Here is a 114928-nt window from a genome sequence, read left to right on the forward strand (position 1 = left end):
AGCAGGCTGTGGACCGCTTCTATGGCGGGGTGCAATCGCGCATGGCCGAGGCGCTGGGCCTGTCGAACAGCCAGCTTAGCCGGCTGCTGGCATTGGCGCAGTTGCCCGAAGAGGTGATCGGAGCCTTCGCCACGAAGGAGGATTTGAAGGTCCGTTATTCGGAATTGCTGACGCCCTTGCTGCGCCGGGCGGAGCAGCGGGCGGACCTGATCTCCGAAGCGCGGCGCATCGGCCAGGAACAGCAGGAGCGCGCTGCCGGGGCAGGATCTATGCTGCCGCCAGCGACGGTCTTGTCCCGCCTGCGGGAAGCCGCCGCCCGGCGACCGCGCGACACAAGCGATATCGAGATTCTGGCAGGGGGCGAGCGTATCGGCCGGGCAAGACCGGCGAAAGGCAGCATCATGCTGGACGTCACCATCGCCAGCGATGCCGATCTGGACGCCTTGTTCGCTGCGTTGAAAGAAACCATATTGATGGCGCGCGCGGCGGCGTGAGCGCAGGTTGCGGGCGGCTGGGCCGGTCATATCCGATCGCGGCGGCTTAACGGCTGCCATCAATGCGCAGCGTTAAGCGCCGGTTCAAGCGGATTGACGATAAGTAACTTGCACGGCGTGACAGCTTTGCGTAAAATATCAGGCATTGGTTATCACGGTCGGGCTGGCCGCCATATGGTTGAATATGGCGTGCTCGGCCTTTTCATGCTACGCAGGCACCGAGCGAGAGGATTATATCATGGCGACATCGTCGGACTATCGTCTGGGGGAATTTGCGTTTCCACGCGGATGGTTCATGGTGGGCGAGAGCGCTGAGGCGACCAATTCGCCCAAGGCGATGCGCTATCTGGGCCAGGACATGGTCATGTACCGGGGCGAAAGCGGCAAGGTCTATGTGACCGAAGCCTATTGCCCGCATATGGGCGCGCATCTGGCGAAGAACACGACCAGCTACATCGTGCGCGACGGCGAGCAGATTGAGGGCGATTCGATCCGCTGCCCCTTCCACGGCTGGCAATTCGGTCCCGATGGCGCGTGCAAGAATATTCCCTATTCCGATTTCGTGCCCAAGGCCGCGAAGCTCAAGACCTTCCCGGTGGTCGAGCGGGCGGGCACGGTATGGATCTGGCATGATCCCGAAGGCCTGGAACCCAATTTCGACCTGCCCGATTTCGGCGGCCATTATGATGCGCCCGGCTGGGTCAACTGGAAGATCGACTTCATGGGCGATCTGGACATCCACCCGATCGAAGTGGTCGACAACATGGCCGACTATGGCCATTTCGTTCCGATCCACGGGGCAAAGGACTTCGTCTATTTCGCCAATGAGTTCAAGGACCACATCGTCCATCAATATTATGCCGCCGGGCACCGTACGCTGGTGACGAACCCGGACGACGTGCTGACGCTGGACACCTGGTACACCGGTCCTTCGATCCTGCAGTCGGAAATGGAGGGGACGTTCAACAGCTTCATCCTCATCACGCACACCCCGATCGAGGATGGCAAGATCCGTGTGTGGCATGGGTTGATGGTGCAGGTGAATGACGGTTCGGCTCCGGTGACCGACGAGTTGCGCGAAGCCGCGCTGCAATATCAGGAAGGCAGCCGCCTGGCCTTTGCCCAGGATGTCGAGATCTGGCAGAACAAGAAGGCCTGCCTCAACCCGCTCGTCATCCCCAGCGACGGCCCCTATGGCAAGGTGCGGACCTGGTACAAGCAGTTCTACACCTCTCGCGACAAGACGCCCGACCTGCACAAGCGGACCAACGGGCTGCACGTCACGCTCGACAAGCGCGATTCCACACAGGCGGCATGAATGCCGGGCCGGTAGCGCCCGACTTCGGCCTGGCGCTACTGAAAAAACGTGGAGCGCCCGCAGGCGGCTTCGGATGGTTTTCAGGACAATGACGGCCGTCACGGCGGCTGGACGAGGAGAGATGAGATGGCGACTTTAGCGGTGGAACCCCAGGATTGCCTGCGTTCGATGGGGCATGTCGCCCTGTTCTATCCCAATATTGAGGACGGCCCGGCCGCGGCCAAGCTGCTGAAGCTGCTGGGTTTCGTCGAAACGCAGATGCTGCCCTTCCCGAACGGCGCTTTCTACCGGTTCGTGGTTCATGACAGCTATCAGAGCCGCGGCGATGGCATCGTCTATCTTTCGGCTCTGCCCGCCGCCCAGGCAGCGTTGAACAAGGCCGCGCGCGAGGCGCTGGGCTATGGCACGGACAAGGAGCATGAAGCGGTCGGCGCGCTGCGTGAAGCGGTGCTGGCGGACCCCGAATATACGTTCCACATCGGAACGCTCGTCGATTCCTTCGATGTCATCGAAAAGATGACGCTCGACCTGATCGACGCCAATGAAAATGACCCGGACCTGAAAGGGCGGTTGAAGGTTACCGTGAACCGCCCGCGTCTGGGCAATGCCGAAATCGACGCGCGGCTCGACGCCTCGCCCGCCTTCGGCGAGGTCAAGCGTTATGCCTATGGCCGTAACGGCCTGCAGCTGTTCGTGGAAACCGACCTGCTGTCGAGCGGCCAGATTGGCGACACGCTGATCCTGGAATTCGACTATGTATGGCCGGGCTATGACAGCCACATTCTGTCGGTGGTCGAACTTTGACCGACTGACGGTTGATCAAGCAATCTGCGGCGGCCAATGGCGCGCCGCAGATGTTGTTCGCCCAACCTGATCTTGCACGGAGGCGAAGACTGCGCGGCGCCCTCTGCTGCATCGCGTCCGCTTGTCCGCGTGAAACAATTTCCGTGTGAAAGCCGCTGTCGAGCTATCTTGAAAACGGCCTTGTCGCCGTCGATCCGATGGCGGGCTGCGTGTCGCCATTCCTGCTGCCGACGTCGTCATTTCCGCCAGCAGGCAAAGGGCGGTCGCCCCGGTCCGGGCGCGCCCATTCCCATGCCATGATGACCGGGCGGCCCGGCGCTTCGCACGGGCTGCGCATATGCTGTGGCTTTTATCGCAGCGCGCCTTGACCATTTTACCTTGTCGATGGTTTTTGATGTCGCCGGTTCCGCAGGGGCCAGCCGCACGAGGACAAGAGATATGATGGACCGAATTTTCACCGCTCTCGCCACGCGGATCGCTGCTGCTGCGGGACAGCCGTTCAGCTTTGCCGTGGCGCTGGGGATTATTGCCATCTGGGGCGTCAGTGGCCCGTTGTTTCAATATTCCGACACATGGCAGCTCGTCATCAACACGGGCACGACGATCATCACCTTCCTGATGGTATTCCTGATCCAGAACAGCCAGAATCGCGACGCGGCGGCGATGCAGGCGAAGCTGGACGAATTGATCCGCGCGCTCGATCCGGCTCGCGAACAATTTATCGGCATCGAACATCGCAGCGCCAATGAGGTGGAACGGATCCGCGCCGCACTTGAGCAGGAGGTGAGCCATGCCGAAGGCAAGGCGCGAACCGCCCATAAAAGCATCGAGCACGTTCTTCGGCGAACCTAGAGCATTTTCCAGGCGCGTGGCGTCACCTGCCGGGCCGGATCAGGTTTCAGGCGCGTTCAGCCCCGCGCCCGCTCCGTTGCTGTTTCAGATTCAGGCGCCCAGCCACCACAATATGCCGATCAGCGATATCGACGCCAGCGTTGTCGTCAGCATGACCGCCCAGGCGCTCAGTTCCATCGCCCATCGGCCCGCCTTGCCCGCCAGCACAAAGCTGGACGCGCCGGACGGCATCGCCGCCATCAGGATCGCGACCTTGGCCCATAATGGTGGGATGGGCGGCAGCATCCAGAGGATGGCGGCGGTGATCATCGGCTGGCCGATCAGTTTGAGTGCGACGACCCGGCCGATCGGTCCGGGCGTGGCGCTGCGCCGGGGCAGGGCGATGAATATGCCGATCGCCGTGAGCGCGCAGGGCGCGGTCGCCTGCGCCAGCGTCGCCAGAAGGATGTCGGCTGGCCCGGTCAGCGGCAGCCGGAATATCGACCACAGGCAGCCCGCGACCGCCAGCAGGATCAACGGATTACGCACGATCGAACGCGCCGCCAGCTTCAACCCCGCCGCCGGGCCATGCCCCTCACTGGCCGTCACCTCGCTCATGACCAAGCCGACGGTGAACACGATCGAGGAGTAGATGAGCATGGCTACCGACACCGGGGCGGCTGCTTCGGGGCCCCATGCCAGGAGGGCGATGGGCAGCCCGATGAAGCCGGTATTGCTGAAACAGGCGCACAGCGCGGCGATGTTGGTTTCGCTGCCATGCCGTCCAAAATGGCGTTCGACGGCAAAGGCGATGCCATAGGTCAGGAGTGCGCCCAGCGTCACGGCGGCGAACATGCCCGGCACCGCAAGATTGGCGGGGTCCATATGCGCGATGGAGCGGAATGTGAGGATCGGCAGCGTGATGGCAATGACGAAGCGGTTGAGCACTTCGAACGCCCGGTCGCCAAGAATATCGTACCGGCCGCAGACATAGCCGATCAGGATCAACCCGAAAACCGGCATCAGTGCGCCGAAAATGGTCATCGCCATCGAACTACCGCCACTCGCATGAAAAGGCCGATCCCGCTGCCGCCAGATGCGCGCCCTATGGCAAGGCGCGGCGAAACGGAACCGTCATTTGCGCAACCACAAATGCACAAATTACAATCATTGCCCGAACTGTGCGGCGCTGGTCGCGAAACTGCGTTTCACCGCCTGCTCCAGCGGCAGTTTGCGGAACGTGTCGGACAATATTTCCACGCCGTGCGGTCCGTCATAGCCCGCCTTCGCCAGCGCGGCGATGAAGCCGGGGACGTTAAATTCGCCCTCGCCGCAAAGCCGCCGGTGACACATTGTGTCTTCGGTAATGCTGTCCTGCATCGCCATCGTGGCGTCGCACAGTTCAGCGGCGACGATGAAGCGGGCGGGGACCTGCGCAACGTCGGCCAGCGCGCCGCCCGACCGCATGACATGCCAGATGTCGATCAGCAGGCCGCCATTGGGCGCGTCGGCCGCCTTCACCATATCCAGCGCCGCGCCAAGATTGGGCAGGGCAGAGAAAGGCAACATCTCCAGACCGACCATAAGCCCATGTTCGGCCGCCTGCGCGCACAGCGCCGCAAACTCCCCGGCAAGGTGGTCGCCGGTCGGATCGCCGGGCAGGAAGGGCGGCATCACCTTGATATGGCGAGCGCGCAGGACGTCGGCGGCGCGGAAAAACTCCGCCCGAGCGGCGTCAGATCGCGTCCGCCGCTCGCCGCTCGCAAACCAGTCGGACAGGAATTCCAGCTCGACAATCTGCTGCCCAGCGTCACTCAGCCGCCGCCGCAGCGCGGCATAGTCCAGTCCCCGATCCTGCCAGGCGAACAGGTCGCCCAGCCAGAATCCGGTCCCGGCATAGCCAGCGCGGGCGGCCGCCTCAATCCGCTCCTCCAGCGGAAAGCGACCGAGATTGTCGGGGCGGTCGGGCCGCACGTCGCCCGCCGTCGTCCAGCAGGTTGCGATCAGCTGCGGCGCGCCCACTGGCTCCTTGCTCCCTCAGTCCATCCGGGGCGGTTTGATCCCCGCATTCTGGCATGCATAGTCGAGCAGCGCGGAATAATCCTTCGTCGCATAATCGCCCGCGCGCGCGCCGCCGAACACGGCATGAGCGGCCGCGCCCATCGGCAGGCCGACGCGGTTTTCAGCGGCAGCGTTCATCGCCAGCGTCAGGTCCTTGAATGCCAGGTCGATGGTGAAGCCCGGTTCCACATCGCCCTTCAGCACCTTGTTCACCATCAACACATGGAACTGGCCGTTGCGCGCGGTGGTGTTGCCGGTCACGTCATGGATGGTCTGGATGTCGAGGCCCAGCTTCGTGCCCAGCGCGATCGATTCCGCGACGATCTGCGCAGTCGAAAGCAGCATGAAATTGTTGATCACCTTCATGCGGCTGCCCATGCCCGGCTTGCCGCAGCGGAAGATATCCGTGCCCATGGCGTTGAGCGCCGGTTCGACCCGCGCGAAATCCGCGTCCTCCGCGCCGACCATGAACAGCGATTCCCCGCGCTCGGCATGCAGCGCCAGACGACCGATCGGCGCATCGACGAAGCCGATGCCCTTTTCCGCGCAGGCGGCGGCGACCCGGTCGGTGCCCTTGGCGTCGATGGTGGACAGGTCCATCAGCAGCGCGCCCGCGTCGATATTGGCCAGCACGCCGTCTTCACCCAGCACCACCGCCTCGACATGCGGCGTCGCGGGCAGCACGGTGATGACGATGTCCTGACCCCGGCTCGCTTCGGCGATGCTGGCGGCCTTTGTCGCGCCCAGCGCTGCGACCTTGTCCATCTTCGCATCGTCAATGTCATAGACGGTGACGGCAAAGCCCTTGCGCTGCAGGTTCGATGACATGGGCAAGCCCATCGCGCCCAGGCCGATGAAGCCGATCTTCGTGGTCATAATGTAGTCCTCTCAAATCTTGGGCCGGGCGATCCCGGCATGATGAACCTCGATTTTTGTTCACGCGGAGGCGCGGAGACGCGGAGGGGCGATGAAGGCGCCGCAGGCTCTAAATCCCCGCTCACGAAAGGAAAGGCGCAGCCATATCGCAGCTTCGCTGCCTCAAATCCCTCTCCGCGTCTCCGCGTCTCCGCGTGAATAATCAATGCAGCTTTTCCGCGATAACTCCCGCTTCGACAAGCGCCGCGATCTGCCCTTCCGACAGGCCCAGCACATCGGTCAGCACATCGCGCGTGTCCTCCCCGAACGGGGCGGAGCGCGGCGATAGTCGGCGGGGGTCTTCGAAAATTTGCCCGGATAGCCCAGCACCTTGACCGGCGTGCCGTCGGAACGAACCATGTCCTTGATGACGCCCCGCGCGGCGATATGCTCGTCGGCCAAAATGTCGGGGATTTCGTTGACGCGCCCGCCGGGCAGCTTGGCCGCCTCCATCGCCGCGATCAGATCGTCCGACTTCCACTTCGCGATCGCCGGGCGCATTTCGTCCTGCAACGCCTTGCGGTTGGGCGAGCGGTGGCCATTGTCGATGAAGCGCGGATCGTCGGGCAGGTCGGGACGGCCGATCAGTTCGCAGAAGCTGCGGAACTGCCGGTCATTGCCCAGCGCCACCAATATGTCGCCGTCGGAACAGGAAAAATCCTGATAGGGCACGGTGTTGGGATGTTCATTGCCCAACCGCCGGGGGATCATCCCCCCGTTCATATAATTGGACGCCTGGTTGGCGAGCAGTGCAACCTGCGTGTCCAGCAGCGCCATGTCGATATGCTGCCCCTCGCCGGTGCGGTCGCGATGGGCCAGCGCGGCGAGGATGGAAATCGCCGAATAGAGGCCCGTGACCAGATCGCTGATCGGGATGCCGACCTTCATCGGCCCGCCGCCTTCTTCATTGTCTGGGCGGCCGGTGATCGACATCAGGCCGCTCATTCCCTGGATCAGGAAGTCATAGCCGCCGCGATCCTTGTAGGGGCCGTCCTGTCCAAAGCCGGTGATGGAACAATAGATGAGCTTGGAATTGATTTCCGACAGCGATGCATAGTCCAGGCCATATTTGGCCAACCCGCCGACGCGGAAATTTTCGACGACGATGTCGGCGTCGAGCGCGATCTGCCGGATCAGTTCCGCGCCGCGCGGGTCCGCCAGGTTGATCGCGACCGATTGTTTGTTGCGGTTCGCGCACAGATAATAGGCCGCGTCCTTCGACCCATCGTCAAGGAAGGGAGGGCCCCAGCGGCGGGTGTCGTCGCCCTGGCCGGGTTGTTCGACCTTGATGACCTCTGCGCCAAGATCGCCCAATATCTGGGTGGTCCAGGGACCAGCAAGCACGCGGGACAGGTCGAGAACCTTGATTCCAGCCAGCGGCCCGGTCGATGTCTGCTTCTCGCTCACTTGTTCTTGAACTCCGGCGCGCGCTTGCCGAGGAAAGCGGCGATCGCTTCATGATGGTCTTCGGTATAATGGGCGAGCGACTGATAGCCCGCCGCCATTTCCAGCAGCGTAGTCAGCTTCATGTCCGCCCCTTCGCGCATCAGCCGCTTGGCCATGCGGGTGGCATGCCCCGGATTGGCGGCGATCTTGCCCGCCAGTTCCAGCGCCCGGTCCATCAGCTTGTCGGCGGGCAGCACTTCGGCGACCAGCCCATATTCCAGCGCGGTCTTGGCGTCGATGGCGTCGCCCGTCAGCGTCATGATGCTGGCGCGCTGCGGCCCGATCAGGCGTGGCAGCAGCCATCCGCCGCCGCCGCCCGGAATGATGCCCAGCTTCACATAGCTTTCCGCGACCACGGCAGTATCGGCCATCAGGCGGATGTCGCACATGCAGCTGATGTCGAGGCCCAGGCCGATGGCGGGGCCGTTGATCGCCGCGATGATCGGCACTTCCAGTTCATGGATCGCCGGGCCGATCATCTGGACGCTGGTGCGATAGCTGTTGCGGATTTCATAGGGCGTGCCGCCGAACATGCCGGAGCGTTCCGCCATATATTTGACATTGCCGCCAGCGCTGAACGCCTTGCCATTGCCGGTCAGGACGATCGCGCGCACCGATGCGTCCCGCACCATCTGGCGGCAGAAATCGACGATTTCCTCGCTATGGGCGACTTCCGTGATGGTATTGCGTTCGTCGGGACGGTTGAAGCGGGCGACGACGACGGGGCCGTCACGCTCGACAAGAAGGAAGGGATCCAAGGCGCAGCTCTCCCAAAGCATGAAAAGACAGCGGGACGCTAGGCGTTGGCAGTCTATCAAGCTAATATTGATTTCTGATTATCTGATATATGAAAGCTATCATGGAACTGCGCCAGCTTCGCTATTTCGTCATGCTCGCCGAAACCGGCAACTTTCATCGCGCGGCGGAGCGGCTGAACATGTCGCAGCCGCCGTTGACGGTCGCCATCCGCAAGCTGGAGGAGGAGCTGGGCGCCGCGTTGTTCGTGCGCAGCGCGCGGGGCGTGACGCTGACGGCTGCGGGCCGCGCCTCGCTGGACATGGCGCGCGCCACGCTGGCGCAGGCGGATCGCTTCCGCGAAGCCGCGCATGAAGGGGCGGTGGGGGAAAGAGGGCGGTTGCGCGTCGGCTTCATCGGGTCCGCGACCTTTGAACTGCTGCCGCGCATCATTCCCGAATATCGCCACCGTTATCCCGGCGTGGAATTGGTGCTGGAAGAATCGACCAGCGTCGAAATCGCGCGAAAGCTGGTGGCGGGCGAACTGGATGTGGGGCTGGTGCGTCTGCCGCTGACGGAAATGGCGGCCGTCAACACGACCGCCATCGATGCCGATGAGCTTCATGCCGCCCTCCCCGCCAGCAGCCCGCTGGCGCAAGCTGGCATAGTGCCGTTGCAGGCGCTCGCGCAGGAACCCTTCATTCTTCAAAGCCGGATCAGCGTGCTGCATACGGTGACGCTTTCGGCCTGCCACGCGGCTGGATTCGTGCCGATCGTCGCGCAGGAAGCGGCGCAGCTGAGTGCGGTGCTTGCCCTTGTCCGGTCGGGGCTGGGCGTCGCGCTGGTCCCTGCCCGCGCAGCGCGCTCCGTGCCCCAGGATGTGCGGCTGGTCCGCCTGGCCGACCGGGTGCCGATTGAAACCGGCGTGGCGCTGCCCCGTACGGTCGCCGATCCGCTTGCGCGAAACTTCGCCCGCATCGCCATCAATAGCGATTAACTATCGGATTTTCCAAATTCGATATTGGACAGGGAGCAAGGCCGGGGACATTGCGTACCCCTGCCCATACTGGCGATTTAGCGAGGTTTGGCTTGTTCGAGACCCTGACCCTTTCCACCCTTCCTGCCGAGGACGAGGCTATTCGTCCGGCGCTGCGCGCTTTGATCCAGGAAGCGATCGCCGACCTCCCGGTGCATCGCCGCGCCCGGTCATGGCAGGGATTTGACGCCGCGTTCAGCCGCAAGCTGGGACAGGCCGGCTATCTCGGCCTGTCATTGCCCAAGGAATATGGCGGCATGGGCCGTGGCCCCTTCACCCGCTTCGTCGTGGTGGAGGAATTGCTGTCCGCCGGTGCGCCGGTCGCCGGGCACTGGATCGCCGACCGCCAGAGCGGGCCGTTGATCCTGCGTTATGGCACCGAGGAACAGCGCCGATTCTACCTGCCGCGCATTTCCAGGGGCGAGGCGCTTTTCTGCATCGGCATGAGCGAGCCGGGTTCGGGTTCAGACCTTGCCAGCGTGCGCAGCCGCGCGGAGCAGCAGGCCGATGGCGGCTGGCTGCTCAATGGCCAGAAGATCTGGACCACCAACGCGATGCATAGCGACTATATGATCGCCCTTGTCCGCACGTCGGGCACCAGTGACGACCGGCAGCAGGGCCTGTCGCAGCTGATCGTCGATCTGAAGGCGCCGGGCATCACCATCCGCCCGATCGTCGATCTGACGGGCGACGCGCATTTCGCCGAGGTGTTCTTTGAAGATGTCCGCCTGGCCCCCGACGCGCTGATCGGCGCGGAGGGGCAGGGGTGGAAACAGGTCGTTGCGGAGCTTGCCTTTGAACGCAGCGGGCCGGAACGCATCTATTCATCAGTCGTGCTGATGGACGCCTGGGTCCGCCATCTTGACGCGGTGGGCCGCAAGGACAGTGCGACGTTGCGCCTCGTCGGATCGCTGATGGCGCAGCAGGCGGTGTTGCGCGAAATGTCGCTCGCGGTCACGGCGCGGCTGGTCGCGGGTGAGAGCCCGGTGGTCGAAGCGTCGCTGATGAAGGATCTGGGCACCAGTTTCGAACAGGCCGTGCCTCAGCTGATCGGCGACGACCTGGCCGCCAACCCGGACGAGCCGGTGGACCCGGAACTCTATCGCACGCTGCTCTACGTCACCCATATCGCGCCCAGCTTCTCGCTGCGCGGCGGCACGCGCGAAATCCTGCGCGGCATCATCGCCCGCGGCCTTGGCCTGCGTTGAAGGGAGCCTAATCATGGACATGTCCGAACTGATCGATCCCTTCGCCCGCCTGATCGAGGATGTCTGCACCCCCGCAGCCATCCGCGCCATCGAACAGGGCGACGAAACCGCTTCGCTGTGGAACGCTTTTGTCGAATCCGGCTTTCTCGACGCGCTTGTCGCTGAAGATGCGGGCGGCGCGGGCCTTTCGCTGAGCGATGCAGCGCCGCTGATCGCGCTGCTGGGCCGTCATGCCGTTCCCCTGCCGGTGGCTGACACGATGATCGCGCGCGCGCTTCTCGCCGCTGCGGGCATCACCGCGCCGGAAGGGCCGATCGCCATCGCTACCGGCACTGGTGCGGTGCCGTTCGCTGGCGTCGCGTCGCACATATTGTCGGGCGCGCCCGAAGCCCCCGTGCTGACGGAGGCCGTCGCCGAGGCAACGGGCGTCCATCATGACACGGACGCCTATGTCGCTGGCGTTGACGGCAAGGCGCTGCGCCCTATCGCCGCCGTCGTGCGCGCGCTGCTGATCTCGGGCGCGGCGGGCCGGGTCATGGAAATGACCGTCGCCTACGCCAATGAGCGGGTTCAGTTCGGCAAGCCGATCGGCAAGCAGCAGGCGGTGCAGCAGCAATTGTCGTTGCTGGCGGAACAGGCGGTTGCGGCGCGCATCGCCGGGGCAATCGGCGCGCGCGCGGGTTTGCAGCCTGCTCTTGCGGACGCAGCGATCGCCAAGCATGGGGCCAGCCTGGCCGCCGGGCAGGTTGCCGCGATTGCCCATGCCGTGCATGGCGCCATCGGCATCAGCGAGGAATATGACCTGCAACTGCTGACCCGCCGTCTGCATGGCTGGCGTCTGGCGGATGGATCGGAAAGCTATTGGGCAGGCATCCTGGGCGAATTGCGCCTGGGCGACGCGGCCAAATCCAGCGCCCAATTCATTTGCGGCGCCTGACCCGGCTTTGCATCGAACGGGATGGCCGGTGAGGGGAGGGGCTTGTCCTCTTCCTCTTGCGAAGGATAAAACGCCCTCGACCCTGGTGCGGAGCGCCGCGACAGGGGATCATGACGTGGGGCCGACAGTAGAGGACGATCAAACATGACCCAATCGACGCCCTATCCGATCATTGACGGCGCGGAGCGCAAGCTGGCTTCGCTTGGCACGATGGACCTGATCAATCCGGCGACCGAGGAGGTGCTGGCGACCGTTCCGCGCTGTGGTGCGGAAGAGGCCAGCGAAGCCGCTCGCCTGTCGGTCGAGGGCTTTGCGCAATGGTCGGCCATGTCGCCGTTCGACCGCAGCAAGATCATGCGCCGGACCGCAGAATTGATGCGGGACGAGGCGGACGAGGCGGCTGCCGAGATGACCCGGCAATCGGGCAAGCCGCTGGTGCAGGCGCGGGGCGAATGGCTGGCGTCGGCCGATCTGCTCGACTGGTATGCGGAGGAAGGACGCCGTGCCTATGGGCGGTTGATCCCCACCCGCGCGAGCGACATGCGCTGGACTGTGCAGCGCCGTCCGGTCGGCCCGGTCGCCGCTTTCACGCCGTGGAATTTCCCCGCCTGGACCGTGATGCAGAAGGTCGCACCGGCGCTGGCCGCCGGTTGTTCGGTCGTGCTGAAATGCGCGGAGGAAACGCCGGGATCGGGCGTACGCATCGGTCGCGCGCTGCTGGCGGCGGGTCTTCCGCCGCGCGTGTTGAGCGTTATCTGGGGCGATCCGGCGGCGATTTCCGCTACCCTCTGCGCAGCGCCGGAAATTCACAAGGTAACGCTGACCGGCTCCACCCGCGTCGGCCGCCTGCTGGCGAGCGCTGCGGGCCAGCATTTGAAGAAAGTGACGATGGAGCTGGGCGGGCATAACCCGGTCATCATCGCGCGCGACGCGGACCTAAACAGCGTGGTGCCGCTCGCTGCGGAGTTCAAGTTCCGCAATGCAGGCCAGGTCTGCGTGTCGCCGACCCGCTTTCTGGTCGAACAGCCGCTATACAAAGATTTCGTCGCGGGCGTCACCGAAGCGGCCAGCAAGCTGCGCGTGGGCGATGGCATGAATGGCGACACCCAGATGGGGCCATTGACGACCGCAGGACAGCTTTCGAAGATCGAGGCGCTGGCCGCCGACGCGGTGCAGCGCGGTGCGAAGATCGAGACTGGCGGATCGCGCATCGGCAATCGGGGCTATTTCTTCCAGCCGACCGTTCTGTCGGGCATGACCCCCGAAATGGACGCGATGAACGAAGAGCCGTTCGGCCCGCTGATGCTGGTGATGCCCGTTGAGGATATCGACGCGGCGCTGGCCGAGGCCAATCGCCTGCCCTACGGCCTTGCCTCCTATGCCTTCACCAACAGCCTGAGCACCGAGCGGAAGATATCGGAAGGCATCAACGCGGGCATGTTGGGCCTCAACCATTATGTGATGGCCATGCCGGAAACGCCCTTTGGCGGCGTCGGCGACAGTGGCATGGGGTCCGAAGGCGGGATCGAAGGGATGGACGCCTATCTGCGGCCATTCCTGGTGTCGGCCAAGATCGCCTGACAGCTGCCAGAGGACGATGATGGACGAACCCTGCCGCCGCCTGGCGCGGCGGGGTAAGCCGTCCTGCGTCCGCCGAAATAGCGCGTGATCCTTTGTCCAGTTGACTCGGAAACTGGTTAGTTTACCAATGACCGATAACAAGCAGTTGGAGAGGATGAATGGGCGATCCCGTGACGATGCGGCTGGCGCGCGTGCATGGCGTTGGCGATATGCGCATCGACGAGGTTCCGGTTCCGGCTGTCGGCCCGCGAGACGTTCTGGTGCGCATCGGCGCGACTGGCATATGCGGCAGCGACCTGGGCTATATCGCGGCGGGCGGACTGGGCGGCGGCGCGCCGCTCGCGGAGCCATTGCCGATCGGTCATGAATTTGCCGGCGTCGTCGAGCAGGTCGGCGGGCAAGTGCGCGGCATCCGGCCGGGTCAGCGCTGCGCCGTCAATCCCGACGCGGGCCTGATCGGCGGGGGCGGGCCGAGCGGGGCCTTTGCGCCCTTCATCCTCGTTCCCGATGCGCGTCCCGGAGTGGACATCTGCCCGATTCCCGACAGCCTGCCGCTGGAAAGGGCGGCTTTGGCGGAGCCATTGTCGGTCGGCCTGCATGGCTTGAACATTGGCCGGGTTCAGCCCGAGGACAAGGTGGTGGTGCTTGGCGCGGGGCCGATCGGCCTTTGCACGGTCATCTGCCTGCGGCACCGGGGCGTGCGTGACATAGTGATCGCCGATCTGTCCGACGCGCGGCTGGATCGGGCGCGGCGGCTGGGCGCGGCGGTCACGGTCAATCCATCGCGGGAATCGCTGACCGACGCCATCGGCAGGGCGCATGGGACAGGGGAACGGTTCGGCATGCCGTTTATCGGCAGCGATGTCATCATCGACGCGGCGGGTGCGCAGCAGGCGTTGGGCGAATTGCTGGACGTCGCCAAATTCCGCGCGCGCGTGGTCATCGTCGCGCTCCACAAGAAGCCGATGCCCGTCAACCTGTGGAAGATGATGGCCAATGAGTTCAGCATTTCCGGATCGATCGCGACGGACCGGGAAGATGAATTCAACGAATGCCTGAAAATGCTGGCGGACGGGGAGGTGGATGTCGAACCGCTGATCAGCCACCGTGTCGATTTCAGCAGGTTGGGCGAAGCCTTCCGCATCGCGGCGGATACGGAAGCGTCCGCCAAGGTCATCGTAACTTTTTAAATGAGCTTCATGAGAGCGGTGAACGCCGTTCCATCATGCGTGAGAGGATGGGAAGATGAGTGGAACCCAGACCCAGGAGCCTGCGGAAATCCGCATCGACGACATGGCGGACCCGGTGGTCACTCCGGCGATCCAAGCCGCCCGGCACGGGCCAGAGGGCCAGCCTGACCGCATGACGGTGGACCAGGTGCTGGCCCAGGCGATGGCCGATGCCGGTGGGCTGAATGATTTTGGTGAGGATCAGGGCTTTCGCACGCGGATGGCGGTGACGCTGCAAGCATGGGACGAGGATGAGGGGCTGACCCGTGGGGGCCGCATCACATTGCTGAACCATATGGTCAGGGTGATGGTGAACCGCCTGCGGATCGAGGATCTGGTCAAGCGGCGTCCCGAAATACTGGACATTGAAATCGACCGGCCGCTGTTCATCGCCGGCCTGCCGCGTTCCGGCACGACTCACCTGGTCAACTGGCTGTCGCGCGACGAGCGGCTGCGTTCGCTGACCTTGTGGGAGTCCGAGGAGCCGGTGCAGTTGCGGGCGCTGGCGCCGGGGGAGGTCGATCCTCGCGCCGCGCGCAGCGCCGAACTGTGGGGGGCGTTCGAGGCGATGCTGCCGCATATGGCCGCCATGCACGGCATGGATGCCGCGTCGATCCATGAGGACAACGAACTGCTCTACATGGATCTGAATTGCTATAGCTGGGAATTCCAGTCGCGCATTCCGCGCTGGATCGACCATTATTTCGCCCATGACCGCACCCCCAGCTATGCCTATGAGAAGAAGGTGCTTCAGGTCCTGACCTGGCATCGCGGACCCAATCGCTGGCTGCTGAAATCGCCGCAGCACATGGAAAATCTGGCGGCGATCAAGACGGTGTTTCCCGACGCCACGATGGTCATCACCCATCGTGACCCCATCGCGGTGCTTCGATCCTTGACCACGATGCTTGGCTATAGCGACCGCATTCGCCGCGATCCGGTTGATCCGCCCGCGCTCGCCCGGCTGTGGCTCGACCGGATCGAAAAGCTGCTGCGCGCCTGCATCGACCAGCGCGAGGCATGGGGACCGGATCAATCGGCCGACATATTGTTCCACGAATATATGGCGGATCAGGAGCGCGTGATGCGGCAGGTCTATCGCCTTGCCGACCTGGATCTGACGCCTGAGGTGGAAGGACAATTGCTCGGTTATCTCGAGGAAAATCCGCGCAACAAGCACGGCAAGGTGATCTATGATCTGGAAGGCGTGTTCGGGGTGGATGAAGCGGCCGCGCGCGAACGATTCGCTTTCTATTATGAACGCTTCCCGGTTCGGCAGGAGGCGTGAGGGACGCAGATATGCAGGTTTCCGAAGCTGAGCGGAAGGGCGTGGATGCGCCAGTGGTTGCCGCGCCGACCGGCAGGGCGGACCAGACGCTTGCAAAGAAGCGCCGCCTCCTGCGGATCGCGCGGGAGGAGTTCATCCGGCAGGGCTATCGCGCCGTCACCATGGACGCGATCGCCCAGGCCGCCGGGGTGTCCAAACGCTCGCTCTATCTGTGGCATGAGGACAAGGCGGCGCTCTTTCGCGCCTGCCTGGCTGCCGGGGTCGATAATTTTCCCCTGATGCAGTTCAACGAAGCCGCCGACCCGGAAACTGACCTGCGCGCCTTTGGACTCGCGCTGCTCCGGGAATTCATACGGCCATCGACCGTGGGCATCGCCCGGCTGCTGTTGCGCGAGGCCAATGAATTTGCCGAGTTCGGACCCCTGATCCGGCATAGTCGCGACGAGCATCTCGTAAGGCCGCTGGCCCGCTATCTTGAGCGTGCGAAGATCGTGGATGGTCATTGCGACAGCCAGGCGAAGCTGCTGCTGGCGATGATCCTGACGCCGGTGCATGATTATCTGCTCGTCGGAGACGCCCTGCCGGATGAGCGGGAATGCACGATCCATGTAGAGACGGCTGTGCGCACATTTCTGTGCGGCCAGACCCGGCTATCGAGAGCTGCTTGACCCCCGCAGCCGGGGCTGATATGAGAAAGTAAGTGTTTACTCACATAGGCCGGCGACGCCGGAGAGGATTGGAAAATGTCTGAACATGCACAGGGTGCGGCGATCGCACGGGACTGGCACGACCGTAGCCTGCCGCTTGCCGATACGGACGAGTTGCGCAACGCGCTGGAGGAAGCGAATCTCCAGACGCTGTTGATGGTGTATGTGCACCTGACCCATGACGCGGCGATGCTGGACGTTTTCAGCAACTATATCAGGCCGCCTTTTTCCGTACCCGGCACCGAAGTCCCCGATGAATATCTGCAGGAGCTTCGCACCAAGCTGCACCATGTGCTGACGACACCCGGCGCAGCGCGGGAGGACGACCCGTCCGAAGCGCTGATGCAGCGTATGATGAGCGTGGGGGTGGGCGAGGAAGTCGCCGACGAGTTCCTGCCGCTGCTGATGGACCAGATCGGTTTCAAGCTGCCCAAGCCCCGCAAGGAAATCGAAGGCCGCCCCGCGCCGCAGTCTGGTTTCAAGGTGCTGGTGATCGGCGCTGGCATGACGGGCCTCGCCGCCTCGCTGAAGCTGGAGGAAGCGGGTTACGAGCATATCGTGATCGAGAAGAACCCCGAAGTTGGCGGCACCTGGTATGAGAACCGCTACCCGGGCGTGGGCGTGGATACGCCCAGCCACTTCTATTCCTATTCCTTCGAAATCACGCCCGAATGGACGCATTACCATCCCAAGGGCGTCGACATGCAGAAATATCTGCTCCACGTCGCCGACAAGTACGACCTGCGTCGCAACATCCGCTTCAATACCGAAGTGGTCAGCCTGCGCTATGACGATGCCGAAGCCGTGTGGAACGTCACCGTTCGCGGCAAGGACGGCGCCGAAGAGGTCATTCGCGCCAACGCCGTCATCAACGCGCATGGGCCGGTGAACCGCTGGAAGTGGCCTGATATTCCCGGCCGCGAAGAATTCCAGGGCAAGATGATGCACACCGCGACCTGGGATCCATCGACCCGGATCGAAGGCAAGCGCGTCGGCATCATCGGCACTGGCGCGAGCGCCGCGCAGCTGATCGGCGCAATCGCAGATCAGGTCGGCGACCTCACCGTCTTCATGCGCACGCGCTACTGGTCGATCTATAATCCCGAGATCAATCATGAAGTGTCGCCGGGCATGAAGTTCGCGCTGCGTTACATCCCGCATTTCCGCGAATGGTTCCGTTTCCGCGTCTATTGGTTCGCGGCGGACGGCCTTTACGGCAATGTCGTGAAAGACCCGGAATGGCCCGTTGACAGCCCGTCCGTGTCGGCCGCCAATGAAGGCGCGCGCCAGTGGGCGCTCGCCCATCTGGAGGCGAAGTTCCATGACCGCCCCGACCTCAAGGAAAAGCTGACGCCGGACTTCCCGATCTTTTCCAAGCGCATCATTCTGGACGCGGGCTGGTTCGACGCGCTCAAGCAGCCCAACGTCACGCTGGAAGATGGCGGCATCGAATGCTTCACGCCCAAGGGCATCCGCACCAAGGACGGCAAGGAGTATGAATTCGACATCATCATCTGCGCCACCGGCTTTGACGTCGCCAACATGATGGGCAAGCTGGAAATCCACGGCAGGGGCGGCCGCTCGCTGCGCGACGAATGGGGGCTGGACGATCCGCGTTCCTATCTGGGCGTGACGGTGCCGGGCTATCCCAATTACTTCATGACCGTGGGACCCAACAGCGCGCCCAACCATGCGGCAGGCCAGAACCTGATTTCCGAGGCGCAGGTGCATTACATCATCGAATGCCTCGATTGGATCAACGCCAACGGCGCGCGCGCCGTCGAGCCCAAGACGGAAGCGTTCGAGGCATGGAACCGCCAGGTCGAGGAACAGATGAAGCATATGATCTGGACCCACCCGCGGGCGAACAGCTATTATAACAACTCCAAGGGGCGCGTGTTTCTGTCTTGGCCCTGGCGTCTGGTGGATTTGTGGAACCAGACCCGTGGACCCAACAAGGAGCATTTCGAGCTGCACTGAGCAGGCCCGAACCTTCGATGAAATGACTGGAGCCGGCCCCTTTGCAGGGGTCGGCTCCAGTCATTTCCGTGTCATGGGTTTTCAGGAGCGCGCGCCTTTTGCCGCTCGTCAGCCCGATATCGTGTAGCCGCCATCGACCGCCAGCGTCTGTCCAGTGATCCAGGCCGCGCCGGGGCTGGACAGGAACAGGATGGCGTTGGCGATGTCCTCCGGCGCGCCCGGACGCCCCAATGGCGTGCGGGCAAGCGTCGGCGCCATCCATTCTTCCTGCGCGAAGGTGCCTTCGGTCATGCGGCTGCGGGTCAGGCCAGCCGCGACGCTGTTCACACGGATGCCGCGTTCGCCCCATTTGACCGCGAGGGTCCGGGTCAAGCCGACTAGGCCCGTCTTTGCCGCGCCATAGCCCGGCACGATGGGAATGCCGAAAAAACTGCTCATCGACGTAATGCTGACGATGCTGCCGCCGCCCACGATGCTGCTTTGCGCCAGCAGGTCCGCGCTGCGACGGGCCATGCGGAACGCGCCGACCAACAGCATGTTGACGGCGCGGGCGAAAATCTCCGGCTCATATTCGTCCAGCCCCAGGCTGGGCAAAGCCATGCCTGCATTGTTGACGAGTATGTCGAGCCGGGGGAGGCTGGATGCGACCGCGTCGATGCTTTCGCCGTCTTCGATGTCCATGCGCAGATAGCGATAGCCGCTGAGGTCCGCGTCATAGTCACTGGCGTCGCCGCGCGTGCCGGTGATGATTACTTCGGCCCCGGCATCGCGATAGGCCGCCGCCGCCGCCGCGCCGATGCCGCTGGTGCCGCCTGTGACCAGCACATGCGCGCCGGAAAAATCATAGCTGGGGTTCGTCATACGGCCTCCACTTCGACCCAACGGCCCTGCGCTGCGGACAGGCGAGCGGCGTCCAGCACGGCCTGACCCGCCGCAGCATCGCGGAAATCGCCCGCCGGATCAGGCAGTGGCGGCGCGCGCCCTTCGATCCTGGCCTTCATCTGGCCGAACAGCTTGGCATAGGGCGCGACGTCGAAACCCTGCGTGTGCCAGCGGTCCATCTCTGTTTGGATAAGCTCCTCAATCGCGAAGGGTTCGGGGGCGGGATTGACCAGTTCGGCAGGCATGACGATCTGGCGCGCGCCATCGGCGTCCTTGATCCAGACTTGCTCCGGGTCGCCGAAAGCCGCGCCCGACTGGATCCAGGCGGCTCCCTTCGTGCCCGCAACCTTTGTGGCCATGACGAACGGGCCGGGGAAGTTCATCGCCGCCTCGATCACGCCCAAGCATCCGCTGTTGGTGCGGAACTGGACATTATAATAATCGTCGGACGTCATCGACGGGCGCGTCGTGGTCAGTTTGCGCAGGATCGCGTTGACGGCGACGATCTCGCCCAGCGTCGATCGCACCTGATCGATCATATGCGTGCCGAACGCCCCCAGGAAGCCGCCGCCCTGCGCCGCATCGGTCCACCAGTCGGCGAGCGGTTCTTCCTCTCCACTGCCGGGCTGCTGATAGATGCGGCTGAACATCAGCGGATCGCCGATCAGGCCATCCTGCACCACCCGGCGCAGCAGCGCCTGCGCGCTGTCGAAACGGAACTCCGCGCCGAGTGCATGGACGATCCCGGCCTTTTCAGCCGCGGCCAGCATTTCCCGCGCCTGGGCGAGATCGCGCGCGAAGGGTTTTTCGCACATCACGTGACGGCCTGCGGCGATCGCCTGCATGACTGGCGTGTAATGGGCGTGCGGGGGCGTCGCGACGGTCACCAGGCGAATGGCCGGGTCATCGGCCAGCACCTGTTCCAGATTGTCCGACGCCAGCGGGATGCCGAGCGGCGCGGCGCGCTGCGCCGTTCGCTCCCGGTTTCGCCCGACGATGGCGCGGACCTCGAAACCCGCCTCCCGCAGGGCGCGGATATGGGTGAACAGGCCAAAGCCCGTGCCCACGACGACTGCGCCGATTGGCGTTTGCTCAACGGTCATCTGTCTCTCTAGCCTTTCGGATGATGGCGCGGGCGGCGGGCGCCCATGAGGCGATGGCTTCCGCCATCGGCATTGTGTTCAGTGTTTGGGAGAAAATCTCGATCGAGATGGGGGCCGTGCTGCCGATCTGGTCGAGCGTCCGGACGAAGCGCGTAAGGTTGAAGCTGCCCTGGCCCGGCACCAGCCGTCCGTTCATCGTTTCATGAAACAGGTCGGGTTCGGCCTGCGCGGGCGCGTCGTTGATCTGAACCGTGTGGATGCGCGATCCCGGTATCCGGCTCAACAGGTCGAAATCCGATCCGCTACGGAAGAAGTGCCAGCTGTCCAGGGTTAATCCCCCATTGGGCCGGCCGGCCGCCTGAACGATGGCCCATGCGCTCGCCAGATCGGGGATGCCGCCGAAGGGCAGAAATTCGATATGCACCTTTACCCCATGCGGGGCCGCGATGTCGCAGATATAGGCGAAGGCCTCGGCCGCTTCGTCCAGCGACATATCGACGCCCATCATCTCGACCGCAGTGACGGACGGCGCGCCGATACGCGCCGCCGTTTCGACCACCCGCTCCGGTGTCAGGGAACGCAGCAAGGAGGCCATCGGCACATCGTCCGATGCGGCCCGGTGGCCGGGCAGCCAGCAGGCGGTGCAATCGATCTCCATCAACGCGAGGCCATGATCGGCGATGCGCGCGGCTATTTCGGGCGCTGCCATCCCGGCCGATTCCAGCGCCCAGACATCGCCCGGCATCAGCGATATGGCGGAAAAGCCGGCATCGCGCGCCGGGACCAGACGTTCGAGCAACGGAACATGGGCAAAGGGCGGCGCGGAAAGGCCCAGCGGGACGTCATGCGTCATGGAGCGTCCGATCGGAAATTGAGTTCGAGGATGATGCCGTTGCGTTCCGTTACAAACAGCTGGCACAGGTTCGCCGACGGATAATCCTTGCGCGCCACGGTCAGGTTCGCGGCGTCCAGTCGCCTGAGCATGGCAGGCAGGTCGTCGCATTCCAGCGCGACATGATGCACAGCCCCGCTGCCTTGCGCGGGGGTGAAGGGGAATGCGTCATCGCTGGGATAGGCCGCATCGACGGGGCCGATATGGATGATGGCCCGGCCGTCTGGATCATGGATCCAGCAGCCATGATCGATGGACTTCGCACCCGGCGCCGCCTCTGCTCTCAGGCCGAGGATATCCTGAAAAAAGGATGCGGTGCCGGGGACGTCACCGGTGCGGATGTTCACATGATCGAGCGTTCGAACTGGCATGGCGTCAATCCACAAACTGGCCGGTGACGGTCGCGGCCTTCGGTACGAGCGCTGCCAAACCATCGGTTTCCAGCCGCGCCAGCGGGATGCGCCATAGATTGACTGCGGCGGTGCTTTCCGTGCGCACCAGGCGCAGGCCCCAGATGCCCTTTTCATGACCGTAGGAATTGATCCAGTTGCCGCCCACGCCCGGATCATGCTCTGCGATGATGATGCGCACCCGGCCATCGGGTTCGGCGGTGAAGCGGTAATTGTTCACCCAGCCATTGCCGTCTTCGAACGTGTCGAGATTTTCCTGCCAGATGTTGCAGATCTGGAAGTTCCAATATTCGCATTCGGGGGGATGAATTCCAGCACCAACGCTTCGTCGAGGCGCTTTTCCCACCCGCCAAAGGCGACATGGCGGTCAGGCACGCCCCCGTTCGACAGATATTGCGCCTGGCTATAGTCGAGCCGGTTGAGCCTGGCCGCGAAATTGCCCTGTGTGCCGTTCCACCAGTTGCGCACAAGTTCGGCATAGCCAAGCACATTCTGCGCCGCCCAGGCGAGGTTGTTCGCCATCAGGGCGGGCGTCACCGGTTCGGGCGCTGCGCCATCCAGCCGTTCGATGCGCAGGCCGGGCGCGACTTCCCGCTGCCGGTCGCTCCACACCAGGCGGACCATGATGCAATTGGTGTCGGCTTGCAGTTTCAGCCAGTTCCTGCCCTCACCGGGATCATTTTGCGACAGGATGATTTCGAACGTGCCGTCGGGTTCGATGTGAAGCTGCTGGCTGCCGAGGAAACCGCTGGTCTTGAGATTGGACGGGTCGAACTGTTTCAGGCCATCGACGCCCAACTGCGCCCAGTCGCGGGCGCCTGCGTCATCCGGCGCGGGGGCCGTCAGCACGGCGAATATGAAATAGGGAATGGTGCCGCGCGTGCCGATGATGCGATAATCGCGCGCCTCGTCAAACTGGCACATCAGATGGTCCTGATCGACCGTCTGAACATTGATGGACTGCCGCCATACCATGTCGCGCAGGCGGGGGCGCGTCGGTTCGGCATTTTCGATCAGCCGTTCGAAACCGGACCGCGCGACGCGGGTCAGGAACCGATACCATTCCGCCCGGTCGAGGTCTGACGGATCATCGCCGAACCTGTCTATCATCCGGCCAGCAACCTTCAGAACATCGCAGAAATCGTCCCAGGACTGGCCCGAAACCAGCCGCTGCGCGGCGCGCGCCTGCACATCGGACGGGGCTTTTGAGTCATTGAGCGCATCGGCCATTGGGACGCATCCTCTCTTTATCTTCTGCGGGGGAAGGTGCCATCGCCCCGGCCCGTGCGCCAGCCATTCTTATGTCGATCACGTGCCAATATCCTTCCTGTGTGACGCAAAATGGCCGTGCCTGGCAGGGAAGGCGATCACAGCTTCGCGAACAGCTTGACTGGAAAGTTATAGACCTATAACTTTTGGGAATCGGCTGCGGTGCTGTCCCTGGGCGCCACAGGTCGCACCCCTGCGACAGGAGAAAGGAAAGCCATGTTGAACGATGCGCAAAGGCGGCATTTGTCGAGTATTTTGCAGCCCGTCTCGCCGCCGCGCGAACTGAACGATGTTTTCACCGAGGATCAGCGCCGCCGTCTGCTGGACGTCGTGCATGGCGGCGCGTGGAAGCTGATCATCGCGCAGCATTTTCCTTCTGCCGAAGCATTGATCGCGACGTTCGCGGGCGGCTTTCCCGAAGGGTTCGAACCGACGCTGGACATGTTCCTGACGCCGACTTTCCGGGGCTTCTACGCCAATTATTCGACCTGCATGTTTCCTGAAATCCAGGACACTTTCTATAACCCGACCTTCCTGGAATATGCGAAATCCTATTGGAACGCGGAATATGCCAAGCCGCAGATGATGCTGTTCAACGTGAACGGACCCTGCGCGAACAAGGATCCGGGCCATCTGGATTCGCCCAGCTTCCGCGGCGTTCGTTACGAAAACTCGCCGACCTGGCTGTGTTCGATCATGGGCCGGTCAGGCCTGTTCCAGGACTATCTGATCAAGATGGCGCAGGTCATCACCTGGTTCAGCCACGATCCCAACAGCGGCTTCACCTACTGGCCCAAGGGGCCGCTGGAAAAGCCCGCCCGCCTGCAGCCGCCGGTCTATAACCGTGGCGTGCTGGTGCAGAATGAGATGTTGGTGCACCGGGGCGAGGCCAATGGCCCGGTCGAGCGGCAGAATCCAGCGGGCCTGGGTTTCGACTCCTTGTTCAGCGGCGAGCCGGGCAATCCTGACGGCTGGCTGGTCAAGACGGGCGACCAGGTCATCGAGCGCTATCACACCGATGAACTGCGTTTCCTGGTTCACTGGTCGGCCGAAGTGTTCGAAGATTATGCAGAGTTGAAGAAGAACATGGATGGGTCGGACAACCTGACCTATGATCGGGTGTTCGAGACGCTGATCAAGGATGTGCGTTCGCGCGGCATCGAGATCGAAACGCCGACCGATCCGCTCAATGACCCGATGTTCATCAAGGCGCTGAACGACGCTTATGATTATGGCGGTCCGGCGGAATATCCGGCCGAAGCGCCGCGCGAAATGGTCGCTGCCTGATAGTTGCGGCCTGGCCAAGGCAAATGAGGAGCGTCGCGTTGCGGCGCTCCTTTTTTGCGTGAGGCGCGGGGGATCAGTCGGCAAGCGTTTCCATGTCGTCATGCCCCCAATAGCCCTTCAGACTGCTGATCAGCCCTTCGTCGTTGAAGGTGCAGACGTCGAGTGACCGGATCAGCAGGCGCGGGCCGTCATCGGGTTGAAACGTCACCTCGAACATCAATGCGGCGGCGTTGGCATGCGATCCCCGGATTGGTGCGACGGGGCGCAACTGCGCGCCGAAGGCGACGGTCGTGGCAAACCAGTCCGCAATCTCGGCGCCTTTTTTCGGCGGCGATCCAACGGGATCCTCAATCTCTGCGTCGGGTGCGAAAAGAGCGAGGACGCCATCGGCATCACCCTGATTGATCCGGTCGACATAGGCCTGGAGCGCCGCGCGCATCTGGGCCTGGCTGGGACAGGACGCGCCGAGGTCGGTCATTTTGGCACTTCTCCTTAACGGACGATTTCGCGCATAATATCGCGCAATTTAGCTATATATTTGTGTTTTATACAGCGCTTTGCGTAGAAATATAGGTTAACGATGGCTCAAACGGTTTGCGCAGGCCGTATTTGGTGCTAATTCGGGTGAAAGTGAGAGGATCAGATCATGGGAAAAAGCGAACGGCCAGTTGCGGTCGTCACCGGCGCCAGCCGTGGCGCGGGCCGCGGGATTGCAGTTGCCCTGGGTGAGAAAGGCTATCGCGTCTATGTGACCGGGCGGTCCGTTCGCGACGGCGACGCCGAATTGCCGGGCACGATCGGCGCGACGGCGGCGCAGGTCGATGCAGCGGGCGGCGAAGGGCGCGCGGTTCAGGTCGATCATGCCGATGAAAGTGCTATCGCCGCGCTGTTCGACCGGGTGCGCGAGGAAAGCGGCCGGCTGGACATATTGGTGAACAACGCCGCCGCGCTGAACGATGATCTGGTCAAGCCCGGTCCCTTCTGGGAGAAATCCACCGGTTTGGCCGATATTTTGAACGTCGGCCTGCGGTCGCATTATCTGGCCAGCTGGCATGCCGCGCGCATGATGGTTCCGGCCGGCACAGGGCTGATCGCCTTCACTTCTTCCTTCGGGTCGGTCTGTTACATGCATGGCGCCGCTTATGGCGCGCAGAAGGCTGGCGTGGACAAGTTCGCTGCCGACATGGGCGTCGATTTTCGAGGCACGGGCGTCGCCGCCATCGCACTGTGGATGGGGCCGTTGCTGACGGAACGCAGCGCGCGGACGCTGTCGGACCATCCCGAGCAATATGAAAAGTTCATGGCGGACGCGGAAACGCCCGAGTTCAACGGACGGGTCATCGCGGCGATCCATGACGATCCAAAGCGCGACGAATTGAACGGCCAGACGTTGATCACGGCGGAAATAGCGCAGCGTTATGGCATCACCGAATCCGGCGGGCGCACCCCGCCATCCTATCGCGCAATGCTGGGGGAACCCCGCATTCCGCATCCTGCTATCGTGGCTTGAGGAGCGTAAGAATGGACCTGGGACGCCGATTTGCAGGCAAATCGATCATCGTGACCGGCGGCGCGTCGGGCATCGGCCGCGCCACCGCCCTTCGCTTCGCTGCCGAAGGAGGACGGGTGCTGGCGGTCGATCTGGATGAAAAGGGGCTGGCGACGTTGCAGCAGGAGCAGCCGGGCATCGCAATCCGGGCTGGCTCCGTCGCCGATGAAGCAACCGCCCGTGCGGTCGTGGCCCAGTGGGTTGAAGAGGCCGGGCAGCTGGACGTCCTTGTCAACATGGCGGGGATCATCCGGTCTAGCCATGCCGCGACGACCGATTATGACGCCTTCATGTCTGTCATCGCGGTCAATCTGGGCAGCACTTTCCTGATGTGCCGCGAGGCATTGCCGCATCTGGAAAAGACAGGGGGCAATATCGTCAACGCCGCCTCCACCTCCAGCCATTTCGGCCACCCGTTCCTGACCGGCTACGCCGCCAGCAAGGGAGCAATAGCCGCCTATACACAAAGCCTGGCCTGGGAATATGTGAAGCGGGGCGTGCGCGTGAATGCGGTCGCGCCCGGCGGCATCGAAACGCCGCTCGCCAACAGCGTGCAAACCGCCATGGTGGAAGGCGCGGACTGGGAGTTGTATAATCATCTCAGCCCGATCAAGGGATTTGCCGCCCCCGACAAGATCGCGGGCGTGATCGCCATGCTGGCGAGTGAGGATGGAGGGCATATGAATGGCGCAATCGTCCGGGTCGATGGGGGCGTCCACGCCTGAAACCTTGGGCCCTACATGGGGGCGGTTGGCATGAAGCGGGCCGCGCCCTCTTTCTGCCTCGATCACCTCTCGCTCGTCGATCTTGACGCGTTGACGGTGATCGAAGCGGCCGCGCAAGCGGGTTTCGCGGCGGTCAGCCTGTTCGTCACTCCGGTTCCGATCAGCCCCACGCCTGACCTGCTGGCCGACAAAAGCGCGCGGGCGGCGGTTGCCGATGCCCTTCGCTGCAGCGGCCTGCGGGTGGGGATAGTCGAACCCTTCATGCTCGACGAGGAGCCGGACTGGCATCTGCTGGAACGCAGCGCCGAACTGGCTGCGGAACTGGGCGGGACGGTCAATATATTGGGGCTGGACGAGGATCATGCCCGGTTGCGCGAGTCGCTGGCGCGCATGGTCGATATCTGCCGGAAGGCGGATGTTCCCGCCGTCATCGAAGCCTATCCGCTCTCCGCAATCCACTCACCCGCACAGGCGCTGGAATTTGCGCGGGCTTTGGGGCCGGAGGTCGGCCTGTGCATCGATACGCTGCACGTTATCCGTAGCGGCGGCCATTGGGATGACATCGCTGCCCTGCCCCCGGAACGGATACGCCATGTCCAACTGAATGACGGACCGCTGCAAGCGCCGCAGGACAGGGTGAATGAGGCCGTGTTCGACCGTCAGCTGCCCGGGCAGGGGGACTTCAACCTGAAGGCATTGCTCCCTATCCTGCCCGATCATGCGACCATAGCTGTGGAAGCGCCGTCCCGCGCCCAGAGCAAAGGCTCTCCGCACGAGCGGGCGGACATATTGATGCAATCGATGCGTGATTTGTACGCGGCGTCGTGACGGGCGGTTTTTAGCCTTCCCCGTCACGACGTTGCGGGAGGCTTATTCCGCAGCCATCGCCGCCTGATCGCGGAAATGCGGGATCACCTTTTCGCCGATGTTGCGGATCGTTTCCATGATCACCTCATGGGGGATGCCGCCCATCTGGAACATGAAAAGTATCTCGTCCGCGCCAGCGTCACGCAGGCGCTGGACCTGGCGGATGCAGTCATCGGCATTCCCATAGGCGTCATCGACGACTTCAAAGCTTTCGGTATGGTGGCCGCCGATCGTGATCTTTTCTTCCGACAGCCAGGCGACCGTCTCTTGCTTGTGGCGTTGCAGCGCGGCGAGGCTTTCGCTGGCGTCCAGATCCTCGACATCGGGGGCAGGGCCGCCCGAATACCAGTGGCCAAGCGATTCAACGAAGAAACGCTGTCCGCGCAGGCCGATCCGGCGGGCCTTTTCGCGGTCATCCAGCACTACGGCAGGGCAGAGCGCGGCAAGATGCTGGGTCGGGCGGTAGCCGACCTGATCTTCAGCCTTCCGGTTGGCGAAAGCCTCGCGATAGATGGCGTTCTTCTGCGCGATGTCGTCGGGTCCGGCAAAGCCCAGCACCAGCGCGCCGATGCCGCGCGAACCGGCCGTGACCAGCGTGTCGGCGCGGGTGCAGGCCATGTAGATCGGTGGATGCGGATCCTGCATCGGGCTGGGATGGATAGGACGGAAGGGGATTTTCACAAACTGGCCGTCATGTTCGATCTCGCCATGTTTGAGGATCTTGGGGATCAGATACATGCTCTCGTCGATCATCGGCGGCAGGTCTTCGAGATTATAGCCGAAGGTGCCCGCTTCCTGTTGCGTGCCGCCCTTGCCCATGCCGAAATGGACGCGACCGTTGGACAGGATGTCAAGCGTGGCGATGCGCTCTGCGACCTTCACCGGATGGTTCATCGCTGGCGGCAGGCACACGACGCCATGGCCGATGCCGATGCGCGAGGTGCGGCCGGCGAGATAGGCGAGGAAAGTCTCTGGCGCGGACATATGGGCATATTGGGTCAGCGCGGTGTGTTCGACCGCCCAGATCGTGTCGAAGCCCATTTCCTCGGCGTGGATGGACTGTTCAACGATATCGCGGAAAACCTGCTGTTCGTTTTCGCGCGAGGTATCGGCCATCTGCGCTTCGTAAATGATCGAGAATTTCATCGCCTGCTCCACATATTTTCTCTTTGATGGCGCGAGGCTATGCCGGGACGACGATCAGGGCATCATCCAAATGGATCAGATTTCATATTCGCCGCCGACCGTTCGGAGGAGTGTCACGAGCTGCACCTGGCGGTGCGTGTCGGTCTTGGCGAATATCGCGCGCAGGTGCGACCGGGCGGTGTTGTATGCGATGCCGATCGCGTCCGCGGCATCCGCAAGCGTAGCGCCCTGTGCAAGATGCAGGGCCAGCCCGGCTTCGGCGCGGGTCAGCTGGAATCGTTCGCGCAACGCTTCTTCGGATGGGCCTGCCGGATGGCTGGGATCGGCGATGAACAGGGCCAGCCAGGCGCCATCGCCATAGGCGGAGGAAGGTACGGCGCGGGCGCGGGCATGCAGTGCTGGCCCCGTGGCGGTCGCGACGTCGAACAGGATTTCCTCGCCGAGCGGTGGAGGGCTGGCGAGGATGCGGCTGATTGTCGTGGCGGCTGATCCGGTTCGCGGTTCCAGCCTGTCGTTGCGTTCAGTTATGACTTCGCCTTCCTCCAGCATCCGCATGGCGACCGCATTGCGTCGCAGGATGCGTCCTTCGCGATCGAGGATCAGCGTGGCGACGGCCAGACCGGCCATCGCGCTGCTGAATAGCTGGCTTTCGGCCTGGGTGGTGGTGAGACGCGCGTGCAGGTCCAGCGCGATACGCAGGTGCGGGATGAGGCGCGTGAGCAACGTCCTTTCAGCATCGCCGAAGGGCGGATCGGCATTGTCCCGCGTCAGGCGCAGGCGGACCGCGACGTCCGGGGGGCGGTGGAGATCGACGCCCAGTATCTCTTCGCTGTGGGCCACGCCCAGCCAGTCGCGAAAGCGCGCCGGGATGTGGCTGACAAAGTCGCGGAACGACACGACCTGTCCTTCGGGCAGGCCGACAAAGGGGTCGGCCTGCGAGATCTTTTGATATTCCTGCGTGCGTTCCGGGTCCGCGCCGGGCGTGACATGGGCGTCGATGCCCGCATGCCCCCGGCCGATCAACAGCGTGGCGAAGGTCGTGTTTGTCGCTGTCGCGAGCGCACGGAGAAAGCCTTCCCAGGGCGGCGCCCGTGTCAGCCCGCCATAAAGGGTTTCCAGCAGGTCGGCAAAGGCAGTGTCATCGGCCATCGATCAGATCATCCGCCTGTGCCGCGACGGTGGCCAGCACCGTCGCGGTTATGACCCCAGGTTCAGCGCCGCAGGGCCAGCGTGATGCTGTAGCGGCGTGGCGGGGAATAATAGGCCTCGGTAAAGCCGAAGCTGGTGGAGGCGTCATAGCCCGCCGTGATGATCCGGCGATCGGTGATGTTATCGACGCCCGCGCGGACCGACAGGCCGCTGTCGGCAAAGCGCAGTTCCGCGCTCGCGTTAAGGATGGCGTGATCGGGCTGCCGCAACAGGCGTGTGTTTTCCGCATCGACGAAAACCTGGCTCTTATAGGCTGCGTCAAGCCGGAACAGCGCCTCCACATTGTCGCTGAGCGGAGCCTGATAGACCGCGCTGGCATTGGCGGTGATATCGGGGGCCTGTTTCAGCTTGCGGTCGCTGACGTCCGTCGGCACGCCGTTGATGACCGAAACATAGTCCAGATATTTGGCGTCGAGCAAGCCAAGGGCGGTCGTCACCGTGAAGCGCGGCGACACCTTGAACGCGCCTTCCAGTTCGATGCCCTGGATGCGCGACCGGCCAGCATTTTCGTTCCGCACCACGATCAGTCCCGTGGTTGGGCTGACCGTGGATACCAATATCTGCTGATCGCGATATTCATTGCGGAACAGGGCCAGGTTGACCGTGGCGATCCCGCCAAAGCCTGCTTTCAGGCCCGCTTCATAGGCGGTCAGATATTCAGGATCATAGGATCCGATTTCCTCAACCGATGTCGGCCGCCCGTTGAACCCGCCGGAGCGGAAGCCCCGCGAATAGGAGGCATAGGTCATCAGGTTCGGACGGAACTTGTAGGACAGCGAGGCGCGGGGCGTGAAAGCGTCCCAGCTTTTTTCCAACGTGTAGCTGGGCGTGCCCGCCAGCAGCGGTTCGCCCGAATAGATGCGCATCGCCGACTGATAAAACTTCTTGTTTTCCCAGGTGTAGCGTGCGCCCAGTTCCAGCGAGAGGCCGTCGGCCAATTCATAGTTGCCGTTGGCGAAGATCGCCAGATTGTCGGTCCGCTGGCGGTTGCGGAAATCGATGTTGAAGTCGAGCGAGGACGCGGGAATAGCGATCCCCGGCCCGATCGGGAATGGGTCCAGCCCCGCCGCGACCAGTGCCGGGAAAAGGCCGTCCGCGACGATCAGCCGGGTATTGTCGCGCGTCTTTTCCCGATAGGCGAAAGCGCCCAGCAGCAACGTGCCCCGTCCGCCCAGATCGAGCGAAAGCTGCAGTTCCTGGCTGATTTGCCGTGCCCGTTCGTCGTGAATGTCGCCTGCATAATTGATGGCGGCCGACGCATCGCCGTCGCGGCCGAACAGCGCATCGACATAACGATAGGCGGTAATCGACTTCAGCGTCGCGCCGCCCAGATCCTTCGTCAGGGTCAGCGATGCGTTGAATGCGTCGGTTTCATCCTTGTTGAGCGCAGGCGTGCTGTCCGTGCGGTCGATGTCGCCGGGGACCATGCAGCAGGGCGCCAGGAATGTGGATTGCAGGATAGAGAAGAAGGTCGGCGTGAAGGCTATCATGCTGTGCGGGGCGCTGTTCTGGCGACGGCGAAGGCCATCGACCTGCAACACAGCGTCCAGCGCTTCACCGTCATAATGCAGCGCGACCTTGCCCGCGACGACATTGCGGTTGCCCAGATTGTCGCCCGACGGGATCTTCTGCCAGCCTTCGCCAAACTCGCCCAGCGCCGCGACGCCAAGCGACCATTGGTCAGACAGCGGCGTTTCGGCATAGACGCGGCCACGCACCGTGTTGAACGATCCGTAGCGCAGATCGGCGTCGATCCTCTGCTCGCCCGCCGGAATGGCCGATACTATGTTGATCGCGCCGCCCACGGTATTCTTGCCGAACAAGGTGCCCTGCGGGCCACGGAGCACTTCGATCCGATCAATGCCAAGCAGTTCGGTGGTCGCGCCAAAGGTGCGCGCGACATAGACGCCGTCGATATAAACGCCAACGGCCGGATCGGAGGTGATGATGAAGTCGTTTTCACCCACGCCGCGGATGAAGGGCGCGATGCCGCCGCTATTGCCGCCCTGGCCCGGCGTGAACTGGATGTTGGGCGCGATCTGGCTGACCTGTGTCACATTATCGAGGCCGCGGCTGTCGAGCGTGGACGCATCGACCGCGCTGACGGCGATCGGCACATCCTGCAGCCGTTCCTCCCGGCGGCGGGCGGTGACGACGATGTCGCTTCCATCGGAAGCGGCGGCGCCCTGTGCGGCCGTTTGCGACAAGGCTGCCCCCGGCGCCATGAGCGCAATCAGCGAGACGATCGGATATAATGTGCTACGCATGGCTTCCTCCCCAAAAAACCGTTCTTGTTTTGCGGGCGACTATAGCGCCGCCCGCTTGTTATTTCAGCAGCCTGTCCCAGAATTGCCGCAGCTGTTGCACGGGCGCATCACAGGGGCGCGCTGGATCAGGCCGTCCACTCGATCAAATGGCTGATGTCGGTACGTTCTTCAGGCTTGCGGCCGGCCGTCGCGAGGTGGTGCGAGGTGATCTGCGCATCGGCGGCCAGCGGGCGGATCATTTCGAACACGCGATCATATTCGGTACGAGCGATCTTCCACGCGCCGTTTTCGCGGCGATAGACATCCTTGTAGATGGCGCTGCCGATCGTGTGACTGCCGAGCGCCTTGTTGATGAAGATGTCCTCCAGATACCAGATGCCTTCCGCGCTGTCGTCGCCGGTCAGGGTGATTTCAGGCATATGCCCGTGATGCATGGCGACGCCATCGGAATGAAAGCTGTTGGCGAGAAATTCGAGCATGTTGTCCCGGCCCTGCAGCCGCACCCGATATGTACCGCCGCGATAATCGACGCTGAGATCCTCGGTGAACAAGTCGGCCAGCAACGCCATGTCTGCGGTGTCGATGCCACGGAAATAGCGGTGCTTGAGGGTGCGGATATCTTCCAGATCGCCAAGCTGCTGAAGGGTGTAAGCCAAGGAACCTCTCCTCATGATGACGCAATGCGCGCTCTTCTCGCACTCCTATACCCGATGTGCGTAACGATCTGCAACGCCAACTGCATAATAGATGGAGACGGGCGGCACGGATTGCGCAAGAAGCGTTTTTGTGGTGATGCGCCTGCTGCGCATTGTAGAATGAAAGGACGATGCTGTGGGCGACACAGGAGTTGGCAAGGTAGCAATCGTGACGGGCGGTACGCGCGGCATCGGCGCGGCGATCGTGCGGCGATTGCTGGCGGAAGGCTATGCGGTGGAGACCTGCGGCCGGACGGCGCCCGACGAACCGGTGGGGACAGACGGGCGTACGGCTGCGTTTGAAGCATGTGACATTCGCGATCCGGCGGCGGTGGCGGGCTGGATCGAAGCAGTGGTGGCGCGCCATGGGCGGATCGACCTGGTCGTCAACAATGCGGGCGGATCGCCGCAGGCGGACGCGGCGACGGCCAGCCCGCGCTTTTCCGAACGCATCCTGCAACTCAATCTGCTCGCGCCGCTGCATGTCGCCCAGGCGGCATATCCGCACCTGAAGGCGGTTGAAGGGTCCATCGTCAACATCGCCAGCGTTTCAGGCGCCCGGCCTTCGCCCGACACTGCGATATACGGTGCGGCGAAGGCGGGTTTGCTCAGCCTGACCACCAGCCTGGCGCAGGAATGGGGACCAGAGGTCAGGGTCAACGCGATCATCGTCGGCCTGATCGAGACCGAGACGGCGGAAATGACCTATGGCACGCAGGCGGCGCAGGAGCGGATCGCCGCATCGCTTCCGCTTCGGCGCATGGGCCGTGGCAGCGACATCGCCGAAGCGGTCGTGTTCCTGGGTTCTCCCGCCGCCGCCTATGTCAGCGGCGCGAAACTGGAAGTGCATGGCGGCGGCGAGCGGCCGCTGTTCCTGGAAATCGTCAAGGAAGAGGCTGCAAAGGCCGAATAAAGGGGGCTGGCAACGCCCCCCTTCCTTCATGCTGCTTCAGAGAGGGGATTCCTTCAACGCCGGGCCGCCGACCGGATTGTCCCGGTCGGATGGGGGCGCAGCGGGTTGGCTGGCGCGGGCGAGGTCATTTGGATAGTGGTTGGCCGCGCGCCAGAACAGCCATCCGCCCGCCACGGTCAACACCGACATGGACATCAGGCTGATACGCAGCGATTCCGTGCCGAAGCTGCCGGTCAGCAGATCGCTCACCACGCCGCCGAGCACCGGGCCAAGCGCGCTGCCGATGACATTGATGATGACCACCAACATCGCTGTCGCCTGCGCCCGCTGGTGCGGCTGGACGAGGCGAGCGGCGGCGCCAAAGGCAGGGCCAGCCCACATCGCCGACATCATGCCCGTCAGGATCGACAGCAGGGCAACGCCGGGTATGCGGAACCCGCCAAGATACAGGGCAGTGCCGCCGGGCAGCAGGTAGATGATCATGAACAGGGGAAAAGACAGCAGGAAGGCGATGGCCGGAACCCGCAACTGCCAGACTTCTCCATATACGCGCAGGCGATCGACGATGAAGCCGCTCAACATGCTGCCCGTGATGCCCCCGATGGCGGCGCCGATGCCGAGCCATGAACCCGCTTCGACCATCGTCATGCCATGCGACCGCATGAAGAAGGCAGGCTTCCACACCGCTGCGGCATAGCCGAAGATATTGAAGATGCCGACGCCCAGGCCCAGCAGGCGCAGCGACGGAATGGCCCAGAAACGGCGGATCGACGGGAACAGGCCTTCGGCCGGTTCCGCCTTGGTCGCCTGATGAACGGTTTTGGTCCGGCGGGGTCCGGTCAGCCACAAGAGCAGCGCCAAGGGAAAGCCGGGCATAGCGAGCGCGAAGAAGGCCCAGCGCCAGCCCCACATCGCCCCGATCGCGGCGCCGCCGGCCAGACCCAGCACAACGCCGAAATAGGTTGCCGATGACAGGACCCCCATCGCTCCAGACCGGCGCCGTTCGTCATACAGGCTGGCCAGCATGGACTGCGCCGGCGGCAGTCCGCCTGCTTCGCCTATGCCGACCACCAGTCGGGCAACCGCCAGTTGCGCCATGCCGCCCGCCGCGCCGCACGCAGCCGTCGCGGCGCTCCACAGCGTAGCCGACAAGGTCAGCACCCCGCGCCTTGACCAGCGGTCGGCCAGGCGCGCGAACGGGATGCTGAACAGCACGTAGCTGAAGATGAAGCCCGGCCCGCCGATGATCCCCAACAAGGAATCGGTGGCGCCGAATTCCGCCTTGATCGATGGGATCAGGACCGAAAAAACATGGCGATCAGCATAGCTGAGCGTGTTGATCGCCAACAGCAGCAGCAGAATATATAGTGCATATGCCGGGCGGGCAGGACGCCCCTCTCTTGGCGGCATTTCTCTCTCCCTTGAACTCTTCAACCTGGGGTGGAGTCTCATCCCGCGAGGATGGACGGACCGTTCAATCGGCTAGGGATGGCGGAGTATATGAAAATGCGCAAGCCTATCGCCAGATTGATCCGCAAATGCCGAGGATATTGTGGTTCACGCAATGGATTTAGCATGATGAACCCGACAGGTCGTCAACATAGCGGCGCCATCACCATTCCATTTCGGGCAGTACGATCAGGTCCTTCACGGCCTGAGGCGCATAGGTCCAGGCTTCCTCGAACCCGACCGAGACCGAACTGTAGCCGAGCAACTGTCGCAGAACCTTCGATGAGTCCTTCAACACTGCCGGGTTGGTAGTCATGGGGAAGTTGATCATCGGCTTCCACCAGGGAGGGCAATAGCCAACGATGACGCCCGCGCGCTCCAGATTCGATGATGTGTTTGGGCCGGTGCCGTGCAGCAGCAGGTCGGTGTAGATCAGGACCGAACCGGCCGGGGCTTCGGCGGGCACGGATTCATACTGCACGGTCCAGGACTGCGGTTCCGTATCACGATGACTGCCGGGAACGACGCGGGTGGCGCCATTTTCCTCCACGAAATCGTCTAGGCACCAGATGAAGCGGGTCTGCGCAGCCCCTGCGCTGAGCGGCACCGCGCCGCTGCGGTCGCGATGGATTGCCTGCTGTGCGCTGCCCGGACGGGTGACGTTCGCGCCATAGCTGTGGACCAGATAGGATTCGTTCAGTGTCTGGGGACCGAGCAGTTCCCTGGTGATCTGCAACGGGAGTTCATGTTCCAATATGTCGCGAAAAAAGGGATGGCGGTTCACCAGCTCCGTACCCGACATGCGGCGGTTGAGATCGTCGGTGTCGGTATAGAAGCGGCGCACCCGTTCCTCGTCGATGGCTTCGTCACGCGCAATCTCCGCAGCCAGAAAGTCGCGCATCTCGCGGGCCTTGTCCCGGGTGAAGACGTCGGCGGCGATCGCATAGCCGGCCCGGTCCAGGTCCGCGCGGATCTGGTCTCGATCCGTGGTGGGTCTTGGAAGGGGGCCGTCAAATTCCAACGGCTTTACGGGACGGGTGTCCTCGCCACCCATATTCTGGATAACCTGCTTCTTTGCGTTTCCGACTGCCATGTCCTGCTCCTGTCCTGATTAGCGTTCTACGTTCTCATGTGGGGCCAGCGTTGGTCTGATCTGCCGCCGCCGGCACCGTGGTCGTTTAATTTTCGCTCCGCAGTGTGCGCGCTGCCGAGGTCCAGTGCCATGCCCCCAGCACAAAAAAGAAGGTGATGCTCATCAGCGCGTCGCGCAGGCCCATGGCGGCGTCACCGCCGCGCAGATGCGCGAACCAGTCGCTGAGCATCCCCGCCACCAGCGGACCCATTGATACGCCGATCAGGTTGGCGGCGACGATATAGACGGCGCTTGCCCGTGCGCGCATCGCCACCGGGGCCAGACTTTGCGTCAGGGCGATGGATGGCGCCGTCCACAATGCCCCCAGGATGAAAGTGGGGATCAGCATCAGCAGTGCGCTCTGCCCGTCCGCCATCAGCAGCGTGCCGATGTAGAGTGGAGCGCACAGCAGGATGCCGCCGATCGGCAGCCAAAGCGCCATGTGAAGGCCCGACCGGCTAAGGCGGGTTCCCTGCCAGCCGCCCGCCCATGTCCCGATCGCTCCGCAAACCCCCGTAAGCAGGCCCAGGCTGACGCCCACCTGTGCCAGGTTCATGCCGTGGTTGCGGATCAGGAAGGATGGCATCCATGATGCGATACCGGATTGCGCAAAGGCGATAGCGGCGCTGCCGGCGACCACCTGAACAAAGGCGCGCCTCTGCGCGAGGATGCGAATCCCCTGGAGGAAGCTGATCGGCTGTTGGCCGTTGCTTGGCGAGACCGGAACATCTTCGGTCCCGCCGCGAAACGGTTCATGCGCGACCAGTGGGAATATGATTGCGATGATTATGCCCGGCAGGCCTGCCACCAATAAAGCGGTGCGCCAGTCGGTCGCCTGCGCCACGATGCCGCCGATCGACAGGCCCGCCATGATGCCCACGGGAACGCCAATTGCGAACAGGCCCGCCGCCGCCGGTCGTTCCCTTGGCGGGTAGAGGTCGGATATCAGCGAATGAGCGGCGGGCGCAAAACCGGCCTCCGCCAGGCCCACGCCCATTCGCGCGCCGAAAAACTGGGCAAAACTGCGCGTCAGGCCACACAGTGCGGTCATGGCGCTCCAGGTCGCGGTGAACGCCGCGATCAGCCGTACCCGGTTCACACCGCGATCGATGACATGGGCAATGGGAATGCCCATCGCCGTATAGAAAAGCCCGAATGCCCCACCCGTCAGCAGGCCCAATTCCCAGTCCGCCAGGCCAAAATCGGCCTTGATCGGTTCCTGCAGGATGATGACGATCTGCCGATCGAGATAATTGAGGCTGTAGATGAAGGCGAGCATCAGCAGCATCGCCGTGCGACGCCGCTTCAGCGAGCGTTCGGATTGGTCAGGGGCTTCGACCCCCATAGCCAAATGAGCATCAGGCGCCGTCAGCGGAACTTGATTTGTCATCGCTCTCCCTCAACCGGAAACGCCATGTTGCGCCCTGACCCGAACATTGCGGGCAGGATCGGCTGTTGGTCCTCAGGATCAATGCGTGCGAGCAACTTTCCGCGCATATGGAAGCGCGCCGGTCAGGCCCGTGGCAATCCCAGATGATGCTGCGCGATGATGCCACGATGCACTTCGCTGGTGCCGCCGTAGATGGTCTGGCCTATCGACTGGCGATAGGATTCCTCGATTGTGGCGAGCGAAGGGCTGGCATGATGGAGCGTCGCCGGGGCGGCGAGCGCGACAAGATCGCTCGCGTCCGCCATGTAGATTTCGGTTGTGAACATCTTGGCCATGGGACCGATGGCACGGGTCATACGTCCCGCTTCGATCGCCCATGTGACGCGGCGGCACATCAGGTCTGCAATTTCCAGATGGGTCCGCACGCGGGCCAGCCGCGCGCGGACCGTCGCCTTGTCGATCGGGCGCACGCCTGTCCCATCGGGGGCGCTGGCCCAGTCGATCGCGGCGCGCATCAGGCTGTGATGATAGACATGATAGCCTTCGCCGCCATGTTCGATCTCCATGGCGGCCGCCATGACCTTGAGACCGCCATCGACCTCTCCCAACCGGTAGCGGTCGGGCACGCGCACATCGTCGTAGAAGGTGATGTTGGTCCGTTCGTTCTGCAACGTATCGACCGGCTGGATGGTGATGCCGGGCACGTTCAGGGGGAAGAAGAAGATCGTGATGCCCTTGTGCTTGGGCGCGTCCGGATCGGTGCGCGCCAGCATCAATATATAGTCGGAGATATGCGCGCCGGTCGTGAACATCTTCTGCCCGGTGATGATCCAGTCATCGCCATCGCGGACCGCGCGCGTGCGGGCGGCATACATGTCCGATCCCGATCCCGGCTCGGTAAAGCCAAGGCAGGCGAGTGCCGATCCATCGGCAAGGCGCGGCAGCACTTCCGCCTTCAGATCGGGCGATCCGAACTGCATCGTCATGCGCGCGCCCATGTTGGTGCAGCCGATCGGGATGCGGGAAATGCCGAATTCCTCGAATATGCGGCCTAGCGCCGTGACTTCCATGGGCCTGCGGTCCTGCCCGCCCCATTCGCCCGGCCAGTCCGGATAAGCCAGACCGGCGGCGGCGAGCTTGCGATGAAGCTCCGGGATATGGCCATCGGTGGATGCCTTGGCCTTCGCGCGCAGTTCCGGCGTCACCACCGTTTCCAGGAAGCTGCGGACTTCGGCGGCGAACGCCTCTTCACCGGGGGTAAACCCCATTTCCACGCCGGGATCGCCCGCATCGGGCAAGGCGGCCTGCGCGCCCGCCCACAGCCGGTCGCCGGCCAGCACCAGATCATCCTCCGGGTCGCCGCTGGCGAGCGCCATCCGGTCGATCGCCAGCAAATAGAGATGGATGTCATATTCGTCCGACAGGCCATAGCCGCCAAAGGTGCGCAGCGCCCGCCGCACGGCGGTACGTGCCGTGGTTGCGGTCCACCAACTGCTCATGGCGGCCAACGCGCCCGCATCGGCGCGCCCCTGCGCTATGCCCCAGATGGCCCGCCACAACAGCAGTCGCCCGCCCTCCATCTCCGTAATCGAGTCGGCAAGCGGGAAGGCGACGCCCTGAAAAGCGCCGATCGGCTGGCCGAATTGCTGGCGATCTGTGGCATAGGCCGACGCCATCTCGATCGCGCGCGTGCCCGCGCCCACCAACCAGGCCGAACGCAGCAGGGCGCGTTCGGTCAGCGCGGCGTCGAAAAACGCCTTGGCCGCATTGCCGCTGGCGACAGCGCGGGGTTCGCCATCCGTGGTCAGGGCCAGCAACTTGTCAGCCCGCCACGCCAACTGGATGCATCCTTGCTGCGCATCAAAAGCGATGGGCGTGGTCAGCGCCTGTTCCAGCAGTGAAACCGCTACGTCATCTTCGAGCTTTCCCAGCAGGCTGCACGCGGCGATACCGTCGGCAATTGGCACGGGCGCTGCGCCCCGACCAGCGGCTTCGCAAATGAGCGCCGCCTCCATGAGGCCCATGCCAAGGCCTCCTCCATCCTCGGGCGAGCGCATTGTGACAAAGCCCATGTCCGCCGCCTCGCGCCACATCGACGCATCGGCGACGCTCTTCGATGTGCGGGCTGCCTGGATTACCTCGTCCCGGTCGAAAAAGCGGAGAGCTGCCTCCTGCATCATCAACTGCTGTTCGTTCAGTTCCAGGTTCATCGCAATTCCACCTTGTTCCCGCAGCCCTGCTTGGCCATCCTGCTGGCAGCGATGTCAATTTGGCGGCGCAGCGCTTCCGACCATGCGGAAGGGTGCGGGTAACAGATGTCCGCCGTGCCGTTCCCGCGCAACCAGCGCCCAGGAGATTTAGCAGATGGCAGACTATATCCGCTATGCGGTTGAGGAACGGGTCGCGACGATCACATTGGATCGCGCCGACCGGGCGAACGCGCAGAACGAACCCTTTTTGCAGCAATTGAATGCCGCGTGGGAAAAGGCGGCGGAGGATGAGTCCGTTCGCGTCATTTTGTTGCGGGCGGAGGGCAAGCATTTTTCCGCCGGCCACGATGTCAGTCCCGAGGCCATTCGCGACGGATCGTTCAATCGTATCAGGGAGACGATACCGGAACGCGGCCTGCTGGGCATCCATGAATGGGAAGCCAAACATTATCTCGGCTATTCCAGGCGCTGGCGCGACATTCCCAAGCCTTCCATTGCGGCGGTGCAGGGGGCGTGCATCGCGGGCGGGTTGCTGCTCGCCTGGCCTTGCGACCTCATCATCGCGGCGGACGATGCGCGCTTTTCCGACCCGGTCGTCTTGATGGGGATTGGCGGCGTCGAATATCATGGCCACACATGGGAACTGGGCGCGCGCAAGGCGAAGGAGATGCTGTTCACGGCACGGCCCATCGACGCGCATGAAGCGGAGCGGCGGGGCATGGTGAACCGCGTGGTGCCGCGCGCCGACCTGGACGCAGAGGCTCTGGCGCTCGCGCACGAGATTGCGCAGATGCATCCGCATGCGCTGGCGATGGCGAAGCGCGCGGTCAACCAGACGCTCGACATCATGGGCCAGAGCGCTGCGCTGCAAAGCTGTTTCGACATTCACCAGCTAGGCCACGCGTCCGCCTATGGCCAGACCGGCGAGTTTATCGTCGCGGGCATGGACAAGGTGAAATCCCACACATGAGCATCCTGACGCAGGTTGAACAGGGCGTCGCGACGCTGACGCTGAACCGGCCCGACCGGCTGAACGCCGTGACCGAAGCGATGCTGGACGAAGTCGTCCTGACCCTGCGGGGCTGGTCGGTCGATCCGGCGGTGCGCTGCGTCGTGCTGGCCGGGGCGGGCAGGGGCTTTTGCGCGGGCTATGATCTGTCGGGCGATGAGAAGGCCGCGCGTGCGGAGCCGATGCGGGTGGATGAAGCGGCGGCGCGGATGAGCATTCATGCCGAAATACCGTTGCTGCTCCACCGCATGCCGAAGCCGACCATCGCCTGCATTCGCGGGCCTGCGGCAGGTAGCGGGCTGGTGATGGCGGCGGCATGCGACCTGCGCATCGCGTCGCGCACGGTGAAGTTCAAGCTGGCCTTCGCCAGCGCCGGACGATGCGGCGATCCAGGCGGCAGCTACCTGCTCACGCGCCTGCTTGGAGCGGCGCGCGCGAGAGAGATGTTCCTGCTCGATGAACCCATGACCGGGGATCAGGCGCTGGGCAGCGGGCTGATCAATCGGCTGGTTGACGATGACAGGCTGGAAGCTGAATGCGCAGCGCTGGCGGCCAAATTGGCAAACGGCCCCACCGCCGCCTTCGCCGCGATGAAGCGCAACCTCAACGCCGCAGCCGTCAGCGCGCTGGAAGAAAGCATGGCGCAGGAGGCGGCGTCCAATGCCCAGATCAGCCTGCTGTCGCATGACGCCAGCGAAGCGGCAAAAGCCTTCATGGAACGGCGGACGCCGCGATTCCTGGGATATTAGGACGAGTTCGCAAGGTCGCGTCCCGCTCGGTTGCCAAAGATTTCCGCCATATCGGAACGTGGCGGCTGGCCGCTTATCCAGAGCTATAAATTCGATATTGCAAAAATCGAAAGGGCGAGTGCCCGGTTGCGATATTGGGATGATCCGAATGGCCACGGCTGCAAAAGCGATTGATATTGACCTGATCCGGCGGGCAGTCGCGTTGGCGGACCTGAATGCGCTGCGGATCGCGCTCTATCAGAATAGCGGCGACGAAGAGGTTGGGGCCCTGCCACCGGCCGCGCGGATGACTGATGAGCAACGGGTGCTACTGATCGACCGCGCCGTCGATTGGCTGGCCGACAACGCCGGCGGTCCTGCGCTGCCGGAGCCGTCCGAGGCAGAGCTGCGCCGCCTCATGACCATGGCGTCGGGTGCGGAGATGACCGATGTCGAGTTTGAAGCGCGCCGCGACCTTCCTGCCTTCCGCCCCTTTCCGTGCGCGGTGGAATGGCAGGGCGATAAGCCCGATGTTCCAGAGGATTTCCGCGTCGTCATCATCGGCAGCGGCCCGGCGGGGATCGTCGCGGGCGTGCAGTGCGAGTTGCTGGGCCTGCCCTATATCCTGCTGGATCGCCAGCCGGAGGCGGGCGGCACCTGGACCATCAACCGCTATCCCGATGTGCGCGTGGACACGCCGTCCATCACCTATGAATATAGTTTCGAAAAGCTCTATCCCTGGTCCGAACATTTCAATCGGGGCGAGGACGTGCGCGCCTATCTTCAACATGTGTCGCGCAAATATGGGGTGATGGCCAACAGTCGCTTCAACCATGATGTGCAACGCGCCGTCTTCGATGCAGCGCGCAACATCTGGACGCTGGACGTGGAAACGCCTGCGGGGCGTGAGCAGATCAGCGCCAATGTCGTCATCACCGCCTGCGGCACCTTCGCCAATGCGCAGCTGCCGGACATAGAAGGCGTTCATGATTTTACCGGACAGATCATTCATCCATCCGCGTGGCCCGAAGGTCTGGACCTCACCGGCAAGCGGGTCGCAATCATCGGCAACGGATCGACCGGGGTCCAGTTGCTGAGCGCGGTTGCTGAAAAAGCGGGGCAGGTTACGGTCGTCCAGCGCACCCCCCAATGGATCAGTCCGCGCGAAAAATATGGCGCGCCGATCGAGCCGGAACTGGCCTGGCTTTATGAGAATATGCCGGGCTACTGGAACTGGGCGCGCTACACGGCGACCATGCCGCTGTTCGACATCGACCGGTTGCAGCGGGTGGATCGGGAATGGCAGGCGCAGGGCGGGAAGGTCAGCAAGGCCAATGACGATATGCGCGCTTTCCTCATCAACTATATCCGGCAGGAAACCGGGGGCCGCGAGGAGCTGATCGAAAAGCTGATCCCGGACTATGCGCCGATGTCGCGCCGCCCGGTGGTGGATAATGGATGGTATCGCGCGCTGACCCGCGACAATGTCGAACTGCTGACCGGTTCGGTGCGCAGGTTCACGCGGACGGGTTTCGTCATGGCGGATGGGACTGAGCGGGACTTCGACGTCGTCATCGCCGCGACTGGTTTCGATGTGCTCAAATATCTTTGGCCAGCCCGTTACCAGGGCCTTGATGGCCAGGACTTGCACGACACATGGGACGCAGGCGACGGTCCTCGCGCCTATCTGTCGATGATGGTGCCGCGATTCCCCAACCTGTTCATGCTGTACGGCCCCAATTCCCAACCGCTGACCGGCGGCACCGGCCTGCCGCAATGGTGGTTGATATGGGCAAGCTATGCCGCGCAGTGCATCATGCGCATGTTGCAGGAGGGCAAGGGCCGCGTCGATGTGAAACCCGAAGCGTTCGAACGCTATAACCGCGAACTGGATGCGGAGGCGCTGAACTGGCTGCAGATGACGCCGGAGGGCGGCATCGAAAAGAATTATTATGTGAACCGCGAACATCGCAGGCTTCAGGTGAACGCGCCCTGGCTCAGCCCCGATTATCACCGCATGTGTACGGTGGTGAATTGGGACGATCTGGTGTTGAGCTGAGGGCGCGGCGATGGCTCGTCCCGCACTGGCCGCATCGCGCGCCATCGACATATTGAACTTCATGGCGGCATCGCCCCTGCGCGGCTATTCGCTGACCGAACTGGTGCGGCATCTGGACCTGAACCCAGCGTCCTGCCACGCCCTGCTCGGCGCGATGACGCGCGATGGCTATCTGGTCCGCGCACAGCGGGGCCGGACCTACCGGCTTGGCCCGGCGCTGATCGCGATCGGCCATGCCGCGCTTCAGTGTCATCCGGTGGTAGCGGCTGCGCGCGACCAGATCGCCCGGATGTCGGCGGAACTGGACCTGGACAGCCTGCTGACCGCGCGGCTGGACGATCGCCTGATCGCTTTGGCGTCGGAGGGACCGGGGCGTATGCCGGGGCTGCGGATTGGACAGCGCGTGCCGCTCATTCCGCCGCTCGGCACGCCGTTCCTCGCCTGGGCCGACAAGCAGGAAGTCGACAATTGGCTTGGCAGGGCGGCAGGCTCGATAGAGCCTGATCGCCTGCGCCAGTCGCTCGCGATGGTGCGGCAGCGGGGCTATGCGGTCACGCGGCGCAGCCCGCAGCAGGGGGCAGCCAGCCTCGCCGTGCTGGGCATGGCCGAAGAACCGCTCGCCGATGACCGGCAACAGCGCGCCGCCGAACTGATCGGGCAGATGGGCGAGGATTATCTGATGATCGAGGCGCAGGCGGATCGCGTGCATCAGGTCGATCTGATTTCCGCCCCGATATTCGGCCCGGATGGCGCGGTGCTGTGTACCCTGTCGCTGTTCGGTTTCGATCGGCCCATGTCCCTTTCGCGGATCGCGGCGCTGGGCGAGGCGGTCGGACGTCATTGTCGCGCGGCGATGGAAAACGCGGCAGGGCCGGGCAAACCGACAGAAATGAATGATGGTGTGGGAGAGGCTGAATGCGTGCGCTGATCTACGAAGGGCCGGGCAAGATCCGCTTTGTCGAGGATGTCGAAGTGCGCGAACCGGGCGCAGGCGAAGTGCTGGTGCGCATCGCCGCCAGCGGGATCTGCCATTCCGACATTTCCGTCATCAACGGCACGATCGATTGGCCTGCTCCCGCCGTGCTGGGTCATGAGGGCGCAGGCGTCATCGAAAAGCTGGGACCCGGCGTCGCCGACCTAGCGGTCGGCGATCATGTCGCGCTGCATACGCTTGCCAATTGCGGGCGGTGCGGCCCGTGCGAAAGCGGCAAGCCCACCCATTGCCGCCAGTCCTACGGCAACCGCGCCCAGCCCTTTAGCCGCAATGGCCAGCCCGTTTCCAGCTTCGCCGCGACATCGACCTTCGTCGAAAGGACGGTGGTGAAATCGAACCAGGCGGTGAAGATCGACGCCACCGTGCCGCTCGACATCGCCTGCGTGGTTGGCTGTGGCGTGCTGACGGGGGTTGGATCGGTCGTCAATCGCGCACGGGTGCGGGCTGGCGAGACGGCGGCCGTTTTCGGCATTGGCGGCGTGGGCCTCAATGTATTGCAGGGTCTGCGCCTTGCCGGGGCAAGCCGGATCATCGCCATCGACCTGCTGGCTTCGCGCGAGGAGAAGGCGCGGCAATTTGGCGCAACTGACTTCATCGATGCGTCGCAGGGCGACACGCCGCAGCGGATCAAGGATTTGCTGTTGGGCGGCGGTCCCGATCATGGCGGCGGGGTCGATTGGGCGTTCGAGTGCGTGGGCAACACTCGCGTTCTGGGCGATGCGATGGCCAGCCTTGGCTGGGGCGGCAACTGCGTGATTGTCGGCACGACGGCGGCGGGCACGATGGCCGAAATATCGCTGTCCCCATTATCGTTCGTGGACCGCGGCGTCATGGGCGTGCGTTATGGCGCGTCACGGCCGCATAAGGACATCCCATCCTATATAGCGCAATATCGTCAGGGTAAGTTGTTGCTCGATGAACTGGTGACGCAGCGTTACGATCTGGCGGATTTCGAGCAGGCCTTTCACGATCTGGAGGCAGGGAAGCTCGCGCGCGGGGTGTTCGTGCTGTGACCGGGTCCGGTAGCTGGACCCTGCCGCCATTGCGCCAGGGCCATCCCGCCGATCAGGCGTTGCTGGAGCGGCGCGCCCGTGCAGGCGGGACGGGCGACGCGGCGGGCGCCGTGCCTGAGGCGGTCATTGGCGGCGTGCGGTGCCTGCTGATCGAGCCTGCGAGCGGCGCTGCCCATGGCGACATCCTCTATTTGCATGGCGGGGGATACCGGCTTGGGTCGCCGTGGGCCTATATCGACTATGCGCGGCTGATCGCTGACGCGGCGGAGCGGCGGATCATCCTGCCCTTCTACCCGCTGGCTCCCGAAAATCCCTTTCCGGCGGCATTGCACGCCATTGTCGCCGTCTATCGGGCGTTGCAGGACGGGCGGTCGGTCGTGATCGCCGGGGATTCCGCGGGCGGCGGGCTTGCGGCGGCGCTGTGCATTCTCGCCGCGCGTGCGGGTGAGCGGCCGGCGGGCGCCATCTTGGTGTCGCCCATGCTCGACCTGACGGCGAAGAGCGCGAGCCTGGAACGTAACGCCGCGCGCGACCCGCTGTTTTCAAAGGCGGCGGTACAGGATTGCGCGCAGCTTTATCTGCAGGGCCATTCGCCGGATGATCCGCTGGTGTCGGCGGTGAATGGCGACCCGGCTGATTTCCCGCCGATGTTGCTGCTGACCGGCGGCGCTGAAGTGTTGCTCGACGAAGCACTCGCCTTTGCCAGCAGGCTGGCGCTTGGCGACAGGCGCGTCAGCCTGCACGTTGCGCCGGGCATGGGCCATGTGTGGCCGCTGATGTCGCCCGGATCGGCCGAGGCAAGGGAAGCGGTCGCGGCGATGGCGTCCTTTGTCAAAGGCCTTGGAACAGCCGGTTCGCGACCTTCCACGTAGCCGGAAACCCGGTTCGCTCGTTTGACCCGTTGGCGGCGAGTGAAAGACAAGTGGACCAGCACGACATCATCTGTTGACCGAAAGAAATTCCGATGACCACGACCGACCTGCCCTTTCCCGTCTATGATGCCGACAATCATTTCTATGAGCCGGAGGATGCGCTGTTCCGCCACCTGCCCAAGAAATGGCACAAGGATTTCCGCTTCGTGGAGGTGGACGGGCGCAAACGGCTGGCGATCAAGGGGCAGATTTCCGACTATATCCCCAATCCCACTTTCGAGCGCGTGGCCGCGCCGGGCACGCACGTCAATTATTACAAGGCCAAGAATCCAGAAGGCCTGACGATGCGGCAGATGACGGGCAAGCCGATTGCACCGCCCGAATCCTGGCGCACGGGTAAGGAGCGCCTGGCGGTGCTGGACGGCCATAATGTGCATGCGGCGCTGATGTTTCCCACGCTGTTTTCCGTGATCGAAAAGTGGATGAGCTACGATCATGAATTCCTGCATGACGCGCTGCACGCGCTGAACCAGTGGACCAGCGAGGAATGGGGCTTTGCCCGTGAAAACCGCCTGTTCGGCGTGCCGGTGGTGTCGCTGGCCGACATGGACCGCGCAATCGCCGAGACCGACTGGCTGATCAAGGAAGGCGCGCGGACGATCTGCATTCGCCCGTCCCCGGTCCCCGGCTATCGCGGCGGGCGGTCGATGGGGCTGAAGGATTTCGATGCATTTTGGGCGCGGATCGAGGAGGCGAAGATCTTCGTGTCGATCCATGCGTCCAATTCCGACTATGACCGTCTGATCGAGATGTGGACGGGCGGCGCGGAATGGCTGCCGTTCGAGTCCGATCCTTTCGTCAACTGCCTGCGGATCATCGAGCGGGCGATTTCCGATACGATGGCGGCGATCATCTGCGGCGGGGTGTTCGACCGTTTCCCCGGCGTTCGGGTTGTGAGCGTCGAAAATGGCGCGAAGTGGGTCATCCCGCTGATCGAGCAGCTGAAGCATGTTTATGGGCAGATGCCGCAGAAATTCATGAATGATCCCGTTGATCAATTTCATCGGAATATTTTCGTGACCCCCTTTGTCGAGGACGATTTCGGGGAGCTGAAAGAGCATATGCAAGTCAATCGCATTCTGTTCGGCAGCGACTATCCGCATCCCGAGGGAACGGAACATCCGCTGGATTTCCTGCATGAACTGACCAGCTATTCCATGGCCGAGAAGGAGATGGTCATGTCGTCCAATCTCAAAGGGCTGTTGGAAGGCGCGCGGAATTAAGGACCAGCCGTGAGCCACGACGTCATCGATCAGCTTTGCGCCAACCTGCGCGACCACGGCAGCGACCCCGGTATCGAATTCGAGGGCCGCTGGGTCAGTTGGGGCGAGGTGGCGCGGTACGGCGAGGCCGTGGTGGCGCTGCTCGACGCGGCGGGGTGCCCGCCGTCCGCCAAGGTCGGGATCATCATCCGCAACCGGCTGGCGCATGCGGCGGCGGTGGTGGGACTGCTTGCCCATCGGCGGTCTATCAGTTTCGTCTATCCATTCCTGCCCGCGAGCGCGATCGGCGACAATATCGAGGATCTGGGCGCTGCCGCTATCCTTGCGGACCAGCAGGACTGGCCCAATTTCTGGGAAGCGGCGGGAAAGGCTGGCTGCGCGGGCATCGCTTTGGGCGGGATAGATGACGCGCCTTCGTTGATGGACGGCCTGGCAAAATGCCGCCGCACCCAGTTTGACGATGCGTTGCCCGACGGCGGCATCGAAGTGCTGTCGAGCGGCACGACCGGCACGCCCAAGCGTATTCCGATGCCGCTGAAACTGCTGGAGCGCGCGGTGATGAGCGCGCCGGGGGCCGAAGCGGGGCAGGCGCCGCCGGTGCAGATCAACATCTGGCCATTGGGCGGCGTCGGCGGCGTGTGCCTGCTGACCGGCGCTGCGGTCAACAATACGCCACTCGTCCTGATGGAACGGTTCAGCGTCGATGGACTGGTGGACGCGCTGCGCCGCCACCGGCCCGACACGCTGGGCCTCAATCCCACCGCGATCGCCATGATCATGGATGCCGATGTGTCGCCGCAGGACATGGAGAGCGTGAAAAGCGTTTCGGGCGGTTCAGCCTATCTGGACCCCGACCTGCAGGACCGGTTCGAGCAGCGTTATAAGCTGCCGATCCTGTGGGGCATGGGGGCGACCGAATTTTGCGGCACCATCGTCCGCTGGACACCCCAGATGCGGGCCGAGAAAGGCGACAGCAAGCGCGGCAGCACCGGCCTGCCGATGCCGGGCGTGGAAATTCGCGCGATCGACCCCGAGAGCGGGGCGGAAGTGCCGCGCGGCGCGGAAGGATTGCTGGAAGTGCATTGCCCGTCGGTCCGTCCCGACTGGGTCCGCACCACCGACCTGGTGATGATCGATGAGGACGGATATGTCTTTCACCGGGGACGGCATGACGGGGCGATCGTGCGCGGAGGCTTCAAGATACTGCCCGAACGCGTGGTCGATGTGCTGCGCCAGCATCCCGCCGTGGTCGATGCTTCGGTCGTCGGCATCCCCGACGCCCGGCTGGGCTCGGTGCCGGTGGCAGCGGTGGAGTTGAGCCAGAGCGCGGCGCAGGTCGATGAACAGGCGCTGCTGGCCCATCTGCGCGCCGAACTGCCGCCGACCCATGTGCCGGTTGAGATCCGCATCGTCGATGCCCTGCCGCGCACCCCGTCGCTGAAAGTCAGCCTGACCGAGGTCAAGCGGATGTTCATGGCCGATGCGGCCTGAGGCGCTGTTGCCGACGAGAACCGCAGAGAGGATGTGAAGGAATGACCGTGTCATTGTTGGGCCTGGAAAGGAAAAAGGCGCTGATCGTCGGCGGTGGCCGGGGCATGGGCGAGGCGAGCGCGCTGTTGCTGGCGCAGGCTGGATGCGACATCGCCGTGCTGGACAGCGTGCTTGACCGGGCCGAACAGGTCGCACGGGAGGTGAGGGCGATCGGCCGCGCAGGATACCCGATCGAGGCGGACATATTGGACGAAGCGTCAGTCCAGCGCGCGGTGGCGGATGCCGAAGCGGCGCTGGGCGGGCTGGACATATTGGTGACCATTGTCGGCCAGGCGCTGTTCAAGCCGCTGCTGGACGTCACGCTGGAGGAGTGGGATCATGACCAGTCCCGCAACCTGCGCTATTTCTTCGTCACCGGCCGCGCCGTCGCGCAATCCATGATCGGGCGGGGCGTGCCGGGATCGCTGATCTGCATCGGATCGGTCGATGGCGCGGTCGGTTCGCCCATGCACGCGCCCTATGGCGCGGCCAAGGCTGGCCTGATGCATCTGGTGAAATCAATGGCGGCGGAGTGGGGACGTAACGGCATCCGCGCCAATGCCGTAGCGCCGGGCAGCATCACGACGCCGCGCCTGCCGGAGACGCCTGCGTCGCGCGCGCTGATGGAAGCGAGCGTATTGCCAATCGGCAGGCCGGGCACCACCCGCGACGTGGCCGGGGCCGTGTTGTTCCTGGCGTCCGGGCTGTCGGAATATGTGACCGGCCATACGCTGTTCGTCGATGGCGGATGGATGGCGGCAAACCATTTCGATCCGCGCGTCATGGCGACCAAGACGAGCAACGAATAGGCGGCGGAGCGGTCAGCGGCAGTCATCAGCCCGAAAGGAAGGTTTCGATGGCTGCGCAACATGCGTCGAATGCATCATGATGCGGCCAGTGTCCGCTGTTTGCGAGCCGGACTTCCCGGACATCGGGGATTTGGCGAAGAAGGTCGGCGGGCGTCGGGGACGGCCAGCTTAGATCGCCATAGATCAACAGGGTGGGGCAGGAAATGCGCCGCCACAATGCCTGGGCTTCATCGGGCGTGATATCGGGAAAGGGCCATACGGCAAGATAGGGGTCATGTTTCCATTGCCAGCCACTATTGCCCACCTGCCTCAGGCCGTGCCGGGTCAGATGTTCCGCCTGACCGGGTGTAAGGAAGGCGTGGCGCGTGCGCATCCGTTCAATCGCGTCGGATACGACCGGGAAATCCCGGTGCGTCCCCTGCGATGCGACATGCCGTTCCTCCAGCCAGTCGCGGATGGCCTGCGCGATGGGCTGGCCCGACCGGCGTGCGAGGATCTCTGGCGGTGCGCCGACAGCCTCTATCGCGACGACCCGGCGCACCATGTCGGGATAAACCGCGCAAAAGCGCAGCGCGATGTGGGCGCCCAGGGAATGGCCGATCAACACCGCCTGGCGGTGCGGGCCAAGGCCAAGTTCGCGCGCCAGGACGGAAAGATCCGAGAGATAGGCGGCGAAGTCATAGCGGCCATCCTGCGACCATGCGCTGTCGCCATGGCCGCGAAGGTCGGGAGCGATGACATGATGCGCCGGATGAAGCGCAGTCGCCAGCGCATCCCAGCTCCGGCTGTGGTCGCGGCTGCCATGGATCAGGATGATGACCGGCGCGTTCTGATTCGGCCATTCGCTGTAGCTGAGCGGCATGCGGGCATTGAGGAAGCTGCGCCTGACCGGCGGGGCGATTGCGGATGAGCGGGCGGAGAGGGAAGCCGGAGAGCTGGATTTTACGCGCATTCCCGCTGTTAGGGGCAAGGCGGGAGGGCTGGCGACCCCAAAAGATGGCCTTTCCGCATTTCTGTAATCGGCCGGTCCCGTCGCATTCGCGGCGCTTGAATCGACTGGCCGGCTACAATATGGTAGGCGTTGCTATAAATCGACGGACGTTAAGAAACGGCGTCGAACGGTGAGGGATGGAGGAGGCGAAATGGGCTCTGGCTCGCAGGGAGAGGGTAGGTGTCGCGGCCGCGGAAGCGTGAAGTCTTGCGTGCGGACCGTGGAGGTGCTCGAATTCTTCATGAAGAAAGGCGCTCCGGCGCGCACGATCGAGATCAGCGAAGCGTTGGGTGTGCCCAATTCCAGTGCTGACGAGATATTGCGGACACTGGCGGCCGTCGGTTATCTCACCTACAATCAGGCCACCAAGCTTTACGCCCCATCATATAAGATCGTCGCCAATGCCTCGTCGATCGAGGACAGCTTTTTTGGCAGCGGTCGCGTGCATGAGGTCATGGAGGACATGCGCCGGGAAACCGGGGCAAGCGTCTTTGTGACGCAGCAGAATGACTGCTGGTCCGAAAATGTCGCAGAGGTCGCGGGCGGGTGGCAGGCAAGGCCGGACGCCGCCCCTGTCTATCCCGCCGAAATGGTCTGTTTTGAACGCAATAGCTGGCGTCCCGGCACCAACTTCGCTGCGGCGATGCTTGCGCAGCAGTCGAATGTGGACATCATCCAGCTCGCCACGCGGACGCAGAGGCTGGGCGTTGGCCCCAAAGGGCCGACACTGATGAAGCATCTGGTCGATCGGATTGCGCAAACCCGCATGCGCGGATTTTCATTATGTCGCCGCAAGGGATCGGCCGTCGTGGATTCGATCGCCATGCCGTTGCGGGTGCCGCATGCCGTCGCGTCCTACGCGATCGGCGTGGTGGGCGATCCGCTGTTCGAAAATGACAATGATGTGCGTCGGATGCTGTCCGCCATGCAGTCGGTCGTTTTCCGCTACAATGACAGCCTGCGCCGTAGTCAGACGATAAGCGTCCAGTAACGGCGGGGCTTTCAGGGCATGCCGACGATTTCGTCGGCGGCGAAGCAATCTTTGGCGGCGACGACCTGACAGGCCGGATCGGTGGCGGCCATGGCGCAACCGGCAACGGCGACATTCGTAGAAACCCCGGTGATGACGACGGTTTCGATGGTCATGCGGCGCAGCATCGCGTCGAGCGCCGTGCCGTGAAAGCCGATCAGCCCCGAACTGCGCGCGACCGGGAAATCCTGGGGCTGCGGCCTGAGTTTCTCGACGCTCTCCGCTGGCGCTCCGCGGATATGGAAATGCCCGGTTGCCCCTTGGTTCGATGGCCCCGGCGGATAGGGGTGCAAGGCATGGAGTTGCGACTTTCAAGGAGTGGTGTGAATGGCTGCCAAATATGCAGATGTGGTGGGGACTGCGCCCGCCGACCTGAGCGCGCGCAAGCTGCCGATGGACGACACGCCGGAATTGCGGCAGGCGCTGGTCGAGGGTGAGCCGCACACGCTGCTGATGACCTATGTGCATCTGAGCGGTGACGAGGCGATGCTGGACATATTCGCGCCGCACCTGAAATCGCCCTATGCCTATCCCCCGAGCAGATTCCGGCGGACCTGATCGAGGACCTGCGCGCCAGGCTGCTCCATGTCCTGACGACGCCCGGCGCGGCGATGGACGGCGACATTTCCGAAACGCTGATGCACCGGATGATGACCGTCGGCCTGGCTGAAGAAGTCGAGGACGAGTTCCTGCCGCTGCTGTACGACCAGATCGGTTTTCGCCCGGAATTGCCCCGGCGCGAGCGCAAGGATCGCAAGCCTGCGCCCGCTGGGTTCAAGGTGCTGGTGATCGGCGCGGGGATGACGGGCCTTGCCGCTGGCGTGAAGCTGGCCGAGGCAGGATATGACTGGGAAATCGTCGAGAAGAACGAGGAGGTCGGCGGCACCTGGTGGGAAAACCGCTATCCGGGCGTGGGCGTCGATACGCCCAGCCATTTCTATTCCTTCTCCTTCGCGCTCAATTCCGAATGGCATAATTACCATCCGCAGGGCACGGACATGTTCGCTTACCTCAAGCGGGTGGCGGACGATTACAGGCTGCGGCCAAACATCCGCTTCAACACGTTGGTCGAAAAGCTGGTGTGGGACGATGACGCCGCCCTGTGGAACGTCACCGTCCGCAGGAAGGACGGCAGCGAAGAGGTGATCCGCGCCAATGCGGTGATCAACGGCCACGGTCCCGTCAATCGGCTGAAATGGCCGAGCATAGCCGGGCTGGACAGCTTTGAGGGCGTGCGGCTGCATACCGCCACCTGGGACACGTCAATCGACCTTTCGGGCAAGCGTGTCGGCGTCATCGGCACGGGCGCGAGCGCGGCGCAGCTGATCCCCGCCATCGCCGGGGATGTGGGCGAACTGCATGTGTTCCAGCGCAGCCGCCATTGGGTGATGCCGAGCCCCGCGGGCGACGATGAAGTCACCGAAGGCGTCAAGTTCGCGATGCGGCACATCCCGCATTATCTGGAATGGTTCCGGTTCCGCATCTACTGGTACGCCGCCGACGGCCTGTATCCCAACGTGCTGCTGGACCCCGAATGGCCGGAGGATTCCCCGTCGGTGTCCGCCGTCAACGAAGCGATGCGGCAATTCGCGATCGGTCATATCGAAAAGACATTCGCCAACCGCCCGGACCTGAAGGAAAAGCTGACGCCCGACTTCCCGGTATTTTCCAAGCGCATCATCCTGGATCGCGGCCCCTATTTCCCGACCTATCTGGAACCGCATGTCCATCTGGAGCAGACGGGCATCGAGAAGGTGACGCCCAAGGGCCTGGTGCTGAAGGACGGTCGCGAGATCGAACTGGATGTGCTGGTCTGCGCCACCGGATTCGACGTCGCCAACATGATGGGCGATCTGGAAATCGTCGGTATCGGCGGCAAGCATCTGCGCAGCGAATGGGGGACCGAAGATCCCCGCGCCTATTTCGGGATGCTGGTGCCGGGCTTCCCCAATTATTTCCACACGGTCGGGCCGAATAGCGCGCCCAACCACGCGGCCGGGCAGAACCTGATTTCCGAATGCCAGGTCAATTACGCCATCGAATGCCTCGATTGGGTCAATGCCGAGGAGAAGAAGGCGTTGCAGCCCACCAAGCCCGCGTTCGACGCATGGCAGAAGAAGGTGGAGACGCAGATGGTCAAGATGATCTGGAGCCACCCGCGCGCCTACAGCTATTACAACAACAGCAAGAAGCGCAATTTCCTGTCATGGCCGTGGCGGCTCGTGGATTTCTGGAACGAGTGCCGGGGTCCGCGCAAGGGCGATTTCGAATTGCTCTGAAATGAAGGGGGCGGCCGTTCGCGCGACCGCCCCTTTCCCCGCCCTAGAGTTGATCTGTATACGCGTCGGTGCCGACTATCGTAGGAATGAAGGGCGAAGCGATGGCGATCCGGCCGATGCCGCTTTCCTCTATCGCCTTGCCCAACGGAACATAGGCGCTTTCCCAAACGGCTTTCGGATCCTCGATCGAAAAGCTGAGGAACACAGCGCGGTCATTGGTCTCGACGGGCACATCCTTCGGGCTGGTCGGATCGAGCGGCAGGGGCGAACCGCTGAGCGCCACGTCGCCCGGCAGGTCGCGGGCGCGCAGGAAGGCCGACAGATCGGCCGCGCTCTTCCCCGGATTGAGATCGACGACAAAGGCGACGACGCCGCCATAGGCGCGGTCGAGCGCCAGCTCGATCGGCATCGTGCTGCCCGGCGCATTATATTCGGCGTCGAAATTGTAGAAGCTGGTGTGGATGTGGTCGCGTTCCTTGAACATCCGGCCCGTCGCATGAAGGTCGTTGACCTGCTTGACCGCCCACGCGTCCCAGTCCTGATGATGGCCGTCGAGGATCCAGTAGAGGGCGAGATAGGAGCCTTTTGCCAGATCCATGTCGCCCGATCCAAAGCGTTTCGCCTTTTCCGCGCGGGTTGCGACATAGCGCCCGCCCGACACGGTGTAGGCGCCGATCATGCAGCCGCTGTAGAAATGATCGCGCTCATACCAGCGGTTATAGGCTGCCTCATATCCCGGGCGCGGCTCGACCATTGTGAAGAGCAGCGATCCAAGGCGGATCGGACGGTCGGCGCGTGCTATGTCGGCTTTGCTGAACAGGGTTTCGCTCGTCTGCATGAACGTCTCCTTTTGGAAGGGCGTGGTGAAAGGCGCGCTACCGGCCCGCCAGGGCGCGGTAGGCAGGGTGACCGATATCGGCGAGAATGTCGGAATGGCGTGGCATCCAACCCAGGTCGCGCCGCGTGCGGGGACTGCGCGAGCGGCTGCATGTCGCCATGCCGACCAGCGTCTCGAACTTGCCCCAGCGACGCACGCCCTCGGCGAAATCGACGCTGCGGGCGGACAGGCCGAGGTCGCGGGCGACCGCTTCGGCCAGGGTGCGGTTGTTCAATTCCCCCGCCACGGCATGGTAGAGCGCGCCAGCCGCGCCCTTTTCCAAGGCGAGCCGATAGACCTCCGCCAGATCATCGACATGGACGTTGGAATAGAGGTTCAGCCCCGCGCCCAGATAGCCGACATCCCCGTTGCGCCCGCCGTCGGCATAGAAAAGGCGCAGATGGCCGCAGCCGCCATGGCCCCAGATCATCGGCGGCCTGACCACCATTGCGTGGACGCTGCCCGAAGAGCCGGTCTGGCGGACCAGCGTTTCGGTGACCAGGCGATAGCCAATATATCTGGACGGGGTGAAGGGATCATCTTCGGCAAAGCTGTCCTCGCTCCATGCCCCATCGGTGCGTTGGGACAGCAGGCCGGTGCCGCTGGTGAAGAGGAAACGGTGATCGCGGCCATCCACGCCTTTCAGAAGCGCGGCGACGGCGTCGCCTTCGTCATGCAGCATCAACTGCGCGGCATAGATGGTGGCGTCATGTTCGCGCATCATGTCGAGGACGGCGTCGACTTCCGTAAGGTCGCCGCGCAGGGCGGTCACGCCCGATGCCGCCACGGCTGCATCGCAATCGCCGCTGCGGCTGAGGCCGCTGACCTGATGGCCCGACGCCGCCAGATGGCGGGCAATGTGCGATCCGAGATAGCCGGTCGCGCCAATGACGAGAATCCGCATCCATTTCCTTCCTGCTGCGGACAAGCAGCAGGATGGGCATTGCGGTCAATCGGCTGGACGGTTCCTTCCACAGGCCCGGAACATCGCAACTCGCCTACAGGCTGGTGACCATATGGCCGCCGTCCACGACCAGTTCGGCGCCGGTGATATAGGCGCCAAGGTCGGATGCCAGCAGCAGCAATGCGCCGTCCAGATCCTCTGGCTGGCCAAGGCGGCGCTGGGGAATGCGGTTGATCATCGCCTTGCCGGCTTCCATGTCCCAGAAAGCGGCATTGAGGGGCGTAGAAATATAGCCGGGGCACAGGGCGTTGACGCGAATGCCGTGCCGCGCCCATTCCAGCGCCATGACCTTGGTCATCTGCGCCACCGCCGCCTTGGAAATGGCATAGGGTCCGACCTGAGACCCCTGCCGCAGTCCCAGGATCGATGCGATGTTGATGATGCTGCCGCCGCGACCCGCCGCCACCATTGCCAATGCCGCGCCGCGCGCCATCAGATAGGCGCCCCGTGCATTGGTGTCGATGATGCGGTCCCATTCCGCCGCATCCTGATCCAGCAGCGGCCCGCCGCCTGCGACGCCCGCATTGTTGACCAGAATATCCACAGCGCCGATTTCCGCCCACAGCCGGTCGATGGCCGATGCGTCCTGCACGTCCAGCGCGATGGTGCGCGCGTCTGGCAAGTCGGCCGCGAGTGCATCGAGCAAATCGCCGCGCCGCGCGGTCAGGATCAGGCGAACCCCCTGCGCCGCGAGCATCTGCGCAAAATGTTCGCCCAGCCCGCTGCTGGCGCCGGTGATCAGCGCCGTCCGTCCTTCAATGCCGAACGTGGGAATAGTCACGCGGCCAATGGCTGGCGCTGATCGAGCGGCGCCTGCTCTGGATAGCTGGACGGGCTGATCGCATAGGCGGCGGTCAGCGTGGCGATGAAGGCGGGGTCCGACAGCGGATCGGTGGGCACGGTGAAGGATATGCCCTTCGCTTTCAGGTCGGCCATCAGCATGTCGAAGGCGCGGTCGCGTGTCAGGTCGTCCGTATGGTCGTAATAGCGTTTCAGGTCCGCCATGTCGGTGAACACATGCGCGCTATAATGAAACAGGACGCGCATGTCGCTTGGCGCGTAGCGGGCGATGACCCGGTCGCCGTCGACGATCCGCCAGCCATCCTCGCCATCTGCCTCCAGCACCGATTGCAATGTCATCCCTTCGGGCGTGTCGCGCCGGTCGCGGGGACCGCAGGCCTCGCCACGGTGAAACATATGCTGGTTGTCAGTGACGAGACCACTGTTCCAGAAGGGCGCGGGCAAGCGTTGAGGCGCGCGGTCGGGACCATCGGGCCAATAGGTGAAGCCGCCATCTATGTCCGATGGGTAATAATAGGAAATGACTTGCCCGGCCTTCACTTCCCAAGCGTCGAAAAGGCCCGATTTCGCCATGACCGCGCCGAGCCAGGCGGGCATGTTGGTCGGGTCCAGGCCGCGCCAGCTGCGGCCGTCGATATGGCCGGGATCAAAGCCATGCGAAGGGCCCTGCATGTTGAATTGAAACAGATAGGGTGCGCCATAACGCGCGCCGTGCATCCCCTTTACAAGGTCCAGCAATTTCCGGCTGTAGAATATCTCATGCGCTTCTTCTTCGTACGGCAGGCCGTTATTGCCGAACAAGCCGCGAAATGCGGGCGTCAGCATGTCCGACAGGGACCGGGGAGGCGCGCTGTCGCCCGGCGGGCTGGAGATCGCCAGCAATTCTTCGACCGATTTGAAGTAGATCGCCGCGATCAGCCGCCATGGCCCTTTGGTGCGCAGGATGTGGAACAGCCGGGCATTTTCATCGTCGGTGAAGATGTCCTGGATTGGCCGGGGCGGCGCCACCGGGGTCATGGGTCGGCGTTGGCCGGTCATGTCTCTGATCCTCTCGCCTGTATGTCTTGGGCACCGCGATTGCCGGGTTGCCGTGTCCATGCCGGCCGCGCGAACGCACGGCCGGCATATCATCATGCTTTCATCAGGCGGCCAGCATCTCTTCGGGTTCCGGCGGGAAGATGGAAGGCTTGCCCGGATCATAGGTCTGGACGAGCAGCCTGATGAACTGCTCATCCGTCAGCGGATCGGTAGGCACTTCAAAGGTCAGGCCACGCGCCCGCAGGTCCGCGATTATCATGTCGAACACCTGATCATGGCCGATATCGTCGGTATGATCGAGCGACCGCTTGAGTTCGGAATAATCCATGAAAATGTCCGCGCCCCAGTGGATCAGGAAGCGAAATTCCTCTTCGGGGATTTTCTGGATGACCTGGCCATCGGTGGTGATCTGCCAGCCGCTTGGATCGTCGGGATCTGCGCTCATCATCGAATTGATCGCAAGACCCTGGGGCTGGCGTAATGCCGAAGGACCGTTCGCCTGGGCCGTGTGGTACATCATTTCATTTTCGACCACGACCGCGCGGCTCCACATCGGCGCCTTGATCTGCGCGGGCTGGCCCTGCGGACCATCCGGCCAATAGTTGAAGCCGCCGCCGATCTGGCCCTTGTAATACCAGGTGATGACCTGCGCCTTTTTCGACCGCCAATGTTCGAACAGGCCGGACTTCACCATGATGTTCATCAGCCACACGGGCGAGGTCTGCATCGAAATGCCGCGGAAACGGGTGGCGTCGACATGCGGCGTGTCGCTGCCCCGGCACGGGCCCTGAATGTTGAAGAGCATATTGTCCGGGCGGGCATAATCGGCTTTCCAATAGCCGCGCACGAGGTCAAGGAATTTGGTGTTGAAGAAGCAATCCTCGATCTCAGGATGCTGGACAGTCGATCCTTGCGCGAAATAGCCGCGGAAAACGGGGGAAAGGAACATGTCCCAGGTCGGCTTGAACCCTTCGGGCAGGCTGCCTGACGTCGTCGCGACGACCTCTTCGGGCGACTTGAAATGCTGGGCCAGGATCAGCGACCAAGGCCCCTTTTCGCGCACCACGTTCAACATCCGGCGGTGCTGGTCCTCGGAATAGGCGCCCTCGATAATCTGCGGAGGAGCGACGGGGCGGAATTTGGTGGTCATGCAATTCTCTCCTCGTTCGTATGAGCGGTTCAGATCGCCGATATTATCCCATCCGACGGCCAAAGGCAATATATGACAACATTCGGTGTATTTACATGGGGTGGTTTTCCGAAAGGGCGGGCAGCCATTCGCGCACGGCGCTTTTCAGCAGTTTGCCGTTGGGATTGCGGGGCAGCGGACCGTCCACGACATAGACATGGTCGGGCACCTTATAGTCCGACAGGCGTTCCGCGCAGAAGCCGCGCAGGCTTTCCTGATCGACCTGCCCGCGCGTCACCACGAACGCTTCGACCCGTTCGCCCAGCACCGGGCAGGGGCGGCCGACCACGACCGCTTCGGCCACGGCGTCATGCGCCATCAGCGTATTTTCCACCTCGACCGAATACACCTTGTACCCGCCCCGGTTGATCATGTCCTTCATCCGGTCGAGCACGCGAATATAGCCGTCGGCGTCCATGGTTCCGATGTCGCCGGACTTCCAGTAGCCGCCCGCAAACCCCTTGTCGGTCGCTTCCGCATTATTCCAGTAGCGCGGAACGGTCATTGCGCCCGCGATCCAGATTTCACCCTGCTGACCGGGCGGGAGTTGCCGTCCGTCCTCGTCCATGATGACGATGTCGGCATAGGGCAGCGCCTTGCCCACCTTGTCCGGGTGCGACGGGCATTGGCCCAGCGGCATCATCACGGCAGGGGAGGAGGTTTCCGTCGATCCGTAGATATTGACCAGCGTCAGTTGCGGCGCACGCTCGGCCAGGGCCTGGATCGTGGCTTCGGCCATCGGCGCTCCGCCAAAAGCGCCGATCCGCCAGCTCGACAGGTCGAAATCGCCAAAGTCCGGCTCCATCAGGCACAGCTTGTACATGGACGGAACCATGATCGCGAAGCTCATGCGCTCTGCCTGCGCAAGTTCGAGGAAGGGGCGCGCCTTGAACGACTGTTCCATCACGATCTTGCCTGCCACGCGGATGCTGAGCAGCATGACCAGGCCGACGCCGGTCACATGCGATGCCGGGACTGACAGGATCATCGATTCGCCATCCTTCAGGCCCAGATGGTTCTGGCTGCCGATGCAGATGGTGATGAGGCCGAGATGGGTGAGCACCGCGCCCTTGGGTCGACCGGTGGTGCCGGAAGTGTAGAGGATGCAGAAGGGATCGTCCTCGCCCACGGCGGAACGGTCGGGCGCATCGGTTGTCGTGTCCGATGTTTCTTGCGTCCATATCGCCGCTTCGGTCGCATAGGGCAGCCAGTGGTGGACATGGGGCAGGCTGGCGCGGTCGGGCAGCTGGTCTGCGAGCGCGTCGTCATAGATGATCGCCGCAGCGCCGCTGTCTGCCAGCAGATAAGCGGTTTCCGGCGCGCGCTGGCGAATGTTCATGGGAACGGCGATCACGCCGAGCCGGGCTGCCGCGACCAGCAGCGTCACATAATCGGCCCGGTTGGACAGCAGGATGCCCATGCGGTCGCCAGCGGCAAGGCCAAGCGCCGTCAGCCGGGCGGCGCAGGCTGCCACGCGCCTAGCTAGGAAGGTGTAGGTCCAGCGCATGTCCCCTTCCACCAGCGCGACGGCATCCGGCGCGCGGCGCACGGCGTCGAGGAACATCGCATAAAGGTCCGCCGGGCGATCCGGATAGCAGGGAACGACCCTGCCATGATGTATTTCCTTGCGGAATTGCCGTTCAGTCATTCGACCGTCATCCTCTCGACAGGACCGGCTTCGACGCGCCTGGAGCACGCTTCCCGGATGCTTTTTAATTACACCTTGCATTGTGCTTCTGGGCTTGGCAAGCGCCGCAGGGATGAAAGGAGCGGCGATGGCGACGGCAGAAAAAGATGACGCGCGAGCTATCGCCCGCAGGGTCGAACAGTTCACCCGGGAAACAATCATTCCCTACGAGACGGACGGCCGCCGAGACGATCATGGTCCGCTCGATACGCTGGTGGACGAGATGCGCGCCAAGGCCCGTGAGGCGGGCGTGCTGACGCCGCATATTCGCGCGGATGGCAGCCATCTCAGCCATCGCGACACCGCGCAGGTCTTGCGGGCTTCGGGCCTGTCGCCATTGGGGCCGTTGGCCTGCAACACCAATGCGCCCGATGAAGGCAACATGTTCCTGCTGGGCAAGGTCGCCACGCCCGAGCAGAAGCGCGCGTTCCTGGCACCCTTGCATGCCGGGGAGGGGCGGTCCTGTTTCCTGATGACCGAACCGGCAGCCGAAGGCGGCGCCGGGTCCGACCCGTCGATGATGCAGACCCGCGCGGCGTTGCAGGACGGCGAATGGGTCGTCAACGGACGCAAGGCGTTCGCTACGGGCTTTGCCGGGGCGACGTTCGCGATCCTGATGGCCAGGACGGATCGCGAGGATGGCGCAGCCGGAGCGACCATGTTCCTGGTGCCCCTGCCGCACCCGGCGCTTGTGCAGGAAAGGCTGATCGGCACGATCGACAGTTCGATGCCCGGTGGGCATGCGGTGGTGAAGATCGATAATCTGCGCCTGCCCGCATCATCCATCCTGGGCGCGCCGCATGAGGGCTTTGCCTATGCGCAGATCCGGCTTGCCCCCGCACGGCTGACCCATTGCATGCGCTGGCTGGGTGCGGCCACGCGCGCCAACGAGATCGCCGCGGATTACGCCGTCAAGCGGCAGGCGTTCGGCAAGGCGCTGATCGACCATGAGGGCGTCGGTTTCATGCTGGCCGACAATCTGATCGACCTGAAGCAGTGCGAACTGATGATAGACTGGTGTGCCGATGCGCTGGACGCCGGGGAAATGGCGATCACGGAAAGCTCGATCGCGAAGGTATCCGTGTCCGAAACCCTGTTCCGGGTTGCTGACCGCTGCGTTCAGGTGATGGGCGGCACGGGTGTCAGCCATGACACGATCGTCGAACAGGTGTTTCGCGAAATCCGCGCCTTTCGCATCTATGACGGCCCGACACAGGTGCATAAATGGTCGCTGGCCAAGAAGATCAAGCGCGAGGCGCTGGCTCGGCCATGAATGTCGAACAGTTGAACGCGGGCCTGAGCGAGGTGCGCGAGGCGCATCGGTTTGACGAAGGCGCGCTGCGCGCCTGGCTGCGCGATCATGTGCCGGAGGCGGAAGGAGAGCTGACCGTCCGCCAGTTCAGGGGCGGGCAATCCAATCCGACATTTCGGCTGGACACGGCGGGCCGTTCCTTCGTCATGCGTCGCAAGCCGCCGGGCGTGACGGTGCCGGGCGCTCATGCCGTCGATCGCGAGGCGCGGGTGATCGGCGCGTTGGGCAAGGCGGGCTTTCCGGTGCCGCGCATCTATGGCCTGTGCACCGATGACGCGGTGATCGGCAGCTGGTTCTATGTCATGGAATGCGTTGAGGGCCGGGTCTTTTGGAATGCGCGTTTCGAGTCGGTGGCGGTGGAAGAGCGGCCAGCCTATTTCGACGCGATGAACGCGACCCTGGCGCAGCTTCATAATTTCGATCCGGCTGCGCTTGGCCTGGACGATTTCGGCAAGAAGGGCAATTATTTCGACCGCCAGATCGCGCGCTGGTCGCGCCAATATCTGAGCGACGAGGCCGCCGGGCGCGACGCGAACATGGACCGGCTGATCGAATGGCTGCCCGCGAATATTCCCCCAGGCGACGAAAGCCGGATCGTGCATGGCGACTATCGGGCGGACAATATGGTCTTTCATCCGGTCGAGCCACGCATCGCGGCGGTGCTGGATTGGGAGTTGTCGACGCTGGGCCATCCGCTGGCCGATTTCGTCAATCACATCATGATGTATCGCCTGCCGCCCGCCATCCTGTCAGGATTGCGCGGCGTCGACATTGCGGCGTCGAACCTGATGCCGGAACAGGATTATATTGCGGCCTATTGCCGACGGACCGGCCGGGACGGGATCGACCATATCGGTTTCTATCGCGCCTTTGCCCTGTTCCGTCTGGCCGCCATCTATCACGGCATCAAGGCGAGGGCGTTGCGCGGAACGGCAGCGTCGGCGCACGCGGAAGAACTGGCGGCGCACTATCCGCTGCTCGCCCAACTGGCCTGGAGCGAGGCAGAGGCCGCCTTAACCAAGGGGAATGATTGAATGAAGACACGGATTACCGAGCTTACCGGCACGCGCTACCCGATTATCCAGGGCGGGATGCAGTGGGTCGGTCGCGCCGAACTGGCCTCGGCCGTGTCCAATGCCGGGGGGCTGGGCATCCTGACGGCCCTGACCCAGCCGACGCCCGAAGCGTTGGCGGACGAGATCGAACGCTGCCGCACGATGACGGACAAGCCCTTCGGCGTGAACCTGACCATCCTGCCGACGGCGCAGCCCGTTCCTTACGAGGCCTATGCCGAGGTCATTGCCGGTTCGGGCGTCGGGGTGGTCGAGACCGCTGGACGCAGCCCGGCCGAGTTCATCGCGCGCTTCAAGCAGGCGGGCGTGAAGATTGTCCATAAATGTACCGCCGTGCGCCATGCGCTGTCCGCGCAACGCGCCGGTGTCGATGCCGTGTCGATCGACGGTTTCGAAGCGGCGGGCCATCCGGGTGAGGACGATATTCCCGGCATGGTGCTGATTCCGGCTGCCGCGCGGGCGCTGGACATCCCCATCCTGGCCGCCGGGGGCATGGCGGACGGTCGCAGCATGGCGGCTGCGCTGGCTTTGGGCGCGGAAGGCGTGACCATGGGCACGCGCTTCATGCTGACGAAGGAAGCGCCGATCCACGAAGCGATCAAGCAGGCAGTCGTTCAGGGGACCGAGCGCGACACAACGCTGATCTTTCGCCAGCTGCGCAATACGGCGCGTGTTTTTCGCAATGCGGTCGCCGAAGAGGTCAACGTCAGGGAAAGCGAGGCCGGCGCGACGTTCGAGGATATCAAGGCGCTGGTCGCCGGTGTGCGGGGACGCGCGGCGCTGGAAAACGGCGAAGTGGACGGCGGGCTGGTCTGGGCGGGGCTGGGCATCGGCCTGATGGACGATATTCCCACCTGCGCCGAATTGATCGAACGGATCGTGAGAGAATGCCGCCAGTCGCTGGCCCGCGCGACGGCGCTCACCGCCGAGGAGGCTTGAGCCATGACCTACAACACCATCCGTTATGAAGTCGAAGATGACGGGCTGCTGCTGCTGACGCTGAACCGGCCGGACAAGCTCAATGCCTTCACCGTCGAAATGTGCGAGGAGCTGATCGACGCCTATGGCCGCGCGAGCCAGGACGACGCCGTGCGCGTCATCGTGGTGACGGGGGAGGGCCGCGCCTTTTGCGCGGGGATGGACCTGTCGGTGGGCGGCAACGTCTTTGGCCTCGACGAAAGCATGAAGCCGACGATGGAGGATTTGCGCGAACGATGCGACGATCCGGCCATCCTGAAGGGCGTGCGCGACACTGGCGGGCGCGTCGCGATGGCCATGTATGATTGCCTGAAGCCGATTGTAGGTGCGGTAAACGGCGCCGCCGTCGGCATCGGTTCGACCATGTTGCTGCCCATGGATTTCCGCTTCGCGTCCGAAAAGGCGCGTTTCGGTTTCGTATTCGGGCGGCTGGGCATCACGATGGAAGCCTGTTCGTCCTTCTTCCTGCCGCGCATCGTTGGGCTGGAGCAGGCGTTGGAATGGGCCTATCGCGCCGACATATTCGACGCCGCCGAAGCGCATGAAAAGGGTCTGGTGCGCGGCGTTTTCCCGGCGGAGGCGCTGGTCGATGAAGCGAAGGCTTTTGCCCGGTCGCTGGTCAAGGACCGATCGCCCGTATCGATCGCGCTGATCCGCCAGATGCTGAACCGCAACAGCGCGCAGCCCGATCCGTGGCAGGCGCACCTGACCGAATCGCTGGCGGTTTTCTACACCAGCCAGGCCGATGGCCGCGAAGGCGTCCGCGCCTTCAACGAAAAGCGGTCCGCCCAGTTTACGGGCAAGGCGTCGCAGATGCCGCCGTTTTTCCCCTGGTATGACAAACAGTAACATTGCACGGAGACAAGGTCAGATGATTACACTGGAAGACAAGATCGCGATTCAGGAACTGGTCGCCCGCTTCACGCGCTGTTCCGATTTCGGCGACTGGGAAGGCCTGGCTGCGATTTACACGCCCGATATCGTCACCGAGATGGAAGGCATCAGCATCCGCTATGAAGGCGTAGAGGCGCAGGTTGAGCATGCGCGGGAATCTGACCGGCAGGCTGAAGGCAAGAACCGCCATTATAATTTCAACCTGATCGTCACCGAAGATAATGGTCAGGTGTTCGCCGAATATGTGTTCATGAACGTCAACGCCGGACATGCCCCGATGAGTTCAAAGATCGTCGTCACGGGCCGCCAGCGCGACACGGTCGTCAAGACCGGCGACGGTTGGAAAATCGCGCGCCGGTTCATTCAGTTCGATCAGAAAATCAGCCTGGATTTCTGAAGGCGCGGAGACGGGGTCGTGGATATGAGCAATCTGTCCACGGCCTGCCCGGCGGCGCATCTGGCCGCTTGTGCTGTGAAGCAGGATAATTGGGGCGCGGGTCTTGCCCTTCATGTTCAGGGCGGCTCCCCTGATCACCCAGGCCTTCCGCGAAGCCCCGTGCAAATCGCCGGGCAGCGCGGGCATATGGAAAGGGGCTGCTCCTAGCCGGATGCAGCCCCTTTTCGTCAGAGCTTGTTGACTTCCTTGGCCGTCAGGCTGGTCACCAGACCTTTTTCCGCGGCGCTGAGCGTGGTGGCGGGGATGACGACGAAACGGCCGCTATAGATGATCTGAACGCCGGTAGGCTCGCCAGCGGCATTCTTGAGCACGCGGTCGATGAAGCCGACCTTGCGTCCATCGACCGTCTTGACCAGTGCGCGATCCTTGATCAGCGGCGCATCGGCCGCAACGGCGGCGGCCGAAAGAGACAGCGACAAAGCCGCTGCGAAAGCGAACGAAAACTTCATGATAATCCCCTTGGAATCGAACGGATGGCCGATAGCACGCGTCCCGGACAATAAGAAAGACATCAGTTGTTGCAAAAAATGCAATTTGCATGTGCATATAGGCCGTTAACGCACGGGCGGATGGCATGATGGCGCATTCACCGGCAGGGAAGGGGAGCCAGGGGGGCTTTGGCAAACGGATGACCATCAGCAATGTTCGGCGTATCACCGGGCGTTCCGCGTGACGGTTCCGTCGCGCGTATCCGGGCCCCGGCTGGCGGCATTTTCCGTCACCAGCATAGCGACCGGCGGGTTCAACATCCCGCTTCAAACCTACCTGCCCGCCTTTTACGCCACGGCGATCGGCATGGACCTGGCGACCGTAGGGCTGGTCTTCATGATCAGCCGGTTGTGGAGCGCAGCGGCCGACCCACTGGTCGGCTGGGCATCGGATCACAGCCGCACGCGGATCGGTAGACGAAAGCCCTGGATACTCGGTGGCGGGCTGCTGTTCCTCCTGTCCCTGTACGCGGTCTTTTCACCGCCCGCAGGCGCCAGTCCGCTCTATCTTGGCGGATGGCTGCTGCTGTTGTGCCTGGGCTGGACGGCCACCTCGACGCCGCTTTACGCCTGGGGCGGAGAGATGGCCTCGTCGCCCATAGAGCGCGCCCGCATACAGGCATATATTCAAACGGGGTCGTCGATCGGCATCTTCCTGGTTCTCGTCCTGCCCGCCCTGCTCGACGCGACGGGGCGCGGCAATCCCGAGATACGCGTGGGATCCATGGGGGCGCTGGTGGCGGTCGTGCTAGCCGCGGGCATCCTGCTGATCGCCATCCTGTTCCGTGAGCCGCCGGTCGCCGATCGCCCTTCTGCTTCGGTGAACTGGCGGCAGGGACTGATCGCCATGTTGCGCGACGCGTCGCTGTGGCGGATCGTGGCGTCGGACTTTTTCGTCGCGCTGGGGCAGGGATTCCGCACCGCGATATTCCTGTTCTTCGTCACCCGCTACATGGGCATGGCGTCGCCCGCATTGCTGCTGATGCTGCAATATGCGTTCGGTATCTTCGCAGCGCCGCTGTGGGCGCGGATCAGCTACCGTTTCGGGCGGCTTCGTACGCTGGTGATGGCCGAGGCGGTACAGGTGGTCATCAACCTGATGGTCCTGTTCCTGACGCCCGATCGCATGTGGCTGTTCATCGTGCTGATCGTCGGGCAGGGCCTGACGCAGGGGTCAGGCAATCTGATGCTGCGGTCGATGATCTACGACGTGGCGGACCGCCATCGCGAAACGAGCGGCGTGGAACGGGCGGGGCTGTTCTCGTCGGTGTTCAACGTCACCACGAATGCGGCCTATGCTCTCGCGGTGGGCATCGCGTTGCCGGTCGTCGGCCTGCTTGGCTTCGACCCGCGCTCTTCGGGTACGGACGGGTTGGCGGGCATGCATCTCTTCTTCGCGATCGGTCCGGCTTTTGGCCATTTCATGTCGATCCTGGTCATATCGTGGCAGGGCGGAAGCGGTGGCGGTTCGACCATAGCCGACCGCCTGTCCGCCTGGGCCCGGCCGTAGAGACATAGCCTGCCACGAAAGCTGGATTGCATGCATTTCCCGTGGCTATGGGCGTGGAGCGGATGTCTTCAGTTTACGTTCCAGTTTACGATAGATTGGCATCTCTGGCCCTGACTCGCGCAGACGTTGCCGAAAAAAGCTCAGCCCAGCGGTTGGAGCAGTTCCAGCAAATGCCCTTCGGGGTCGGCGACATAGGCAATCTTCAAGCCATGCTCAGGAACGTCCACCGGGGGCGTGACGACCGATCCGCCGCCGCGCGTCGCCGCGTCGATGACGGCGTCGATGCTGTCGACCGACAGGCCGATGACGGCTTCGCCGGGCGCGGGGCATGGGCGGTCGAGATATTGCACCAGGTTGAGCAGGGTTCCCGAGGGGTCGCCGATTGCCAGTACCGTTTCGCGCAGCGCCCAGCCGGGCTCGTCCACGGCGATGCGGGTCTGGACGGTGAGTCCGAGGCTATCGCAATAAAAACGCTCCATCAGCGCAAGATCGGCAACGATGATCTTGGTGAAAGCGTAGCCCTTTATCATGTCGCAAGTCTCCCATGTCGGTGAGTGCCGGTCGCACGGAACCGCCGGCCGGTCATGCTGCTTCCCGCTTCCCACGGCAGCCTGCAATTCCTTGTATATAGTGGGCAGTCAATAACGCACGCCATTCGTTCATGCGCCCTTGGTCACCCCGCTATTTGCGCACCCCGCACCAGTCGTCCAGGCCGCTCGCCCGTCGGTTCATCATTGCGACGGATCAGCTGTCCCGAGACGATTGTTGCGACAAAGCCAGTCGCCTTCTGGTCCAGCCGCCGCCCGCCGCCCGGCAGGTCGTAGCGCACATGCGGCGCGTGCAGGTGAAGCGCGTCCAGGTCAATGATGTTAAGGTCCGCCTTATACCCCGAAGCGATCCTGCCACGGTCGCATAGGCCCATCGTATCGGCTGGCCTTGAGGTCAGCGCCTGCACCGCCTTTGCCACGCTGAGTTTCGGCCCGTCGCGGTCGCGCGTCCAGTAGGTCAGCAGGAATGTCGGATAGCTGGCGTCGCAGATCGCCGCATAATGCGCGCCGCCGTCGCCCAGCCCCATGACTGTCGCGGGGTGGTTGATGAGGTCATGGACGGCGTCGAGCTTGCCCTGATAAAAATTGCCAAGCGTATTGTAGAGCAGCCCCCGGCCATCACCTTCACCCATCATCAGGTCATAGGCGACCTTTTCGGGCGAGACGTTCAGGCTTCGCGCGCGTGCGCCGACGCTGCTTTGCGCGGGCGGTTCGTAATTGGGCGGGTCGGACAGGGGGAAGATCCAGTCCCAGTTCCGCGTCATCATGGCCAGCGGATGCCCTTCATGCGGGGCTTCCGCGACCAGCTTTGCGCGGAAGGCCGGATCGCGCAGATGTGCAAGCTGCCCATCCAGCGGCAGGGCGGCGATCGCTTCATAGCCGGGGCAGAGGCTGAAAGGATGGCTGGAGAGTTCAAAGCCGCAGATCATGCCTACCGGGCGCGGCAATATCTGTGGGCTGATCTTCATGCCTTGGTCATTGGCATCCTCGCAAATGCGCAGGGCGTCTTCCCATACCGGCTCGCCCCCATTTGCGGTGCCCAGGGTGAAGGTCGCGGGCCTGCCCGACGCCTGCGCCACGGCGAGCAGGTGTGAAAGCTCGTCGGTCCAGCTTTGAAACGGCGCGTCGAGCACCATTTGCAGCACGCCCGTATCGGCGTCGCGCAGCGCGCTGGCGATGGCCTTCAACTCATCGACGTCGGCCTGATAGCTTGGGATATTTTCCCCTGCCTTGGTGCGGTGGATCAAAAGGCGCGAGGTGGCGAAACCGATCGCCCCGGCGTCCAGCGCTTCGCGGGTGATCGCGCGCATCTGCGTCAGATCTTCCGCCGTAGCAGCTTCGCGTCGCACGCCGCGTTCACCCATCACGAACACGCGCAGCGGGCTGTGCGGCAGCAGCGCCGCGACGTCGATGTCGCGCCGCCGCGCGTCGAGAGCGTTCAGATAGTCGGGAAAGCTTTCCCAGTCCCAACTCAGCCCTTCGGCCATGACGACGCCGGGAATGTCCTCCACCCCCTCCATCAGCCGGATCAAACGGTCGTGATCGGCAGCGCGGCAGGGCGCGAAGCCGACCCCGCAATTGCCGATCACGACAGTGGTCACGCCATGAGAGGAGGAGGGGGAGAGTTCCTCTGACCAAATGGCCTGACCATCATAATGCGTGTGGATATCGACGAAGCCGGGCGTGACGGTCAGCCCCGTCGCGTTGATGATCTCCTTCGCCTCACCCGTGAAGTCGCCGACGCTGAGAATGCGGCCGTCGCGGATGGCGACATCGCCGGTGAAGGGATCGCCGCCGCTGCCATCGACGATCGTTCCGCCGCGAATGAGGAGGTCGCAGGACATCGTCATTCGGCAGCCCTGGCGATGGGGTCGAGCGCGACCTTGCCATCCGACGCCCAGAAGGCGCCTTCGCGCGACGTGTCGACATCCTCCGCGCCGCGCACGCCCAGCGCCTCCCGCGCTTCGGCAAGCGGCAGGTGGAACGCGGTTTCCAGCTTCTTCATGAACAGCGCGTCGCTTTGCTGCCCCACCTTCATGCCGCGCTGGATCGCGTTTACAGCCGTCGGCCACACTTCGGGATAATGCAGCATGGTGCGGACCGTGTAGCGAAGCGATCCGAATATCTGGATCATGTTCACTTCGGCGGCGAGATGCGGATTGTGCATATGTTTGGGCACGTTGGTCAGCCGATACCAGTAGGGCACCAGTTCACCCATGAAGTTGAAGCCGCCGCCGCAGAGAATATGTTCGAAATCGTGCGTCTGGCCTGATCGCAGGTTATAATATTCCAGTTGTGTCTTTGGTTCGGTCCATGGCGTGATCTGGATTTCATAATCGCCCGCCGTCATCTGGTTATAGAAAATGCCGCCAAGGGAACCGGGCGCATAATCCTTGAAGTCATCGATGGTGTAGGTGGATATGAAACCTTCGCTGAACCATGCATCCAGTTCGGGATTGACCTTTCGTTCCTGCGTGAACATGTCCTCGATCGCGTCGAAATCGCGCAGGGAATTGAGGATCGGCAGAAATTGATACATTTCCGCTGGTGCAGGCATGTCCGCGCCGTTGCGCCGCAGCAGGATCGTCGCCAACCATTCACGCAGGCGCGGATCGTTGAGATATTTGGACGAGGATATCAAAACGCTGCTGTCGGTTTCGACAGGCATGACGCCACGCAACAGATAGGGAATGTCCACCATGTTCCGGTTCCTTCAGTCGAGCACCAGTTGCTTGTCGCCTGAACCCCAGGCGCTGATCCGTTCATCGCCCACCTGGAACTGTGGGAGCAGGTCGAAGAAGCTCTTGTCGGCGACGACGATGCGTTGCAGCCGTCGCGGCGTCATGCCGGTCAGGTCGCCGCGCGCGTGCTGAAGCGCGATATTGTCCCAGATGACGATGTCGCCATTGTTCCAGTGATGCCGGTAGACGCGATCCTTCCGGTAAAGTTCGACGAAAAGCGCGTCGAGTGTCGCATCGCTTTCCGTCCGCTCCATCCCCATGATGCGGGCAGTCTGCATATAGCTGACATAGAGGATGGCGTCCCCCGTGCGAGGGTGCGTAATGATGACGGGCCGCACCTGATGCGGCATGTCGTCGGGACTGTCATAGCCAACCGTGCGGTGCGTCTGGACCGGCGCGATCATGGTCAGGGCTTCGCGCCCTGCGACCCTGGCGGCAAGGTCGGCCGGCAGACTGGCGGCGGCGTTGGCGCCGTTTACGAAGTCGGTGAAGCTCTGTCCGTCATTCACGGCGACGGCGTGCAGGGAAATGACCTTGAACGGCTCTTCGGTGAAGGCAAGGTCGCTGTGCCAGGTGAGCGGACCTGAACCCAATCCGCCGTCCGTTGAAATTTCGCGATATTCCCCGTGCGCGCCAAGCACGCGACCGAAATTTTCAAGCAGGCGGACCTGATCCTGCTCCTCCAGTTGCTGATTCCTGAACAGCAGCATTTTATGGCGGTCGAACAGCTCGACCATGCGCTGTTCAAAACCATCGGGCAACGGCCATTCCAGCCGGATGCCGATTTCCATGCCGAACGGCTCCAGCGGCCGCTCCGTCCATGGGCTGTCCATGACTCGCTCTCCCAACATAGTTGACCGAACGGTATCGAACCGTTCGGTCTTGGTCAACAAGCATTGGTGCATCCTTGCGCCATGCTGATATAGCGCCACGATGATTTGCAGGAACGGCGGATGAAAGAGGTGGCAGCGGCCAGGACGGAATTGCCGTCTCCGCGCGTCCGGCACCTGTTGTCGTCGGCTCGCGCGCAGTTTGTCGAGCGGGGCTTCGATGCGGTCAGCATCGACGCGATCGCCCGTACCGCAGGGGTCAGCAAGGAAACGATCTATCGCCATTTCGCGGACAAGGAAGCGCTGTTCCGCGCGGCGCTGGAGGCGCAGGGTGCGGAGTTCATAGCGCGCGCCGCAGCCGTTCATGAACGTGCCGCCAGCGATGGATCCGAACTGGCGGGGCTGGCCCGTGCGATCCTTGATTCCGCTTTGGATCAGGGCATGTTCAGCGCGCTGTGGGTCGCGGCGGGCGTGGCGCACAAGATGCCCGATCTCGCTTCATCGCTGCAAAATGGACAAGGCCTGCGGCTGGAGCCTGTGCGGCAGGCGCTGGAGGATTTTGCGCGGGCAAAGGGCGTCGATCGTGCCGTGCCGCTGGAAATGGCGCTGGATTTCGGGTCGCTGGCGGTTGAAGGGCCGGTGGTGTTGATGGGCTTTCCCGCTGCTCCGCCGGATCAGCGCTTGCGTATCGCCCATCATGCCGCCGCCCTTTTTGCGCAAGGCGTCCGTGGCGCGCAGGAGGGCGAGGCGCCCTTTCCACATCCGATCCCGCCGGTCGAGGCGGCTGAAGAGGAGGCTCCGCCAGCCCATATCCGCGCCCTGCTTGATGTCGCGGCGCGACATTTCCTGGCCCATGGCTATGAGGGCGCCAACCTGAACCTTATCGGCGAAGAAGCGCGGGTCGGGCGCGGCACGCTCTATCGTCATTTCGCCAGCAAGGCGGGTCTTTTCGCAGCCGCCATGCGCGCTTCGGCGCAGGATTGCGGGCGTGGGGCAATGCCGCCGCCGTTGCCGCACGGGCGGGCGGATGCGGATGCCCTGACGGCTTATCTGGAAGCAAGTCTTGCGACGCTGGCTTCCGCGACTTCCATCCAGCTTCATCGGGTGGTCATCAGCCAGTCCCGCCGTGACGCGGCGCTGGCGCGCGACGTCTATGTCATTCTTCGCGCGCCATGGGTGGCGGGGCTTTTGCCCTGGCTGGAGAGCATTGGCGCAGGGCAAGGGGGCGAATGGCTTGCGCGTCAGTTGCTGGTGCTTGCCCTGCGCGGCAATCGGCTGTTCGCTGGCGGGCATGCGGTCGCCGCGCAAGACAGGCAGCGTTTTGCGCAGCGCGCGTCGGCGATTTTCCTGGATGGCTTTATCAGCCTGCTTTGAGGCGGGAGATCAGCCGGGGACGCCGGTGAAGGCGGTGATTCCGCCATCGACCACCAGTTCGGCGCCGGTAATGTAGCGCGCCTCGTCGGAACTGAGGAAGAGCGCAGCATGCGCGACGTCCCACGCGTCGCCCATACGTCCCATCGGCACCTGCGCATGACGTTTGGCCACCATGCCTTCATAATCGCCCTGATTGTATTTTTGCGCCAGCCGTTCCACGAGCGGGGTGAACATGAGGCCAGGCACGACGCAGTTGAGACGCACGCCCTTTGCCGCATAGGCGACCGCCGTGACCTTCGTGAACTGGACCAGCCCGGCCTTTGCAGTGGCGTAGGCGACCTGATCCTTGCCGACCCAGCGCATTCCAGCGATGGATGAGATGTTGACGATCGCCCCCGCGCCCTGCCGGGCCATGACGGGCAGGGCGGCCTTGCTCGTCAGGAAGGCGCTGGTCAGATTGAGGTCAAGCTGCTCCCGCCAGACCTGTGCGTCCATGCTTTCCGGCGTGCCCGGTTCCGACCGGCCGACATTGTTGATGAGGATGTCCAGTCGGCCGAACCGGGCGACGCAATCGGCGACCAGCGCATCGACCTGCGCGGAATCCGTGACGTCGCAGGCGGCGACATGCATGCGGTTATCTTCACCGACGACGATTGCCTGCGTTGCCTGGGCGGCTGCAAGATCAAGATCGACGCCATAGACGGTTGCCCCCTGACGCGCGAGCAGGGTGGCGATCGCCTTGCCATTGCCCCAACCGGGCGCAGAGCTGCCGCAGCCGGTCACGATTGCGACGCGCCCGTCCAGTCTCAACATCCTCGATCCCCTTTTGCGTAGCGATTCATCTTGCGGCACGCTGATGGCATCGCCATTGCGACATGGCAACTTTTCGGATGGAGAGCGCAATGAGTAACGTGCCGCGCATTATGATGATCAGCGCGCTTGCCCAATCGCCCGGCCCCGCCATGGCCGCGATGCGGGAAGAATGGCCCGAGGCGGCGGTCCACAATCTGATCGACGACTCTCTGGCGTCCGACTTCGCAACGATCGGTGAAATCAGCCCGGCAATTTACGACCGGTTCCAGACGCTTGGACGCTATGCCGCCGCCGCCAATGACGGGCAGGCCGAGACGGCCGGCATTCTTTTCACCTGTTCCGCCTTCCGCCCCGCGATCGAACGGGTGAAGGCGGACCTTTCAATCCCCGTGGTGACGCCTAACGAAGGCGCGTTCGACGAGGCGCTTGCCCTGTGCAAGGGTAAAGAGGGCGGCGGGCGTGTCGGTCTGCTGCTCACTTTCCAGGGATCTGTCGCGCCGCTGGAAGGAGAAATTCACGCGATGGCTGACGCCATTGGTCAGGCGCGACCCGTCGTCATGCCGGCTGTAGCGAGCGGTGCGCTTGAGGCGCTTCAGGCCGGCGACGGAGATGAACATGACCGCCTGAGCGCCGCCGCAGCGGACGCCTTGCCGCCCGTGGACGTGATCGTCGTAGGCCAGTTTTCGATGGCGCGCGCCGCCGCGCTGGTGAGGAGCAAGCGTGGCGAACCTGTCCTGACCACGCCCCAGATGGCGGCCCGCAAGCTGCGGCGGCTGGTTGAAGGCGGGGAGTGAAGGAAGCGGGGGCGGATGTTCCTTCCGCCCCATGCCTTTTGGCCGTCAGACAGCCAGCCTTTCGCCGGCGCGGGCCGGGACGATCACCGGATCGCCCATGCGTTCGAATGCGGACAGGAAATTTCCGCCCATGAACAGATCGCGGCGGCGTGCCGACAGGCGATCGGCATGTTTTTCGAAAAATGCCTGATAATGGCCTGCCGGGTCGGCAAAGCCTTCAAAGTGCGGAAAGTCTGACGAGAACATCAACATGTCCTCGGGCAGTTGCTCCATGATCAGGTCCAGCGGATTGTCGCTGCCGCAATTGAGCGGCGTGCCGCGTATGTTGCGGCGGATATATTCGCTGGGCTTCATGGCATATTTCCATTTGCCCAGGAACAATTCGGCGGTTGGCGTAGCGCGTTCGTCAATGTCGTTGAGGACGAACGGCATCCAGCCGATGCCAAGTTCCGCTATCGTCACCGTGAGTTTCGGATGGCGCTCAAACAGTCCTGAAAATACCATCGCGTTGATATTCATCATCGCGGTGACATGACGAAAACCGCCGCCGAACTGCCGCAGCAGGGTGGGATCGGCCGCCATGTTGGACCAGCCCGGATCGAAAGACATGCGCTCAAATCCGGTGTGCAGCATTGCGATCATGCCGCTGTCGGTAACCGCGCGCCAGAACGGATCCCAGTCCGGATGGACAATGGCCTTGCCCGCGACTGGCGCGCCGGGGATCAACACGATGCGGCTGCCGCGGCGGCGCATGCGCTTTAGTTCAGCGATCGCCCAATCCAGATCCTCATAATCGAGCGCAGTCACCGGCAAAAGGCGGCCGCCGCCTTCGTCGCAGGTGTCGGCCAGCCAGTCGTTGGCCGTGCGAATGGTTTCCTGTCGCAACCCCAGATCGTCGATGAACGTCTGATATGTGATGCCCGACAGGCAGATGACATTTTGCAGGTCGATGCCCTGGCCATCCATCCATTTGAGCCGCGCCCTGGTATTGGCGACTTCCATCTGGTTCTTGCCTTCAAATTCGGCGCGGCGCCCTTTTTCATCCGCCTTCTCCTGCGCGAACAGGGTGAGGAGGCCTGGCGGCATAAGCTCTTGCATGGATGGACGACGTTCGTCGGGGATGGATCGCACCAGATCGCCGCAGATAACCTTGACCGCCAAAGCGCCGCCATCGAGTTCCGGCAACCGCTTCGCGAGATCAGGATATTGATCGAGCCATTCCGGCCCCGGCTCAAAATGCGCGTCGACATCGATCACCAGACTCATCGCTCTCTCCTTTGAGAAGTCCACGTTGATTTGCGGATCTTGAAGCGGGAATGATTACGGGTTCGTGGAATGTATGTCCATATTGCCATGGGATATTCGTAATATGCCGCCAAGGCGGCAATGATCCCATTCTGCGCAGCATAACGCAAAATAGTCACCGCATTTGCGCCTGATGATGGCAATTTGCGCCGTTGAGAGGGAAATGCGGCTTTGACAAGGCTACGCATAAACGGCATGAATTATGCGCAGCCGTGATTTCTCAATATGCCAATCGGCAGCGGTTGAAGAGAGGGGTGGAATTCGCGATTGCGACAGACAGTCGATCTGCGTTCCCATGACTAGCGTTGCAAGGGCGCTGCCCCCCTATATCCAATAAGCATAAAAACCGGCGCAAAAGTCGGCATTCTTTGGGAGAGAGACATGAAAACTATCGAATTACGCCATATCCTGCGTGGTGGCACCGCCTTGCTGTCTGGCATGGCCGCCATGACATTGCTGGCTCCGGTGGCATCGGCGCAGTCGGCCGAACAATCGGCCGAACCGGTCAGCATGGCCGAGATCATCGTGACGGCCAACCGCCGCGAGGAGCGCGGGCAGGATGTTCCAATCTCGATCACGGCCATTTCGCCCCAGCGGCTGGAGCAACAGGGCATCAACAAGGAGCAGGATCTGCAGGCCAGCGTCCCGTCGCTCGTCGTTGGTCCCAATGGTCAGGGTTCGCGCGATTCAAACTCTTTCACGCTGCGTGGCCAGGGCGCGACGTTTCAGGCTTCGCCGGGTGTCGTCGTCTATCTGAACGAAATCCCGCTGCCTTCCGGCATCACGCTCAGCCAGCAGGGCGGCCCCGGCAATTTCGTCGATCTTGAAAATATGCAGGTGCTTGCAGGCCCGCAGGGTACGCTGTTCGGCCGCAACACGACAGGAGGCGCGGTGTTGCTGGTCCCCAAGAAGCCCACTGACAGCTTCGGTGGCTGGGTGAAGGGCGAATATGGCAATTATGACCGCAAATATCTGGAAGGCGCAATCAACCTGCCGGTGAACGAGAAGCTCGCCGTGCGTGTGGTCGGCGCCTACCATGACCGCGACGGCTATACGCGTGACGTCGTGTGGAACAAGGATCGCGACAATGAGCATTGGTATTCGGGCCGCGTCGGCATCCTGTTCAGGCCGACCGAAACCATCACCAACTATACCATGGTGTATGGTTCCTATTCGAAGAATAACGGCGCGGGCCTGATCCATCGCGGATTCAATATCGACAGTCCCGGCGGTTTGGCCGACCTTGGCCTGTGTGCAAATCTGCCGGTCGGCGTGGTGGGCGGTTATTCGTGCGACGTCTATCGGGCGACCACGGCTCAGGCAGACGCGCTGGGGCCGCGCAAGACGGCCTTCTCAACGGATACGTTCAGCAAAACCGAAACCTGGGGCGTCAGCAACACGACCGACATCGAACTGTCGGACGAAATCACGCTGCGGAACATCGTCAGCTATCAGAAGATGAAGGTCGGCTATCGCTATGACGGCGACGCAACCGTGCTTCAGCAGCACGATGTGGACCCCGGCCGCTTGCCGGCTCCGGGCGTCGTGACGCTGCCGGGGACGAACTTTCCCGTCACCTATCTGAACAGCACGGGCGCGACCGAACTGCCGCGCGACAATCTGCGCGTATGGACAGAAGAATTGCAGTTGCAGGGCACCATGCTCGACGGCAATCTCAACTGGACGGTCGGCGGTTTCTATTATGACCAGCGACCGGACGGCCTCCAGGGTTCCCGCGCGGTCCTTTACTGCCCTGCTGTGACGACAGGTCTTTGCACGGCCTCGCAGTCGCAATATGGCACAAGCACTGTGTCCAAGGCGCTGTACGGGCAGGCTACGCTTGATTTTGCCGCCCTGTCGCCCGCTCTGGACGGGCTGCGCCTGACCGGCGGCTATCGTCAGACCTGGGACCATGTGTACGGATTTGCCACCCAGTTCAACTATACCAGCCCCAACCCCGGCCAGGTCCGTTGCGGCAAGGATAATCTGGACGTCCCTGAAGCCACGGCGGTCGAGGATTGCCGTTTTGAAGGATCGCAGCGCACCAGTTCGCCGTCCTGGCTGGTGGGTCTGGATTACAAGGTGTCGTCCAACATCCTGCTCTACGGCAAGGTCAGTCGCAGCTACAAGGCGGGCGGCTTCAACAACTATGCCGTCTATTTCGGCCAGGGCACCGATCCTGACACACGCACCTTCCTGCCGGAAAAGGTCACTTCCTATGAAATCGGCATGAAGTCCGATTTCCGCCTGGGATCAGTGCCCCTCCGGTTCAACATCGCTGGCTATTCGACGGATTATAAGGGCATTCAGCGCGCGACTGGTGACTATAATCCGACGACAACGGCAGGTGGCGCGCGTACGCTCAATGCGGATGCCCGGATCAACGGCATAGAAATCGAAACCTCGGTCCGTCCGTTCCCCGGCGTGGAGGTCGGCGGCAACTTCAGCTACACGGATGCCAAGTACAAGAAGTTCGACTATGTCACGCCCACCGGCGCGCTGGCCTGCAACGGCTTTGTTCCGGCGGGCGGCACGGCCGACGCCTCCTGTCTCGATTTCCAGTATGTCGCGCCGTACATCTGGAGCTTCCATGTGTCGGCCGAACAGCCGCTCGCCAACGACATGGGCACGCTGGCGCTGTATGCAAATTATTCGCATACTTCGAAGCAGAATACCGAAGCAGTGCAGCTTCCCAGCCAGCAGCCAGGTGCGGTACTTGAAGCCTTCGGTCTGCTGTCAGTTTCGCTGGACTGGCGCAAGGTGGGCGGATCAGGCTTCGATCTCGGTCTTTTCGCGACCAATCTTGTGAACAAGACCTATCGCATCTCGAATGCGGACGTCTATCAGGCTGGTGGCCTGCTGTACTGGGCGACGCTCTATGGCGAACCGCGCATGTATGGCCTGCGCGTCAAATATACTTTCGGCGGGGGTTGATGAGCCGACCGGACAGCTCGCCTGCCCGGTATCGTAAAGGAAGGCCGGTGGCTGCGCGAGCCATCGGCCTTTCTGATTATGCGGCGGGAGGAATCTTCCGCTTCCCCCACGAATGCACCTGACGTTGTTAATTCCCGCTTGCGTCGAATCCCTGCGCATTTCAGAACTGAACCCGGAATAGCGATAGCAGAAACAGAAAATCGATTCGGGTTCGAACGACGCATTGCAGGTGCAGATGCAGCCATTTGGTTCGCTGGTTAGGATGACATGATCAAGAGCTTTCCCCATTTCGGCATTTATGTCGCCGACATCGCGCTGGCGACGCGCTTCTATGTCGACGGGCTTGGCTTTGAACCGCAGGAAAGTGGAAGCAGCGATGCGCCGGGGCCATTGCTGGAAATACCCGGCGCTACGGTCCGCACACAGTTCATCCGGCACGAACAGGGCATGCGGATGGAATTGTGGACGGTCGAGAATCGCGTGCCCGCTGGCGTGGCTGATCCTCGCCCGGCCAACCTGCCGGGGCGTGTGCATCTGTGCTTTGTGGTGGACGATCTGGAACAGGTAGCCGCCCGCATTGTGGAATTTGGCGGGAGCAGGCTGGACGCGACATTGTCGGATCTGGGCTATGGAAAACTCATGTTTTGCGCGGACCCGGATGGAACGCGAATAGAACTGGTCCAGATGACAAGCCAATGGTCTGGTGGCGCTTCGGAACAAGGCTGAAACGCGCCCTCGCCAGGCGCAGCAGGAGACGGTGAATGAATGGCATGACAGGAGCAGCCGTTGCCGGCTCTGCGGGCGGTGGCGATGTCGGACGGGCGCGGATGATGGTTTTCCGCGCCTTTCTGGCGCAGAATGTGGCCGTGGGATCCGCATTTGGCGGGTTTGGCGTTTCCGTCCTGCCGCTACAGCAAATGTATGGCGCCAGTCGCGGGACCACGACCCTGGCCCTGGCGCTGTGCGTGCTCGTGCTTGGCCTTGTCAGTCCGCTTGTCGCCACGCTGATCGGGCGCATCGGACTGCGTTGGACGATGATGATCGGCACCTTGATTTCAGGCGCGGGATACGCGCTTCTGGCGATCGCGCCCAGCATGCCGATAGTGCTGCTGCTATACGCCCTGCCGATCGGTGTCGGCCTGGCCATGTTTGGCCCATTTCCCTCCAGCGTGCTTGCCAGCAACTGGTTCCGGCACAATCCCGGACCGGCGCTGGGCGTGGCCAACATGCCGTTGTTCGTCGCCCTGTTGCCGATGGTCGGGCTGATCCTGATCCGCGATCACGGGCTGGTCGCTTTCTATCTGACGCTGGCGGGCCTGCATGTGGCGTTGTTGCCCATCATCCTGGGTGTGTCGGATGCGCCTGAGGGCGCGGCAGGTCAGCCGGGCGAAGGGCACGGCCATGGCGGCGGCGCAATGGCGCCCGCGCGAACCCTGCTGCGCAGCCCCGCCTTTTGGGTGATGTGCCTGGGCGCAGGTTATCTGAACGCCGTGGGCATTACCGGCGTTTCGCATCTGGTTGCCTTCCTTGCCGAGCGCGGCGTGGCGGCGAGCGCGGCGGCGGGCCTGCTGTCCATCATGGGTGCAGCAGCGGTGATCGGTTCGCTTGCCATCGGCTTTCTTTGTGGACGGTTCGGTGCGCCCATTGCCCTGGCGATGATTGCGGCCGGATTGGCTGTCAGCTGGCTGGCGCTGCTGGGTACGACTTCCTTCCCCCTGATGGCGCTGTCGACGTTGATGCTGGGCGCGGGCGGGGCGGGCGTCTTTCCTGCGGTGAACATGTTGTCTGCCCGTCTGTTCGGCCAGGCATCCCTGGCCCGCGCCATCGGCCTGTTCGGTCTCGTGACGTTGCCGCTGACCTTTTTCCTGCCGCCGCTGGCAGGCGTGCTGCGCGACATGGTGGATGGTTACCTGCCCGTGGTCATGATCATCATCGGCGGCTGCATCCTCATGATGCTCATCTTCCTGGCACTCGCGCGCTCTGGACGGCAGGTGAATGCGCGGGCCGTGCCTGTCTGATCGCCGGAGCGGACGTCATGACCTATCAGATCGACGCAGATGGATCGGTTCGGCTGGGCGGGGCGATCGTGCCGGTGCCGCGGACAGTGAGCGCAGAGGCGCAGCAATTCCTCGCGACGCCGCCCTGGGTGCAGCCCCCTGATCCAGAAGCGGAACGGCTGCCCATGTGGGCGCTTCGCGACTTTGTGGACGAACAGATGAGGCTGGGCGGGGAAGCAGCGCTCCAGCAATATCCCGTCGAGGTGCAGGAAATCGAGATTGCGGGCGTGCGTTGCCACATGGTGAAGCCGCATGACATGCCGGAGGAAAATAAGGGCCTGACCCTGATGAACCTGCATGGCGGGGGATTTGTGATGGGATCGGGATCTCTCGTCGAAGCGATCCCGATCGCCCATCAGGCCAAAGTCGCGGTGATCGCCGTGGACTATCGGCTCGCGCCCGAACATCCCTATCCGGCGGCGGTCGATGATGTGGTCGCCGTCTATCGCACAATGCTGGACTATCATCTTTCCGATCAGATCGGCATCTACGGCACATCGGCGGGCGGCTTCCTGACCGGTCAGACGATCATGCGGCTGGAGCGCGAAGGCCTGCCGTTGCCCGCATGCTGCGGCATCTTTACCGCTGGCGGTGACCTGAGCGATCTGGGCGATACGGCCAGGATCTTTACGCTGATGGGTTTCTGGGGCGATCTGGTCCTGCCCAGCGATCATGAGATCAGCGAGATACGCGCCTATCTGGGCGGGGCGGACCCGAAAAGCCCGGAAGTGTCACCGATCCATGGCGACCTTTCCCGTTTCCCGCCGACACTGCTGATGAGCGGCACGCGCGATGCGGTTTTGAGCGCCACGGCGAACTTTCACCGCGCCCTGCGCCGTGCTGGCGCGCAGGCCGACCTGTTCGTGTTCGAAGCGATGCCGCATGCGCACTGGTATATGCTTCACCTGCCCGAAGCGAGGGAAGCCATCAGCGCGATGAGCGAACATTTTCTGCGCCACCTGCGCCCGAACGGCTGAAGCTGCGGGCAGGCCGGTCGATCACCGGTCTCCCTGCTGATCGCGGTCCATCTGTTCCAGAAAGCGCGCGACCCGCGCGTCGGCGATGCCGATCCCACGAGCGCAAAAGACTATCGCTTCGCGCAGGGTGAGATCATCATCCTCGTCATAGGGGATGGCGATCCGGTCATGGCAGCGGGCCATCATCATCATCGTGCTGACATTTTCTATAAAGGCCGCCGCGTTGGTCGCCGAAATCATCTGCCCGGTAATGCCGCCGTCCGCGCGCGCTGCTTCCAGCGCCTTTTCCAGGTCCGGGCGGGCCAGACGGAGGGCGCGGCGATACACCAGGCGCGCATAGCCGCCGTCAGCGGCAAGGCTGCCCACGACCATGCGCATCCCTTCGGCATTGGGAGCACCCATTCCAAGCATCGCATAGCTGATCGTTCGGCGGAGAACCTCCAGCAATCCTTCTGTACTCGGTTCGGCTGCGCCGTGCGAACGGAAGGTGGCGTTCTGGTCGGCGATGACTTCCCGTAGCACGGCACGATAAATATGTGTCTTGCTGGGGAAATGACGGAACAGCAGCGCTTCGGAAATGCCTGCCGCGCGCGCAATCTGCTGGGTGCGCGCGCCTTCCATCCCATGACGGGCGAAAACCGCCTTTGCCGCCGCAATGATGGAGGCGCGACGACCGGCGCTGGAAAGGCGGGTGGCTGACATCGGCTGGAATATAACTCCGGGATAGGGCGGGACAGGGTCATTCGCCGTACATGCGAACGCTTGGCAAGCGAAGGACGGCAGTTTAGGGATTCGTGTCCGGGAAACAAGGCGCGCGCTCGTCGGGTGGGGCAGCGCGCTATGTGAAACACGTCCCCATCGCCGTCATTCAGCGGGCTGCGGCCTGTTTTCCAAGGCGCGGATGAACTCTCCGAGCAGCATCTTCTGCCGTTCGATCAAGGCAGGGGACAATGGATCGACGCCCGACAATTGCCGCGCCAGCGGGGCGGCCCAGAAATAGCCGAACAGGAGGTTGAAGATGGCGATGATCTGCAACGTCAGGTCTTCGGTCGATGGTTCGAACGCCGTCGTCCGGGTCAGGCGGCGTCCATAGTCGGCAAGCCGCTCGACCCAGGCCATGCCGATTTCGTCCCGATCCGTGGGCGGCGACAGCAGGGAGCGGATCAGCAGCATCGGTACGTTGGGATGCTGCGCCAACACATCGACCATCTTGCCCGCCAGAACAGGAAAGGACGCGTCTTGCGGCGATTGGTCGATCGTCGCTTCCATTTCGTCCGCCAGCGGTTGCAGGGCCCTTTGGAGAACGCAGCGGTACAGCGCATCCTTGCTTTCGAAATGCTTGTAGAGCCCGGGCTGCTGGATGCTGGCCGCTGCGGCTATGTCGCGTAGCGCGGTCGCTTCGTAGCCTTGCTGAGCAAATAACAGCTCGGCGGTATCGAGCAACATGTCGGCGGTCCTTTGGCCTTTGCTCGTCCGTGGGGAAGAAGGTTCGCTGATGGTTCGCTGAACGGGTCCGGTCATGGGCGTACCGTAACGGGAGGCCCCGGCTTTGGCCATATCCCCTTGCATCGCGCTTTCCCTGCGATCCGGCTCCCTGCGATCGGGCATTCGAAACGCAATGCGATGGTTGCTCCGCATATGCGGAATAGATCGGATGACATGCATGGAGACCCAGCTGTTGTGGCATGATCCGCCTACGCGAAAGCGTATGGGAGGGTGAAGGGGCTAATAAACCGGGCGGATCAACCGCCAGAACCTCCGGACCCGATCTTCAAACAAAATTTAAAGCTCATTCATAAATGAGGAGGAGAGAGGATGGATAGTTTCAAAAGGGGCTATGCGGCTACGCTGATGGCGAGCGCCGCATTTCTTGGTGCGATGACTCCGGCGCAGGCGCAGACCGCGCCGCAGGCCGAGCCAGCGCAGGGCCCGCAGATCAGCGACATCATCGTGACCGCCCAGCGCCGCGCCGAACGATCGCAGGACGTGCCGATCGTCATCAGCGCCTTCTCGCCGGAGCGGTTGAGGGAATTGAACATCACCGAGCCGCAGAAGCTGTACGGTAATGTCCCCTCGCTCGTCGTAGGTACGCAGGGGCAGGCAAGCCGCGACGTGCAGAGCTTCTCCATCCGCGGACAATCGACCGGTTTCCTCGCGCTGCCATCGGTGGCGACCTATCTGAACGAAGTGCCGCTGGTGGCGTCGATCAGCCTCAGCCTGCAGGGCGGCCCCGGCCAATTCGTCGATCTGGAGAATGTGCAGGTTCTATCGGGTCCGCAGGGCACGCTGTTCGGGCGCAACACCACGGGCGGCGCAGTGCTGCTGTCTGCGCACAAGCCCTCTACGGATCATGTCGAAGGCTATATTCAGGGTTCCTACGGCAATTATGACCTGGTGAATATAGAGGGGGCGTTTAACCTTCCCATCATCCAGGACAAGCTCGCCATCCGCGTTGCCGGCGCCTATTATGACCGTACGGGCTACACTCAGGATATCGTCTGGGACAAGGATCGCGACAATCAGCATTGGTACACCGGGCGCGTCAGCATCCTGGCTACCCCGACCGAGCGTTTGACCAACAATCTGATGGTCTATGGTTCCAAGTCACGGAACAACGGTGCGGGCTATATCAACCGTGGTTTCCGTATCGGCGGGCTGGTGACGGGTCCGGGCGGCGTCTGCCTCACGACACCGGGCTGTGCGGAGATATATAATCGTCAGACCGAAATATCGCAGCAGATCGGGCCTCGGAAAACCCGCAACGACGTTGACGGCTATTCCAACATCGACGCCTGGGGCGCAATCAACACGACGGATCTGGAACTGAGCGACACGCTGACGTTGCGTAACATCATCAGTTATCAAGAGCTGAAATCCGACTATGGCAACGATAATGACGGCACCCCGCTACAGGGATATCAGACGTCACAGAGCGCCGATTTCCCGGACTTTCCTGTTCCGGGCCTGACCGACGAATTCGGCATCCCGGTCGCCGGTTATAATAATGAGGTCAAACTTACAGCCCCGCGCGACCATCTGAAACAGATCACCGAAGAACTGCAATTGCAGGGCAATGCCCTGGACAACCACCTCACCTATGCTGTCGGCGGCTTCTATATCGACACGAAACCGGTGGGCGTATGGCAGGGTGCGGCTGTCCAGTTCTGTTCGCCGATCAATACCGGCAATCCGATCACTTGCGCGGGCAGTCGCGCATTGAGCGGCGTGACGAACAAATCCCGCGCCCTCTATGGCCAGGGGACGTTGGATTTCGGCGCATTTTCCCCTGCGCTGGCAAGCCTGCGCCTGACCGCTGGCTATCGGTACACCTGGGACACGGTAAAGGGCTTCAACGCTTCATGGTCGCCACTGGCAGATGGTACGGTGATCTGTTCGGTGTTGGGCCCTGTGCCGCGTCCGAGCCCTGCGGATTGCCGCTATGACGCAACGCTCAAGACAAAGGCGCCCACCTGGACCGTCGGTCTGGATTACAAGCCGTTGTCAGGCGTGATGGTCTACGGCAAGGTCACGCGCGGCTACAAGGCTGGCGGTTTCAATTCGGTTGCCGTGAACGAAGAGTTTCGTACCTTCGAACCGGAAAAGCTCACCAGCTATGAAGCCGGTTTCAAATCGGACTGGCGTGTTGGTTCAGTGCCTGGACGTCTGAACGTGACCTATTTCTATTCGGACTATAAGAATATCCAGCGTCCTGGTTCCGACTTCAACCTGACGACCTTCGCAGGCGGCGCAAAGATCCTGTCGGCAACCGCCACTATCCAGGGGGTTGAGGCAGAAGCGTCGATCCGTCCGTTCGAGGGGCTGGAGATCGGCGGCACGTTCAGCCACACCGATGCCGATTACAAGAAGTTCCAGTTCACTTCGCTGGGTGCGGATCGCACCTGCCTTCCAGGCGGCGGCTTCGCGGTCGTTCCCTTCGGCGGCACGGTGGACGCAAGCTGCCTGCCGTTCCAGTTCGTGACGCCTTACATCTACAATATCCGTGCAACCGCCAAGCTGCCGATGGACGATGATATGGGCGAGCTGTCCTACCTCATCAGCTATTCGCACTTCTCCAAACAGCATACTTCGCCCACGGGTGACCCGAGTTTCGAGCCGGGATCGATGCTGGAAGCCTATGGCTTGCTGAATATGTCGCTCGACTGGCGGAACATCAGCCAGACTGGCCTGGACGCGAGCCTGTTCGTCACCAACGCGACGAATAAGCTGTACCGTGTCGGAAACGCCAACAGCTTTAACGGCCTTGGCATCTTCTCATCGCTCTATGGCGAGCCGCGCATGTACGGCATCAGGCTTCGCTACAGCTTTGGCGAACGCTAAGCGGCGGTGAAAAGGTGGCCGCCCGGACATTCCGGGCGGCCACCTTTATTTTGATCCCGAACCGTGATCGGGCGACCCGTTTGACGATCAGAGCATCTCGACGACTTCGATCATATGGCCATCGCTATCCTTGATAAAAGCGACCTTTACGCCATGCTTGGGTTGCGCATGGGCGGCCCGATATACGCTGCCGCCTTCGGCCCAGGCCTTTTCCACGACGGCGTCGACGTCATCGACGACAAAACCCAGCGTGACTTCGCCGGGTTTCGGAATGGGGAGATTGGGAAAGCGTTGAATGACCAGCGTGGGGTGGGAATATCCTTCCACGTCCGCGCCCATGATGATCTCGTCAAGTTCATGCTCGCCTTCGCCTTGCCGGACGCGGGCTTTTTCGATCAGGCCGAAGACCCGGTTGTAGAAGGTGTAAAGATTATCCACATCGGAAACGATCAGCTTGGTGAAGCTGAAGCCGCTCATAACGCCCTCTGCCATATGTCATTCTCCCTTATGGCTGCTGGTGACGCTGAACTGTTGTACCCAGCCCGCAAAGCATACAAGGTTATTTTAGCATCTGTTTCCAAAAATATGAAATGGGTGATCGGCGGCTTGACAAATATCCCGTTTCGCCGGTCAAGGCGGTATGGATTCTGATGTGGAAGCATCGCCCGCGCCGCTGCGCGCAGGGCGCGGAAGGCCCGCCAAGCTGACGGCCGCCTTGATCGTGGCAAAGACCCGCGAGATGCTGGCGGAAATGCAGCCTGAAGAGATCAACTTCGCCCTTCTGGCGCGCAAGCTGCGGGTGCCCAGTTCGTCGGTCTATAATTATTTCCCCAATCGCGATGCATTGCTCAATGCGGTCGCCGCCGACGTTTTTGCCGGCTTCCATTTCGACGATCCGCGACAAGCCGTGCCCTGGCAGCAGCGGCTGCGCGCTTGGCTTGACGAACTGGACGATTTTTTCGATCGGAACCCGGTTGCGTTCCGGCTCATGGCGACGAACAGCCAGGCCTCGCCGGCGTGGACCAACGTCCGCGTGACATGTTTTGAGGTGTTGCAGGGGCTTGGCTATTCGGGGCGGGAATTGAGCCTTGTTCACGCCTGGTTCGAGGGGCAGGTTACCGGCCTGCTGCTGATCGAATATCATGCCGGGCGCAATCGGGCGAACGCAGGCGGCATTGATAACGACCCGTCAAAGGCAACGAGCGAGGCGGAGCGTTGCGATATTGAACGTCGTCATTATCTCCCCACCATCAAGCGGCAGGAGATCATCTCATTGGGTTTCGACAGCCTGATCGGCGCGCTCGAACGCATGGCAAAGGGCAATGCACGCGCTTGATGGGGGGCGCCGACCTGAAACGGAGACGGAAAGGCTCAGCTGCCCGCCTTTTTTTGGAAAAGTTGCGTCTCGCCCGTTCGGAGGCGAGAACTCAATCACTTGCCGTGCGTTTAGATCGTGCGGCGGCGGACTTGTGGCCCCGCATGGAGCCAATCATGTGTGTTCTCGTCGAATTCCCCGGCGGCGTGCACCGCGAAATTCCCGCCCAGCTTCGACAGATATCCGCGCAGCAGTTGAATGGCCCCGCCGAATTTGAACAGGTTCCGCTGAACTGCGATCCCCATTGGAAATTTGAGCGGCGCGGAAACCACTGGGTCGCGCTCCCGCGTAATGGTCAGTTGGTGGCCTTGCGTCCGAGGGATCTGGCCTGGTGGCAATTCGTGGACCTGATGGTCGAACATGAACAGGGAACTGTCAGCGCGGCGCAAGGGGACGTAGAGCCTCCATTCGATATGCAGCCCGCCGCATAACCATGCGCTTCCCCACATCAAATTACTGCGGACAGCGCGGAACCGTTCAGGCAGTGGGAAGTTCCGGTCGGGCGGGAGATACTGTTGCGGACTATTAAAACATGTCCCGGTCCAAAGGGTGGGTAAAGGGTGACGATTTCAGACCGGACTGCGGACGGCAATTTCCATAATTTTCTAAACGGCGGTGGAGAGATGGGCGATCGGATCGCCCAATTCGACTGGTCTCGCACCGGCCTTGGCCCGATCGACAGGTGGTGCGGGGCGATGAGAAGCATGCTGGCCTTCGCGCTGCGATCCCCCGTGCCGATTGTGACGCTGTGGGGGGAACAGGGCGTCATGATCTATAATGACGCCTACCGGCTGTTCGCTGGCGCGCGCCATCCCGCCCTGCTGGGCACCAACGTATTGGAAGGCTGGCACGAAGTCGCCGATTTCAATGCCAATGTCATGCAGAAAGTCTACCGCGAAGGCGGTGCGCTGTCCTATCAGGACCAGGAACTGACGCTGATCCGCGACGGCACGCCCAAGCAGTTGTGGACCGACCTGCAATATTCCCCGGTGCTGGATGAGGATGGTGCGCCAATCGGGGTCGTCGCGATCGTCATCGAAACGACGGAAAAGGTGCTGGCGAGCCGCCGCCTTCAGGATGACCGCAACCGGCTCTGGTCCATCTCGCGCGATCTGCTGCTCGTCTGCACGCTGGATGGCGCCGTAACTGCGGTCAACCCTTCGGTCACGCGCATGCTGGGATGGGTCGAGGAGGAGATGGTTGGGCGATCGCTGTACGATTTCATCCACCCCGCCGATCTGGACCGAACCAACATGGAAATGGCCAGCCTGGGCAATGGTTTCAGCACCCTGTCTTTCGAAAACCGTTATCGCACGCGAGATGGCGGGTATCGCCTGCTTGCCTGGACGGCTGTGCCCGACGCTGGCCGCATTCATGCCGTTGGGCGCGACATTACAGACGAACGCCATCTTGCGCGCGATCGTGACCGAATCTGGAACCTGTCGCCAGTGTTGAAGGTGGTTACCGACACACATGGTTATATCACGGACGTCAATCCGTCCTGGACCCAGACGCTTGGCTGGTCGCGCGAGGAGACGGTGGGCCGCCGCAGCACGGACTTCATGGTCGACGATGAAGCCGACTGGCATGATCGCGTTGAAACGCTTCGGGCAGGGACGTCGATGCTGGATTATCGCACGACCCTGCGCACCAAAAGTGGCGATCAGCGGACGATCCAGTGGACGACCGTGCCGGAAAACGACACCTTCTATGGCTTCGGCCGCGATATCACGGCGGAGATCGAGGCCGCTGCCGCCCTGGCCGATGCCGAGGCCGCTTTGCGCCAGTCGCAGAAGATGGAGGCCGTGGGCCAGCTGACCGGTGGGATAGCGCATGATTTCAACAACCTGCTCCAGGGTATCACCGGCAGTCTGGAGATCGTCCAGCGGCGGGTGGCGCAGGGGCGGCTGGACGAGCTGGATCGCTTCATCACCGGCGCATCGACCGCCGCCAATCGCGCCGCTGCCCTGACGCACCGGCTGCTGGCATTTTCCCGCCGTCAGCCGCTGGACCCCAAGCCGGTCCGGGCCAACGCCCTCGTCGCGTCGATGGAGGACTTGCTTCGCCGCACCATCGGCGAGCGGATTGAGTTGGAACTGGTGCTGGCGGGCGGACTGTGGGTCACCAAGTGTGACCCCAACCAGTTGGAAAGCGCAATCCTGAACCTCGCGATCAACGCTCGCGATGCGATGCCCGAAGGGGGCAAGTTGACAATAGAGACCTGCAACGCCCATCTCGACCGCGCCTATGTCGCGCGACAACGGGGCGTACGGCCGGGCCAATATGTCTGCCTGTGCGTCAGCGATACAGGCATCGGCATGAGCGCCGACACAATCAGCAAGGCGTTCGAGCCCTTTTTCACGACGAAACCGATCGGCCAGGGCACGGGCCTGGGACTTTCGATGATATACGGCTTTGCGCAGCAGTCCGAAGGCTATGCCAAGATCTATAGCGAGGTTGGCCAGGGAACGACCTTCAAACTCTATCTGCCCCGCTATCGTGGCAGCGCGGAGGAGGAGGAAGGCGTCCCGCAACTGAACGCCCTTCATCAGGCCGAGGACGGCGAAGTGGTGCTGGTCGTCGAGGATGAGGCGGTGGTGCGTGGTCTGATCATGGAGGAATTGCATGAACTGGGCTATGCCGCACTGGAGGCGGTCGATGGCAACAGCGGCCTTGATATGCTGCGGTCGAAGCGCCAGATCGACCTTCTTGTCACCGACATTGGATTGCCGGGCCTGAATGGCCGCCAGCTCGCGGACGCGGCGAGGGAGCTGCGGCCTTCGCTCAAGATATTGTTCATGACCGGTTACGCGGAAAATGCCGCCCTTGCGTCGGGGTTCCTTGAACCGGGGATGGAAATGATCACGAAGCCCTTCGCGATGGAGGCGCTGGCAACGCGCATCCGCGCAATGCTGACCGACCCGTCCTGATCGCTGTGACCCGTTGGCCAGCTATGGCCGCGGGATCATCGGCCAGCCCTTGAAAGGATCATGCAATGATCCTGTCGGCCAGTTGCGCTCAGCCGAACTTGCGGCGCCCGGACAGGTCGCGATAGCCTTTCTCCAGCACGATCGCCCGGCAAGCAGGCGACACAGATGCATGGCTTTGGCCTCGAGGGACAACGAGCCTCAAAAGGAGAGAGAGATGACGGACATGTTGATCCGTGGTGGCACGGTGGTCGATGGCACGGGTGCGCCCGGCTACCCCGCCGATGTGCGCGTGGCAGGAGGCAGGATCGCCGAAATCGGCACCGGCCTGACCGCTGCCGCTGGGGAAGAAGTGGTGGACGCGAGCGGTTGCTATGTGACGCCGGGGTTCATTGAAAGCCACACCCATTATGACGCGACGATGTGGTGGCAGCCGGATCTGGACCCGTTGCCCGGCAATGGTGCGACTACGGTGATCCTTGGCAATTGCGGCTTCAGCGCCGCGCCGCTTTCGAAAGAGCAGGCCGCTCAATTGGAGATGATCAAAATCTTCTCCTTCTTCGAAGATATTCCGTTGAAGCCTTTCCTCCAGAACGTCCCGTGGGATTGGGAGAAATGGTCGGAATATAAGGCGTCGATGGCGCGCAACATCAGCCTGCCCGCCAATTATTCCGCCTTTGTCGGGCACATCGCCCTGCGCCTTGCCGCCATGGGCGTCGAGGCATGGGATCGCGCCGCGAGCGCGGAAGAGATCGCCCGCATGGCTGAACTGCTGGATGATGCGCTGGCGGCGGGCGCGCTGGGCATGTCGGACAATCTGCATGACCATGACGGGGATGATCGTGCTATCCCCACGCTGCTGGCCGACGATGCCGAGTTCGAGGCGCTGTTCGCGGTGATGGAGCGTTATCCCGGCACCAGCTATCAGGTCATCATCGATACCTTCATGCGCAAGACGGGTCCTGCGAGCCTTGAACGGCTTGGTCGTCTGCTGAAGGGGCGGGCGGTTCGTATCCAGGTTGCCGGGGCCGTGCCGACGCTGGAGTTCCAGAAGGATATTCTTCCACAGCTTCAGGACACGATGGCGAAGCTGAAGGCCGACGGCGTCGATATCTGGCCGGGCTATGCCCATGTGTCGCCTACCAGCACCCTGAGCCTGGTCAAGTCGCTGATCTTCGCCCAGTCGAACGACTATGTCTGGCATGAGGTCGTTCTGGCCGAAACGCACGAGGAAAAGGCGCGTTTGCTGGGCGATCCAGACTGGCGGGCGAGGGCGCGGGAAAGCTGGGACACGAAAGCCTGGCCGCATTCGCCGATGAACAACCCGCAAGACCTGTATCTGCTGGATAGCGAGAATGGCGCGGGGCCTGTGGGTGGTACGCTGAAGGATTTTGCCGAGGCGCGTGGGCTGCACCGGTCGGACGCAATGGCGCAGTGGATACTTGAGAACGGCACCAAATCGACGGTTCATATGGCGCCGTTTCCCAAGGATGAGGACCTGACCATACAGCTGATGCTGGACCCCAAGACGGTCGGCAATATCTCCGACGCGGGCGCGCATTTGCAGATGCTGTGCGGGGGTGGAGAGAATATCCTGCTCTTCACCAAATATGTGCGGGAAGGGTTGTTGACCCTTGAGCAGGCGATCCATGTGAAGACGGGCAAGCTCGCCAACTTCTTCGGCCTGCACGATACGGGCGAGATCAAGGTCGGGCGTCGGGCGGACATCGCCGTGTTCAACCTTGACGAGGTTGAATATCGCAACATGGAAAAGCGCTTCGACGTGCCCGATGGCGACGGCGGCACAACCTGGCGCTTCACCCGTCCGGCCGCGCCGATGCGGCTGACGCTGGTGAACGGGGTCAAGACCTTCGACGGCAAGGGCTATACCGGCGCCCGGCCCGGCGAATATCTGGTTCCAACGGCTGCCGCCAACGACGCTATGGCGTCCCTTGAGGCCGCGGAATAAGGAAGAGCAGGGAGCGGGCGGACAGGTCGCCCGCTCCCCCTATCGTTCGGCAAGGGGGCAAGCGCGTGGCCATATTCGGTGCGATCGACCAGACGGGTATATTGGTCAGCGATCTTGATGCCAGCATCGCCCGTTGGACCGCGCATTCAGGCGTGGGGCCATGGACCGTTTTTCGCAATGTGCGGATGGAGGGCGTCTATCGTGGCGAGCCGACGATTGTGACCATGGATGTAGCCCTGGCTTATCAGGACAACATGCAGATCGAACTCATCCATGTGACGAACGACGCCCCGTCACCCTATCGGGATGATGAGGGGCGGCCATTGCTGGGTCTTCATCATCTGGCCCGTATTGTCGATGACGTTGACGCCGCCGTGGAAGCGGCGGTCGCGGGCGGCATGGAAGTGATCTTCACCGCCCATAATCCGGCAACCCGCGTCGCCTATCTTCAGGTGCCGGGCGAGCCAGGCCAGTTGTTCGAGTTCATCTGCGGCGCGGACATGCGCGCGATGTGCGCGGCGGGCATCGCGGCTGCGCGAGCGTGGGACGGCAGCGACCCGGTGACGGTCATAGACTTCGCCGCTGCCTGACCACCTCTATCCAGGACCATTGGACCGAAGGGCGCTGCTTTCCCTTTGAAGGCAGCGCCCTTTCCTGACCTCACTCCGCCGCCATCGACGCCATTCCCTGGTGACTGGGCCTCGGGTCTTCGCTGACCGCGGTGGTCCAGGCCCATTCGCCCGGCGTTGGCGGATTGGTGATGCCGAATTCCTCGCGAATATCCTGCACCTGCCAGTCCAGATAGTCGCGATAGGGAATGAGGAACAGCGGATGTTTCCAGTTGCGGCCCTGCGCCGCGCCAATATCCTCCGCATCCAGCTCGATCTTCACGGACTCCGGGTAGAATAGGCCGCTTTTCATGATCGTCTTGGCGCGCAGATAGGAACCGACCCGATTGAAGAAGGATGCCAGTTCGGGGACGAAATATTTATAGAATGCGCGTGTATTTGCCGCGAGCAGTGCGACCTCTCCGGCATGGTTGGTTTCAAATCCGGTGATCATATGTTCGATGTCGTGCGTGTGGGTGCGCTCCTTCATGTAGAAGTCGAAATCGGTCTTGATCTCCATACCCTGAAAGAAGTGATCCATATTGTAGCCGCTGTTGACGACGAAATCGTGGATTACTGCGCGCAGCGTCCCCGGCTCCGCACCTGCCAGTTCTTCGTTAGTGAACAGTGAAACCTTTTTGCCGGCCAACCACGCCTTGAATTCGGGCAGGCGCGCCTTTTCCTCTTCGAACAACTGAAAGATGCGTGGCCAGTTCTCCAACTCCATCAATATCTTCACGACATCGGGGATATAGGCCGTGTTCGGCAGCTCCGCCCCGTTCCGCCGCAGCATTTCCTGCGCGATCAAGGCGCGCAGTTGCGGGTGGTTGAGATAGGGCGAGGAGCTGATCAGGACGGAGCTTTCCGTCGTGAACCCAGGCCCTGATCCATTATAATAGGCAAAATCCGCGTCGCTTACGCGGGCTGAAATTTCATTTTCCATCATCTCTCTCCTCTTCATTCCATTGTTCAGAAACTTACCCCAAGCTCGACACCATAAGTCCGGCCGCGCTCATAGCTGGTGACCAGTTGCAGGACTGGCGATCCGAAGGGATTATATTGCTGGTTGAACAGATTTTGCCCGAACAGGGACAGGGACGCCTTTGCCCTGCCCAGCGGCATGTCCATCCAGCCGATCCGGCCATCGACCAGCCAGTAGGATCTGGTGAAGGCATAGCGTTCAAGGTCCGCGACGTTGCCCGCAAGGTCGAAGAAAGGTGTCGACACCAACGGCGCACGACTGCGATAACGTGCGTCCACGCGAGCCGATATGTGGCCGCCCATCGCCATGTCAGGACTATCATATTGGGCCGAGGCCCGCCCTTGCCATTTCGAGGTAAAGACGGTGCGGGCAATGTCGGCGACTTCGGCGCCGTTCAGGATAAAGCTTTTATAGTCGAAGTCGGTATAGCTGAGATTGCCGCTCAACGTCAGGCCCCGAACGGGCACCAGATCGGCTTCGATCTCGAACCCCTTGATGCTAGCCTTGCCCGCATTGTTGAAGAATTGTCGGCCGTTGATGAAGTTCTGGGTCTGAAGATCCTTATAGTCGCTGTAGAACAGGGCGATATTGGTACGCAGCCGGTTACCCCAGCTTTGCGCCTTCAGGCCCAGCTCGTAGGCGGTCAGCGTTTCGGGCTTGTAAGGGATGCCGCTCAATATGCCGCCCGCGACGTAGCCGGTCGATACCTTGCCATAGGCGGTCACGCGATCGGTCGGTCGCCAGGTGACGATCGCGGCCCAGGTCGCTTTCTTGTAATCCACCTTGTAGTCACCGACGCCCAGCTGTCCGCCCTGGCCGCCTGACACCGCGAAAATGCGGTTTTCCCGCTTGTCGATCGTGTAGCGCAGGCCGCCGGTCAGGTCGATCGTGTCGGTCAGATGGTACGTCAGCTGGCCATAGGCGGCATAGCTGTCGTTGATCGCCCGCGTCCGCGTGATGCCGCTGCCAAAGATGCTGTCCAGCGATGGATTGCTGTCCGCCGCATCGACGACGCCATCGCCGTTTATGTCGAACGGGAGTGGCCCGACCGGCAGGCCGGGAATGATGCCAACCGTCGATGTATCTACCACCACGCCGTTCGCCACCGGCTGGAAAATCCCCAATATGTCGGTCGCCGGCGTGTTTTCGTGGAAGTAGAACAGCCCCGCCGTAAGGTCGAAGGCGTTGGATGTCAGTTGTAGCTGGAACTCCTGGCTGAACTGCTTTTGCCTGGTCGATCGCGACGTCAGCAGGGAAAAGATGGAGTCGTTTGGACCGGGCGCATTGGCGGGGTCGAGTATGCCTGCCACATTTCCGGCAAGCAGCGCCTGCAACTGCGCCGTGGTGAAGCGCAGGCCGCCCGTCGCGGCGAGATCATAGACATTCGGATCCTGCCGAAATTTGCGGAAGGCGCTGATGCTCTTGAGGGTGATCGCGTCGCTTACGGGATAGGTCAGCGTCAGGCTGTGCCCCTGCGTTACCACATGTTCGGTGCTGGTGGCGTTGGCGACAGTCGTCAGGCGATCGGTCGAAATATTGGTGGTTCCGCCAAAGAGCGGCTGAAAGGCGATGATGGGCGAAAGCAACTGCCCAGACGCATCGGGGATGACGCCAAAGCTCTGCATCGCGCGCCCCGTCGCGCGCGCATCGGTATAGTCGAACCGATAGTCGGCGGTCAGGTCGCCCAGATCCAGCCGTGCCGCCACGCCGACGCCATCGACATTGCGCCCGCCCAGCCGATCGGCGATCCGCTGGACACCAAATGACGGGTCGCGCTGGCGCAGGTCTATCGTCTGTCCGCCCAGCAGGTTGCGGTAATCGCCTTCTATCTCGTCATGCAGGTAGGACAGCTTGACCGACAGCGGACCCAGGGCGGGCAGATCGACCGAAATCTTCGCCCGCTTCGCATCATAATTGCCGTAGGAAACCGAGCCGCGCACCCCGAACTCGCCAGAGGGGGCGGCGGTGACCAGGCTGATCGCGCCGCTGGTCGCATTGCGCCCGAACAGCGTGCCCTGTGGGCCGCGCAGCACTTCCACCCGCTGAATATCGGACAGGTCAAAGATCGAACCGACCGTGCGCCCGATATAGACGCCGTCCAGATAGATGCCGACCTTGGGATCGACCGCATTGTTCGATGTGCCCGACGCCACGCCGCGGATGATGATCGTGGGATTGGATTGCAGGCCCTGCGTATTGATCTGAAGGCTGGGCGCAATGCCGGCCAGGTTGCGGATGTTGGTGACGCGTAGCTGGTCGAGCTGCTCGGCCCCGATCGCGGTCACCGCCACGGGCACCTTTTGCAGGCTTTCCTCGCGGCGCTGCGCCGTCACGATAATATCGGCCAGCTGGCCCTGAACGGAATCCTGCCGGGCCGGGTCGGCATCCTGCGCCAAAGCCGCTGTCGTGGCGAACGACGATATACCCGCTAACGCAACGGCAATCGATGAATGCATGGCAATCCCCTTCCTTTCGTCGGGCGATGCCATCCCTCAAATACGGGCCGTGCTCATTGGAAAAGCACGGTCCCCCGCTGCGATCACATGCGTTGTTCCGCATTCGATCACAAACGGCTGGCGGTGTTCCGCCATTATCTTCTTCAAGATGCAGATCGATCGGCGGCACATTGCCGCCAGCCCATTTCTGCATCCTCTCCCAATAGCTCTGCCGCGGATCATATCGCTGGTCAGGCTACCTTCTTTGGTTGGAGGGTGACTTGAAATGATCCCTTCGTCAAGCGGGATTGGGCGTCAGCGCGATTTGAGCGGAGCGACCGGACAGGCGACGGCCAGAATGGCATGCCATTCGCCCGGCAAGGCGGATGTGCGGCGATCCGAGTGGGCGATTTCGCGAAGTTCCGCGCGGAAGCGCTCTATCCGTTCTGCCACGCGGGCGATGCCGACCGGAGATAATTTCACCGTTTCGACGCCGAAGATCGTGTTGGGATCTCCATAGTCCAGCGAGAAGAATAAATGCTTCATATGCTGTTCGAAATGCCGTCGCATGGGTTCGCGCTGCCACACATGGGCAGGGTCCAGCCGGGCGCGCAGCCGACCGCCGGGCAGGCGATCGATCAGCGCCAGTCGTTCCAGCCGCTCGACGTGCTGGGCGATATGGTCGGCGGGAATCCCGAACCCTTCCTCTGCCTCGGACACGGGCCAGCCGGTGATGATGATGAAGAAAACGGTGGACAGTTCGGGACTGGTTGTCAGCGCCTTTTCCTGGGCCAGCGTCAACTTGTCGGACGACCGGTCTCGCACGGCTGCTTCCTCGGCGATCTCGGTCAGGCTGGTGTCTGCGAGCGCGCAGAGTTGCGACAGGGTGCGAAGGCCAAGCCCGCGTCCGTGAAGCCATCGCTTGACGGTGGCGGTGCCGACATCCAGCTTTTTCGCGACATCGGCCTGCGTCAGCCCGGCAGCGCGCAGCCGTCGCCGCAGCGCCGCCAGCAGTAGTTCATGTTCCATGCCGAAAGGGTCGCTGGACGAAGGGGTGGGGCTCATCAGATGATCCCTCTTTCCGCGGCGCGGATGATGCCGGGTCGGCGGCGCGCTACACTTTCCCTTGCGATGTTTGATCGCGGATAGGTCCGGGGTCGATGTCCATCCCTCCCCTCTCCGGCTGCACGGCGTTCGTGCAGCCGGAGCTTGTTTTCTCTCCCAGCCATGATCTCTCCCATGTTCGTCGTTGGCGATCATGGTAGATGGTGCCCGACAGCTTACAAGTGGCTAAGGCGGCCCCTTTGGCCATTGCCTGTTTTCCGTCGCATTCCTTTTTGATCAAGCATAGGATGGCGATCGGTAGAGGATGTTGCCTGGAACTGAGATCACTCCTGTCTCGGCATCGTCCCCCTATCGTTCGAGAACTTCAGGCGGCATGACGAGGTTTGCATAATGGGCCAATTTTTCGATTATCTTCAGTCCAGGGCGGATGAAGAAGCAGTGTCGGACTGGATCCTGGTGAGTCAGGAAATGATCGATCAATTCGCCGACGCGACCAAGGACCATCAATATATTCACGTCGATTCCGAACGCGCGAGCCAGTCGCCGTTCGGCGGCACGATTGCACACGGCTTCCTGACGCTGTCGTTGCTGTCCCACCTGTGCAACGATGCGCGCGGCGACATCGTCCCGGACGGCGCTACCGAGATCAATTATGGCAGTAACAAGCTGCGTTTCCTGGCGCCGGTCCGCTCGGGCAAGCGTGTGCGTGGGCGCTTTAAGCCGCTGGAGATTGTCGAAAAGCGGCCGGGGCAAATCCAGCTCACTACCGAAGCGACAGTCGAGATCGAGGGCGAGGACAAGCCTGCGCTCATTTGCGAATGGATCACCCAGTTCAAGCTGTGAAAAGAGGCGGCTGACGGTGATCCGCGCATCCGATCACGGCGAATAGCGCATGCGGATCAGCAGGATTGGCAGTGGATAATTTGGAAGACCGGCAGGATCAGGCCTGGCGCGCGCGAATATGTTCAGGCGGCGCTGTTTGCTGAGTGGATGCCGAACGCCATTCGGGCAGCGTTGATCGTATATTGATATTCCTGGCTGTCAGGAACAAGATCGTGCCAGTCCTTGTTGGCAATAGCCGCGAAACTGTCTTGCCAGATCTTGCAGGCGATCAATTGTATTTCAGTTTCCTTGGGAGCTCTCTGCGCTTCCAGGCAATCGCGAAGAATTGCGTGAAAGACGGCGCCCCGGACTGGTGCGTTTTTCATGGGCATCCTCTCCAGCAGCCGATTCTCTGTTCAGCTTACGAAAACGGAAATTTGCATAAGGGCATGCCTTCGTCAACCATGCGACGAAATTTCCTGATGTTAACCTAAGTAAAGATTACGATCATTTCAAATCGTCTAGATTTTCACTGTAAGTACAACGTTGTCATTTTGATAAGTGATTGATAGTGAAGATGTCAGGCGCTGAAGCCTCGCCCGATGGGCGCATCCTATCAATTCCTGATCGCAGAGATTTTCGTCAATGACGGGCCGTCCTGTGCCTGCATATATTCTTGCCTACCCAAAATAGCCAAGCTCAGTTCAACGAGGTCGCATGCCTTCGTTGCAGCCGCAGCGCCATCGCCTGGAAGCGGACGGCGCGTTCATTGTGCTGGGCGATGGTCGCCTGGTCTGCGCCGCGCAGACGGGCTTCTCTGGCACGCCGCGCTTCCTTGGCCGCGCAGGCTGAAAAATGCGATGCGTCATGGGGGCGCATGACCCGATCCTCTCTTCTATCTCTTATGCCGACCCTTATATCACCGGGCCTGTCGCGGCTGCTATAATGCAGGTTATAAGCAAAAAGCTGCAATTTTCTGACTCTGTTTCACCGAAAGATTTTGTTGCGTAACAGACTGCAACAACAGGGAAATTACCGGTCAACGGGCCGGGGGTTGGATTGGTCGTCCGCCCTTGCTCCACGGTGCATTGCCGAAGGTGTCGCGCAGAAAGCCTATAAAGGCATCTACGGCTGCGGGGCGACCGGCGGCGCGCGGGTGAACGGCATAAAGGGCAAGGTCATCGGGGCCTTCCCAGCGATCCAGAATTTGGACAAGTTTTCCTTCGCCAAGCAACACGCCCACGTCCCAGAGGGAGCGCAGGGCGATGCCGGTGCCGGTAAGGGCCAGTTCGCGAACGATCTCGCTGGAATTGGTGCGCACATGGCTGCGGCCATCGACCAGCTTGCGGGATCGGCCGTTGACCAGCCGCCAGGGAAGCTGTCCGTCCGCCGCGAGCAGCCGGTGGCGGGCCAGGTCCGCGATGTTCTGCGGCGCTTCATGCGCAGCCAGATAGGCGGGGCTGGCGCACAGGATCCGACGATTGGCGGCGAGATGATGGCCCTCAAGATGCGCGGGAATGTCGTTGGTTATGCGAATGGCGACGTCGATGCGCTGTGACAGCAGGTCTTCATAGGCGTCGGTAAGATTGAGTTCGAGTTCGACCTTCGGATGGTTGTCGAGGAAACGGCCGACATGCGGTGCGACATGCAGCCGGCCGAACGAGGTTGGTGCGGAGACGCGCAGTGGGCCTGACGCAGCGCGATGCCGGTTATTGACCCGGTCCTCCGCCTGTTCGATCGCTTCGAGGATGGCGACTATGTCCCGGTGGAGGCTGGCCCCGTCCTCGGTGAGTGCGAGCCGCCGGGTGGTGCGGTGAACGAGCCGGACGCCCAGGCGCGCTTCAAGGCGCGAGATGCGCTTGGACATCATGGCCGGGGAAATGTTGAGCATCCGCCCCGCTGCCGACAGGCTGCCGGCATCAATCGCTCGCGCAAACAGGACATAGTCCGGGTCCATCATCATCTTTTCCTTATAGGAAAATATCTTTCAACCTTTTGTTGCCTAGTGCGAGGATGACCGAGGGTCTATAGGCTGGACGCAGTCTTTTTGCGGAGTGTTTTCATGCCCGACATGATCGAAAAATCCGGCCTGAAGGTCGCCGCGCAGCTGGCCGGCTTCATCGATGAGCAGGTTTTGCCGGGGACCGGCCTTGACGCCGCGTCCTTCTGGAGCGGGGTGGCGGGGATTTTCGCCCAGTTTGCGCCGCGCAATGCCGCACTGCTGGTGAAACGGGACGCGATGCAGGCGCAGATTGATGCATGGCATGCCGCGCGGGCGGGGCAGAAGCTGGATAGCGAAGCCTATCGCGCGTTCCTGACCGAGATCGGGTATCTGACGCCGGAGCCTGCGCCTTTCACCATCGGATCGACGCGGGTCGATGATGAACTGGCGACGCTGGCCGGTCCGCAGCTGGTCGTGCCGATCCTTAACGCGCGCTTCCTACTGAACGCCGCCAATGCGCGCTGGGGCAGCCTGTATGACGCGCTGTACGGCACCGACGCGATTACCGACGCGCCCGCTGGCAAGGGCTATGACGCGGCGCGTGGCGCGCAGGTGATCGGTTGGGCCAAGGCGTTCCTGGATCGGGCGGCGCCGCTGGCCGAGGGAAGCTGGACGGAGTGGACGGGCGGCGCGCCGGTGCTGCGCGATCCTTCGCAACTGGCGGGACGGGCTGGCGACAACATCCTGCTGCGCAACAACGGCCTGCATATCGAGCTGGTGATCGACGCTGCCCATCCCATCGGGCGGGATGATCCGGCGCATCTGGCGGATGTTATCCTGGAATCGGCGCTGTCGACGATTTGCGACCTAGAGGATTCGGTCGCGGCGGTGGACGCCGCCGACAAGGTGGCGGCCTACGCCAACTGGCTGGGTCTGATGAAGGGCGACCTGGAAGAGACGTTCGACAAGAATGGCGCGGTGATGACGCGGCGGTTGAATGGCGACCGCTTCTATGTCGCGCTGGACGGGACCAGCTTCACCTTGCCGGGTCGGTCGCTGCTGTTCGTGCGCAATGTCGGCCATCTGATGACGACGCCCGCGGTGCGACTGGCCGATGGGACGGAGGCGCCCGAGGGGATATTGGATGGCATCGTCACCAGCCTGATCGCCTTGCATGATCTTCGTCGGAAGGGTCGTTTCGTCAACAGCCGCGCGGGCAGCATCTATATCGTCAAGCCCAAGATGCATGGGCCCGAAGAGGTCGCCTTCACCAACGACCTGTTCGACGCGATTGAGGACCTCCTGGGACTGGACCGGCATCAGCTGAAGGTCGGGGTGATGGATGAAGAGCGGCGGACTTCGGCCAACCTTGCTGCCTGCATTCATGCGGTGCGCGACCGGATCGTGTTCATCAACACCGGTTTCCTCGATCGCACCGGCGACGAAATCCACACGTCGATGCGCGCGGGGCCGATGGTGCGCAAGGGCGACATGAAGGGCGCGGCGTGGATCAAGGCCTATGAAGATCGCAACGTTCAGATCGGCCTTGCGTGCGGACTGTCTGGCAGGGCGCAGATCGGCAAGGGCATGTGGGCCGCACCGGACCGGATGGCGGACATGCTGGAGCAGAAGATCGGCCATCCCATGACGGGGGCGAATACGGCGTGGGTGCCTTCGCCCACCGCAGCGACGCTGCACGCCACCCATTATCATGCGGTCGATGTGTTCGCGCGGCAGGCGGAGCGGAAGGCCGAAGCCGTCGCCAGCCTGGACGCGCTGCTGACGATCCCGCTGGCGGCGGGGCAGAACTGGTCGCCGCAGGATATACGCGACGAGCTGGACAATAATGCGCAAGGGATATTGGGTTATGTCGTGCGCTGGGTGGATCAGGGCGTCGGCTGCTCCAAGGTGCCGGACATTCATGACATCGGCTTGATGGAGGATCGCGCGACGCTGCGCATTTCATCGCAGCATATCGCCAACTGGCTGCTGCATGGCGTGTGTTCGGCCGAAGAGGTCGACGCTGCGCTGCGGCGGATGGCGGCAAAGGTCGATGCGCAGAATGCGGGCGATCCGCTCTACCAGCCGATGAGCGGGCGCGAGGATGAGAGCATTGCGTTCCAGGCGGCGCGGGCGCTGGTTTTCGAAGGCGTGGCGCAGCCCAACGGTTATACTGAGCCGTTGCTGCATGCTTATCGGGCGAAGGCCAAGATAGCTGCTTGATCGGGCGTCGCGGGTTTTTGCGTTTCGCGCAGAGGCGCAGAGTTCGCTGAGGGTTTTGGGCGGGCGTTGCTCTGCAGTTTCTGAGTCTTTGCGCGGACATTGTTTCACGCGGAGACGCGGAGGCGCGGAGCGGGTGCGTTAGACTGGCTTCGCGCCAGGTGCGAGGTTTTTGAGGGATGCGCTGCGCGGGCCGGTTTGCCTCCGCGTCCCCGCGTGAAAATCAGTCTTTGAGCCGTTCGATCAGGGCACGGGCCGCCTTCGTTACATCCGCCCATGTCTCGTCAAAGCCCGCATCCTCGCCGAAATAGGGGTCGGTGACGCTGGAGCCTTCGCGGCCGGGGACGATGTCCATGAGGAGGCGGAGGTTGGCGGTGCCGTCAGAGGGACGGATGCGGCGGAGGTTTTTCAGGTTTTCCGCGTCCAGGGCGAAGATGTGGTCGAAACGGTGAAAATCCTGGGGCGTGACCTGGCGGCCGCGGTAATGGGAAATGTCTATGCCGTTGCGCAAGGCGACGGCCTGGGCGCGGTTGTCGGGCGGGCAATCGACGTGCCAGTCGCCGGTGCCCGCGGAATCCACCTTGATGGAAAGTCCTGCATGTTCCGCTTCGGCGCGCAGGGCGGCTTCGGCAAGGGGCGAACGGCAGATATTGCCGAGGCAGACGAAGAGGACGGACACACTCATCCCTCGGCTGCCGCTGTTGAGAGGCCAAGCTGTGGCACGCCGATCGAGCGGCGACCGCCGAAGTCGGTGCGGGCGACGATGACGCCGATCTTTTCCATATAGTCGATGAGGCGGCGCACGCGGCCCGGCGAACTGGTGCCATAGGCGCGGGCGAGGGCGCTGTCGTCCGGGCAGGGCAGGCCCTGCATCGCGGCGCGGGCGATAAGGAGGAAAGGAGCGAGCATGTCTTCGGGCAGGGGCTGGGCGGCCTTCATCGCGTCGTCCCAGCGCGGGTCGGCGGCATCGAACATGCCCGCCTGCGCCATGGCGAAACGCTTGCGGAAGGCGGCAAGGTCCAGCGGGGGCGTGCGCAGGCCCTTCATGCGGCAGCGGACGCCGAAATCCTGATAGAGGGAGGCGACGCTTGGCTGCGCGTCGCCGAGGTCGGCGACGATTTCTTCCAGCACGGCGATGACGACGGGCTCATTCTGGCCGAAGTCGAGTTCTGGCGCGGCGGGCTTGGCAAGCGGTGCGGCGGCGAGGGCGCGCATCAGCTCTTCAGCCGGGAGCGGTGGCGGATCCGCGCGCGGCGGCGGAGGCGGCAGCGCATCGTCATCGCCCGCGCTGGCGAAGAGCAGTTCCTGAAGGTCTTCGGTCGCGGCGGCGGGAGGCGGCATCAGCTTGTGCGTGCCGCCCCGCGTGCTGGTTTTCACCGCGCCGATCTTCACCGCCACCGGGCGGCGGCAGATGGCGGGGCCAAGCGCGAGGAAGCGGCCGCGCTCAAGATCGCGTATCTGCTCGGCCTGACGGCGCTCCATGCCGAGCAGGTCGGCGGCGCGGGCCATGTCGATATCGAGGAAGGTGCGGCCCATCAGGAAATTGGAGGCTTCCGCCGCGACATTCTTGGCCAGCTTGGCAAGCCGCTGGGTCGCGATGACGCCCGCCAGGCCACGCTTGCGGCCCCGGCACATCAGGTTGGTCATGGCGGCGAGCGACAGGCGGCGGGCTTCGTCGGAGACGTCCCCGGCAGCGACGGGCGCGAACATCTGCGCTTCGTCCACCACGACGAGTGCGGGATACCAATGGTCGCGCGGGGCGTCGAACAGGGTCGAAAGGAAGGTCGCGGCGCATTTCATCTGCGCTTCCAGTTCGAGGCTTTCGAGGCTGAGGACCACCGAGGCGCGATGTTCGCGGATGCGCGCCGCCATCTTGACGATCTCGCGCTCATTATAGTCGCCTGCGTCGATGACGACATGGCCATATTCGTCGGCCAGCGTGACGAAGTCGCCTTCCGGGTCGATGACCACCTGCTGCACCAGCGCCGCGCTTTCCTCCAGCAAACGGCGCAGGAGGTGCGACTTGCCGGAACCCGAATTGCCCTGAACGAGCAGGCGGGTGGCGAGCAATTCCTCTACGTCGATCGGAACGGGGTTGCCGTTGCCGTCGGTTCCTATGCTGATGGTGGCGGTCACATATGTCCTTTGGCCCATGCGGTGGGATTCGCGCAAGGGCGGCGTGTGGGCTTCGACACGCTGATCCCGAACGGGAAGGTGTTTGCCGGGTGGGTTCCGCTTGACCCCATCATTGGTGCGGTGCAGCATCGCCTATTATGGCGACTCCTGCATCCACCACTCCGCCCGTCACGCAAAATCCCGACATTCGCTATCTCGGGCGGATACTTGGGGACGTAATCCGGTCCTATGGCGGGGACAGGCTGTATCGGCAGACGGAATATATCCGGTCGGCATCGGTCGACAGGGCGCGCGGCATCCATGGGGCCGACGTCGTCGATACCGGGCTGGAGGCGTTGAGCCTGGATGATACGCTGTCCTTCGTGCGCGGCTTCATGCTGTTTTCGATGCTCGCCAACCTGGCCGAGGATCGGCAGGGCGTTGCGGCCGATCCCGACGCCGATGTTGAATCCGCCATAGAGCGGCTGGCGTCGCACGGGATTGACCGGGATGCGGTGCTGGCGCTGCTCAATAATGCGCTGATCGTGCCAGTGCTGACGGCGCACCCGACCGAGGTGCGGCGCAAGAGCATGATCGACCACAAGAACCGCATCGCCGACCTGATGCTGTTGAAGGATGCGGGGCGCAGCGAGACCGACGATGGCGAGGATCTGGACGAGGCGATCGCCCGGCAGATCGCGTTGTTGTGGCAAACGCGGCCATTGCGGCGGCAAAAGCTGTTCGTTCAGGACGAGATCGACAATGTCCTGACCTATTTCCAGGACGTGTTCCTGCCTGTCCTGCCCGCGCTTTACGCCCGGTGGGAGCGGGTGCTGGGCGTGCGGCCGCCCAGCTTCCTGCGCGTGGGCAACTGGATCGGCGGGGACCGCGACGGCAATCCCTTTGTCCAGGCGCCGCAATTGCGGTCTGCATTGGCGCGCGGGTGCGAGGCGGCGGTCGGTTATTATCTGGACGCGCTGCACGCGCTGGGGGCGGAGCTGTCGCTGTCGACCGAACTGGCGCATGTGCCGGACGGCGTGCTGGCGTTGGCGGAGGCGAGCGGCGATACATCGCCCAGCCGACAGGATGAACCCTATCGCCGCGCTATTTCCGGCATTTATGCCCGGCTGGCGGCGACATATCGTACGATGGTCGGGCATGAGCCGCCACGGCCTTCGCGGCTGAAAGGCGAACCCTATGCGCAGCCGGGCGACCTGCGGCGGGATCTGGTCACCGTGGCGCAGGGGCTGGCGGGCGAGGGGGATGGCGCGCTGGCGACCGGCGGCGCGCTGGGGCGCTTGATCCGGGCGGTGGAGACGTTCGGTTTTCATCTCGCGACGCTCGACATGCGGCAGAATAGCGACGTGCATGAGCGCGTCGTTACCGAACTGCTGAAGGTCGCGGGGGTGCAAGACGATTATGCGGCGCTGGACGAATATGCGCGCATTGCCCTGTTACGGCGGGAACTGGCGAGCAATCGGCCACTGGGCACGCGCTTTTCGGAATATTCGGAGGAAACAGCGTCGGAACTGGCGATCGTGCAAGCGGCGGCGGACGCGCACCGCATTTACGGCCCGGGCTGCATCAGCCACTATATCATTTCCAAGGCCGAAAGCGTTTCGGACCTGCTGGAGGTCAATCTGCTGCTGAAGGAAGCGGGCCTGTGGCGCACGGGTAAGGGCGATGCGCCCGCGCAGGCGGCGATCATGGCCGTGCCGCTGTTCGAAACCATCGCCGACCTTGAGGCCGCGCCCAGCATCATGGCCGCCTATTTCGGGCTGCCGGAAATAGCCGGTGTTGTCAGGGAACGCGGTCATCAGGAAGTGATGATCGGCTATTCCGACAGCAACAAGGATGGCGGCTATATGACGTCGACCTGGTCGCTGTACCAGGCGAGCAAGGCGCTGGCGCCGGTGTTCGAAAGGGCGGGGACGGCGATGCAGCTGTTCCACGGTCGTGGCGGCGCGGTGGGGCGCGGCGGCGGGTCATCCTTTGCCGCGATCCAGGCGCAGCCCAAAGGCACGGTGCAGGGACGCATTCGCATCACCGAACAGGGCGAGGTGATCGCCGCCAAGTTCGGCACGCGCGACGTGGCGATGACCAATTTGGAGGCGATGACGAGCGCCACGCTGCTCGCCAGCCTTGAGCCGCAGGGTATTTCGGACCGGGATGCGGCGCGCTTCACCGCAGCGATGGACGAGTTGTCGAAAAGCGCCTTTTCCGCCTATCGCGACCTTGTCTACGGCACGGAAGGGTTCAAGGAATTTTTCCGCCAGCTGACGCCGATACAGGAGATTTCGGGCCTGAAGATCGGGTCGCGGCCCGCTAGCCGGACCAAGAGCACGCGGATCGAGGATTTGCGCGCGATCCCCTGGGTGTTCAGCTGGTCGCAGGCGCGCGTGATGTTGCCGGGCTGGTACGGCATGGGCCTGGCGTTCGAGGCGTTTCGGGACAAGGCGCTGCTGGCCGACATGGCGCAATGCTGGTCCTTCCTTCAGTCGGCGCTGGCCAATCTGGAGATGGTGCTGGCGAAGTCGGACCTGGGAATTGCCGCCCATTATCTGCCGCTGGTCGAGGATCAGGCGGCGGGCGGGGCGATATTCGACCGGATCCGCCAAGGTTGGGAACTGACCCATGACGGGCTGCTGGCGGCGACCGGGCAATCGCGGCTGCTGGAAAGGAATCCCAAGCTGGACGAATCGATACGGCTGCGCCTGCCCTATATCGAGCCGCTGAACCTGCTGCAGGTAGAATTGATGAAGCGGCATCGCGGCGGCGAGGACGACCCGCGCATCAAGGAAGGGATCGAGCTGTCCATCAACGCAATCGCGACGGCGCTTCGCAACAGCGGATAGGAGGAATCCGGGACGGCGGCAGTCCACGCCGCCCCGAACCCCTGGCCTTCTGGAAGGAAGGCGCAAGGCATGAGGCAGGCCGACACGCGACCTTTCCAATAATGACCCTCAGGCAAATCGCTTTGTTCAGATGAAGGCTGGATGAACGATGATGTCGTGCGGGGGCAAAGCAGTCGAAGCGCGACTGGAAAGCGCTGGACAGCAGAAGCTGTCTGGTTTTCATTCACAACCAATTCAACCGGCGAACGTTATCCTGCCATCATTGGAGAAAAGGAGAGAGGCGATGACGTGGTCCGGACAGAAGCTTCTGGCTGCGATTGGCCTTGCCGGTACGGTCGCGCTTGGCGGCTGCGGCTATGACAATGGCTATTATGGCGGCGTAAGTGTCGGGTCCGGCTATTATGCTGGCGGTTATTATGATGATTATTGGGGTCCGGGCTATTACCAGCCGGGCTATTATGGCGGTTGGTATAACGGCTTCTATTATCCCGGCAGCGGCTATTATGTCTATGATCGCGGTGGCCGCCGTCATCGCTGGAACGATGGTCAGCGGCGCTATTGGGAAGGCCGGCGCGGCCAGCAGGCCCAGCGCGGCGACCATTGGCGCGGCAATCTGGCGCGGCCCGAACAGGGCGAGCGGCGGAGCTGGCGCGGTGGCCGCGGTCGCGACCGTGGCGATGCCGTTGCTCCGCCCGTAGCGCGCAGCGAGCCGCGGGGCGGCAGCCCGCGTGGAAGCTGGAGCGGTGGGCGGTCTGGCCGATCGGGTGACTCGGGCGGTTCACGATCCGACGGCGACAATAATTGGCGCGGGACTTTGCGTCGCTGATGCGGGGTAAGGGGGCAGCCGCCGCGATTGTCGCATGCCTTTCGCTCGCCGCGTGCGACGGGCGGGAGGAAAGCGCGATCGACAATCTCGCCAACGGCGCCAACGCGGCTCGGGTGGAAAACAACCTGGAGGCGGAGGCGCGTACGCTGTTGGAACCGCTAAAGCCGCCTGAGCCAGGAACGCCGGGCGGGTTGCCCGACGACAGGACGCCGTTGGAAGAAGGAGCGGGCGATCCCAAGGGGCCGCAGGGCGCTGCGCAAGTCGTGCAGGGCTATTATGGCCTGTTGGAGGAGCGGCGGTTCGACGAAGCGCAGGACCTGTGGCATGATCAGAGCGCCGTGGGCGCTGAGGATGTCGAAGCTTTTGTGCGGCGATTCCGCAGTTTCAGCGAGATCCACGCCAATATCGGCGCGCCCGGACAAATTGAGGGCGCGGCGGGATCGCTGTATGTGACGGTGCCCGTGCAGGTTTACGGGCGGCTCGCGGCGAACGGCAAGCCTTGGTACAGGCTGCGGCAGGTGACGCTGCGACGGGTGAATGATGTGCCGGGATCGAGTGAAGCGGACCGGCGCTGGCATATTGAGGCGATCGGACCTTATCTTCCGCCGGAAAATCCAGACGCGGCGAGCAACGCTGCGGAGTGACGCCTGCTGACAGGTTTGCGTCGAGCGAAGCCGAGACACTGCCTGGGCTGTGTCAATCGGCTTCGCTCGAGGCGGATTGAGCGGTCAGCTTTTAGGAAATGCTGGCCTTCACGATCTTGCCCGGCGTACGGGGCGGTTCGCCCTTGGGCAGGGCATCGACATGTTCCATGCCGGAGGTGACTTCGCCCCAAACGGTATATTGGCCGTCGAGGAAGGTGGCGTCGTCGAAGCAGATGAAGAACTGGCTGTTCGCGCTGTTCGGGTTTGACGAGCGGGCCATCGAACAGACGCCACGGACATGGGGTTCGCGGCTGAATTCAGCCTTCAGGTCAGGCAGTTTCGACCCGCCCATGCCGGTGCCGGTCGGATCGCCGCCCTGCGCCATGAAACCGGGGATGACGCGGTGGAACACGACGCCGTCGTAAAAGCCGTCCTTTGCGAGCGCGGCAATGCGTTCGACATGGCCGGGCGCCAGATCGGGACGCAGTTTGATGACGACATCGCCGCCGCTGTCGAGGGTGAGGGTGAGCGTTTCGTCGGCCATGAAATTCTCCTCTTTCGGGGGAGTGTGGAAATGTGGGTTCATATAGAGCGTTAGGGCGTGGATGGAAGCGCCTCAATCAACCTTTGAGGCATTGCATTTATCCCGTTCATCGGCAAAAGCAGCGAAATGCTACAGGAACCGGACAGTAGGGGACGCGATGAGCGAACGAGCCGACATGGCCGAACCCCGGCCGGACGAACTGCCTGTTGACGGCAAGACCGCCGATCAGGCGGAATCACGCCATGACGAGGACGACCGGCTGAGGCCGGACTTCGTGTCCGCCGTGCTGGACGCGGTGGAAGATGGCGACCGCGACCTGGCGCGGGATCTGGTATCGCCGCTGCACCCGGCGGACATTGCCGACCTTCTGGAACTGACCCCATCGGACCGACGCGGTGAGGTGGCGGCGGCGCTGGGCGATCTGGTCGGCGCGGAAGTGCTGTCCGAGCTGAACGACTATGTGCGCGACGATCTGCTCGACGCACTGGAGCCGCAGCAGGTCGCGGACTTCGCCGCTGAACTGGATACCGACGACGCCGTCGCGATGATCGAGGACATGGAGGCGGCCGACCAGCAGGCTGTCCTCGATGCGCTGGACCCCGAAGATCGCGCCGCGATCGAGAGCGCGCTGTCCTATCCGGAAGAATCCGCCGGCCGTTTGATGCAGCGCGATCTGGTCGCGGTGCCTGAACATATGACCGTCGGGCAGGTGATCGACTATCTGCGCGACAATCGTGACCTGACCACCGATTTCTGGGAAATCTTCGTGGTGGACGAGGCGCACAAGCCGATCGGCACCTGCCAGTTGAGCTGGATATTGACCTGCCCCCGCTCCATCGCGATGGCGGACGTCATGAAGCGCGAGCAGACGCTGATCCCGGTCGATATGGACCAGGAAGAAGTCGCGCTGCGTTTCCAGAAATATGCACTTATCTCTGCCGCCGTGGTGGATGCCAGCGGCCGGCTGGTCGGCATGATCACGGTGGACGACATCGTCCACATTATCGCCGAAGAAGCGGGCGAGGACATATTGCGCCTGTCCGGTGCGGGCGAGGGCGACATCAACCAGCCCATATTGGAAGCCGTGCGCACGCGCCTGTCCTGGCTGGTCGTCAATCTGGGCACGGCGGTTCTGGCCGCGTCGGTCGTCGGCTTCTTTCAGGAGACGATCTCCAAATATGTCGTGCTTGCGGTGCTGATGCCTATCGTGTCGGGCATGGGCGGCAATGCGGGAACGCAGACCATGGCGGTCGCGGTGCGGGCGCTGGCCACCAACCAGTTGACCAGTTCCAACACCCTTCGCCAGATAGTGAGGGAATTCCGGATCGCCAGCGCGAATGGAACGGCGTTGGGGATTTTGATCGGGATCGCGGTCGGGCTGATCTATGGCAATCCCGACCTTGGGCTGGTGATCGCGATCGCGATGCTAATCAACAATCTGGTCGCGGGGCTGGCGGGCATATTGGTGCCAGTGACGCTTGATCGGTTCAATATAGACCCGGCGGTGTCATCCGCCGTGTTCGTCACGACGCTGACCGATGTCATGGGGTTCTTTTCTTTTCTCGGGCTGGCGACCGTCTGGGGCTTATAGGGGCGCCGGGATGGCTTGACCGCGCTCATCCAACGCCCATCTTGCGACCATGCCGCTACACATCACCAAGATCGCCTTTGGCAGCGAAAGTCCCGCAACGCTGAGGGCGTGGCTGGAAAGCCAGAATCCGGAGGCGCGGCTGACCACGCGCTATCTGCCCAAGCGGGTGGCGGAGATGGCGGGCGGCTCGCTTTATTGGGTCCATCAGCACCGGCTGGTGGGGCGCAGTCCGCTGATCGGATTTCAGGAAACGGGGCAGGGACGATACTGGATCAGGCTGGAGCCGCGGCTGATCCCGGTGCGCGGCACGCCAAAGCGCGCGCATCAGGGGTGGCGCTATCTGGACGAGAAGGACGCGCCGCCGGACCTGGGATCGGGCGAGGCGGATGATCTGGATGCGATGCCCGCTGCGATGCTGGGTGAATTGACGCGGCTGGGACTGGTTTAGGCGCGGGGCCTTTGGGACGGGTTTGGGCGTGCGCCCTTCGACAGGCTCAGGGCGAACGGAGGTTGGGGGCGACCCCCTGGTGAGCGCTGCGCGTGAGCAGGCGTCAGGCAGCCTTGCCCTGTAGCGCCTTTTGCCGCCGCCGCTGGACGGAGGAGCCGATGCCCAGCGCCTCGCGATATTTGGCGACGGTGCGGCGGGCGATGTCCATGCCCTTGGCGCGGAGGAGGTCGACCAGCGTGTCGTCCGACAGGATGGCGTCAGGCGCTTCGCTGGCGATCAGCGCCTTGATGTGACTCTTGACCGCCTCGGCCGAGACCGATCCTTCGCCGCCGGATGCGGCGACACCGCTGGTAAAGAAATATTTGAGTTCGTAAACGCCGCGCGGACAGGCGAGATATTTGTTGGACGTCACCCGGCTGACGGTGGATTCGTGCATGCCGATCGCTTCGGCGACCATGCGCAGCGTCAGCGGTTTCAGATGTGCGACGCCCTTGCGGAAAAACTCTTCCTGGCAACGGACGATTTCGGTCGCCACCTTGATGATGGTTCTTTGCCGCTGGTCGAGCGCCTTTACCAGCCAGTTGGCGCTGGCGAGGCAGTCGGCCAGCCATGCCTTTGACGCGCGGTCCTGCGGGCCGGAGGCAAGCTCGACATAATAGCTGCGATTGATGAGCAGGCGTGGCAGCGTCGCGTTGTTTATCTCTATCGACCAGCCATCCGCCGTGGGATTGACGAACAGGTCGGGCGTGACAGGCGGCGTACGCTCGGTGGAATAGCGCAGGCCGGGTTTTGGATCATAGCCGCGCAGTTCGCGGATCATGTCGGCCATATCTTCCTCATCCACGCCGCAGATGCGGCGCAACTGAGGCAGCGCCCCCCGCGCGAGGAGGTCCAGATTCGCGAGCAGCTTGGCCATGCAGGGATCGTAGCGGTCGGCCTCCTTCGCCTGAAGCATCAGGCATTCGGACAGCGAGCGGGCGCCTACGCCAGTGGGATCAAAGCCATGGATGACGCCCAGCACCCGCTCCGCCTGCGCCAGCGGGATGCCAAGGCCGTGGGCCGTTTCAAGGAGGTTCGCCTCCAGATAGCCCGCTTCGCTGATCTGCCCGACAAGCTGGGTGGCGATGAGCAGGTCGATGCCGTCCAGCGCGCCGCGCGCCTGCTCCATCAGATGTTCCTGCAAACCCTGCTCAGGATTGGCGACACTGTCGAAGTCGAACGCCTCGCCGCTGCCGGACAGCATGTCGGGGCCGCCAGAACCGACAGACGGGCCGACGCGGTCGCCCGGGCCATCGTCGATGAAGGTTTCCGCGCCATAATCGACGTCCAGTGGCGCGTCGGATTCCCCCAGTCCCTGACCGATCAGGTCGTCGGCGCCGCCGGTTTCGGAAGCCAGCGCGGGACGATCGACCTGCGCATCGACGCCATCGGGCGGCGGGGCCAGTTCCAGCGGCACGCCGGGCTCCAGCAAAGGGTTTTTTTCCAGTTCGCTGGCGACGAACGCCTCAATCTCCAGATTGGACAGCGCCAGCAGCTTGATCGCCTGCTGAAGCTGCGGCGTCATCACCAGCGACTGGCTTTGCCGAATGTCGAGGCGAGGTGCGAGCGACATCAGCCGGTGCCCGTGCCGTCAATAAGGGGGGAGGCGCGCAGTCCGCTCATCAGAGCGAGAAGTTCTCGCCCAGATAGAGGCGGCGAACCTCGGCATTGGCGACCAGTTCCTTCGGGCTGCCCGCGAAGAGAACCTGACCGCCATAGATGATGCAGGCGCGATCGACGATTTCCAGCGTTTCACGGACGTTGTGATCGGTGATGAGGACGCCGATGCCGCGCGTCTTCAATTGCTTCACCAGATCGCGAATGTCGGCGATGGACAGCGGGTCGATACCGGCGAAGGGTTCGTCGAGCAGGACGATGGATGGGTTGGCCGCCAGCGCGCGGGCGATTTCGCAGCGGCGGCGTTCACCGCCCGACAGGGCCATGGCGGACGAGTTGGCGAGGCGGGTGAGGCCGAATTCCTCCAGCAGCTGGGCAAGGCGTGCTTCCCGCGCGCTCTTGTCGGGTTCGGCCAGTTCCAGCACGGCGCTGATATTCTGCGCGACGGTCAGGCCCCGGAAAATCGAGGTCTCCTGCGGCAGATAGCCAAGGCCAAGGATAGCGCGGCGATACATGGGCAGGCCGGTAATATCCTGCCCGTCCAGCATGATGCGGCCATGATCGGGGCGGACCAGGCCCATGACGGAATAGAAGCATGTCGTCTTGCCCGCGCCATTGGGGCCGAGCAGGCCGACAACCTCGCCCTTGCCGACGGTCAGAGACACGTCGGTAAGGACCGTGCGCTTGTCATAGCTTTTAGCGATCGAGATGACGGACAGTCCATCCCCCAATTCCTGCGGTGAAAGGGGCGTTGACGCGCCCTGCCGGTCCTGGATCATGAGGTCGTCCATCGCTTGTCCTTGCTGCCACATGCTTAAGTGGCGATAAAACACCAGACCGGCCATGGCAATTGGCAAGCTTTGTGCATGCGATTGCGGCGGGGGCAAAGTGGAAAAAGGACGCAGCGCTCTTACTGTCGCCAAAAGCTTGATTTGATACCGCCGAACGGCCACTGCTTTCACCTGCCGCGCATCGGCGTGTTTTGACCGACAATGATCCGCGTGGACGGATTGAACGCATAAAAAACGCTGTCGTGATATCGACAGCATGACAAGAGGCGAGGAATGAGGACGCAAGACCGGGATTCGGCGGCTTCGTGGATGCAAATGCTTGGTGGCATGCCGATCGAGGCGTTGCTGGATCAGGCCGAAGCGATGACGCTGGCATCATTTGGCGCGACAGTCACCTATTCGCGCAAGGTCTTCATTCCACTGACCCACCTTTGCCGCGACGTTTGCCATTATTGCACCTTTGCCAAGGCCCCGCGCAATGCCGGGGCGCCCTATCTGACGATCGATCAGGTGCTGGAGATTGCGCGCCCAGGGGAAAAAGCGGGCTGCCGCGAGGCGCTGTTCACTCTGGG

At 62.9% G+C, this 114928-nt stretch carries 103 protein-coding genes and 1 pseudogene (2 of these 104 cut by a window edge); 56 read left to right on the plus strand and 48 right to left on the minus strand.

The window, feature by feature from the left end:
- The 4 genes from B6S01_RS18505 to B6S01_RS18520 all read left to right on the plus strand — a co-directional run.
- Positions 1-494, plus strand: the 3' end of a protein-coding gene (locus B6S01_RS18505) for a ParB/RepB/Spo0J family partition protein (RefSeq protein ID WP_037469341.1). It extends 496 nt beyond the left edge of the window; only the last 494 of its 990 coding nucleotides appear in the window; the start codon falls outside the window, past its left edge; it ends in the stop codon at positions 492-494.
- A 238-nt stretch (positions 495-732) separates the two neighbouring features.
- Complete coding sequence (locus tag B6S01_RS18510) at positions 733-1812, plus strand: Rieske 2Fe-2S domain-containing protein (protein WP_037469528.1); 1080 nt, start codon at positions 733-735, stop codon at positions 1810-1812.
- Positions 1813-1938: 126 nt separating this feature from the next.
- Entirely contained in the window at positions 1939-2616 is a 678-nt protein-coding gene (locus tag B6S01_RS18515; protein WP_037469345.1) for a hypothetical protein, read from the plus strand.
- Between the two features lie 441 nt (positions 2617-3057).
- Positions 3058-3468, plus strand: a complete 411-nt coding sequence (locus tag B6S01_RS18520; RefSeq protein ID WP_037469530.1) for a low affinity iron permease family protein — start codon at positions 3058-3060, stop codon at positions 3466-3468.
- 90 nt (positions 3469-3558) lie between these two features.
- On the opposite strand, the gene B6S01_RS18525 is transcribed toward B6S01_RS18520, so the two are convergent.
- The 5 genes and pseudogenes from B6S01_RS18525 to B6S01_RS18545 form a co-directional block, all read right to left on the minus strand.
- On the minus strand, positions 3559-4497 hold the full coding sequence (locus B6S01_RS18525) for an AEC family transporter (protein WP_037469348.1): 939 nt from the start codon (positions 4495-4497) through the stop codon (positions 3559-3561).
- Positions 4498-4614: 117 nt separating this feature from the next.
- Positions 4615-5469, minus strand: coding sequence for a sugar phosphate isomerase/epimerase family protein (locus B6S01_RS18530; RefSeq protein ID WP_037469351.1), 855 nt, complete (start codon positions 5467-5469; stop codon positions 4615-4617).
- Positions 5470-5484: 15 nt separating this feature from the next.
- Complete coding sequence (locus tag B6S01_RS18535) at positions 5485-6384, minus strand: NAD(P)-dependent oxidoreductase (protein ID WP_037469354.1); 900 nt, start codon at positions 6382-6384, stop codon at positions 5485-5487.
- A gap of 202 nt (positions 6385-6586) precedes the next feature.
- A pseudogene (locus B6S01_RS18540) lies at positions 6587-7830 on the minus strand (CaiB/BaiF CoA transferase family protein).
- On the minus strand, positions 7827-8627 hold the full coding sequence (locus tag B6S01_RS18545) for a crotonase/enoyl-CoA hydratase family protein (protein ID WP_037469531.1): 801 nt from the start codon (positions 8625-8627) through the stop codon (positions 7827-7829). The pseudogene B6S01_RS18540 and the gene B6S01_RS18545 overlap by 4 nt, the downstream one beginning before the upstream one ends.
- Before the next feature lie 89 nt (positions 8628-8716).
- Between B6S01_RS18545 and B6S01_RS18550 the strand changes: the two genes are divergently transcribed.
- From B6S01_RS18550 to B6S01_RS18585, 8 genes are all read left to right on the plus strand, one after another.
- A complete protein-coding gene (locus B6S01_RS18550; protein WP_231568101.1) occupies positions 8717-9601 on the plus strand; it encodes a LysR family transcriptional regulator in 885 nt (294 codons plus the stop codon).
- Positions 9602-9693: 92 nt separating this feature from the next.
- Entirely contained in the window at positions 9694-10848 is a 1155-nt protein-coding gene (locus B6S01_RS18555) for an acyl-CoA dehydrogenase family protein (RefSeq protein ID WP_037469356.1), read from the plus strand.
- Positions 10849-10861: 13 nt separating this feature from the next.
- Positions 10862-11785, plus strand: coding sequence for an acyl-CoA dehydrogenase family protein (locus B6S01_RS18560; protein WP_037469357.1), 924 nt, complete (start codon positions 10862-10864; stop codon positions 11783-11785).
- A 144-nt stretch (positions 11786-11929) separates the two neighbouring features.
- On the plus strand, positions 11930-13366 hold the full coding sequence (locus B6S01_RS18565) for an NAD-dependent succinate-semialdehyde dehydrogenase (RefSeq protein WP_037469359.1): 1437 nt from the start codon (positions 11930-11932) through the stop codon (positions 13364-13366).
- A 158-nt stretch (positions 13367-13524) separates the two neighbouring features.
- Positions 13525-14556, plus strand: a complete 1032-nt coding sequence (locus B6S01_RS18570) for a zinc-dependent alcohol dehydrogenase (protein ID WP_051908612.1) — start codon at positions 13525-13527, stop codon at positions 14554-14556.
- Positions 14557-14611: 55 nt separating this feature from the next.
- A complete protein-coding gene (locus B6S01_RS18575) occupies positions 14612-15883 on the plus strand; it encodes a sulfotransferase family protein (protein ID WP_037469360.1) in 1272 nt (423 codons plus the stop codon).
- Positions 15880-16551 carry a TetR/AcrR family transcriptional regulator gene (locus B6S01_RS18580; RefSeq protein WP_156103410.1) on the plus strand — a complete coding sequence of 224 codons (672 nt, stop codon included), beginning with the start codon at positions 15880-15882 and terminating at the stop codon, positions 16549-16551. Before B6S01_RS18575 ends, B6S01_RS18580 begins: the two co-directional genes overlap by 4 nt.
- A 75-nt stretch (positions 16552-16626) precedes the next feature.
- A complete protein-coding gene (locus B6S01_RS18585) occupies positions 16627-18570 on the plus strand; it encodes a flavin-containing monooxygenase (RefSeq protein WP_051908615.1) in 1944 nt (647 codons plus the stop codon).
- A 108-nt stretch (positions 18571-18678) separates the two neighbouring features.
- Here the strand turns inward: B6S01_RS18585 and B6S01_RS18590 are convergent, their stop codons facing one another.
- From B6S01_RS18590 to B6S01_RS18610, 6 genes are read right to left on the minus strand one after another with little or no spacing between them, the layout of a single operon-like run.
- Complete coding sequence (locus B6S01_RS18590; protein WP_037469362.1) at positions 18679-19431, minus strand: SDR family NAD(P)-dependent oxidoreductase; 753 nt, start codon at positions 19429-19431, stop codon at positions 18679-18681.
- A complete protein-coding gene (locus tag B6S01_RS18595) occupies positions 19428-20555 on the minus strand; it encodes a Gfo/Idh/MocA family protein (protein ID WP_037469364.1) in 1128 nt (375 codons plus the stop codon). The genes B6S01_RS18590 and B6S01_RS18595 overlap by 4 nt, the downstream gene beginning before the upstream one ends.
- Entirely contained in the window at positions 20545-21408 is an 864-nt protein-coding gene (locus B6S01_RS18600; RefSeq protein WP_051908617.1) for a sugar phosphate isomerase/epimerase family protein, read from the minus strand. The genes B6S01_RS18595 and B6S01_RS18600 overlap by 11 nt, the downstream gene beginning before the upstream one ends.
- Positions 21405-21818 (minus strand): VOC family protein, encoded by a 414-nt coding sequence (locus B6S01_RS18605; protein ID WP_037469365.1) that lies wholly within the window; start codon positions 21816-21818, stop codon positions 21405-21407. Before B6S01_RS18605 ends, B6S01_RS18600 begins: the two co-directional genes overlap by 4 nt.
- A 4-nt stretch (positions 21819-21822) precedes the next feature.
- Positions 21823-22077: a hypothetical protein gene (locus B6S01_RS21790; RefSeq protein ID WP_234810798.1), complete on the minus strand. Its 255-nt coding sequence runs from the start codon at positions 22075-22077 to the stop codon at positions 21823-21825.
- Complete coding sequence (locus tag B6S01_RS18610) at positions 22074-23087, minus strand: hypothetical protein (protein ID WP_234810799.1); 1014 nt, start codon at positions 23085-23087, stop codon at positions 22074-22076. The genes B6S01_RS21790 and B6S01_RS18610 overlap by 4 nt, the downstream gene beginning before the upstream one ends.
- Before the next feature lie 255 nt (positions 23088-23342).
- Between B6S01_RS18610 and B6S01_RS18615 the strand changes: the two genes are divergently transcribed.
- A complete protein-coding gene (locus B6S01_RS18615; RefSeq protein WP_037469368.1) occupies positions 23343-24413 on the plus strand; it encodes a hypothetical protein in 1071 nt (356 codons plus the stop codon).
- 73 nt (positions 24414-24486) lie between these two features.
- Here B6S01_RS18615 and B6S01_RS18620 read toward each other — a convergent pair whose 3' ends face one another.
- A complete protein-coding gene (locus tag B6S01_RS18620; protein ID WP_037469370.1) occupies positions 24487-24891 on the minus strand; it encodes a nuclear transport factor 2 family protein in 405 nt (134 codons plus the stop codon).
- Positions 24892-25059: 168 nt separating this feature from the next.
- On the opposite strand from B6S01_RS18620, the gene B6S01_RS18625 reads away from it, so the two are divergent.
- Genes B6S01_RS18625 through B6S01_RS18635 form a run of 3 tightly spaced genes read left to right on the plus strand, consistent with a single transcriptional unit; the run spans position 25060 to position 27515 of the window.
- Positions 25060-25923, plus strand: a complete 864-nt coding sequence (locus tag B6S01_RS18625) for an SDR family NAD(P)-dependent oxidoreductase (protein WP_037469373.1) — start codon at positions 25060-25062, stop codon at positions 25921-25923.
- Between the two features lie 11 nt (positions 25924-25934).
- Positions 25935-26687 carry an SDR family NAD(P)-dependent oxidoreductase gene (locus tag B6S01_RS18630; RefSeq protein WP_037469375.1) on the plus strand — a complete coding sequence of 251 codons (753 nt, stop codon included), beginning with the start codon at positions 25935-25937 and terminating at the stop codon, positions 26685-26687.
- Between the two features lie 30 nt (positions 26688-26717).
- The gene (locus B6S01_RS18635; protein WP_157704839.1) at positions 26718-27515 is read left to right on the plus strand and encodes a sugar phosphate isomerase/epimerase family protein; all 798 of its coding nucleotides are present in this window, start codon (positions 26718-26720) and stop codon (positions 27513-27515) included.
- 42 nt (positions 27516-27557) lie between these two features.
- Here B6S01_RS18635 and B6S01_RS18640 read toward each other — a convergent pair whose 3' ends face one another.
- The 4 genes from B6S01_RS18640 to B6S01_RS18655 all read right to left on the minus strand — a co-directional run bounded on the left by B6S01_RS18640 (position 27558) and on the right by B6S01_RS18655 (position 32832).
- The gene (locus B6S01_RS18640) at positions 27558-28700 is read right to left on the minus strand and encodes an LLM class flavin-dependent oxidoreductase (RefSeq protein ID WP_037469380.1); all 1143 of its coding nucleotides are present in this window, start codon (positions 28698-28700) and stop codon (positions 27558-27560) included.
- A 75-nt stretch (positions 28701-28775) separates the two neighbouring features.
- Positions 28776-29849 (minus strand): helix-turn-helix transcriptional regulator, encoded by a 1074-nt coding sequence (locus B6S01_RS18645; RefSeq protein ID WP_037469382.1) that lies wholly within the window; start codon positions 29847-29849, stop codon positions 28776-28778.
- A 62-nt stretch (positions 29850-29911) separates the two neighbouring features.
- Positions 29912-32176, minus strand: a complete 2265-nt coding sequence (locus B6S01_RS18650; RefSeq protein ID WP_037469385.1) for a TonB-dependent receptor — start codon at positions 32174-32176, stop codon at positions 29912-29914.
- Between the two features lie 125 nt (positions 32177-32301).
- The gene (locus B6S01_RS18655; protein WP_174525919.1) at positions 32302-32832 is read right to left on the minus strand and encodes a nuclear transport factor 2 family protein; all 531 of its coding nucleotides are present in this window, start codon (positions 32830-32832) and stop codon (positions 32302-32304) included.
- 175 nt (positions 32833-33007) lie between these two features.
- Between B6S01_RS18655 and B6S01_RS18660 the strand changes: the two genes are divergently transcribed.
- Positions 33008-33784, plus strand: coding sequence for an SDR family oxidoreductase (locus tag B6S01_RS18660; RefSeq protein ID WP_037469388.1), 777 nt, complete (start codon positions 33008-33010; stop codon positions 33782-33784).
- Between the two features lie 36 nt (positions 33785-33820).
- Here the strand turns inward: B6S01_RS18660 and B6S01_RS18665 are convergent, their stop codons facing one another.
- The 4 genes from B6S01_RS18665 to B6S01_RS18680 form a co-directional block, all read right to left on the minus strand.
- The gene (locus B6S01_RS18665; protein ID WP_037469390.1) at positions 33821-35194 is read right to left on the minus strand and encodes a spinster family MFS transporter; all 1374 of its coding nucleotides are present in this window, start codon (positions 35192-35194) and stop codon (positions 33821-33823) included.
- Positions 35195-35396: 202 nt separating this feature from the next.
- Positions 35397-36326: a phytanoyl-CoA dioxygenase family protein gene (locus tag B6S01_RS18670; protein WP_051908621.1), complete on the minus strand. Its 930-nt coding sequence runs from the start codon at positions 36324-36326 to the stop codon at positions 35397-35399.
- Between the two features lie 85 nt (positions 36327-36411).
- Positions 36412-37755 (minus strand): spinster family MFS transporter, encoded by a 1344-nt coding sequence (locus B6S01_RS18675; protein ID WP_051908622.1) that lies wholly within the window; start codon positions 37753-37755, stop codon positions 36412-36414.
- A 122-nt stretch (positions 37756-37877) separates the two neighbouring features.
- Positions 37878-39965: an acyl-CoA dehydrogenase family protein gene (locus B6S01_RS18680; protein WP_051908624.1), complete on the minus strand. Its 2088-nt coding sequence runs from the start codon at positions 39963-39965 to the stop codon at positions 37878-37880.
- A gap of 154 nt (positions 39966-40119) precedes the next feature.
- Here B6S01_RS18680 and B6S01_RS18685 point away from each other — a divergent pair, with 154 nt between their 5' ends.
- The 9 genes from B6S01_RS18685 (at position 40120) to B6S01_RS18725 (ending at position 50262) form a co-directional block, all read left to right on the plus strand.
- On the plus strand, positions 40120-40935 hold the full coding sequence (locus B6S01_RS18685) for an enoyl-CoA hydratase (protein ID WP_037469391.1): 816 nt from the start codon (positions 40120-40122) through the stop codon (positions 40933-40935).
- Positions 40932-41723 (plus strand): enoyl-CoA hydratase-related protein, encoded by a 792-nt coding sequence (locus B6S01_RS18690; RefSeq protein WP_037469394.1) that lies wholly within the window; start codon positions 40932-40934, stop codon positions 41721-41723. Before B6S01_RS18685 ends, B6S01_RS18690 begins: the two co-directional genes overlap by 4 nt.
- 148 nt (positions 41724-41871) lie before the next feature.
- Positions 41872-43761 carry a flavin-containing monooxygenase gene (locus B6S01_RS18695; RefSeq protein ID WP_037469397.1) on the plus strand — a complete coding sequence of 630 codons (1890 nt, stop codon included), beginning with the start codon at positions 41872-41874 and terminating at the stop codon, positions 43759-43761.
- 10 nt (positions 43762-43771) lie between these two features.
- Complete coding sequence (locus B6S01_RS18700; RefSeq protein ID WP_037469400.1) at positions 43772-44689, plus strand: IclR family transcriptional regulator; 918 nt, start codon at positions 43772-43774, stop codon at positions 44687-44689.
- Positions 44677-45768 carry a Zn-dependent alcohol dehydrogenase gene (locus tag B6S01_RS18705; RefSeq protein ID WP_037469403.1) on the plus strand — a complete coding sequence of 364 codons (1092 nt, stop codon included), beginning with the start codon at positions 44677-44679 and terminating at the stop codon, positions 45766-45768. The genes B6S01_RS18700 and B6S01_RS18705 overlap by 13 nt, the downstream gene beginning before the upstream one ends.
- A complete protein-coding gene (locus B6S01_RS18710; RefSeq protein ID WP_051908626.1) occupies positions 45765-46640 on the plus strand; it encodes an alpha/beta hydrolase fold domain-containing protein in 876 nt (291 codons plus the stop codon). Before B6S01_RS18705 ends, B6S01_RS18710 begins: the two co-directional genes overlap by 4 nt.
- Before the next feature lie 92 nt (positions 46641-46732).
- Positions 46733-47923: an amidohydrolase family protein gene (locus B6S01_RS18715; protein ID WP_037469406.1), complete on the plus strand. Its 1191-nt coding sequence runs from the start codon at positions 46733-46735 to the stop codon at positions 47921-47923.
- Positions 47924-47932: 9 nt separating this feature from the next.
- On the plus strand, positions 47933-49414 hold the full coding sequence (locus tag B6S01_RS18720; protein WP_037469410.1) for a class I adenylate-forming enzyme family protein: 1482 nt from the start codon (positions 47933-47935) through the stop codon (positions 49412-49414).
- Positions 49415-49455: 41 nt separating this feature from the next.
- A complete protein-coding gene (locus B6S01_RS18725; RefSeq protein ID WP_051908628.1) occupies positions 49456-50262 on the plus strand; it encodes an SDR family NAD(P)-dependent oxidoreductase in 807 nt (268 codons plus the stop codon).
- 25 nt (positions 50263-50287) lie between these two features.
- Here B6S01_RS18725 and B6S01_RS18730 read toward each other — a convergent pair whose 3' ends face one another.
- Positions 50288-51214 (minus strand): alpha/beta fold hydrolase, encoded by a 927-nt coding sequence (locus tag B6S01_RS18730; protein WP_081570553.1) that lies wholly within the window; start codon positions 51212-51214, stop codon positions 50288-50290.
- Positions 51215-51452: 238 nt separating this feature from the next.
- On the opposite strand from B6S01_RS18730, the gene B6S01_RS18735 reads away from it, so the two are divergent.
- Positions 51453-52244 (plus strand): helix-turn-helix domain-containing protein, encoded by a 792-nt coding sequence (locus B6S01_RS18735; RefSeq protein WP_197689951.1) that lies wholly within the window; start codon positions 51453-51455, stop codon positions 52242-52244.
- Positions 52245-52255: 11 nt separating this feature from the next.
- Here B6S01_RS18735 and B6S01_RS18740 read toward each other — a convergent pair whose 3' ends face one another.
- On the minus strand, positions 52256-52576 hold the full coding sequence (locus B6S01_RS18740; RefSeq protein ID WP_051908634.1) for an isochorismatase family protein: 321 nt from the start codon (positions 52574-52576) through the stop codon (positions 52256-52258).
- 34 nt (positions 52577-52610) lie between these two features.
- Here B6S01_RS18740 and B6S01_RS18745 point away from each other — a divergent pair, with 34 nt between their 5' ends.
- The gene (locus tag B6S01_RS18745) at positions 52611-52841 is read left to right on the plus strand and encodes a hypothetical protein (RefSeq protein WP_081570555.1); all 231 of its coding nucleotides are present in this window, start codon (positions 52611-52613) and stop codon (positions 52839-52841) included.
- Between the two features lie 53 nt (positions 52842-52894).
- Complete coding sequence (locus B6S01_RS18750; protein ID WP_081570556.1) at positions 52895-54562, plus strand: flavin-containing monooxygenase; 1668 nt, start codon at positions 52895-52897, stop codon at positions 54560-54562.
- A gap of 43 nt (positions 54563-54605) precedes the next feature.
- Here the strand turns inward: B6S01_RS18750 and B6S01_RS18755 are convergent, their stop codons facing one another.
- The 6 genes from B6S01_RS18755 to B6S01_RS18780 form a co-directional block, all read right to left on the minus strand.
- Complete coding sequence (locus B6S01_RS18755) at positions 54606-55400, minus strand: hypothetical protein (protein ID WP_037469413.1); 795 nt, start codon at positions 55398-55400, stop codon at positions 54606-54608.
- Between the two features lie 37 nt (positions 55401-55437).
- Complete coding sequence (locus B6S01_RS18760; RefSeq protein WP_037469415.1) at positions 55438-56343, minus strand: NAD-dependent epimerase/dehydratase family protein; 906 nt, start codon at positions 56341-56343, stop codon at positions 55438-55440.
- A 94-nt stretch (positions 56344-56437) separates the two neighbouring features.
- Positions 56438-57178, minus strand: coding sequence for an SDR family NAD(P)-dependent oxidoreductase (locus B6S01_RS18765; RefSeq protein WP_037469560.1), 741 nt, complete (start codon positions 57176-57178; stop codon positions 56438-56440).
- A gap of 2 nt (positions 57179-57180) precedes the next feature.
- A complete protein-coding gene (locus B6S01_RS18770; protein WP_051908639.1) occupies positions 57181-58242 on the minus strand; it encodes a hypothetical protein in 1062 nt (353 codons plus the stop codon).
- A gap of 103 nt (positions 58243-58345) precedes the next feature.
- Complete coding sequence (locus tag B6S01_RS18775) at positions 58346-59392, minus strand: hypothetical protein (protein ID WP_037469419.1); 1047 nt, start codon at positions 59390-59392, stop codon at positions 58346-58348.
- Positions 59393-59483: 91 nt separating this feature from the next.
- Positions 59484-61079 carry a class I adenylate-forming enzyme family protein gene (locus B6S01_RS18780; protein WP_037469422.1) on the minus strand — a complete coding sequence of 532 codons (1596 nt, stop codon included), beginning with the start codon at positions 61077-61079 and terminating at the stop codon, positions 59484-59486.
- Between the two features lie 127 nt (positions 61080-61206).
- Between B6S01_RS18780 and B6S01_RS18785 the strand changes: the two genes are divergently transcribed.
- The 5 genes from B6S01_RS18785 to B6S01_RS18805 are packed head-to-tail and all read left to right on the plus strand — an operon-like array spanning position 61207 to position 65772.
- Positions 61207-62391: an acyl-CoA dehydrogenase family protein gene (locus B6S01_RS18785; protein ID WP_037469561.1), complete on the plus strand. Its 1185-nt coding sequence runs from the start codon at positions 61207-61209 to the stop codon at positions 62389-62391.
- Entirely contained in the window at positions 62388-63464 is a 1077-nt protein-coding gene (locus tag B6S01_RS18790; protein ID WP_037469564.1) for a phosphotransferase, read from the plus strand. The genes B6S01_RS18785 and B6S01_RS18790 overlap by 4 nt, the downstream gene beginning before the upstream one ends.
- Positions 63465-64442 carry an NAD(P)H-dependent flavin oxidoreductase gene (locus B6S01_RS18795; RefSeq protein ID WP_037469424.1) on the plus strand — a complete coding sequence of 326 codons (978 nt, stop codon included), beginning with the start codon at positions 63465-63467 and terminating at the stop codon, positions 64440-64442.
- A gap of 3 nt (positions 64443-64445) precedes the next feature.
- Entirely contained in the window at positions 64446-65330 is an 885-nt protein-coding gene (locus tag B6S01_RS18800) for a crotonase/enoyl-CoA hydratase family protein (protein ID WP_037469426.1), read from the plus strand.
- A gap of 22 nt (positions 65331-65352) precedes the next feature.
- Positions 65353-65772, plus strand: a complete 420-nt coding sequence (locus B6S01_RS18805; RefSeq protein WP_037469428.1) for a nuclear transport factor 2 family protein — start codon at positions 65353-65355, stop codon at positions 65770-65772.
- Positions 65773-65999: 227 nt separating this feature from the next.
- Here the strand turns inward: B6S01_RS18805 and B6S01_RS18810 are convergent, their stop codons facing one another.
- Complete coding sequence (locus B6S01_RS18810) at positions 66000-66281, minus strand: hypothetical protein (protein WP_037469567.1); 282 nt, start codon at positions 66279-66281, stop codon at positions 66000-66002.
- Between the two features lie 220 nt (positions 66282-66501).
- On the opposite strand from B6S01_RS18810, the gene B6S01_RS18815 reads away from it, so the two are divergent.
- Positions 66502-67830: an MFS transporter gene (locus B6S01_RS18815; protein ID WP_051908644.1), complete on the plus strand. Its 1329-nt coding sequence runs from the start codon at positions 66502-66504 to the stop codon at positions 67828-67830.
- 140 nt (positions 67831-67970) lie between these two features.
- Here the strand turns inward: B6S01_RS18815 and B6S01_RS18820 are convergent, their stop codons facing one another.
- From B6S01_RS18820 to B6S01_RS18835, 4 genes are all read right to left on the minus strand, one after another.
- The gene (locus B6S01_RS18820) at positions 67971-68360 is read right to left on the minus strand and encodes a VOC family protein (protein ID WP_037469429.1); all 390 of its coding nucleotides are present in this window, start codon (positions 68358-68360) and stop codon (positions 67971-67973) included.
- 143 nt (positions 68361-68503) lie between these two features.
- Positions 68504-70222: an N-acyl-D-amino-acid deacylase family protein gene (locus B6S01_RS18825; protein WP_094182670.1), complete on the minus strand. Its 1719-nt coding sequence runs from the start codon at positions 70220-70222 to the stop codon at positions 68504-68506.
- 2 nt (positions 70223-70224) lie between these two features.
- A complete protein-coding gene (locus B6S01_RS18830; protein ID WP_037469433.1) occupies positions 70225-71079 on the minus strand; it encodes a hypothetical protein in 855 nt (284 codons plus the stop codon).
- A gap of 12 nt (positions 71080-71091) precedes the next feature.
- Positions 71092-71952 carry a TauD/TfdA dioxygenase family protein gene (locus B6S01_RS18835; protein WP_051908646.1) on the minus strand — a complete coding sequence of 287 codons (861 nt, stop codon included), beginning with the start codon at positions 71950-71952 and terminating at the stop codon, positions 71092-71094.
- A 120-nt stretch (positions 71953-72072) separates the two neighbouring features.
- On the opposite strand from B6S01_RS18835, the gene B6S01_RS18840 reads away from it, so the two are divergent.
- Complete coding sequence (locus B6S01_RS18840; RefSeq protein ID WP_037469436.1) at positions 72073-73323, plus strand: TetR/AcrR family transcriptional regulator; 1251 nt, start codon at positions 72073-72075, stop codon at positions 73321-73323.
- A gap of 9 nt (positions 73324-73332) precedes the next feature.
- Here B6S01_RS18840 and B6S01_RS18845 read toward each other — a convergent pair whose 3' ends face one another.
- Positions 73333-74136, minus strand: coding sequence for an SDR family NAD(P)-dependent oxidoreductase (locus tag B6S01_RS18845; RefSeq protein ID WP_037469437.1), 804 nt, complete (start codon positions 74134-74136; stop codon positions 73333-73335).
- Between the two features lie 89 nt (positions 74137-74225).
- Between B6S01_RS18845 and B6S01_RS18850 the strand changes: the two genes are divergently transcribed.
- Positions 74226-74930, plus strand: coding sequence for an aspartate/glutamate racemase family protein (locus B6S01_RS18850; protein ID WP_037469439.1), 705 nt, complete (start codon positions 74226-74228; stop codon positions 74928-74930).
- A gap of 45 nt (positions 74931-74975) precedes the next feature.
- Here the strand turns inward: B6S01_RS18850 and B6S01_RS18855 are convergent, their stop codons facing one another.
- A complete protein-coding gene (locus tag B6S01_RS18855; protein WP_037469441.1) occupies positions 74976-76196 on the minus strand; it encodes an amidohydrolase family protein in 1221 nt (406 codons plus the stop codon).
- Between the two features lie 420 nt (positions 76197-76616).
- Here B6S01_RS18855 and B6S01_RS18860 point away from each other — a divergent pair, with 420 nt between their 5' ends.
- The 4 genes from B6S01_RS18860 (at position 76617) to B6S01_RS18875 (ending at position 82203) form a co-directional block, all read left to right on the plus strand.
- Positions 76617-79169, plus strand: a complete 2553-nt coding sequence (locus B6S01_RS18860) for a TonB-dependent receptor (RefSeq protein WP_037469442.1) — start codon at positions 76617-76619, stop codon at positions 79167-79169.
- A gap of 267 nt (positions 79170-79436) precedes the next feature.
- The gene (locus B6S01_RS18865; RefSeq protein WP_051908648.1) at positions 79437-79895 is read left to right on the plus strand and encodes a VOC family protein; all 459 of its coding nucleotides are present in this window, start codon (positions 79437-79439) and stop codon (positions 79893-79895) included.
- A gap of 35 nt (positions 79896-79930) precedes the next feature.
- A complete protein-coding gene (locus B6S01_RS18870; RefSeq protein WP_094182659.1) occupies positions 79931-81187 on the plus strand; it encodes an MFS transporter in 1257 nt (418 codons plus the stop codon).
- Positions 81188-81204: 17 nt separating this feature from the next.
- Positions 81205-82203: an alpha/beta hydrolase fold domain-containing protein gene (locus B6S01_RS18875; protein WP_051908651.1), complete on the plus strand. Its 999-nt coding sequence runs from the start codon at positions 81205-81207 to the stop codon at positions 82201-82203.
- A 21-nt stretch (positions 82204-82224) separates the two neighbouring features.
- Here the strand turns inward: B6S01_RS18875 and B6S01_RS18880 are convergent, their stop codons facing one another.
- Both B6S01_RS18880 and B6S01_RS18885 read right to left on the minus strand, forming a co-directional pair.
- Positions 82225-82905 carry a TetR/AcrR family transcriptional regulator gene (locus B6S01_RS18880; RefSeq protein WP_037469449.1) on the minus strand — a complete coding sequence of 227 codons (681 nt, stop codon included), beginning with the start codon at positions 82903-82905 and terminating at the stop codon, positions 82225-82227.
- Between the two features lie 162 nt (positions 82906-83067).
- Positions 83068-83649 (minus strand): TetR/AcrR family transcriptional regulator, encoded by a 582-nt coding sequence (locus B6S01_RS18885; RefSeq protein ID WP_051908653.1) that lies wholly within the window; start codon positions 83647-83649, stop codon positions 83068-83070.
- 369 nt (positions 83650-84018) lie between these two features.
- Between B6S01_RS18885 and B6S01_RS18890 the strand changes: the two genes are divergently transcribed.
- Positions 84019-86541 (plus strand): TonB-dependent receptor, encoded by a 2523-nt coding sequence (locus tag B6S01_RS18890; RefSeq protein WP_037469451.1) that lies wholly within the window; start codon positions 84019-84021, stop codon positions 86539-86541.
- 87 nt (positions 86542-86628) lie between these two features.
- On the opposite strand, the gene B6S01_RS18895 is transcribed toward B6S01_RS18890, so the two are convergent.
- Positions 86629-87033 carry a VOC family protein gene (locus B6S01_RS18895; RefSeq protein WP_081570560.1) on the minus strand — a complete coding sequence of 135 codons (405 nt, stop codon included), beginning with the start codon at positions 87031-87033 and terminating at the stop codon, positions 86629-86631.
- A gap of 148 nt (positions 87034-87181) precedes the next feature.
- On the opposite strand from B6S01_RS18895, the gene B6S01_RS18900 reads away from it, so the two are divergent.
- The 5 genes from B6S01_RS18900 to B6S01_RS18920 all read left to right on the plus strand — a co-directional run bounded on the left by B6S01_RS18900 (position 87182) and on the right by B6S01_RS18920 (position 93402).
- A complete protein-coding gene (locus tag B6S01_RS18900; RefSeq protein ID WP_037469459.1) occupies positions 87182-87877 on the plus strand; it encodes a TetR/AcrR family transcriptional regulator in 696 nt (231 codons plus the stop codon).
- Positions 87877-88347, plus strand: coding sequence for a hypothetical protein (locus tag B6S01_RS21795; protein ID WP_169802855.1), 471 nt, complete (start codon positions 87877-87879; stop codon positions 88345-88347). Before B6S01_RS18900 ends, B6S01_RS21795 begins: the two co-directional genes overlap by 1 nt.
- A gap of 192 nt (positions 88348-88539) precedes the next feature.
- The gene (locus B6S01_RS18910) at positions 88540-90846 is read left to right on the plus strand and encodes a PAS domain S-box protein (protein ID WP_051908654.1); all 2307 of its coding nucleotides are present in this window, start codon (positions 88540-88542) and stop codon (positions 90844-90846) included.
- A gap of 214 nt (positions 90847-91060) precedes the next feature.
- The gene (locus tag B6S01_RS18915; RefSeq protein WP_037469463.1) at positions 91061-92812 is read left to right on the plus strand and encodes an N-acyl-D-amino-acid deacylase family protein; all 1752 of its coding nucleotides are present in this window, start codon (positions 91061-91063) and stop codon (positions 92810-92812) included.
- Positions 92813-92877: 65 nt separating this feature from the next.
- Positions 92878-93402, plus strand: a complete 525-nt coding sequence (locus B6S01_RS18920; RefSeq protein ID WP_037469466.1) for a VOC family protein — start codon at positions 92878-92880, stop codon at positions 93400-93402.
- A gap of 70 nt (positions 93403-93472) precedes the next feature.
- Here the strand turns inward: B6S01_RS18920 and B6S01_RS18925 are convergent, their stop codons facing one another.
- The 3 genes from B6S01_RS18925 to B6S01_RS18935 form a co-directional block, all read right to left on the minus strand.
- Complete coding sequence (locus B6S01_RS18925) at positions 93473-94366, minus strand: hypothetical protein (protein ID WP_234810800.1); 894 nt, start codon at positions 94364-94366, stop codon at positions 93473-93475.
- A 23-nt stretch (positions 94367-94389) separates the two neighbouring features.
- Complete coding sequence (locus B6S01_RS18930) at positions 94390-96858, minus strand: TonB-dependent receptor (protein ID WP_037469587.1); 2469 nt, start codon at positions 96856-96858, stop codon at positions 94390-94392.
- Positions 96859-97152: 294 nt separating this feature from the next.
- Positions 97153-97902 carry a helix-turn-helix domain-containing protein gene (locus B6S01_RS18935; protein ID WP_037469470.1) on the minus strand — a complete coding sequence of 250 codons (750 nt, stop codon included), beginning with the start codon at positions 97900-97902 and terminating at the stop codon, positions 97153-97155.
- A gap of 390 nt (positions 97903-98292) precedes the next feature.
- Here B6S01_RS18935 and B6S01_RS18940 point away from each other — a divergent pair, with 390 nt between their 5' ends.
- Positions 98293-98745: a MaoC family dehydratase gene (locus B6S01_RS18940; RefSeq protein WP_037469472.1), complete on the plus strand. Its 453-nt coding sequence runs from the start codon at positions 98293-98295 to the stop codon at positions 98743-98745.
- A 122-nt stretch (positions 98746-98867) separates the two neighbouring features.
- On the opposite strand, the gene B6S01_RS18945 is transcribed toward B6S01_RS18940, so the two are convergent.
- Positions 98868-99110, minus strand: a complete 243-nt coding sequence (locus B6S01_RS18945) for a hypothetical protein (RefSeq protein ID WP_081570561.1) — start codon at positions 99108-99110, stop codon at positions 98868-98870.
- A 331-nt stretch (positions 99111-99441) separates the two neighbouring features.
- Between B6S01_RS18945 and B6S01_RS21960 the strand changes: the two genes are divergently transcribed.
- Positions 99442-99576, plus strand: coding sequence for a hypothetical protein (locus tag B6S01_RS21960; RefSeq protein WP_269319843.1), 135 nt, complete (start codon positions 99442-99444; stop codon positions 99574-99576).
- A 187-nt stretch (positions 99577-99763) separates the two neighbouring features.
- Here B6S01_RS21960 and B6S01_RS18955 read toward each other — a convergent pair whose 3' ends face one another.
- Positions 99764-100684 carry a LysR family transcriptional regulator gene (locus B6S01_RS18955; RefSeq protein WP_081570583.1) on the minus strand — a complete coding sequence of 307 codons (921 nt, stop codon included), beginning with the start codon at positions 100682-100684 and terminating at the stop codon, positions 99764-99766.
- A 111-nt stretch (positions 100685-100795) separates the two neighbouring features.
- Here B6S01_RS18955 and B6S01_RS18960 point away from each other — a divergent pair, with 111 nt between their 5' ends.
- Positions 100796-102889, plus strand: a complete 2094-nt coding sequence (locus B6S01_RS18960) for a malate synthase G (RefSeq protein ID WP_409372963.1) — start codon at positions 100796-100798, stop codon at positions 102887-102889.
- A 220-nt stretch (positions 102890-103109) separates the two neighbouring features.
- Here the strand turns inward: B6S01_RS18960 and B6S01_RS18965 are convergent, their stop codons facing one another.
- Both B6S01_RS18965 and B6S01_RS18970 read right to left on the minus strand, forming a co-directional pair.
- On the minus strand, positions 103110-103571 hold the full coding sequence (locus B6S01_RS18965; RefSeq protein WP_037469478.1) for a low molecular weight protein-tyrosine-phosphatase: 462 nt from the start codon (positions 103569-103571) through the stop codon (positions 103110-103112).
- Positions 103568-105022: a helicase HerA domain-containing protein gene (locus B6S01_RS18970; protein WP_037469589.1), complete on the minus strand. Its 1455-nt coding sequence runs from the start codon at positions 105020-105022 to the stop codon at positions 103568-103570. Before B6S01_RS18970 ends, B6S01_RS18965 begins: the two co-directional genes overlap by 4 nt.
- A gap of 137 nt (positions 105023-105159) precedes the next feature.
- On the opposite strand from B6S01_RS18970, the gene ppc reads away from it, so the two are divergent.
- The 3 genes from ppc to B6S01_RS18985 all read left to right on the plus strand — a co-directional run bounded on the left by ppc (position 105160) and on the right by B6S01_RS18985 (position 109326).
- Complete coding sequence (ppc, locus tag B6S01_RS18975; RefSeq protein WP_037469479.1) at positions 105160-107856, plus strand: phosphoenolpyruvate carboxylase; 2697 nt, start codon at positions 105160-105162, stop codon at positions 107854-107856.
- 283 nt (positions 107857-108139) lie between these two features.
- The gene (locus B6S01_RS18980) at positions 108140-108682 is read left to right on the plus strand and encodes a hypothetical protein (RefSeq protein ID WP_037469481.1); all 543 of its coding nucleotides are present in this window, start codon (positions 108140-108142) and stop codon (positions 108680-108682) included.
- Positions 108682-109326 carry a nuclear transport factor 2 family protein gene (locus B6S01_RS18985; protein ID WP_037469483.1) on the plus strand — a complete coding sequence of 215 codons (645 nt, stop codon included), beginning with the start codon at positions 108682-108684 and terminating at the stop codon, positions 109324-109326. Before B6S01_RS18980 ends, B6S01_RS18985 begins: the two co-directional genes overlap by 1 nt.
- Positions 109327-109417: 91 nt before the next feature.
- On the opposite strand, the gene B6S01_RS18990 is transcribed toward B6S01_RS18985, so the two are convergent.
- On the minus strand, positions 109418-109870 hold the full coding sequence (locus B6S01_RS18990) for a peptidylprolyl isomerase (RefSeq protein ID WP_037469484.1): 453 nt from the start codon (positions 109868-109870) through the stop codon (positions 109418-109420).
- Positions 109871-110027: 157 nt separating this feature from the next.
- On the opposite strand from B6S01_RS18990, the gene mgtE reads away from it, so the two are divergent.
- Together mgtE and B6S01_RS19000 are read left to right on the plus strand one after the other, a co-directional pair.
- Positions 110028-111461: a magnesium transporter gene (gene mgtE, locus B6S01_RS18995; RefSeq protein WP_037469487.1), complete on the plus strand. Its 1434-nt coding sequence runs from the start codon at positions 110028-110030 to the stop codon at positions 111459-111461.
- A 49-nt stretch (positions 111462-111510) separates the two neighbouring features.
- Positions 111511-111909 carry a DUF1489 family protein gene (locus tag B6S01_RS19000; RefSeq protein WP_037469488.1) on the plus strand — a complete coding sequence of 133 codons (399 nt, stop codon included), beginning with the start codon at positions 111511-111513 and terminating at the stop codon, positions 111907-111909.
- A 103-nt stretch (positions 111910-112012) separates the two neighbouring features.
- On the opposite strand, the gene rpoN is transcribed toward B6S01_RS19000, so the two are convergent.
- Together rpoN and lptB are read right to left on the minus strand one after the other, a co-directional pair.
- Positions 112013-113521, minus strand: coding sequence for an RNA polymerase factor sigma-54 (gene rpoN, locus B6S01_RS19005; protein ID WP_037469490.1), 1509 nt, complete (start codon positions 113519-113521; stop codon positions 112013-112015).
- 49 nt (positions 113522-113570) lie between these two features.
- Positions 113571-114356, minus strand: coding sequence for an LPS export ABC transporter ATP-binding protein (lptB, locus tag B6S01_RS19010; protein WP_037469591.1), 786 nt, complete (start codon positions 114354-114356; stop codon positions 113571-113573).
- 309 nt (positions 114357-114665) lie between these two features.
- Between lptB and cofH the strand changes: the two genes are divergently transcribed.
- Positions 114666-114928, plus strand: the beginning of a protein-coding gene (cofH, locus tag B6S01_RS19015; protein ID WP_231568102.1) for a 5-amino-6-(D-ribitylamino)uracil--L-tyrosine 4-hydroxyphenyl transferase CofH. It continues 2011 nt past the right edge of the window; the window shows 263 of its 2274 coding nt (coding positions 1-263); it begins with the start codon at positions 114666-114668; the stop codon falls past the right edge of the window.

This window comes from Sphingobium herbicidovorans (genome assembly GCF_002080435.1).
Lineage (GTDB): Bacteria > Pseudomonadota > Alphaproteobacteria > Sphingomonadales > Sphingomonadaceae > Sphingobium > Sphingobium herbicidovorans.

Excerpts from the sequence above, each read along its gene's own strand:
- B6S01_RS18700 (WP_037469400.1), top strand. The coding sequence starts at position 43,772 with ATGGCTCGTCCCGCACTGGCCGCATCGCGCGCCATCGACATATTGAAC.
- B6S01_RS18705 (WP_037469403.1), top strand. The coding sequence starts at position 44,677 with ATGCGTGCGCTGATCTACGAAGGGCCGGGCAAGATCCGCTTTGTCGAG.
- B6S01_RS18925 (WP_234810800.1), bottom strand. The coding sequence starts at position 94,366 with ATGATGGAAAATGAAATTTCAGCCCGCGTAAGCGACGCGGATTTTGCC.
- rpoN (WP_037469490.1), bottom strand. The coding sequence starts at position 113,521 with ATGTCGCTCGCACCTCGCCTCGACATTCGGCAAAGCCAGTCGCTGGTG.
- B6S01_RS18755 (WP_037469413.1), bottom strand. The coding sequence starts at position 55,400 with ATGCAGACGAGCGAAACCCTGTTCAGCAAAGCCGACATAGCACGCGCC.
- B6S01_RS18785 (WP_037469561.1), top strand. The coding sequence starts at position 61,207 with ATGGCGACGGCAGAAAAAGATGACGCGCGAGCTATCGCCCGCAGGGTC.
- B6S01_RS18775 (WP_037469419.1), bottom strand. The coding sequence starts at position 59,392 with ATGACCACCAAATTCCGCCCCGTCGCTCCTCCGCAGATTATCGAGGGC.
- B6S01_RS18865 (WP_051908648.1), top strand. The coding sequence starts at position 79,437 with ATGATCAAGAGCTTTCCCCATTTCGGCATTTATGTCGCCGACATCGCG.
- B6S01_RS18895 (WP_081570560.1), bottom strand. The coding sequence starts at position 87,033 with ATGGCAGAGGGCGTTATGAGCGGCTTCAGCTTCACCAAGCTGATCGTT.
- B6S01_RS21960 (WP_269319843.1), top strand. The coding sequence starts at position 99,442 with ATGCCTTCGTTGCAGCCGCAGCGCCATCGCCTGGAAGCGGACGGCGCG.
- B6S01_RS18900 (WP_037469459.1), top strand. The coding sequence starts at position 87,182 with ATGGATTCTGATGTGGAAGCATCGCCCGCGCCGCTGCGCGCAGGGCGC.
- B6S01_RS18695 (WP_037469397.1), top strand. The coding sequence starts at position 41,872 with ATGGCCACGGCTGCAAAAGCGATTGATATTGACCTGATCCGGCGGGCA.
- B6S01_RS18605 (WP_037469365.1), bottom strand. The coding sequence starts at position 21,818 with ATGCCAGTTCGAACGCTCGATCATGTGAACATCCGCACCGGTGACGTC.
- B6S01_RS18945 (WP_081570561.1), bottom strand. The coding sequence starts at position 99,110 with ATGAAAAACGCACCAGTCCGGGGCGCCGTCTTTCACGCAATTCTTCGC.
- B6S01_RS18935 (WP_037469470.1), bottom strand. The coding sequence starts at position 97,902 with ATGAGCCCCACCCCTTCGTCCAGCGACCCTTTCGGCATGGAACATGAA.
- B6S01_RS18810 (WP_037469567.1), bottom strand. The coding sequence starts at position 66,281 with ATGAAGTTTTCGTTCGCTTTCGCAGCGGCTTTGTCGCTGTCTCTTTCG.
- B6S01_RS18575 (WP_037469360.1), top strand. The coding sequence starts at position 14,612 with ATGAGTGGAACCCAGACCCAGGAGCCTGCGGAAATCCGCATCGACGAC.
- B6S01_RS18875 (WP_051908651.1), top strand. The coding sequence starts at position 81,205 with ATGACCTATCAGATCGACGCAGATGGATCGGTTCGGCTGGGCGGGGCG.
- B6S01_RS18745 (WP_081570555.1), top strand. The coding sequence starts at position 52,611 with ATGGCTGCCAAATATGCAGATGTGGTGGGGACTGCGCCCGCCGACCTG.
- B6S01_RS18930 (WP_037469587.1), bottom strand. The coding sequence starts at position 96,858 with ATGCATTCATCGATTGCCGTTGCGTTAGCGGGTATATCGTCGTTCGCC.
- mgtE (WP_037469487.1), top strand. The coding sequence starts at position 110,028 with ATGAGCGAACGAGCCGACATGGCCGAACCCCGGCCGGACGAACTGCCT.
- B6S01_RS18685 (WP_037469391.1), top strand. The coding sequence starts at position 40,120 with ATGGCAGACTATATCCGCTATGCGGTTGAGGAACGGGTCGCGACGATC.
- B6S01_RS18940 (WP_037469472.1), top strand. The coding sequence starts at position 98,293 with ATGGGCCAATTTTTCGATTATCTTCAGTCCAGGGCGGATGAAGAAGCA.
- B6S01_RS18635 (WP_157704839.1), top strand. The coding sequence starts at position 26,718 with ATGAAGCGGGCCGCGCCCTCTTTCTGCCTCGATCACCTCTCGCTCGTC.
- B6S01_RS18600 (WP_051908617.1), bottom strand. The coding sequence starts at position 21,408 with ATGACGCATGACGTCCCGCTGGGCCTTTCCGCGCCGCCCTTTGCCCAT.
- B6S01_RS18730 (WP_081570553.1), bottom strand. The coding sequence starts at position 51,214 with ATGCGCGTAAAATCCAGCTCTCCGGCTTCCCTCTCCGCCCGCTCATCC.
- B6S01_RS18645 (WP_037469382.1), bottom strand. The coding sequence starts at position 29,849 with ATGGCCGATGACACTGCCTTTGCCGACCTGCTGGAAACCCTTTATGGC.
- B6S01_RS18795 (WP_037469424.1), top strand. The coding sequence starts at position 63,465 with ATGAAGACACGGATTACCGAGCTTACCGGCACGCGCTACCCGATTATC.
- ppc (WP_037469479.1), top strand. The coding sequence starts at position 105,160 with ATGGCGACTCCTGCATCCACCACTCCGCCCGTCACGCAAAATCCCGAC.
- B6S01_RS18885 (WP_051908653.1), bottom strand. The coding sequence starts at position 83,649 with ATGTTGCTCGATACCGCCGAGCTGTTATTTGCTCAGCAAGGCTACGAA.
- B6S01_RS18955 (WP_081570583.1), bottom strand. The coding sequence starts at position 100,684 with ATGATGGACCCGGACTATGTCCTGTTTGCGCGAGCGATTGATGCCGGC.
- B6S01_RS18630 (WP_037469375.1), top strand. The coding sequence starts at position 25,935 with ATGGACCTGGGACGCCGATTTGCAGGCAAATCGATCATCGTGACCGGC.
- B6S01_RS18770 (WP_051908639.1), bottom strand. The coding sequence starts at position 58,242 with ATGACCGGCCAACGCCGACCCATGACCCCGGTGGCGCCGCCCCGGCCA.
- B6S01_RS18565 (WP_037469359.1), top strand. The coding sequence starts at position 11,930 with ATGACCCAATCGACGCCCTATCCGATCATTGACGGCGCGGAGCGCAAG.
- B6S01_RS18780 (WP_037469422.1), bottom strand. The coding sequence starts at position 61,079 with ATGACTGAACGGCAATTCCGCAAGGAAATACATCATGGCAGGGTCGTT.
- B6S01_RS18535 (WP_037469354.1), bottom strand. The coding sequence starts at position 6,384 with ATGACCACGAAGATCGGCTTCATCGGCCTGGGCGCGATGGGCTTGCCC.
- B6S01_RS18870 (WP_094182659.1), top strand. The coding sequence starts at position 79,931 with ATGAATGGCATGACAGGAGCAGCCGTTGCCGGCTCTGCGGGCGGTGGC.
- B6S01_RS18840 (WP_037469436.1), top strand. The coding sequence starts at position 72,073 with ATGAAAGAGGTGGCAGCGGCCAGGACGGAATTGCCGTCTCCGCGCGTC.
- B6S01_RS21795 (WP_169802855.1), top strand. The coding sequence starts at position 87,877 with ATGGGGGGCGCCGACCTGAAACGGAGACGGAAAGGCTCAGCTGCCCGC.
- B6S01_RS18830 (WP_037469433.1), bottom strand. The coding sequence starts at position 71,079 with ATGGTGGACATTCCCTATCTGTTGCGTGGCGTCATGCCTGTCGAAACC.
- B6S01_RS18585 (WP_051908615.1), top strand. The coding sequence starts at position 16,627 with ATGTCTGAACATGCACAGGGTGCGGCGATCGCACGGGACTGGCACGAC.
- B6S01_RS18915 (WP_037469463.1), top strand. The coding sequence starts at position 91,061 with ATGACGGACATGTTGATCCGTGGTGGCACGGTGGTCGATGGCACGGGT.
- B6S01_RS18570 (WP_051908612.1), top strand. The coding sequence starts at position 13,525 with ATGGGCGATCCCGTGACGATGCGGCTGGCGCGCGTGCATGGCGTTGGC.
- B6S01_RS18910 (WP_051908654.1), top strand. The coding sequence starts at position 88,540 with ATGGGCGATCGGATCGCCCAATTCGACTGGTCTCGCACCGGCCTTGGC.
- B6S01_RS18640 (WP_037469380.1), bottom strand. The coding sequence starts at position 28,700 with ATGAAATTCTCGATCATTTACGAAGCGCAGATGGCCGATACCTCGCGC.
- B6S01_RS18590 (WP_037469362.1), bottom strand. The coding sequence starts at position 19,431 with ATGACGAACCCCAGCTATGATTTTTCCGGCGCGCATGTGCTGGTCACA.
- B6S01_RS18520 (WP_037469530.1), top strand. The coding sequence starts at position 3,058 with ATGGACCGAATTTTCACCGCTCTCGCCACGCGGATCGCTGCTGCTGCG.
- B6S01_RS18680 (WP_051908624.1), bottom strand. The coding sequence starts at position 39,965 with ATGAACCTGGAACTGAACGAACAGCAGTTGATGATGCAGGAGGCAGCT.
- B6S01_RS18825 (WP_094182670.1), bottom strand. The coding sequence starts at position 70,222 with ATGTCCTGCGACCTCCTCATTCGCGGCGGAACGATCGTCGATGGCAGC.
- lptB (WP_037469591.1), bottom strand. The coding sequence starts at position 114,356 with ATGGACGACCTCATGATCCAGGACCGGCAGGGCGCGTCAACGCCCCTT.
- B6S01_RS18965 (WP_037469478.1), bottom strand. The coding sequence starts at position 103,571 with ATGAGTGTGTCCGTCCTCTTCGTCTGCCTCGGCAATATCTGCCGTTCG.
- B6S01_RS18750 (WP_081570556.1), top strand. The coding sequence starts at position 52,895 with ATGGACGGCGACATTTCCGAAACGCTGATGCACCGGATGATGACCGTC.
- B6S01_RS18525 (WP_037469348.1), bottom strand. The coding sequence starts at position 4,497 with ATGGCGATGACCATTTTCGGCGCACTGATGCCGGTTTTCGGGTTGATC.
- B6S01_RS18620 (WP_037469370.1), bottom strand. The coding sequence starts at position 24,891 with ATGACCGACCTCGGCGCGTCCTGTCCCAGCCAGGCCCAGATGCGCGCG.
- B6S01_RS18790 (WP_037469564.1), top strand. The coding sequence starts at position 62,388 with ATGAATGTCGAACAGTTGAACGCGGGCCTGAGCGAGGTGCGCGAGGCG.
- B6S01_RS18980 (WP_037469481.1), top strand. The coding sequence starts at position 108,140 with ATGACGTGGTCCGGACAGAAGCTTCTGGCTGCGATTGGCCTTGCCGGT.
- B6S01_RS18715 (WP_037469406.1), top strand. The coding sequence starts at position 46,733 with ATGACCACGACCGACCTGCCCTTTCCCGTCTATGATGCCGACAATCAT.
- B6S01_RS18615 (WP_037469368.1), top strand. The coding sequence starts at position 23,343 with ATGTTGAACGATGCGCAAAGGCGGCATTTGTCGAGTATTTTGCAGCCC.
- B6S01_RS18665 (WP_037469390.1), bottom strand. The coding sequence starts at position 35,194 with ATGCCGCCAAGAGAGGGGCGTCCTGCCCGCCCGGCATATGCACTATAT.
- B6S01_RS18510 (WP_037469528.1), top strand. The coding sequence starts at position 733 with ATGGCGACATCGTCGGACTATCGTCTGGGGGAATTTGCGTTTCCACGC.
- B6S01_RS18855 (WP_037469441.1), bottom strand. The coding sequence starts at position 76,196 with ATGAGTCTGGTGATCGATGTCGACGCGCATTTTGAGCCGGGGCCGGAA.
- B6S01_RS18880 (WP_037469449.1), bottom strand. The coding sequence starts at position 82,905 with ATGTCAGCCACCCGCCTTTCCAGCGCCGGTCGTCGCGCCTCCATCATT.
- B6S01_RS18625 (WP_037469373.1), top strand. The coding sequence starts at position 25,060 with ATGGGAAAAAGCGAACGGCCAGTTGCGGTCGTCACCGGCGCCAGCCGT.
- B6S01_RS18560 (WP_037469357.1), top strand. The coding sequence starts at position 10,862 with ATGGACATGTCCGAACTGATCGATCCCTTCGCCCGCCTGATCGAGGAT.
- B6S01_RS18800 (WP_037469426.1), top strand. The coding sequence starts at position 64,446 with ATGACCTACAACACCATCCGTTATGAAGTCGAAGATGACGGGCTGCTG.
- B6S01_RS18670 (WP_051908621.1), bottom strand. The coding sequence starts at position 36,326 with ATGGCAGTCGGAAACGCAAAGAAGCAGGTTATCCAGAATATGGGTGGC.
- B6S01_RS18595 (WP_037469364.1), bottom strand. The coding sequence starts at position 20,555 with ATGACCGTTGAGCAAACGCCAATCGGCGCAGTCGTCGTGGGCACGGGC.
- B6S01_RS18960 (WP_409372963.1), top strand. The coding sequence starts at position 100,796 with ATGATCGAAAAATCCGGCCTGAAGGTCGCCGCGCAGCTGGCCGGCTTC.
- B6S01_RS18760 (WP_037469415.1), bottom strand. The coding sequence starts at position 56,343 with ATGCGGATTCTCGTCATTGGCGCGACCGGCTATCTCGGATCGCACATT.
- B6S01_RS18610 (WP_234810799.1), bottom strand. The coding sequence starts at position 23,087 with ATGGCCGATGCGCTCAATGACTCAAAAGCCCCGTCCGATGTGCAGGCG.
- B6S01_RS18835 (WP_051908646.1), bottom strand. The coding sequence starts at position 71,952 with ATGGACAGCCCATGGACGGAGCGGCCGCTGGAGCCGTTCGGCATGGAA.
- B6S01_RS18675 (WP_051908622.1), bottom strand. The coding sequence starts at position 37,755 with ATGACAAATCAAGTTCCGCTGACGGCGCCTGATGCTCATTTGGCTATG.
- B6S01_RS18550 (WP_231568101.1), top strand. The coding sequence starts at position 8,717 with ATGAAAGCTATCATGGAACTGCGCCAGCTTCGCTATTTCGTCATGCTC.
- B6S01_RS18820 (WP_037469429.1), bottom strand. The coding sequence starts at position 68,360 with ATGATAAAGGGCTACGCTTTCACCAAGATCATCGTTGCCGATCTTGCG.
- B6S01_RS18850 (WP_037469439.1), top strand. The coding sequence starts at position 74,226 with ATGAGTAACGTGCCGCGCATTATGATGATCAGCGCGCTTGCCCAATCG.
- B6S01_RS18985 (WP_037469483.1), top strand. The coding sequence starts at position 108,682 with ATGCGGGGTAAGGGGGCAGCCGCCGCGATTGTCGCATGCCTTTCGCTC.
- B6S01_RS18725 (WP_051908628.1), top strand. The coding sequence starts at position 49,456 with ATGACCGTGTCATTGTTGGGCCTGGAAAGGAAAAAGGCGCTGATCGTC.
- B6S01_RS19000 (WP_037469488.1), top strand. The coding sequence starts at position 111,511 with ATGCCGCTACACATCACCAAGATCGCCTTTGGCAGCGAAAGTCCCGCA.
- B6S01_RS18650 (WP_037469385.1), bottom strand. The coding sequence starts at position 32,176 with ATGCGTAGCACATTATATCCGATCGTCTCGCTGATTGCGCTCATGGCG.
- B6S01_RS18990 (WP_037469484.1), bottom strand. The coding sequence starts at position 109,870 with ATGGCCGACGAAACGCTCACCCTCACCCTCGACAGCGGCGGCGATGTC.
- B6S01_RS18860 (WP_037469442.1), top strand. The coding sequence starts at position 76,617 with ATGAAAACTATCGAATTACGCCATATCCTGCGTGGTGGCACCGCCTTG.
- B6S01_RS18845 (WP_037469437.1), bottom strand. The coding sequence starts at position 74,136 with ATGTTGAGACTGGACGGGCGCGTCGCAATCGTGACCGGCTGCGGCAGC.
- B6S01_RS18690 (WP_037469394.1), top strand. The coding sequence starts at position 40,932 with ATGAGCATCCTGACGCAGGTTGAACAGGGCGTCGCGACGCTGACGCTG.
- B6S01_RS18805 (WP_037469428.1), top strand. The coding sequence starts at position 65,353 with ATGATTACACTGGAAGACAAGATCGCGATTCAGGAACTGGTCGCCCGC.
- B6S01_RS18515 (WP_037469345.1), top strand. The coding sequence starts at position 1,939 with ATGGCGACTTTAGCGGTGGAACCCCAGGATTGCCTGCGTTCGATGGGG.
- B6S01_RS18890 (WP_037469451.1), top strand. The coding sequence starts at position 84,019 with ATGGATAGTTTCAAAAGGGGCTATGCGGCTACGCTGATGGCGAGCGCC.